The sequence below is a fragment of the Shewanella sp. SW1 genome, assembly GCF_025653545.1.
In the GTDB taxonomy this organism is placed as follows: domain Bacteria; phylum Pseudomonadota; class Gammaproteobacteria; order Enterobacterales; family Shewanellaceae; genus Shewanella; species Shewanella oncorhynchi.
In genome coordinates, this window is sequence record NZ_JAKKSG010000009.1 from 1 (window position 1) to 115,343 (window position 115,343).

Annotated in this window: 103 protein-coding genes, 5 tRNA genes and 1 pseudogene (1 of these 109 running past the window's edge); 36 read left to right on the plus strand and 73 right to left on the minus strand. The window is 44.1% G+C overall.

The genetic code is table 11. The annotated features are described in order from the left end of the window. Positions 1–5: 5 nt before the first annotated feature. The 14 genes from L5M71_RS09510 to motY form a co-directional block, all read right to left on the minus strand. Positions 6–81, minus strand: a tRNA-Lys gene (locus L5M71_RS09510). Between the two features lie 59 nt (positions 82–140). Next, positions 141–216 (minus strand) — tRNA-Lys (locus L5M71_RS09515). Between the two features lie 38 nt (positions 217–254). After that, a tRNA-Lys gene (locus L5M71_RS09520) sits at positions 255–330 on the minus strand. Between the two features lie 59 nt (positions 331–389). Further along, positions 390–465 (minus strand) — tRNA-Lys (locus tag L5M71_RS09525). A 185-nt stretch (positions 466–650) separates the two neighbouring features. Next, positions 651–726: transfer RNA gene (locus tag L5M71_RS09530), tRNA-Lys, on the minus strand. A 142-nt stretch (positions 727–868) separates the two neighbouring features. Continuing rightward, positions 869–1,615 (minus strand): tol-pal system protein YbgF, encoded by a 747-nt coding sequence (gene ybgF, locus L5M71_RS09535; RefSeq protein WP_028760345.1) that lies wholly within the window; start codon positions 1,613–1,615, stop codon positions 869–871. A 24-nt stretch (positions 1,616–1,639) separates the two neighbouring features. Then, positions 1,640–2,173: a peptidoglycan-associated lipoprotein Pal gene (pal, locus tag L5M71_RS09540; RefSeq protein WP_028760346.1), complete on the minus strand. Its 534-nt coding sequence runs from the start codon at positions 2,171–2,173 to the stop codon at positions 1,640–1,642. Between the two features lie 46 nt (positions 2,174–2,219). Beyond that, positions 2,220–3,548: a Tol-Pal system beta propeller repeat protein TolB gene (tolB, locus tag L5M71_RS09545; protein WP_263163141.1), complete on the minus strand. Its 1,329-nt coding sequence runs from the start codon at positions 3,546–3,548 to the stop codon at positions 2,220–2,222. An 11-nt stretch (positions 3,549–3,559) separates the two neighbouring features. After that, complete coding sequence (gene tolA / locus L5M71_RS09550) at positions 3,560–4,603, minus strand: cell envelope integrity protein TolA (RefSeq protein ID WP_263205534.1); 1,044 nt, start codon at positions 4,601–4,603, stop codon at positions 3,560–3,562. Continuing rightward, the gene (tolR, locus tag L5M71_RS09555) at positions 4,604–5,038 is read right to left on the minus strand and encodes a protein TolR (RefSeq protein WP_113938780.1); all 435 of its coding nucleotides are present in this window, start codon (positions 5,036–5,038) and stop codon (positions 4,604–4,606) included. Further along, positions 5,038–5,724: a protein TolQ gene (gene tolQ, locus L5M71_RS09560; RefSeq protein ID WP_028760350.1), complete on the minus strand. Its 687-nt coding sequence runs from the start codon at positions 5,722–5,724 to the stop codon at positions 5,038–5,040. The genes tolR and tolQ overlap by 1 nt, the downstream gene beginning before the upstream one ends. After that, entirely contained in the window at positions 5,714–6,115 is a 402-nt protein-coding gene (gene ybgC / locus L5M71_RS09565) for a tol-pal system-associated acyl-CoA thioesterase (RefSeq protein ID WP_006081251.1), read from the minus strand. Before ybgC ends, tolQ begins: the two co-directional genes overlap by 11 nt. Before the next feature lie 171 nt (positions 6,116–6,286). After that, positions 6,287–8,470 carry a prolyl oligopeptidase family serine peptidase gene (locus L5M71_RS09570; protein WP_113938781.1) on the minus strand — a complete coding sequence of 728 codons (2,184 nt, stop codon included), beginning with the start codon at positions 8,468–8,470 and terminating at the stop codon, positions 6,287–6,289. 760 nt (positions 8,471–9,230) lie between these two features. Next, the gene (gene motY, locus L5M71_RS09575; protein WP_113938782.1) at positions 9,231–10,100 is read right to left on the minus strand and encodes a flagellar protein MotY; all 870 of its coding nucleotides are present in this window, start codon (positions 10,098–10,100) and stop codon (positions 9,231–9,233) included. Positions 10,101–10,241: 141 nt separating this feature from the next. Here motY and rnt point away from each other — a divergent pair, with 141 nt between their 5' ends. Continuing rightward, the gene (rnt, locus tag L5M71_RS09580; RefSeq protein WP_105252848.1) at positions 10,242–10,913 is read left to right on the plus strand and encodes a ribonuclease T; all 672 of its coding nucleotides are present in this window, start codon (positions 10,242–10,244) and stop codon (positions 10,911–10,913) included. Between the two features lie 101 nt (positions 10,914–11,014). On the opposite strand, the gene L5M71_RS09585 is transcribed toward rnt, so the two are convergent. Next, the gene (locus L5M71_RS09585; RefSeq protein ID WP_006081247.1) at positions 11,015–11,620 is read right to left on the minus strand and encodes a peroxiredoxin C; all 606 of its coding nucleotides are present in this window, start codon (positions 11,618–11,620) and stop codon (positions 11,015–11,017) included. A 385-nt stretch (positions 11,621–12,005) separates the two neighbouring features. Between L5M71_RS09585 and L5M71_RS09590 the strand changes: the two genes are divergently transcribed. Beyond that, on the plus strand, positions 12,006–13,325 hold the full coding sequence (locus L5M71_RS09590) for a Na+/H+ antiporter family protein (RefSeq protein WP_263205536.1): 1,320 nt from the start codon (positions 12,006–12,008) through the stop codon (positions 13,323–13,325). Positions 13,326–13,490: 165 nt separating this feature from the next. Here the strand turns inward: L5M71_RS09590 and L5M71_RS09595 are convergent, their stop codons facing one another. Then, a complete protein-coding gene (locus tag L5M71_RS09595) occupies positions 13,491–14,897 on the minus strand; it encodes a GGDEF domain-containing protein (RefSeq protein ID WP_263205538.1) in 1,407 nt (468 codons plus the stop codon). Positions 14,898–15,150: 253 nt separating this feature from the next. Then, a complete protein-coding gene (upp, locus tag L5M71_RS09600) occupies positions 15,151–15,777 on the minus strand; it encodes a uracil phosphoribosyltransferase (RefSeq protein WP_011789711.1) in 627 nt (208 codons plus the stop codon). Between the two features lie 330 nt (positions 15,778–16,107). Between upp and purM the strand changes: the two genes are divergently transcribed. From purM to asnB, 5 genes are all read left to right on the plus strand, one after another. Continuing rightward, the gene (gene purM / locus L5M71_RS09605) at positions 16,108–17,145 is read left to right on the plus strand and encodes a phosphoribosylformylglycinamidine cyclo-ligase (RefSeq protein ID WP_263205540.1); all 1,038 of its coding nucleotides are present in this window, start codon (positions 16,108–16,110) and stop codon (positions 17,143–17,145) included. Then, entirely contained in the window at positions 17,145–17,789 is a 645-nt protein-coding gene (purN, locus tag L5M71_RS09610; protein WP_263205542.1) for a phosphoribosylglycinamide formyltransferase, read from the plus strand. Before purM ends, purN begins: the two co-directional genes overlap by 1 nt. 159 nt (positions 17,790–17,948) lie before the next feature. After that, positions 17,949–18,695, plus strand: a complete 747-nt coding sequence (locus tag L5M71_RS09615; RefSeq protein WP_263205545.1) for an HAD-IIA family hydrolase — start codon at positions 17,949–17,951, stop codon at positions 18,693–18,695. A 242-nt stretch (positions 18,696–18,937) separates the two neighbouring features. After that, complete coding sequence (locus tag L5M71_RS09620; protein WP_263205547.1) at positions 18,938–20,614, plus strand: M28 family metallopeptidase; 1,677 nt, start codon at positions 18,938–18,940, stop codon at positions 20,612–20,614. 596 nt (positions 20,615–21,210) lie between these two features. Then, entirely contained in the window at positions 21,211–22,875 is a 1,665-nt protein-coding gene (gene asnB, locus L5M71_RS09625) for an asparagine synthase B (protein WP_263205550.1), read from the plus strand. Between the two features lie 170 nt (positions 22,876–23,045). Here asnB and L5M71_RS09630 read toward each other — a convergent pair whose 3' ends face one another. The 3 genes from L5M71_RS09630 to L5M71_RS09640 form a co-directional block, all read right to left on the minus strand. Continuing rightward, complete coding sequence (locus L5M71_RS09630) at positions 23,046–24,149, minus strand: patatin family protein (RefSeq protein WP_263205553.1); 1,104 nt, start codon at positions 24,147–24,149, stop codon at positions 23,046–23,048. A 235-nt stretch (positions 24,150–24,384) separates the two neighbouring features. Further along, on the minus strand, positions 24,385–26,631 hold the full coding sequence (locus L5M71_RS09635) for a TonB-dependent siderophore receptor (RefSeq protein WP_263205704.1): 2,247 nt from the start codon (positions 26,629–26,631) through the stop codon (positions 24,385–24,387). Positions 26,632–27,020: 389 nt separating this feature from the next. After that, positions 27,021–28,811: an acyl-CoA dehydrogenase C-terminal domain-containing protein gene (locus L5M71_RS09640; protein ID WP_263205707.1), complete on the minus strand. Its 1,791-nt coding sequence runs from the start codon at positions 28,809–28,811 to the stop codon at positions 27,021–27,023. A gap of 246 nt (positions 28,812–29,057) precedes the next feature. Between L5M71_RS09640 and L5M71_RS09645 the strand changes: the two genes are divergently transcribed. Beyond that, positions 29,058–29,906 carry a D-hexose-6-phosphate mutarotase gene (locus L5M71_RS09645; protein ID WP_263205555.1) on the plus strand — a complete coding sequence of 283 codons (849 nt, stop codon included), beginning with the start codon at positions 29,058–29,060 and terminating at the stop codon, positions 29,904–29,906. A 126-nt stretch (positions 29,907–30,032) separates the two neighbouring features. Here the strand turns inward: L5M71_RS09645 and L5M71_RS09650 are convergent, their stop codons facing one another. The 11 genes from L5M71_RS09650 to yceD all read right to left on the minus strand — a co-directional run bounded on the left by L5M71_RS09650 (position 30,033) and on the right by yceD (position 38,616). Continuing rightward, a complete protein-coding gene (locus L5M71_RS09650; protein WP_263205559.1) occupies positions 30,033–30,908 on the minus strand; it encodes an NAD(P)-dependent oxidoreductase in 876 nt (291 codons plus the stop codon). A gap of 167 nt (positions 30,909–31,075) precedes the next feature. Further along, positions 31,076–31,555 carry an acyl-CoA thioesterase gene (locus L5M71_RS09655; protein ID WP_105252855.1) on the minus strand — a complete coding sequence of 160 codons (480 nt, stop codon included), beginning with the start codon at positions 31,553–31,555 and terminating at the stop codon, positions 31,076–31,078. Between the two features lie 117 nt (positions 31,556–31,672). Continuing rightward, positions 31,673–32,041, minus strand: a complete 369-nt coding sequence (locus L5M71_RS09660; RefSeq protein ID WP_168823881.1) for a hypothetical protein — start codon at positions 32,039–32,041, stop codon at positions 31,673–31,675. Positions 32,042–32,273: 232 nt separating this feature from the next. Beyond that, entirely contained in the window at positions 32,274–33,512 is a 1,239-nt protein-coding gene (fabF, locus tag L5M71_RS09665; protein WP_006087466.1) for a beta-ketoacyl-ACP synthase II, read from the minus strand. Between the two features lie 236 nt (positions 33,513–33,748). Beyond that, positions 33,749–33,982 (minus strand): acyl carrier protein, encoded by a 234-nt coding sequence (acpP, locus tag L5M71_RS09670; RefSeq protein ID WP_006081231.1) that lies wholly within the window; start codon positions 33,980–33,982, stop codon positions 33,749–33,751. Between the two features lie 164 nt (positions 33,983–34,146). Then, complete coding sequence (gene fabG / locus L5M71_RS09675) at positions 34,147–34,893, minus strand: 3-oxoacyl-ACP reductase FabG (protein WP_006081230.1); 747 nt, start codon at positions 34,891–34,893, stop codon at positions 34,147–34,149. Between the two features lie 9 nt (positions 34,894–34,902). Beyond that, positions 34,903–35,829, minus strand: a complete 927-nt coding sequence (gene fabD, locus L5M71_RS09680; protein WP_263205561.1) for an ACP S-malonyltransferase — start codon at positions 35,827–35,829, stop codon at positions 34,903–34,905. 62 nt (positions 35,830–35,891) lie between these two features. Beyond that, positions 35,892–36,851, minus strand: coding sequence for a beta-ketoacyl-ACP synthase III (locus L5M71_RS09685; protein ID WP_131523925.1), 960 nt, complete (start codon positions 36,849–36,851; stop codon positions 35,892–35,894). Positions 36,852–36,860: 9 nt separating this feature from the next. Continuing rightward, positions 36,861–37,889 (minus strand): phosphate acyltransferase PlsX, encoded by a 1,029-nt coding sequence (gene plsX / locus L5M71_RS09690; RefSeq protein WP_263205564.1) that lies wholly within the window; start codon positions 37,887–37,889, stop codon positions 36,861–36,863. 15 nt (positions 37,890–37,904) lie between these two features. Then, positions 37,905–38,075 (minus strand): 50S ribosomal protein L32, encoded by a 171-nt coding sequence (gene rpmF / locus L5M71_RS09695; protein ID WP_006081226.1) that lies wholly within the window; start codon positions 38,073–38,075, stop codon positions 37,905–37,907. Between the two features lie 16 nt (positions 38,076–38,091). Continuing rightward, positions 38,092–38,616 (minus strand): 23S rRNA accumulation protein YceD, encoded by a 525-nt coding sequence (yceD, locus tag L5M71_RS09700; RefSeq protein ID WP_028760371.1) that lies wholly within the window; start codon positions 38,614–38,616, stop codon positions 38,092–38,094. Between the two features lie 262 nt (positions 38,617–38,878). Here yceD and L5M71_RS09705 point away from each other — a divergent pair, with 262 nt between their 5' ends. After that, complete coding sequence (locus tag L5M71_RS09705) at positions 38,879–39,463, plus strand: Maf family protein (protein ID WP_263186158.1); 585 nt, start codon at positions 38,879–38,881, stop codon at positions 39,461–39,463. Between the two features lie 172 nt (positions 39,464–39,635). Here L5M71_RS09705 and L5M71_RS09710 read toward each other — a convergent pair whose 3' ends face one another. Both L5M71_RS09710 and rluC read right to left on the minus strand, forming a co-directional pair. Next, on the minus strand, positions 39,636–40,355 hold the full coding sequence (locus L5M71_RS09710) for an HAD family hydrolase (RefSeq protein ID WP_263186157.1): 720 nt from the start codon (positions 40,353–40,355) through the stop codon (positions 39,636–39,638). A 22-nt stretch (positions 40,356–40,377) separates the two neighbouring features. Next, on the minus strand, positions 40,378–41,337 hold the full coding sequence (gene rluC / locus L5M71_RS09715) for a 23S rRNA pseudouridine(955/2504/2580) synthase RluC (protein ID WP_105252860.1): 960 nt from the start codon (positions 41,335–41,337) through the stop codon (positions 40,378–40,380). A gap of 542 nt (positions 41,338–41,879) precedes the next feature. Here rluC and rne point away from each other — a divergent pair. Then, on the plus strand, positions 41,880–45,320 hold the full coding sequence (gene rne, locus L5M71_RS09720) for a ribonuclease E (protein WP_263205567.1): 3,441 nt from the start codon (positions 41,880–41,882) through the stop codon (positions 45,318–45,320). 1,019 nt (positions 45,321–46,339) lie between these two features. Here the strand turns inward: rne and L5M71_RS09725 are convergent. The 5 genes from L5M71_RS09725 to L5M71_RS09745 all read right to left on the minus strand — a co-directional run bounded on the left by L5M71_RS09725 (position 46,340) and on the right by L5M71_RS09745 (position 49,235). Continuing rightward, positions 46,340–46,549 carry a cold-shock protein gene (locus L5M71_RS09725; RefSeq protein ID WP_011789734.1) on the minus strand — a complete coding sequence of 70 codons (210 nt, stop codon included), beginning with the start codon at positions 46,547–46,549 and terminating at the stop codon, positions 46,340–46,342. A 307-nt stretch (positions 46,550–46,856) separates the two neighbouring features. Further along, the gene (rlmA, locus tag L5M71_RS09730) at positions 46,857–47,672 is read right to left on the minus strand and encodes a 23S rRNA (guanine(745)-N(1))-methyltransferase (protein ID WP_263205569.1); all 816 of its coding nucleotides are present in this window, start codon (positions 47,670–47,672) and stop codon (positions 46,857–46,859) included. 39 nt (positions 47,673–47,711) lie between these two features. Then, positions 47,712–48,539 (minus strand): hypothetical protein, encoded by an 828-nt coding sequence (locus L5M71_RS09735; RefSeq protein WP_028760377.1) that lies wholly within the window; start codon positions 48,537–48,539, stop codon positions 47,712–47,714. An 18-nt stretch (positions 48,540–48,557) separates the two neighbouring features. Continuing rightward, complete coding sequence (locus tag L5M71_RS09740; protein ID WP_263205574.1) at positions 48,558–48,689, minus strand: hypothetical protein; 132 nt, start codon at positions 48,687–48,689, stop codon at positions 48,558–48,560. Positions 48,690–48,827: 138 nt separating this feature from the next. Next, positions 48,828–49,235, minus strand: a complete 408-nt coding sequence (locus L5M71_RS09745; protein ID WP_263205576.1) for a DUF1398 domain-containing protein — start codon at positions 49,233–49,235, stop codon at positions 48,828–48,830. 451 nt (positions 49,236–49,686) lie between these two features. Between L5M71_RS09745 and L5M71_RS09750 the strand changes: the two genes are divergently transcribed. Next, positions 49,687–50,610: a hypothetical protein gene (locus L5M71_RS09750; protein ID WP_263171117.1), complete on the plus strand. Its 924-nt coding sequence runs from the start codon at positions 49,687–49,689 to the stop codon at positions 50,608–50,610. A 174-nt stretch (positions 50,611–50,784) separates the two neighbouring features. Here L5M71_RS09750 and L5M71_RS09755 read toward each other — a convergent pair whose 3' ends face one another. Continuing rightward, entirely contained in the window at positions 50,785–53,031 is a 2,247-nt protein-coding gene (locus L5M71_RS09755) for a TonB-dependent receptor (protein WP_263205583.1), read from the minus strand. Positions 53,032–53,263: 232 nt separating this feature from the next. Here L5M71_RS09755 and L5M71_RS09760 point away from each other — a divergent pair, with 232 nt between their 5' ends. From L5M71_RS09760 to cdd, 3 genes are all read left to right on the plus strand, one after another. Then, a complete protein-coding gene (locus L5M71_RS09760; protein WP_049821724.1) occupies positions 53,264–53,725 on the plus strand; it encodes a Fur family transcriptional regulator in 462 nt (153 codons plus the stop codon). 691 nt (positions 53,726–54,416) lie between these two features. Continuing rightward, complete coding sequence (gene sbcB / locus L5M71_RS09765; protein ID WP_263205585.1) at positions 54,417–55,835, plus strand: exodeoxyribonuclease I; 1,419 nt, start codon at positions 54,417–54,419, stop codon at positions 55,833–55,835. A 210-nt stretch (positions 55,836–56,045) separates the two neighbouring features. After that, entirely contained in the window at positions 56,046–56,936 is an 891-nt protein-coding gene (gene cdd / locus L5M71_RS09770; protein WP_006087443.1) for a cytidine deaminase, read from the plus strand. 128 nt (positions 56,937–57,064) lie between these two features. On the opposite strand, the gene L5M71_RS09775 is transcribed toward cdd, so the two are convergent. The 3 genes from L5M71_RS09775 to L5M71_RS09785 all read right to left on the minus strand — a co-directional run bounded on the left by L5M71_RS09775 (position 57,065) and on the right by L5M71_RS09785 (position 58,430). Further along, positions 57,065–57,298 carry a DUF1289 domain-containing protein gene (locus L5M71_RS09775; protein WP_113938807.1) on the minus strand — a complete coding sequence of 78 codons (234 nt, stop codon included), beginning with the start codon at positions 57,296–57,298 and terminating at the stop codon, positions 57,065–57,067. Further along, complete coding sequence (locus L5M71_RS09780; protein ID WP_113938808.1) at positions 57,273–57,623, minus strand: VOC family protein; 351 nt, start codon at positions 57,621–57,623, stop codon at positions 57,273–57,275. Before L5M71_RS09780 ends, L5M71_RS09775 begins: the two co-directional genes overlap by 26 nt. Positions 57,624–57,725: 102 nt before the next feature. Further along, a complete protein-coding gene (locus L5M71_RS09785) occupies positions 57,726–58,430 on the minus strand; it encodes a DUF445 domain-containing protein (protein ID WP_105253144.1) in 705 nt (234 codons plus the stop codon). 434 nt (positions 58,431–58,864) lie between these two features. On the opposite strand from L5M71_RS09785, the gene L5M71_RS09790 reads away from it, so the two are divergent. The 3 genes from L5M71_RS09790 (at position 58,865) to L5M71_RS09800 (ending at position 63,540) form a co-directional block, all read left to right on the plus strand. After that, a complete protein-coding gene (locus L5M71_RS09790) occupies positions 58,865–59,245 on the plus strand; it encodes a VOC family protein (protein ID WP_263203181.1) in 381 nt (126 codons plus the stop codon). Positions 59,246–59,500: 255 nt separating this feature from the next. Further along, positions 59,501–62,881: a DUF748 domain-containing protein gene (locus L5M71_RS09795; RefSeq protein ID WP_263205590.1), complete on the plus strand. Its 3,381-nt coding sequence runs from the start codon at positions 59,501–59,503 to the stop codon at positions 62,879–62,881. A 302-nt stretch (positions 62,882–63,183) separates the two neighbouring features. Next, positions 63,184–63,540 (plus strand): glutathione S-transferase N-terminal domain-containing protein, encoded by a 357-nt coding sequence (locus L5M71_RS09800; protein WP_028760396.1) that lies wholly within the window; start codon positions 63,184–63,186, stop codon positions 63,538–63,540. 147 nt (positions 63,541–63,687) lie between these two features. Here the strand turns inward: L5M71_RS09800 and L5M71_RS09805 are convergent, their stop codons facing one another. Beyond that, positions 63,688–64,377, minus strand: a complete 690-nt coding sequence (locus tag L5M71_RS09805) for an energy-coupling factor ABC transporter permease (protein WP_263205592.1) — start codon at positions 64,375–64,377, stop codon at positions 63,688–63,690. A 131-nt stretch (positions 64,378–64,508) separates the two neighbouring features. Here L5M71_RS09805 and L5M71_RS09810 point away from each other — a divergent pair, with 131 nt between their 5' ends. Beyond that, positions 64,509–64,970 (plus strand): hypothetical protein, encoded by a 462-nt coding sequence (locus L5M71_RS09810; protein ID WP_263186270.1) that lies wholly within the window; start codon positions 64,509–64,511, stop codon positions 64,968–64,970. Positions 64,971–65,107: 137 nt separating this feature from the next. On the opposite strand, the gene L5M71_RS09815 is transcribed toward L5M71_RS09810, so the two are convergent. The 4 genes from L5M71_RS09815 to L5M71_RS09830 are packed head-to-tail and all read right to left on the minus strand — an operon-like array spanning position 65,108 to position 70,453. Continuing rightward, complete coding sequence (locus L5M71_RS09815) at positions 65,108–65,287, minus strand: Trm112 family protein (RefSeq protein WP_006081200.1); 180 nt, start codon at positions 65,285–65,287, stop codon at positions 65,108–65,110. Between the two features lie 10 nt (positions 65,288–65,297). Then, the gene (gene lpxK, locus L5M71_RS09820; protein WP_263205595.1) at positions 65,298–66,293 is read right to left on the minus strand and encodes a tetraacyldisaccharide 4'-kinase; all 996 of its coding nucleotides are present in this window, start codon (positions 66,291–66,293) and stop codon (positions 65,298–65,300) included. After that, positions 66,294–68,102, minus strand: coding sequence for a lipid A export permease/ATP-binding protein MsbA (msbA, locus tag L5M71_RS09825; RefSeq protein ID WP_105252892.1), 1,809 nt, complete (start codon positions 68,100–68,102; stop codon positions 66,294–66,296). 32 nt (positions 68,103–68,134) lie between these two features. Next, positions 68,135–70,453, minus strand: coding sequence for a DNA internalization-related competence protein ComEC/Rec2 (locus L5M71_RS09830; RefSeq protein WP_263205598.1), 2,319 nt, complete (start codon positions 70,451–70,453; stop codon positions 68,135–68,137). Positions 70,454–70,485: 32 nt separating this feature from the next. On the opposite strand from L5M71_RS09830, the gene L5M71_RS09835 reads away from it, so the two are divergent. The 6 genes and pseudogenes from L5M71_RS09835 (at position 70,486) to L5M71_RS09860 (ending at position 73,623) form a co-directional block, all read left to right on the plus strand. Further along, positions 70,486–70,995, plus strand: coding sequence for a DUF2062 domain-containing protein (locus tag L5M71_RS09835; RefSeq protein ID WP_028760402.1), 510 nt, complete (start codon positions 70,486–70,488; stop codon positions 70,993–70,995). Positions 70,996–71,253: 258 nt separating this feature from the next. After that, positions 71,254–71,658 (plus strand): phosphate-starvation-inducible protein PsiE, encoded by a 405-nt coding sequence (locus L5M71_RS09840; RefSeq protein WP_028760403.1) that lies wholly within the window; start codon positions 71,254–71,256, stop codon positions 71,656–71,658. Positions 71,659–71,816: 158 nt separating this feature from the next. Next, the gene (locus tag L5M71_RS09845; protein WP_212599906.1) at positions 71,817–72,119 is read left to right on the plus strand and encodes a PilZ domain-containing protein; all 303 of its coding nucleotides are present in this window, start codon (positions 71,817–71,819) and stop codon (positions 72,117–72,119) included. Between the two features lie 76 nt (positions 72,120–72,195). Beyond that, the gene (locus L5M71_RS09850) at positions 72,196–72,864 is read left to right on the plus strand and encodes an AAA family ATPase (protein ID WP_263205600.1); all 669 of its coding nucleotides are present in this window, start codon (positions 72,196–72,198) and stop codon (positions 72,862–72,864) included. Continuing rightward, positions 72,851–73,195: a replication protein RepA gene (locus tag L5M71_RS09855; RefSeq protein WP_263171095.1), complete on the plus strand. Its 345-nt coding sequence runs from the start codon at positions 72,851–72,853 to the stop codon at positions 73,193–73,195. The genes L5M71_RS09850 and L5M71_RS09855 overlap by 14 nt, the downstream gene beginning before the upstream one ends. A gap of 228 nt (positions 73,196–73,423) precedes the next feature. Continuing rightward, positions 73,424–73,623: pseudogene (locus L5M71_RS09860) on the plus strand (hypothetical protein). On the opposite strand, the gene L5M71_RS09865 reads toward L5M71_RS09860, so the two are convergent. Then, complete coding sequence (locus L5M71_RS09865) at positions 73,550–73,792, minus strand: YecH family metal-binding protein (protein WP_028760407.1); 243 nt, start codon at positions 73,790–73,792, stop codon at positions 73,550–73,552. The pseudogene L5M71_RS09860 and the gene L5M71_RS09865 sit on opposite strands and share 74 nt — an antisense overlap. A 128-nt stretch (positions 73,793–73,920) precedes the next feature. Here L5M71_RS09865 and L5M71_RS09870 point away from each other — a divergent pair, with 128 nt between their 5' ends. From L5M71_RS09870 to L5M71_RS09890, 5 genes are all read left to right on the plus strand, one after another. Further along, positions 73,921–75,618, plus strand: coding sequence for a sensor histidine kinase (locus L5M71_RS09870; protein WP_028760408.1), 1,698 nt, complete (start codon positions 73,921–73,923; stop codon positions 75,616–75,618). Continuing rightward, positions 75,615–76,325 carry a two-component system response regulator BtsR gene (gene btsR / locus L5M71_RS09875; RefSeq protein WP_028760409.1) on the plus strand — a complete coding sequence of 237 codons (711 nt, stop codon included), beginning with the start codon at positions 75,615–75,617 and terminating at the stop codon, positions 76,323–76,325. Before L5M71_RS09870 ends, btsR begins: the two co-directional genes overlap by 4 nt. A gap of 199 nt (positions 76,326–76,524) precedes the next feature. Then, the gene (locus L5M71_RS09880; protein WP_219252149.1) at positions 76,525–77,985 is read left to right on the plus strand and encodes a carbon starvation protein A; all 1,461 of its coding nucleotides are present in this window, start codon (positions 76,525–76,527) and stop codon (positions 77,983–77,985) included. Positions 77,986–78,167: 182 nt separating this feature from the next. After that, complete coding sequence (locus tag L5M71_RS09885; protein WP_263205602.1) at positions 78,168–78,551, plus strand: VF530 family protein; 384 nt, start codon at positions 78,168–78,170, stop codon at positions 78,549–78,551. A 252-nt stretch (positions 78,552–78,803) separates the two neighbouring features. Further along, positions 78,804–79,262, plus strand: coding sequence for a FlxA-like family protein (locus tag L5M71_RS09890; protein WP_263205604.1), 459 nt, complete (start codon positions 78,804–78,806; stop codon positions 79,260–79,262). Positions 79,263–79,317: 55 nt separating this feature from the next. Here L5M71_RS09890 and L5M71_RS09895 read toward each other — a convergent pair whose 3' ends face one another. From L5M71_RS09895 to L5M71_RS09925, 7 genes are all read right to left on the minus strand, one after another. Then, positions 79,318–80,262 carry a hypothetical protein gene (locus L5M71_RS09895; RefSeq protein ID WP_263205606.1) on the minus strand — a complete coding sequence of 315 codons (945 nt, stop codon included), beginning with the start codon at positions 80,260–80,262 and terminating at the stop codon, positions 79,318–79,320. Positions 80,263–80,319: 57 nt separating this feature from the next. Continuing rightward, entirely contained in the window at positions 80,320–80,934 is a 615-nt protein-coding gene (ribA, locus tag L5M71_RS09900; RefSeq protein WP_006087423.1) for a GTP cyclohydrolase II, read from the minus strand. 272 nt (positions 80,935–81,206) lie between these two features. Beyond that, on the minus strand, positions 81,207–81,563 hold the full coding sequence (locus L5M71_RS09905; protein ID WP_028760414.1) for a YibL family ribosome-associated protein: 357 nt from the start codon (positions 81,561–81,563) through the stop codon (positions 81,207–81,209). 114 nt (positions 81,564–81,677) lie between these two features. Then, positions 81,678–82,139 carry an anaerobic ribonucleoside-triphosphate reductase-activating protein gene (gene nrdG / locus L5M71_RS09910; RefSeq protein WP_263205609.1) on the minus strand — a complete coding sequence of 154 codons (462 nt, stop codon included), beginning with the start codon at positions 82,137–82,139 and terminating at the stop codon, positions 81,678–81,680. Between the two features lie 114 nt (positions 82,140–82,253). After that, on the minus strand, positions 82,254–84,371 hold the full coding sequence (gene nrdD, locus L5M71_RS09915; protein ID WP_212599904.1) for an anaerobic ribonucleoside-triphosphate reductase: 2,118 nt from the start codon (positions 84,369–84,371) through the stop codon (positions 82,254–82,256). Between the two features lie 261 nt (positions 84,372–84,632). Then, a complete protein-coding gene (locus L5M71_RS09920; RefSeq protein ID WP_113938822.1) occupies positions 84,633–85,322 on the minus strand; it encodes a hypothetical protein in 690 nt (229 codons plus the stop codon). 119 nt (positions 85,323–85,441) lie between these two features. Next, on the minus strand, positions 85,442–85,930 hold the full coding sequence (locus L5M71_RS09925; protein ID WP_105252906.1) for a MarR family winged helix-turn-helix transcriptional regulator: 489 nt from the start codon (positions 85,928–85,930) through the stop codon (positions 85,442–85,444). Positions 85,931–86,076: 146 nt separating this feature from the next. Here L5M71_RS09925 and L5M71_RS09930 point away from each other — a divergent pair, with 146 nt between their 5' ends. Next, positions 86,077–87,087: an NADP-dependent oxidoreductase gene (locus L5M71_RS09930; RefSeq protein WP_113938823.1), complete on the plus strand. Its 1,011-nt coding sequence runs from the start codon at positions 86,077–86,079 to the stop codon at positions 87,085–87,087. A 134-nt stretch (positions 87,088–87,221) separates the two neighbouring features. On the opposite strand, the gene rssA is transcribed toward L5M71_RS09930, so the two are convergent. Next, the gene (rssA, locus tag L5M71_RS09935; protein ID WP_105252908.1) at positions 87,222–88,169 is read right to left on the minus strand and encodes a patatin-like phospholipase RssA; all 948 of its coding nucleotides are present in this window, start codon (positions 88,167–88,169) and stop codon (positions 87,222–87,224) included. Positions 88,170–88,419: 250 nt separating this feature from the next. On the opposite strand from rssA, the gene L5M71_RS09940 reads away from it, so the two are divergent. The 4 genes from L5M71_RS09940 (at position 88,420) to L5M71_RS09955 (ending at position 91,535) form a co-directional block, all read left to right on the plus strand. Then, complete coding sequence (locus L5M71_RS09940) at positions 88,420–89,775, plus strand: DEAD/DEAH box helicase (protein WP_263205612.1); 1,356 nt, start codon at positions 88,420–88,422, stop codon at positions 89,773–89,775. 203 nt (positions 89,776–89,978) lie between these two features. After that, complete coding sequence (locus L5M71_RS09945) at positions 89,979–90,416, plus strand: DUF3010 family protein (protein ID WP_028760422.1); 438 nt, start codon at positions 89,979–89,981, stop codon at positions 90,414–90,416. Between the two features lie 48 nt (positions 90,417–90,464). Continuing rightward, positions 90,465–90,989: a M48 family metallopeptidase gene (locus L5M71_RS09950; protein WP_028760423.1), complete on the plus strand. Its 525-nt coding sequence runs from the start codon at positions 90,465–90,467 to the stop codon at positions 90,987–90,989. A 90-nt stretch (positions 90,990–91,079) separates the two neighbouring features. After that, a complete protein-coding gene (locus L5M71_RS09955) occupies positions 91,080–91,535 on the plus strand; it encodes a hypothetical protein (RefSeq protein WP_317630042.1) in 456 nt (151 codons plus the stop codon). A gap of 372 nt (positions 91,536–91,907) precedes the next feature. On the opposite strand, the gene L5M71_RS09960 is transcribed toward L5M71_RS09955, so the two are convergent. The 4 genes from L5M71_RS09960 to L5M71_RS09975 form a co-directional block, all read right to left on the minus strand. Continuing rightward, positions 91,908–93,209 (minus strand): peptidoglycan DD-metalloendopeptidase family protein, encoded by a 1,302-nt coding sequence (locus L5M71_RS09960; protein ID WP_113938827.1) that lies wholly within the window; start codon positions 93,207–93,209, stop codon positions 91,908–91,910. Positions 93,210–93,473: 264 nt separating this feature from the next. Further along, positions 93,474–96,530, minus strand: a complete 3,057-nt coding sequence (locus L5M71_RS09965) for an AAA family ATPase (RefSeq protein ID WP_263205616.1) — start codon at positions 96,528–96,530, stop codon at positions 93,474–93,476. Continuing rightward, complete coding sequence (locus L5M71_RS09970) at positions 96,527–97,672, minus strand: exonuclease SbcCD subunit D (RefSeq protein ID WP_263205619.1); 1,146 nt, start codon at positions 97,670–97,672, stop codon at positions 96,527–96,529. Before L5M71_RS09970 ends, L5M71_RS09965 begins: the two co-directional genes overlap by 4 nt. Before the next feature lie 383 nt (positions 97,673–98,055). Beyond that, positions 98,056–98,829 (minus strand): TSUP family transporter, encoded by a 774-nt coding sequence (locus L5M71_RS09975; protein WP_028760428.1) that lies wholly within the window; start codon positions 98,827–98,829, stop codon positions 98,056–98,058. Positions 98,830–98,985: 156 nt separating this feature from the next. Between L5M71_RS09975 and L5M71_RS09980 the strand changes: the two genes are divergently transcribed. Beyond that, positions 98,986–99,873, plus strand: a complete 888-nt coding sequence (locus L5M71_RS09980) for a LysR family transcriptional regulator (RefSeq protein WP_263205621.1) — start codon at positions 98,986–98,988, stop codon at positions 99,871–99,873. A gap of 153 nt (positions 99,874–100,026) precedes the next feature. Here L5M71_RS09980 and L5M71_RS09985 read toward each other — a convergent pair whose 3' ends face one another. The 5 genes from L5M71_RS09985 to L5M71_RS10005 all read right to left on the minus strand — a co-directional run bounded on the left by L5M71_RS09985 (position 100,027) and on the right by L5M71_RS10005 (position 103,648). Further along, a complete protein-coding gene (locus L5M71_RS09985; protein ID WP_105252914.1) occupies positions 100,027–100,422 on the minus strand; it encodes a ribonuclease E inhibitor RraB in 396 nt (131 codons plus the stop codon). Positions 100,423–100,443: 21 nt separating this feature from the next. After that, complete coding sequence (locus L5M71_RS09990) at positions 100,444–100,674, minus strand: RNA-binding S4 domain-containing protein (RefSeq protein ID WP_006081165.1); 231 nt, start codon at positions 100,672–100,674, stop codon at positions 100,444–100,446. A gap of 74 nt (positions 100,675–100,748) precedes the next feature. Beyond that, positions 100,749–101,285 (minus strand): GNAT family N-acetyltransferase, encoded by a 537-nt coding sequence (locus tag L5M71_RS09995; RefSeq protein ID WP_263205625.1) that lies wholly within the window; start codon positions 101,283–101,285, stop codon positions 100,749–100,751. A gap of 83 nt (positions 101,286–101,368) precedes the next feature. Then, complete coding sequence (locus L5M71_RS10000) at positions 101,369–101,647, minus strand: peptidylprolyl isomerase (RefSeq protein ID WP_028760433.1); 279 nt, start codon at positions 101,645–101,647, stop codon at positions 101,369–101,371. A 171-nt stretch (positions 101,648–101,818) separates the two neighbouring features. Next, a complete protein-coding gene (locus tag L5M71_RS10005) occupies positions 101,819–103,648 on the minus strand; it encodes a DUF885 domain-containing protein (RefSeq protein WP_263205627.1) in 1,830 nt (609 codons plus the stop codon). A 79-nt stretch (positions 103,649–103,727) separates the two neighbouring features. Here L5M71_RS10005 and L5M71_RS10010 point away from each other — a divergent pair, with 79 nt between their 5' ends. Next, the gene (locus L5M71_RS10010; RefSeq protein ID WP_028760435.1) at positions 103,728–104,237 is read left to right on the plus strand and encodes a diguanylate cyclase domain-containing protein; all 510 of its coding nucleotides are present in this window, start codon (positions 103,728–103,730) and stop codon (positions 104,235–104,237) included. 71 nt (positions 104,238–104,308) lie between these two features. Here L5M71_RS10010 and L5M71_RS10015 read toward each other — a convergent pair whose 3' ends face one another. The 8 genes from L5M71_RS10015 to L5M71_RS10050 all read right to left on the minus strand — a co-directional run. After that, positions 104,309–105,556 carry a tetratricopeptide repeat protein gene (locus L5M71_RS10015; RefSeq protein ID WP_131524317.1) on the minus strand — a complete coding sequence of 416 codons (1,248 nt, stop codon included), beginning with the start codon at positions 105,554–105,556 and terminating at the stop codon, positions 104,309–104,311. Continuing rightward, positions 105,556–106,179, minus strand: coding sequence for an energy transducer TonB (locus tag L5M71_RS10020; RefSeq protein ID WP_131524316.1), 624 nt, complete (start codon positions 106,177–106,179; stop codon positions 105,556–105,558). The genes L5M71_RS10015 and L5M71_RS10020 overlap by 1 nt, the downstream gene beginning before the upstream one ends. 1 nt (position 106,180) lies before the next feature. Then, positions 106,181–106,585, minus strand: coding sequence for an ExbD/TolR family protein (locus L5M71_RS10025; protein WP_037428129.1), 405 nt, complete (start codon positions 106,583–106,585; stop codon positions 106,181–106,183). Positions 106,586–106,598: 13 nt separating this feature from the next. Next, a complete protein-coding gene (locus L5M71_RS10030; RefSeq protein WP_113938836.1) occupies positions 106,599–107,126 on the minus strand; it encodes a MotA/TolQ/ExbB proton channel family protein in 528 nt (175 codons plus the stop codon). Beyond that, positions 107,126–108,481: a MotA/TolQ/ExbB proton channel family protein gene (locus L5M71_RS10035; protein WP_263138191.1), complete on the minus strand. Its 1,356-nt coding sequence runs from the start codon at positions 108,479–108,481 to the stop codon at positions 107,126–107,128. Before L5M71_RS10035 ends, L5M71_RS10030 begins: the two co-directional genes overlap by 1 nt. After that, positions 108,481–109,263: a DUF3450 domain-containing protein gene (locus L5M71_RS10040; RefSeq protein ID WP_113938838.1), complete on the minus strand. Its 783-nt coding sequence runs from the start codon at positions 109,261–109,263 to the stop codon at positions 108,481–108,483. The genes L5M71_RS10035 and L5M71_RS10040 overlap by 1 nt, the downstream gene beginning before the upstream one ends. 1,136 nt (positions 109,264–110,399) lie before the next feature. Further along, complete coding sequence (locus L5M71_RS10045; protein WP_263163233.1) at positions 110,400–113,378, minus strand: TonB-dependent receptor domain-containing protein; 2,979 nt, start codon at positions 113,376–113,378, stop codon at positions 110,400–110,402. Between the two features lie 821 nt (positions 113,379–114,199). Continuing rightward, positions 114,200–115,343: the end of a TonB-dependent receptor gene (locus tag L5M71_RS10050; RefSeq protein ID WP_028760444.1), read on the minus strand. 1,493 nt of this gene lie beyond the right edge of the window; only the last 1,144 of its 2,637 coding nucleotides appear in the window; its start codon lies beyond the right edge, outside the window; its stop codon occupies positions 114,200–114,202.

Consider the following 115,343-nt stretch of genomic DNA (forward strand, 5'->3'; position numbering starts at 1 on the left):
AAAAGTGGTGGGTCGTGAAGGATTCGAACCTTCGACCAATTGGTTAAAAGCCAACTGCTCTACCGACTGAGCTAACGACCCATCTAGGTATTACGATAAAAATGTTCACTTATTTTGGCATCAACAATGCGAATAATAAGTGGTGGGTCGTGAAGGATTCGAACCTTCGACCAATTGGTTAAAAGCCAACTGCTCTACCGACTGAGCTAACGACCCATCGAGGTATAACGCTGATTTATGCACTTTCAGTAAAGTGGTGGGTCGTGAAGGATTCGAACCTTCGACCAATTGGTTAAAAGCCAACTGCTCTACCGACTGAGCTAACGACCCATCTAGGTATTACGATAAAAATGTTCACTTATTTTGGCATCAACAATGCGAATAATAAGTGGTGGGTCGTGAAGGATTCGAACCTTCGACCAATTGGTTAAAAGCCAACTGCTCTACCGACTGAGCTAACGACCCATCTGATGTTGCGCTGATTTATGCACTTTCAGTAAAGTGGTGTGTCATTAAGGATTAGAACCATTCGACTGATTGGTTAAAAGCCAACTGCCCTAGCTTTATAAAAAAGCGACTGAGCTAACGACAAATTGTACTACTGACTATCTCGTTAAATACCACTAACTTATTCTATTTATTAGATTAAGTGGTGGGTCGTGAAGGATTCGAACCTTCGACCAATTGGTTAAAAGCCAACTGCTCTACCGACTGAGCTAACGACCCATTTACTGGTATTTCACGCCCCGAACGACCTCGCCGCTCTGAGGGCGCCTATAATACCTTTTTCATCTTCTCATGCAAGCGCAAATTCCCAATTTTTTGTCGTTTGCATGAAAAACAGACTAAGAGTATGTTTTTTAGTTAATTACGCTTTAATTGCAGCCAGTTGCTGCTGTGCAATGCGTGCTGCGGCGCTATTTGCGTAATCTTTGACAACTTGTTGGTAGTATTGCATCGCACCAGCTTTATCACCGGTTTTCTCGGCGATCATGCCAAGCTTCACTAAACTATCGCCACGTTTATTAGAATCACTAAAACGATCAACCACAGTTTTGAAGGCTTGTTTGGCTTCTGCAAATTCGCTCTTATTAAATAATAGCTGTCCTAACCAATAGTTCGCATTCGCGGCATACACAGAGTCTGGGTATTGTTTGATAAAAGCACGGAAGGCAGGAATGGCATCGTCATACTTACGCTCTTTTAAGACTAAGTTAACGGCATTTTCATAACTTGCAGTTTCACTTAAACTACTTGCGGCAGCATTGGTCGATACCACAGAGGGGATAGATGTCGCTGCAGCTGCAGGTGCGGCAGATGCCTTTGAGGATAAATTAGCAAGCTCATCATATAACTGACGCTGACGCTCTTGCATCTGCTCAATCTGATAATTCTGTTGTTCGGTTAAACCGCGTAAATCGAGAACTTCCTGCTGCAGTGTATCAAGACGACGTTGCATCTCGAGCTCACTTTGTTGTCTCGATTTTACAATACGTTCGATACGAGCAAGTCTGTCATCACCCGAACCACCAGCAATATCTTCCACAGGAGCAGGCGCTGCAACTGCAGCGCCCGCACCAAGGAACATTGCCGTAATTAAGACGGCACGTTTCATTGTGTTACTCTCCGAGATTCAATCTTAGTAAACTAAAACTGCACGACGGTTTTTGCCAAAACCTTCATCAGTGCGAGAAAAATCAAGTGGTTTTTCTTCGCCATAGCTGACTACGCTCATTTGGCTTGGCTGTACGCCCATACCTTGTAGGTATTTAGCAACGGCTTTAGCACGACGTTCACCCAGAGCAATGTTGTACTCAGGAGTGCCACGCTCGTCCGCATGACCTTCAATCAGTACACGCACACTTGGGTGCTCAACTAAGTAAGTACCATGAGCTTCTAATACAGCGGCGAATTCAGTTTGAACTTCACTGCGGTCGAAATCGAAGTAAATGATGTGTTCTTTTCTCAACTCTTCTAACTGCTGACGTTGCTGCTCTTCAGATGACAACATAGCACCCACACCACCAGTTTGAATGCCACCATTCAGTTCGCTACCTGAACCGTTTGTTGAGCCCATTGCATCAGTTTCTGATTCTGAAGTTGAGCTACATGCACTAATAGCCATAATTGGAAGTGCTACCAACATAGCTTTTAACAACTTATTCAGATCCATTACGTGTTCCTTATAAAATTAAATGTGATTAAATCAAGGTATAACATTAGAGAAACGGAGACCAAGAAGGTGATTTCACCTCGCCTTGACCCACGGGTAATCTCGCTTTAAAGCGTCCATCCGTAGAAACAGCTGCTAATACTTGCTTACCTTGGTGTGTAGTGCCATATATGACCATAGTACCATTAGGCGCCACACTTGGGGATTCATCCAAGCGTGTAGAGGTTAGCACCTGCATAAAACGCGTATTTAAGTCCATACGCGCAATATTAAACTTACCGTTAGTACGGTTAACAAAAATCATACTACGTCCATCTGGCGTAATTGAACCGCCAAGGTTCCATTCACCTTCAAATGTTTCACGACTCACTTTACCTGAACTTAACTCTACGCGATAAATTTGCGGTCTACCACCACGTTCAGAGGTGAAAATCAACGACTTCCCATCAGGATACCATGATGGTTCAGTATCGATAGCATAGTGATTGGTAATACGCTTAATCGCTTTTGTCGCAATATCGATAACATAGATCTCAGGCTGACCATCCTTAGACAGCGTCACAGCCAAAGATTTGCCATCAGGAGAGAAAGCCGGCGCACCGTTAATACCAGGGAAAGAGCTCACTTTAGTGCGCACTTGGGTATAAAGGTCTTGTACGAAAATCTCTGCTTTTTTATTTTCAAAGCTAACATACGCCAAACGACGCCCATCGGGTGACCAAGTAGGTGACATTAATGGCTCAGGTGAGCGCAGTAACATTTGCTCGTTAAAACCATCATAGTCCGCAACCATCAACTGATAAGGTGCTTTTTGAGTATGATTGACCACGACGTAGGAGATCCGCGTTAAGAATGCACCGCGAATACCGGTTAACTTTTCATAGACGATATCGCTAATTCTATGACCATATTGACGAAATTGCGCTGCTGAAATCACAGTTTGGCGACTGTCCATCAAAAATTCTGTAGCACTGACTGAGCCTTTCAATGCTTGGTTTTGTGCTTTAACTAAATCGATTAAATCAAAGCTCACCAAATACTGATCGGTCCCGTAAGGTTTCACAGTACCTAACACCACAGCTTCTGCGCCAACGCTAGACCATGAACTAGGTTGAAACTGAGCCAAAGCACCAATATTGCGCTGAGGTAGTCCGAGCTCGTCTAAAGGTTTAAAGGTACCGCTACGAGCTAAGTCAGACATCACCACATCAGCAATCGCTTGTGGCGGTGCGCCAGGACCTTGCCATACAAAAGGCATCACAGCAATCGGACGCGCTGCATCAACACCTCCGGTAATTACAATATCCAGCGCCGCTTTTGCGGGGGTGGTGCACAGCAGAATCGCCACTGTTAACCATTTTGCCAAAATCTTCATGTGACTCCTTGTTAATTAAACGTTGGTTCAACGATTAAGTTAAGTTCTTTCATAAAATTATATACTTGTGGATCCGGTGACACTGGCAGTTTACCCGCCTTTAAAATCGCGCTCTTAGCAGCACGGCAAACCGATTCATCACCGCTTTTTGTTTGACTACTGATTACAAAACCATCGCTGGCTAAACGTACTGAAACAGTACAAGTCTTGCCCCGCATCGATTCATTCTTCACTAAATTACGTTGTATGACAGATTGAATCATCGAGGTGTACTTACCCACTTCGCTTTCTACTTGTTTACTCATGGTTTGCGACAATGCCGCCTGCTCCGCCGCTAATGCATCGGCCATTTCCTGCTCTTGATCGGCACGGGCTTTGGCATCCGCTTTAGCTTTAGCATCCGCTTTAGCTTTAGCATCTGCTTTAGCTTTAGCATCTGCTTTAGCTTTGGCATCTGCTTTAGCTTTGGCATCCGCTTTAGCTTTGGCATCAGCCTCCGCTTTAGCTTCCGCATCTGCTTTTTGCTTACGGTCAGTTTCAGCTTTCACTGCAGCAGCTTCTTCAACCTTGCGTTTTTCAGCGGCTTTTTGTGCAGCGTCTTCAGCAACCTTACGCTCCTGCTCTTTCAGCTTGCGGTCGGCTTCGGCTTTGACCGCTTTTTCCTTTTCCTGCTGCTGTTTCACCTGGGCTAATTTGGTCGCTTCATTGGCTTTTTGAATCTCAATTTCCTGCTGCTTACGTTCTTGCTCTAGCTGTTTAATCTGAGCTTGTTCGCGCTCGCGTGCCTGTTTCGCTTCTTGAACTTTGCGTTCAAGCTCGGCTTGACGTTCTTGCTCACGGCGTTCGGCATCACGCTTTTCTTGCTTAAGTTTCTCAACTTGATTAGCCACTTTTTGCTGATCAACCATAACCGCTTTGATTGCTGGTGCGCTAACTTGTTGCATAGGCTCAGGTTTGTGAGAAAAATCTATTCCTAATGCCAGAATAATTATCACGCCAATATGAATACCCGCTGAAATTGACAGAGGTAATGTTACATCTGACTTATCTGCCACCTATTTCTCCTTGGGTGAATCCGTCATCAAACCGACTGATGGCACGCCAGCTTGCTGCAGTGTCACCATCAACTGAATCACTTTATCGTAAGGAATATTTCTATCGGCTTTAACCACAACAGGACGCTCAGGTTCAGTCACGATAAGTGCAGCCACTTCCGTTGCCAATTCTTCCAAATCCATAGGCACATTCGTTGAACCGCCTTTATTGAGGAAGTAATCACCGTCACCATCGATTGAAGCAACAATGGGCGGCTTACTGTCATTGGGTAACACTTCTGCCGCCCCTTGAGGTAGCTCAACTTTGACCCCTTGGGTCACTATGGGTGCTGTTACCATAAAAATAATTAACAGCACGAGCATGACGTCGATATAAGGCACCACGTTGATTTCAGCAACGGGGCGACGACGTTTGCGCTGATAAGCTGGTTGCATTATGCCCCTTCCTTCTCACTGTATGCTTGGCGATGCAAAATGCTGGAGAACTCTTCCATAAAGTTTGCGTAAGCCATTTCTAATTTATCGACTTGGGTCGAGAAACGGTTGTACGCAATTACCGCTGGAATTGCAGCAAATAAACCCATAGCCGTTGCAATCAAAGCTTCAGCAATACCGGGTGCAACCATAGCTAAGGTGGCATTTTCCATCGAACCAATAGCGATAAAAGAATTCATGATCCCCCATACCGTACCAAATAAACCGATATAAGGGCTAGTCGAACCAATCGTTGCTAATAACGGTAAGTTAGCTTCTAACTTTTCCATTTCGCGAGACAAGGTCACACGCATAGCTCGCGATGTACCATCCATGACGGCATCGGGCACTTTGCTATTTAATTTATTCAGGCGTGAATATTCCTTAAAGCCAGTCACAAATAATGACTCTAAACCGCTATTATCTGGACGAGATGATAATTCTTTATACAAACGGTTTAAATCAACACCTGACCAAAATTTGTCTTCAAACTTCGCCGATTTACTTTTTGCGGATGTCAGTAAGCTACGGCGTTGTAAAATCACCGTCCAAGACATCACCGACAAGCAAAGTAAAGTGAACATAACAAATTTCACTAATAAACTGGCTTGTAAAAATAACCCAACAATCGACATATCAGCTTGCACTGTCAAACTCCTGCACAATATTTAAGGGAATAGCTCGGGGACGCATACGTGATAGCGCAACACAAACAACCAGCACTGTGCCTTCACAATAACAGTCTCCCTGTTTATCGACCAAGCGTTGATGAAAGATCAACGAGGCCTTTTTCAACTCTATGACCTTAGTTTCAACAATAAGGTTCTGTTCAAAACGTGCTGCTTTGCGAAAATCGAGTTCCGCACGCTTTACGACAAAAGCGGTGTCGTCGGCTAATAACGCAGTCTGACTCACGCCAAGGGCTTTTAGCCACTCGGTTCGCGCGCGCTCAAAAAAGTTGAGGTAGTTCGAATGATAGACAACGCCACCAGCGTCGGTGTCTTCGTAATAGACTGAAATTGGCCAATGAAACATAATTTGAAAATAAGCAAATTTTGGTTGAAAAATTGACGCTTACTATACCTAGGGAAACAAGACTTGTGAATGACCCGATGAAGATATAGATAGGAATAGCGCGGGTTTCAGATGAATAGGGGCAATTGTAAAAGAGAATGGGGTCAAACGACCCCATTTTATTAACATAGTTAGTTATTTTGCGATAGCTTGTGGCAAGGTTAAGCCAAAACTCTGCCACAAGAAACTGTAGATGTCGGCAAATTCGTCGATCTTCATCGCCGTGGGCTTACCCGCTCCATGACCAGCATTTGACTCAATACGCATAATGACTGGTTTATTGCCCTGCTGTTTCTCCTGCAGCATGGCCGCAAACTTGAAACTGTGTAATGGCACAACACGATCATCATGATCCGCAGTCATTACCATAGTCGCAGGATAAGCTTGCGCTTTTACATTGTGATAGGGCGAATAAGCCAATAGCGCAGGGAATTGCTCTGCTTTATCGGCACTGCCGTATTCACTCGTCCAAGCCCAACCAATAGTGAACTTGTGGAAACGCAGCATATCCAACACGCCCACCGCAGGTAATACGGCAGCAAAAAGTTCAGGACGTTGAGTCACAGCAGCGCCCATCAACAGACCACCATTACTGCGGCCATAGGCACCGAGTTTAGAGCTGTTGGTGTATTTTTCGCTGACCAGATATTCAGCAGCAGCAAAATAGTCATCAAACACATTTTGCTTTTTGTCGAACATCCCCGCTTGATGCCAGCTTTCGCCATACTCAGCACCGCCACGTAAACTCGGCACGGCATAAATGCCACCCATGTCTAACCAAGCGATATTGGCAGGGCTAAAACGTGGTGTCATCGAAATGGCAAAACCACCATAGGCATAAAGTAATGTCGGATTTTGACCGTTTTTCACTAAGCCCTTTTTATAGGAGAGCATCATAGGCACACGCGTACCGTCTTTGCTGCTATAGAAAACCTGCTCAGAAACATAGTCATCGGGATTAAACGAGACTTTGGGTTTAGCAATGACAGTTGAACCACCAGTTTTAAAATCAAACTTATAGGTGGTTTCAGGCTGAATATAACTATTAAACACATAATAGAAATAATCTTTGCTGGCTTTACCAAAAGGCCCTGCCACATTGCCAAGACCAGGCAATGCCACATCTTGACGCTTCTGACCACCCATACTGTAAATCGATAATTGACCTAACACATCATGTAAATAACTCACCACTAAATGGTCATTAATAATGGCGACATTATTAATCGGATCTTTAGACTCAGGAATAATCGTTTGCCATTGCGATTTATCACTATTGCGGGTGTCAATCGCAATCACTTTACCATTAGGCGCCTCTAAGTCGGTTTTGAAATAAAACACTGAACCATCATTACCGAGAAACTCATATTCAGCTTCTAATTTGAGGATCAATTCCACCACTTGGGATTTAGGCTCAAATAACGATTTATAGAAGAAACGATTACGCTTATCCGTACCTTGAGAAATCGACAGTAATAAGTATTCACCTTTCTCAGAGACATCAATGCCAAAGCCCCAATCTTTATTCTGTGGACGCTCATAAATCAATAGATCTTGATGTTGGTCTGTGCCTAATTTGTGGTAATACACTTTTTGGTTAAAATTAACGTCAGCTAAGACATCCCCCCCTGCAGGGGCATCATAACGGGCGTAGAACACACCTTGATTTTCTTTATCCCACACTGCGCTAGAAAATTTAATCCATTTCAGTTCATCGGCCAGTTTCTTACCAGTTGCGATATCAACGAACTGCCATTGCTGCCAATCTGAGCCAGAATTTGACACACCATAGGCTAAAACTTTACCGTCATTACTCACAGCAACGCCGGATAAGGCAACAGTGCCATCCGCAGACAGTTTATTTGGGTCAAGAACAGGCTTTTCAACACCATCTAAACCTTTAACATATAAAACCGATTGCGCCTGTAGGCCATCATTGCGGTAGTAAAATTGGTTGTCGCCGTTTTCAAACGGGGCAGAGACTTTTTCGTAATTCCAAAGTTCTGTAATACGTTCGACCACAGCTTGTTTATTGGGGATCTTAGCGAGGTAGGCTTGACCAAAGTCTTGTTGTTCTTTTACCCACTCTTCAGTTTCAGGTGTATTGGCCTCCAGATGACGATAAGGGTCGGCCACCGCAACACCATGAATGGTTTCGACGAGGTCATCTTTTTCAGTGACAGGGTAAACGAGTTTAGTTGCGCTTGCCTGCTCAGTCGAATTTTGCTCAGGTGAATTGCCACTTTGGCAGGCACCGAGTGCCATCCCCAATGTGGCCACTAACAAACCTTGCTTTGCAAGGCGAAATCTTAATGCCATCGTGTTGTCGTCCTTCTTATGGTTTCGGGCTTAAGGCCTTTTCAGCAAGTACTATACAAGCAAAAAAAATCATGGCAATGGCGTAACTTAATATGAAGTTTTTTAAGCTGTATCGTGAATTTAACAAAATAGCAGCAAGGATAAGCTTATTGAAGTGTATTATTATGCATTAATAGTGAGTTATAAGTTATTAATCAAGGTAAATAGTGACTTAAGTGATATAAATCACCTTTGCAGTCATTAGAATTACTAATGTTTATGGGCAATTTTTCTCGTTTGTTTTACAACAGGTTTCCCAATAGAATGTGCTTGTTTTCAGGAGATAACTGCTTGCAGATATCGAAAACAAAGAACTTTTAAACTGGTGTGTTCCCAACACTTCAGTTTCTTTTCTGGTTCTTATGCTTGACTTCCTTCCTTCAATTTGTTGATTGCAAATGCATTATTTTTGCGGCCCGCTTAGTTTAAGCGGGCTTTTTTTTAGCATTTCAAACACAATCCTGATTATTGCAACGGCCAAGTTTTATACTTCATCTATATTACTCGTACTTATCCCACTCTCGCTTTCTGCAGTACTTGTTGAGGTGGATATGTCATCACTACAAATTAAAAAATCTCATTATTTTTACCCATACTCGCAAATTGAGCGAATCATTCGATTAAAGTGGCATACTGCCTGAACTCTCCTTCTTTTAAAAACGACAATGCCAAGTCATAAACTTGGCATTGGAAAACACTTAAAACCTAGGTAAAACAAACACTACAAAGGTTTACTGATCCGTATAACAACACGACGGTTACGCGCCCTTTCATCCATATCATCATTGGAAGCCACGTGACGACGCTCACCATGCCCGAATGTGACAATACGATCTTGAGGAATACCACTGGCAACAAAGAACTCTTTTACCGACGCAGCTCGTGTATCCGACACTTTCTGGTTTACTGAACGGCCGCCATAGCTGTCGGTATACGCATCCACCAGCACTAACTCTACCAAGGGATCATAGGCTAAATATTCTTGCACCCGAGACAGTTGTTGCTGGGAGAAACGAGTTAAATCGGTTCCGCCTTCATCGTAATTTAATACAGTAAAAGCGATATCTTCAAAGCTATAGGGCAATAAATGCGCTAGACAAGCTTTAAACTCAGTATATTTACGGCCAAAATTAGCTGAAGACAAACCCACAGCTATCTTATTCGACTCGTTATACCAATCAGCATAGTAAAACGTTGGTTCCATACCACGACTCAACTCTGCCAACATAGACCAAGCTGCACGCTTAGGCACTTCACCGTTAAAGTACTTTTGATAATGTAATGAAGTGATCTCTTTCGATACCACACCAGGACGCCACTGCGGCGCGCGGCTAATTAATTTCGCCTGCGTCACTTGATCAGGTTTTACCCACATATCTAAGGTAAAAGTCATATTCTGCTGTTTACCCGCTTCACTGGTAAAAATCGCTTTACCGTAAGAAGGAATATCATGCTCAAGGCGACAGACGATGGGAGTATTTTCACTCACTCGCCACTGGGAATCACTTAAAGAGGCGACATAATGGCGCAACTCTGCCATTGCAGTTGCTGGAACGCATAAAATTGATACTAATATCAGTTTTCGCCACATAGCCTTTACTCATGTTTAATCGGTTACATGGCTTTATCGGCAAACTATTTAGTTCCTTTAGCTCATAAAACCACCAATCAAGCATGACACACCCCAACACATTTAGCATAATAGCGCCCTGTGAATTTTCTTGAGTACTTTATGAGTGACATTTGCGACGCGAACAAATTGAAATACCGATTTCGAGGCTACTTTCCCGTAGTCATTGATGTCGAAACTGCGGGCTTCAACTCTCAAACCGATGCGTTGCTAGAAATTGCCGTCACCCTACTAAAAATGGACAATGAAGGTGTGATAGGAATCGATAAAACCCTACACTTCCACATTGAGCCCTTTGAAGGTGCAAATTTAGAACCCGAAGCGTTAGCATTCAACGGTATTGATCCCACTAATCCGTTACGGGGAGCGGTGAGCGAGAAAGAAGCCTTTTTAGAAATCTTTAAAGCCGTGAAGAAAGCCCAAAAAGCCTCCGACTGCCATCGCAGTATCATAGTGGCGCACAATGCGGCATTCGATCATGGTTTTGTGAGTAAGGCGATAGAACGTTGCGACTTAAAACGCTCGCCGTTTCATCCTTTTGCCACCTTTGACACAGCTACGCTTGCCGGACTCGCCATTGGTCATACCGTACTTGCCAAGGCATGCATTATGGCGGGTATTCCCTTCGATAATAAAGAAGCCCATTCGGCGCTATATGATACCGAACGTACCGCGGAGCTTTTTTGTCACATAGTGAATCGTTGGAAATCATTAGGTGGCTGGCCGTTACTGGCCGTGGATGCGCAGGATGCAGAAAGCGGTACTGTGGAATAAATTGAACAGTTAACAATAGATCTTCAGCAATGAAAAAACAAAAAAGCTGCCATTGGCAGCTTTTTTCATTTAACAGGCGACTGTGATTAGAAAAGTACTAATTACAGTGAGCTTGCGTTTTCAGACAGGTAAGCAGCAACACCTTCAGTGCTTGCATTCATACCTTTATCGCCTTTTTCCCAGCCAGCAGGACAAACATCACCGTGCTCTTCATGGAATTGCAGTGCATCGATCATACGTAGCATTTCATCAACGTTACGGCCTAATGGCAGATCGTTAACGACTTGGTGACGAACCATGCCTTCTTTGTCGATCAGGAATGAACCACGGAAAGCCACACCCGCTTCTGGATGCTCAACATCGTATGCTTTGCAGATTTCATGTTTAACATCAGCCACTAGCGTGTATTTAACTTGGCCAATACCGCCTTTTTCAACTGGGGTGTTACGCCATGCATTGTGGGTAAACTGAGAATCGATAGACACACCAATCACTTCTACGCCACGCTTAGTGAACTCTTCCATACGGTGATCAAAAGCGATCAACTCTGATGGGCAAACGAAAGTGAAGTCAAGTGGATAGAAGAATACGACGGCTGGTTTGCCTTTGATGGCTGCAGTCAAGTTAAAGCTATCAACGATTTCGCCAGAACCTAATACAGCTGCAGCAGTAAAATCAGGAGCCTGACGGCCTACTAATACGCTCATTTTATATCTCCATCTATGAGTTGAACTAAGTGTAAGGCAAGATGCCTTCTAGCCAGTATGTTCTCAACCTAGGTCAAGTTAAATCCTTACTGATTAAAAGGTGTTCTTACCAATCAAATCCTTAGGCATTATAAGTCGTGTGCTGTGCCTTACAACCTATTTAAGACCAATATCACATTTTTCAAGGGTATTTCCGTTTTGCCTGACTAAGGATAGAGCAATCTGCGTATCCAGTGTGCGGAGCAATCCACATTCGGCTAACAGACAAAACCCAGCATGATCACATTTTCAGATATTTTTCAGATAAGCCCTCGGCAAACTGGACATCCACTGCCTTTGCAGTCGAAAATAGCTCCTTTGGCTTAAAGAATTAAGAAAATTGATAATGAATGCAGTCGTAATTGCAGTGTGCTTAATGTTAGCACTCAGTTTAGCTAGGGTGAATGTGGTTATTGCCCTGACCGTGAGCGCCCTCGTGGCGGGATTGGTAGGCGGAATGGATCTGCACCAAACTATAGATGCCTTTAATACAGGCTTAGGTGGCGGCGCACAAATTGCGCTCAGTTATGCATTATTAGGTGCTTTCGCTGTCGCACTATCGCATTCAGGTTTAACGACGCTGATTTCCAGAAGCATCATTAGTAGCCTTGGACAAGATCCTAATCCCACTAACACTAACTGGGTACGCTGGTTACTGCTGTTATCGCTACTCGTCATGTCGATGGCTTCACAGAATATTTTACCGATCCATATCGCCTTTATTCCGATTTTAGTGCCACCACTCTTACATGTGATGACCAAACTGAACATCGACCGCCGCCTTGTGGCTTGTGTTCTAACCTTCGGCCTAGTCACCACCTATATGATTTTACCGATTGGTTTTGGGGGCATTTTCTTAAATGATATTCTGCTTTCTAACTTAACCAGCAATGGCTTAGCCGCTGCTCGTGAGCAAATTCCGCCAGCCATGTTAATCCCTGCCGCGGGTATGGTCGTAGGGTTACTCACCGCAGTATTCATCAGTTACCGTAAACCTCGGACTTACGAAGAGGCAAAAGTGTTGGTCGCTGAACCTGAAGAAAATCTCAACAAACGCAATATCATCATTGCTGCACTGGCGATATTAGCCACTCTCGTCGTACAACTCGAAACTGACTCTATGATTTTTGGTGCCTTAGTCGGCTTCATGATTTTCAGTTTTTCGGGTGCCTTGAAGCATGTCGCCGACCAAGATATCTTCAACCAAGGTGTGCGAATGATGGCCAATATCGGCTTTATCATGATTTCAGCCGCAGGCTTTGCCGCTGTAGTGAAAGAAACCGGTGAAGTGGGTACGCTTGTGGCCTCGCTTAGTGAGATTATTGGGGATAATAAAGCCCTCGCAGCCTTTTTGATGCTACTGGTTGGGCTACTGATCACTATGGGAATTGGTTCGTCTTTCTCCACCATTCCAATTATCGCGACGATATATGTACCATTGGCATTAAGTTTTGGTTTTTCAGTAGCGGCCACAATCGCGTTAGTTGGCACTGCCGCCGCGCTGGGTGATGCGGGCTCGCCAGCATCAGATTCCACCTTAGGTCCCACTGCAGGTTTGAATGCCGATGGTCAACACGATCACATTCGTGACAGCGTGATACCAACATTTATCCACTACAATATTCCACTATTAGTGTTTGGTTGGATTGCAGCCATGGTGTTGTAAGTGTTATCGCAGATGTTTACATTACCGTATTAGAAAGTAACAACAGCGCGGCATTCTCCGCGCTGTTTTTTATCTCGGGTATTCACTTTTATTGCGGGCAGCTGGTTAACTCAGTGATTCACTCGATAACTCACGTAATAATGAACGTAATAATGAACGTAATAATTAAGATGTCGGGTCAAGTTTGCGACTTCCTTGCTTATTCTTTTTATCCTCATATAACGCTTTATCCGCCGCTTGTAGCACTGCCTCAAAGGAAGCATAATCTTGCGAATCAGCCACACCGCAGGAGACTGTCAGCACATTTAAAAACTGCCGCTCTGCGACCGCCTGACGTAAATGTTCAGCCAACAATAAGGCCCGTTCAAAAGTACAATTAGCCAAGATGACGACAAACTCATCACCGCCGGTTCTGATTAACAAATCATTTTCTCGAAATACACTGCGCATCGCATCAACAATTTGCATGATCGCCATATCCCCGAGTTTATGCCCATAGGTATCATTAATGGTTTTGATTTTGTCGCCGTCCACGCAGATCACCGCATAATGCCCCTTAGTCGCGACATCAAACAGTGTGGTCTCATAGACTTTCTTATTATAGGTTCGAGTAAAAGCATCCAATAACATCGCTTCACTAAACCGTTGGCGCTCAGTATGAAGTTTCCTAAAACGATTGATATTTATTTGAACAAAGAAGATCACGATAGATAACAAAAACCACAGGGGTAAATTCCACACAATGAAACGAAATATACTGATTTTATATGTCAGTGAAGTCATGTTATCTAAATGATTTGTCATCGAATAAAACAAGAACTCCGGCGTCAGTTCAGCCCAAAGGCTATCTGTCGTGATCACCAACTCAGTACCATAATCCGTTTTCTGCAATTCAACATGTTTATTACGCATAAAAACCGACGTCATTAGGGCCGTGTCGGCAATAACATCACCGATGAAATGATTAGGATCATTAGATGATGAAATCGGTGATGCCATCGATAAAATGACTTTCCCACTGACTTCATCTTGATAAGGAATGGATAATACGATTCCATCGGCTAAGGACTCTGGGGTCGCGTCTTTCGCGCAATAGTGCAGACTCTGACAAAACTCATTCGTTGAAGTACGGTCTTTAATCAGCCGCGCTTTTACGTCCTCAGGAATTGGGGTGGCAAAATACATGGCATCACTGCGATAAAGTCCCACATACAGGAATATATCTTCGGCATTGGTCTTTTTACTGGAATAGAGATAATCAAAGTAGCGTAAGACTTGTTCTTCTTCTGCGGAAAGCACTCCCCCTTGCGGCAGCATTAATCTGGAAGGGTCAAGTTGAAAAAGCGCTAAAGAGGATTTATTGAAATCAATAATATCGTGCAGAGATAAGCTTTTACCGAGCAGTTCAATATAACTCGGTGTAAGTTGCTCATTTTTTACAAAAGACACAAAGGATTTATGCTCTCTATCGATTTTAATCGGTAATAGAATAAGTAGGAGTACGACAAACAAGAGGGTCGCAAATTCAAATGATCGACGCAATAATAACCAGTTGAGAGCCGAATTTCCCATAATTCCTCTTAATCCCTGTTCTACCGACAATGTACCTTGCACAAAACGTAAACTGCGATCAATAACATTGCAAAATAAGCCAATAAAAACAACTTCAATAGATAATTATTATTTAGCTTATTCTAAACTTTAGCAGCTTAAGATAAAGTTGTTATTTCTGTATTGAACAAAAACAAAAAGGGAGCCTAGGCTCCCTTACTGACCACATCCGCTCAATTGAGCATCAGCAACTCAGATTATTTAGCAACTTTGGCTATTTAGTACCAAAGATTTTATCGCCCGCATCACCCAGACCTGGCAGGATATAACCTTTCTCGTTTAAGCATCTATCGATAGCGGCAGTATATAATTCAATATCCGGATGCGCCGCTTCTAAGGCTTTAATGCCTTCAGGCGCAGCCACTAGCACTAAGGCCTTAATTGAAGTACAACCGCGCTTTTTCAATAAATCAACGGTCGCAATCATAGAACCACCAGTCGCGAGCATTGGGTCGACAACTAAGGCGATACGCTCGTTCATGTCGCTGGCCAGCTTCTCAAAATAAGGCACTGGCTCAAGGGTCTCTTCATCACGGTAAATACCGACAACTGAGATACGCGCACTTGGAATGTGCTCGAGTACGCCGTCCATCATGCCCAAACCCGCACGTAAAATTGGCACAACAGTGACTTTCTTACCTTTGATTTGATCGACTTCAACCGGACCATTCCAGCCTTCAATCGTCACCGTTTCAGTTTCGAAATCTGCGGTAGCTTCATAGGTTAATAAACTACCCACTTCGGCGGCTAGTTCACGGAAACGTTTAGTGCTAATGTCACCTTCGCGCATTAAACCGATTTTGTGACGCACTAAAGGATGTTTAACCTCGACAACTTTCATTTTTCTCTCCTGCTTATTTTTCGGCGTATTATTTTAGGCAAATTTTTCAGATTCTAGTTGATTTGTTTACTAGGTAAAACAGAAAGTTTTGCCATTCGGTCTAATCGTGAGCTATCTCCCAAGAATAATCCCCAATCGTCTAAGATACCTACTGTGATTTACTATTTTGTGACCAAACTCAAGACCTCTAAAAATAGAATATCTCGCATTCAGACCAAAAAAACTCCGCCGAGGGGCATAAATCCAAATCATGACTTTCGACCCCTAGCACAAGCTGGTAGAATACCGCCGCATAAAATCCAATAACGATGTACCCGAGAGGATCCCTCCGTGAGCACACCTACCCCACTGAGCTATAAAGATGCCGGCGTTGATATTGATGCAGGTAATGCACTGGTAAGTAACATTAAAGCAGCCGTTAAACGTACCCGTCGTCCAGAAGTTATGGGCAACTTAGGTGGTTTTGGCGCCTTGTGTGAAATCCCCACTAAATACAAACAACCGGTTTTAGTGTCTGGCACCGATGGTGTTGGGACTAAATTACGTTTAGCTATCGACTATAAAAAACATGACACTGTCGGCATAGACTTAGTCGCCATGTGTGTGAACGATCTGATCGTTCAAGGCGCTGAGCCACTGTTTTTCCTCGATTACTACGCAACAGGCAAGCTCGATGTTGAAACGGCAACGTCCGTTGTCAACGGCATCGGCGAAGGTTGTTTCCAATCTGGTTGTGCGTTAATTGGCGGTGAAACCGCTGAAATGCCAGGCATGTATGAAGGTGAAGATTACGACCTAGCGGGTTTCTGCGTGGGTGTAGTTGAAAAAGCCGACATTATTGACGGTAGCAAAGTGGCAGCGGGTGATGCGCTTATTGCATTAGCCTCAAGCGGCCCTCATTCAAATGGTTACTCTTTAGTACGTAAAGTATTAGAAGTGAGCCAAGCAGACCCTCAACAAGATCTCAATGGCAAACCGCTAATTGAACATCTACTTGAGCCAACTAAAATTTACGTGAAATCATTGCTGAAACTGATCGCAGCATCAGACGTACATGCAATGGCACACATTACTGGCGGCGGCTTCTGGGAAAACATCCCACGCGTACTGCCAGATAATTTAAAATCGGTTATCCAAGGCGATTCATGGCAATGGCCTGCTGTTTTCAGTTGGTTAATGGAAAATGGCAACATTGCAGAATATGAAATGTATCGCACCTTCAACTGTGGCGTCGGCATGTTAGTCGCGCTGCCAGCCGAGAAAGTGGATGCAGCACTTGCATTACTGGCTGCAGAAGGCGAACAAGCATGGCTTATCGGTGCTATCGCACATCGTGAAGGCAATGAAGAGCAAGTGGAGATCCTGTAATGCCCCAGAGCTGTCGTGTAGTTGTATTAATTTCCGGAAATGGCAGTAACCTGCAAGCGATTATCGACGGTTGCGACGATAATCTGCAGGCCGAAGTTGTCGGAGTCATCAGTAATAAACCCGATGCCTATGGCCTAGTGCGCGCCCATCATGGCGAAATTGATACCAGCTGCGTGATAGCTCACCAAGGTGAATCTCGCTCTGAATACGATGCGCGTTTAATGACAGTGATTGAACAGTACCAACCCGATTTAATCGTGTTGGCAGGATTTATGCGGATCTTAACCGATGATTTCGTGAATCATTACCTAGGTCGCATGATCAATATCCATCCTTCACTGTTACCGAAATACACTGGCTTAAACACCCATCAACGTGCCATTGACGCTAACGACAGCGAACATGGTGCCAGCGTGCATTTTGTCACGCCAGAGCTGGATGCAGGCCCGGTGATTTTACAGGCCAAAGTGCCTGTTTATGAAGACGATACCGCTGATATGCTCGCCGCCCGCGTGCATGAGCAAGAACATGCCATTTATCCGCTCGTGGTGAAATGGTTTAGTCAGCAACGTCTTAACATGCAAAATGGCCAAGCCTATCTCGATGGCAACCTTATCGGCCCAAGCGGTTACGCGCCCGATTAGTTCCACTTGACCGTAAGTTGTACCAATCAAAAAAATAGAGACCTTCGGGTCTCTATTTTTTTAACTATTTTCAACAAAAGCATTGTTTTCTGAGGCAATGTGGCATTAGATAACTTAACGAAAAAGTGATTTTTGATCGGCATGACAAGAGACTATTAGATGAAAAATATTATCTGCGATATCGATGGTGTATTACTGCACGACAATAAACTGATCCCCGGCAGCGACAAATTTATCCAGCGCATTTTAGAGCAAGGCAATCCGTTAGTGATATTGACTAACTATCCCGTACAAACGGGTAAGGATCTGCAAAACCGTTTAAGTGCCGCCGGCATTGATATTCCTGAAGAATGCTTTTACACCTCCGCCATGGCCACCGCCGACTTTTTAAAACACCAAGAAGGCAGCAAGGCCTATGTCATTGGCGAAGGCGCCCTCACCCACGAACTCTACAAAGCAGGCTTTACCATTACCGATATTAACCCCGATTTTGTGATTATCGGTGAAACCCGCTCCTACAACTGGGAGATGATCCATAAAGCGGCAGGCTTCATCGCACGCGGCGCGCGCTTTATTGCCACTAACCCCGATACCCACGGTCCAGCCTACAGCCCTGCTTGTGGCGCACTCTGCTCACCCATCGAACGTATTACCGGTAAGAAACCTTTCTACGTGGGCAAACCGAGCGCTTGGATTATTCGCTCTGCACTTAATCATATCGATGGGCACTCGGAAGACACTGTCATCATAGGCGACAATATGCGTACCGATATTTTGGCGGGCTTCCAAGCAGGGCTTGAAACCATTCTGGTCACTAGCGGCGTGAGTAAACTTGAAGATATCGACAAAGAACCCTTCCGCCCGAACCATGTGTTTGCCTGCGCTGGCGATATAGACGTTGTTTAAACAATTATCTAAACCTTTGTCTAACCCTGCGTAGCCAGTCATCCTTGCCAGTCGCTTAAACATTACCTATGCAACACGCCTCGCCCAAAGGCGTATTGCATAGGGTAAAGCAACATTAAGTAACATATTCGCCTTCTTCTCAGCCTTGTGGCTCACAGCGGCTTGCTTCATGATAAGTCTCGCTTCTGATTGATTAACAGAAATCTAAAATACCTTAATTAAAACAACAGTAGGATTAACCTATGCGACGTCTGTATCCCCTCTGTGCGTTGGCCATGCTCAGTGCCTGTAGTCCGAATGCATCACAGCCTGATGGCAACAGCACTTTGGCTGAACTCAAACCAGTGCAGTTTAATGAAGCGCGCTTTAGAAATGATATTAAAGCCCTGTCATCCGATGAATTTGAAGGTCGTGCGCCCACCACTCACGGTGAAAAACTCACCTTGGATTATTTGACCAAAGCCTTTACAGAGATGGGACTCAAGGGCGCATACCAAGGCAGCTTTTTACAACCTGTGCCTATGGTCAGCTATACCGCAGATGAAGCGCAGCAAGTCACGCTGGCAGGATTACCCTTTAAATACCGAAAAGATCTGGTGCTCAGCAGTCGTCACGATAACGGTGGCATTAACATTGAGAACGCGCCATTAGTCTTTGTTGGCTATGGAGTGAACGCACCAGAATATGGTTGGAATGATTACCAAGATCTCGACATGAAAGGCAAAATTGCGGTGATCTTAGTCAACGACCCCGGCTTTGCCCGCCCTGACTCGGGTAAGTTCAATGGCAAAGCCATGACCTATTACGGCCGCTGGAGCTATAAGTTTGAAGAGGCCAGCCGTCAAGGCGCCCTTGGTGCACTGATCATCCATGATACTGAGCCCGCCTCTTATCCTTGGTCTGTGGTAGAAAATAGCTGGACTGGACCACAGCAAGATCTAGTGCTGAGTAAAGCCGAACAAGATAGCCGCATCCAAGTCGAAGGCTGGCTTACATTGGACGCAGCAACCCAGCTGTTTGATAAAGCGGGTTTATCACTGCCGAGCTTGATGGCGCGCGCCGCCGACAGCCCAATCAATGTCCCCCTTGAGCAAACGGCCAGTATCGCCTTTAAAAATAAAGCCGAATACGCGAATAGCTACAACGTAGTCGCCACGCTCCCCGGCAGCACACAAGCCGACGAGCAGATCCTCTACACCGCCCATTGGGATCACATAGGTAAAGACGAGACGAAAGCAGGCGATCAGATTTACAACGGCGCCATGGACAACGCCTCGGGCACTGCCGGCATTCTCGAGGTCGCCAGACAATTAACCGACAATGCGAATCAAGGCCACGGTTTAGCGCGCTCGGTCACCTTTATTGCCACCACAGGTGAAGAACAGGGCTTACTCGGTTCGCGCTATTACGCTGCCAATCCACTTTATCCTATCGACAAAACCGTGGCAGTGCTAAACCTCGACAGCACCAATATCTACGGCAAAACCAAGGATTTTACGATTGTCGGCAAAGGGAAATCTGAGTTAGAAACTTACCTTATTGATGCGGCGAAACAACAGAACCGCATCGCCATGGGTGAGAAAAATCCCGCTTCGGGCGGTTTCTTCCGTTCAGATCATTTCAGCTTTGCCAAACTGGGCGTCCCAGCGGTCTTTGCCGGCGGCGGTAGCGACCCCGTTGATGAGACCACGGCGGCTTATAAAACCCAGATGCAAGCCACAATGAAAGGCTGTTATCACAATGTCTGCGATGAATACCATGAAGACTGGGATTTGAGCGGCGCGCTGCAAGATTTGCAAATCTACTACCAAGTCACGCGCACATTGGGCAACAGCAAAGATTGGCCGGGATACTATCAAGGCACAGAGTTCAATAGCCTGCGCCCAGCTAAAACGACGCTTGTGACAGATGCAAAATAACAGCTTGTATCAGTGACAGCTTGTGAGAGACGGCTTAGTGAGTAGCCTCTTATTAACGCCCGCTAGACGCACCTGCGAAATAAAGCGGCTGAATAAAACGCCTCCTCCGCCAACCAAAGCACCAAACAAGATTGAAAAGCACGTGAACCATTCACGTGCTTTTTTGTTTTCAGCTCACAAACAATACCGTTATCGCGAAATATACATCCTGCGACACCATTCTGCATAGGCTTATGCCATTGGTTGATGTCAAACTCGACGCATTAATTGATTAAAAATAAAACACTTAAACGAGCCAACTCATTATTTATGGTATTTTTTAGCGGTTTTTCTGTCATCGACACTTTTTCAAAACACATTGTGAATTCCCCAAAACTCCTCACGCCAAATCAGACAATAAAAACAAATAATCAAAAATAACACCAATTTAATGAATTATTCTCAAATAAAAGCATTAAACACAAACATCTAAATCAACAAAAACATCGATAAACAGATAAAACATCAAAAATAGTGTTTGGCAAATACCTAAATTGCTGGCACATTAAACCTCAATTGAGACATCCTCAAATGACAGACAGTGTGGGAGTTGTACTATGTGTTCAATCTTTTCGATTTTAGATATCCAATCTGATGCCAAAGAACTGCGCCAAGTCGCGCTAGAAATGTCTAAGCTCATGCGCCACCGTGGCCCTGACTGGTCAGGTATTTATGCCAGTGATAAGGCGATTCTTGCCCATGAACGTTTAGCGATTGTTGACATTGAACACGGTGCTCAGCCACTGCTAACCGAAGATGGCAGTTTGATCCTTGCGGTCAACGGCGAAATCTATAACCACAAAGAACTGAAAGCCCAGTTAGGCGATAAGTACAGCTATCAAACCAACTCTGACTGCGAAGTGATCTTGGCGCTGTATCAAGAATATGGCACTGAATTTCTTGATAAATTAAACGGTATCTTCGCCTTTGTGTTATATGACAAAGCCCAAGACAGATATCTTATCGGCCGCGATCACATGGGTATCATCCCGCTATACACAGGCCGTGACGCTGCGGGTAACTTCTATGTTGCCTCCGAAATGAAAGCCTTGATGCCAGTGTGTAAAACGGTAGAGGAATTCTTACCGGGCCAATATTTGTACTCAAGCGATGCAGCCGCGGTTAAATACTACACCCGCGATTGGCAAAGCTATGAGGCGGTTAAAGATAACCCAGCCAGCCAAGAAGAATTGCGTGACGCATTAGAAGCGGCGGTCAAGCGCCAATTAATGTCAGACGTGCCCTATGGTGTGTTGCTGTCGGGCGGCTTAGATTCATCGATCATTTCCGCCGTGACGCAAACCTTTGCTAAACGCCGGATTGAAGACGATGGCGAAACCAACGCTTGGTGGCCACAGTTACATTCCTTTGCCGTCGGCCTTGAAGGTGCGCCGGATTTAATCGCCGCCAAAAAGGTAGCCGAAGCGATTGGTACGATTCACCATGAGATCCATTTCACCTTCCAAGAAGGCTTAGATGCGATTAAAGAAGTGATCTATCACTTAGAAACCTACGATGTCACCACCATACGTGCTGCCACGCCAATGTATTTAATGGCGCGTAAAATCAAAGCCATGGGCATTAAGATGGTGTTATCGGGTGAAGGTGCTGACGAGCTATTTGGCGGCTATTTATACTTCCATAAAGCGCCAAACGCACAGGCATTCCACGAGGAATTAGTCCGCAAACTCGATAAGCTGCATCTGTTCGATTGTCTGCGTGCCAACAAAGCCATGGCCGCTTGGGGATTAGAAGCCCGTGTGCCTTTCCTTGATAAAGAGTTTATGGATGTGGCGATGCGCATCAACCCTGAAGCGAAAATGTCTAAGGATGGCCGTATTGAGAAACACATTCTGCGTAAAGCCTTTGAGCACAAATTGCCAAAAGAAGTGGCGTGGCGTCAGAAGGAACAATTCAGTGACGGCGTGGGCTACTCATGGATTGACGGTTTGAAAGAACAAGCTGCGGCGCGGGTGGATGATTTACAATTGGCGAACGCGAAATTCCGTTTCCCATACAACACGCCAGAAACCAAAGAAGCCTATTTCTATCGCTGCTTCTTTGAGGAACATTATCCACTGAGCGGCGCTGCAGAAACGGTTCCAGGCGGTAAATCCGTTGCCTGTTCAACGCCAGAAGCACTGGCTTGGGACGAAAGCTTACGCGGTATTATCGACCCATCGGGCCGAGCAGTACGCTCTGTACACACCTCAAGTTATTAATAGCCTAACGTTGAAGGACTAAGTTCATAAATTAGGTTAATGAGCTAGATTGATGAACCGGTTAATACAGCCAACCACAAGCGCTACCCTAGGGTGGCGCTTGTATTTTGATGCTTTTTACTTTTATTGCTTTCTCGCGTACACAATGATGACTTAGCTAAAATACCAAACTAGGCCGACAGCGCACTGAATGGCTTGATTTGAGAGTGAGCTTGAATGTGAGTTTGAGTGTGAGCGTTGGTTTGCACTTGAGTTTGAAAATAAGCATTACTCTGCGTCAACGCCATCGGATCTAAGCTTAAAAACTGCTTTCCAGCACTCAGCCCCGCATGATAATCATGGCGTAAATCCGCATCGGTACTGCCCAGCAATTTACTTTGCAAATTTTCAGCAGCAAAAATCTGCACTATCTCCACATCCTCTGGTGGATTAGCGATAAAGTCCAATTCATCCTGATAGGCTTGTTCGTGCTGCACTAAGTAATCTATGGTTTTCGGACAAAAGCCAGAAACACAAATCCAAGATTTTAATTTGTGAACCCAAGCCGATTGCGCCTGAAAATCCTCGCTCACAGTACGGATCACCACAATTTTGCGGGCACCACGACGATAGGCCTCACGCACAGGTAAAGGCGCTGCTAAACCGCCGTCGAGATAAAAATCACTGTCAATACCTTCGCTTAATGCTGCGCTGTGATCAGAGGCGCCGTTATTACAGGCCTTGTCACTATTACAAGCCTTGTCATTTAGCCAAAGCGTGAGTTTCACTCCTTGTTTATACAAAAATGGTAATGCGCTAGAAGCTTTTAGCAATTCGCGCCACTGGCTTTTACTGCTTGGACTTAAAAAATAACCCTTGCGATCACTGGCATTCGTAGTTGTGATAAGTAACTGCCGATGACCGAGTGAGGCTGTCGCCGCATTAAGATCTAATTTGAACATCCCTTGTCGAGTCTGCTCAAAATACCAATCTAAATCGACCACATTGCCACCAACTAACCCGCGACCGAGTCGATAGAAGCGTTTATGGCGCGATAAACCGCGGATCAAACGTTTGGCATAACCTTTCTGACGGGCCAAAAAACTGCTGAGATTCTGTGAGCCAGCAGAAGTACCAATAAATAAATCAAAGGGATCGAAGCCGTCATCAAGCCAAGCATCGAGTACGCCAGCTGTGAAAATACCGCGCTGACCACCTCCTTCTGCAATCAAGGCCACCTGTGGGCTAGCATTAGATTGAGCGTCTTGGGAGGCTAAATGGCTGACGGCGTGCATAGGAAAACCTTATCGAATAATTCATATAAGGTGAGTCTAAACAAGCTGAATGAGAAAAGATAACGGATAGAAACCATCATCTTAATAGGAAAATACTATTAAGATAGTGTACAAGCATTAGCCGGTGATGATAACGACAGCAAATACTGGCAGAAATAACGGCAGTGATAAGCAAGGTTAGGCAGGTTAGCTTGTTCGTCATCCTTAACGAACAAGCTATTTTCACATCAAGGCATTAAAACTTATGACTCAGTTCAAGGGTGATATTGCGCGGCTCACCGGGGAAATGGCCATTACGTTCGCTAAACCCACTGACGGCATATTCTTTGTCGAAGATATTTTTAAGATTTAAACGAACTTGAGTTTGATCCCACTGAGTCGTCCAGCTCATGTCAAAAATCGTATGGGGCTTCACTATTTGACCATCGAGGCTGAACTGCTCGCCCACATAATCCATACCAAAGGCAATCGCCGAATCGAGTGCATTGATATCGTAACGGGTCCATATCCCCGCTTGATGACGGGGCGCATTGGCAAAGTGCTTACTGTCGAAGGTGTTGGTTAAACTGCCGTTCGTCACCCCTTTAACCACTTCAGTCTCGTTATAGGCATAGTTTGCTGTGACGGTCAGGTTATCGGTTAAATCCCCCACCAGCGTCCATTCAAGGCCTTGACTGTGTACTTCACCCAAATTAAGTAAAGCGGGAATGCCATCGTCATCGCCAGTATTTAAAGGGTTAGCTTGAGCGACATTTTGTTTTTCAATGCGATATACGGCGAGCGTGGTCATAAACTGGCCATCAAGCCACTCATTTTTCATCCCAAGTTCAATTTGATTACCCGTTTCTGGATCGAGGAAACCGTCAGCAATATCTTGTGCTTGATCGGTTAAAGATGCTGGATTGAAGCTCTCTGAGTAATTCAAATAAAAGGACATTGAATCGATTGGGCGATAATTAAGCCCTGCCCTTGGCGTTATCGCGTTATCGCTGAAGGAGAAACCGGTCTTTTTATCATAATCGTCAAACTGGCTGAAACGCAGACCGGCAATCAATGACCACTGTTCATTAAAGTGCAAGTGTTCCTGCACATAAAGGCCAAAACGGTTAGCACGGGTACCGTCGGTATCCATGTCTTTTAATTGATAGGTACTAGGATCCGTCTCACCATAGTTAAGGTCAAAAATATTTAGGTTACCCACGCCTTCCTTGCTGGTCGCGAGCTTGTAATGGTACTCGGTTTCCACATAGTGATAATCGCCACCGAACAGGAACTCATGTTCAAAACCTAAGGCATCGAATGCATAAACAAAATCATTGGTTAAACTGATTTCATCATTTGCCCGTGCTTGCACTCGGTATTCACGCTTAATGGTGCCATCTGCACTATTGGCTTTACCATCACCATTTACATCGACCCAACCTCTCGATTCATGATATTGCTGCGTGGAATCATTATTCAGATAGCGGATCTGCGTCTTGACCGAGAAATTATCGGTAAATTGATGATCGAGAATCGATTGCAGCACCAGCGCATCCATCTTCTGGAAGTCACTCTTCTCATTGGCATTATAGGATGGCGCAACGAGGAAGTTACCGTCATTATCGACAGGCACGCCGCGCAATCGATTGCCGCCTAAATCCTGCTTAATAATATCGAAAGTGGTGGTGAGCTTAGTATCATCACTGATTTCGTAGAGTAACCCACCCGCCACTTCGGCATTTTGGCTATCTGCATTATTGCGAAAGCTATCTTCCTGCTGATAATAGGCGCCAAAACGATAGGCAAGATTTTGGGTTAAGCCGCCAGTGAAATCCAGCGAGCCCCCCATCATGTCCTCGCTGCCCGTGCTTAAGGTCAGCTCTTTGCTCTCGACAAACGTCGGTTTTTTAGTGACATAGTTAATCATGCCGCCAGGTTCACCGCCGCCATAGAGTGCCGATGCAGGGCCTTTTAACACTTCAACCCGCTGCACATTAAAGAGTTGTGGCACAGAAAATCCCGAATAGGGATCGCCCCTTACCCCATCATAAAAAACGTTGGCATCGTCGCGGAAACCGCGAAAGGTCACGCCGGAATAACTAAACTCACTCATACCCGCGATTGAGCGGTATAAATCGGTAATATTGCGTGCCGCTTGGTCAACGATTAACTGCTCGGTCAGCACTTGCACCGACTGCGGCAATTCCATCACATTAATCGCCGTCTTAGTGCCAATCGTGGTTTCTTTATCGACGTACATTTGCATCGCGCGGCCATGGACGGCAATACGCTCAGGTGCTGCGAGTTTTATCTCCTCATCGGTCGTGGCTTGAGTCGGTGCAGGACTTGCAACAGATGAACTCGTAGACAAGGTCTGCTGTGGAGCCTCTTTATCGAGTACAGTTTCAGCGGCGAATGTCGACTGATGTTGAGCGAGTGCAAGTGCAATTAATGAGTAGGCGAAACGAGTCTTCACAGAATGTCCCCAGCGCGAGCGCATAAAAATGGCATAAACCAAAGGGTTTACAAATGTATTCAAACGAATTGGCCGTCATTATAAAGAATGATTTACGAATGACAATAATTATCATTTGAATTTACACAATTGTGAAACGCGTTTAATAAATCATCGACATCAACCCACATAATCCTTGTTATGTTTGGTTATGACTCAAACAAAGGAACGTCAATAACACAGACCTTCGATGAAAGTTTTAATGTGGAATAAGAAAGAGACGCACAGCATCAAGCTGAGCATTTGTGTGTAACCTAATAAAAACAAAAAGTTAAATATTTAAACGATATAAAAACCAGCGACAGTGCGCTGGTTTTTGGCTATTGTTGAGCTGTGCTTAAGCAAGGGCTTCACTCAGCCTATAAGGTGAATGCTTAAAAGATTGCTTCATCCAATTGTGTGAGCATTTCACTCGCCTGCTCGATTTGCTTACGCAGACTGCGACCTTGTACCGCCCAGTAAGCCATGTAGAAATCGGCCGTTTTCAATTTAGCTTGGTAAAATGCGGTTTCTTCAGTGCCCTGCTCCAGCGCCGCTAATGCCACCGCGGCACTTCTGGCCCACATCCACGCCAGTGCAGTCACGCCGAACAACTCCAGATAAGCCATAGACGCTGCGCCGATAATGTCTGGATTGGTCGCCGCATGGGTCGCTAAATAACCACTGGCCTTTTGCAAATCACCCGCACAATCCATTAAACCACTCACGTAAGGTTGAATCGCCGCATTCGTGCTATGTGACTTAATAAACTCTGTCACTAACGCCGACCATTGCTGCATCGCCGCGCCGCGGTCGCTAAGCAGCTTACGTCCCACTAAATCCAATGCCTGAATACCGTTAGTGCCTTCATAAATCAGTGCAATACGGCTATCACGCACAAATTGCTCCATACCCCACTCATGAATATAACCATGCCCGCCAAACACTTGCTGTGCATCGACACAGGCATTAAAACCACGGTTAGTAATAAAACCTTTCACCACTGGCGTGAACAGTGCCGCTAATTGGGAGGCAACTTTGGCTTTGACGGGATCGGTATGACGCTCAGCTTCATCTAGCCACAAAGCTTGTTGTCCAACTAAGGCTCTTGCGCCTTCATTAAAGGCTTTTTGCGACAGCAACATGCGGCGCACATCGCCGTGAACCAAAATCGGATCGGCGGCTTTTTCTGGGGCTTTGGCGCCACTTAAGGCGCGGCTCTGTAATCTGTCTTTGGCATAGGCTAGCGCATTTTGATAGGCAATCTCAGAGACACCCAGCCCTTGCACGCCCACGCCTAAACGCGCTTGGTTCATCATAGTAAACATAGCTCGCAGTCCTTGGTGCGGCTCGCCGACAAGCTCACCCAGCGCAGCTTCAAATACCATCACACAAGTTGAGTTACCGTGAATGCCCATCTTATGTTCAAGGCCACTGGCATATAAAGTGTTCGGCGCGCCTAAACTACCATCGTTATTCACTAATACTTTAGGCACGGCGAACAAAGATATGCCCTTCACGCCTTCAGGTGCATCGGGCAAACGGGCTAATACGAGGTGCACTATGTTGTCGGTGAGTTGGTGATCGCCTGAGGAGATAAAAATTTTCTCGCCGGTAATAGCAAAAACACCTTCGGATACTGGCACGGCTTTGGTGCGTAATAAGGCTAAGTCAGTACCGGCGTGGGACTCGGTCAAATTCATGGTCCCAGTCCATTCACCGCTAACCAGTTTACTCAAATATTTTTGCTTGAGCGCATCACTGCCGTGGGCATGGATGGCGGCATAGGCGCCATGGGTCAAACCAGGATACATGGCAAAAGCCATGTTAGTTGCCGTTTGTATCTCAGTGGCAAAAATCCCCACCACTTCGGGTAAACCTTGGCCGCCATATTCAGGATCGCAGGTCAGCGTCGGCCAGCCATTATCAACAAACTGCCGATAGGCGTTATCAAATCCTTCCGGTGTAATCACCTTACCATCGACCAACTTACAGCCTTGCAGATCGCCGACACTATTGAGCGGTAACATAACTTCAGTACTAAAGTCGGCCATACCTTGCAGGATCGCATCGACAAGATCTGGATCGATTTCATCGAACCCCTTAAGTGCATCTTGCTGATAAATATGTAACATTTCATCGAGGATAAATTGATAGTCGCGCAGCGGCGCTTGATAAACTGGCATAATCGCTTCCCTTTTCTTGTTAGACTGCAACTCAACTAAGTGATCTGACCACTTTGGTGCTCTGACCACTTTAGCTAAATCTGCCGAAAAAGAAAGCACCTCAGTATCCGCCACAGACTTTTGTTTACACAAACGAACAGCGAAACCGTAAATTGATCGCAACAAAGCCTTATGTTATCGCGGAAAACTTTGTAAGCTAACTGCCTGTTTTTCTGATATGTCAGCAGAGTTAAGGATATTGTTACTATGGGTTCTGTCACTACTAAAAAGCACGCCAATGGGCTCGATTATGTCGAAGTGAATACGGCGTTATGTCAGGCAAGAATTTTTTTGCAGGGCGCGCAAATAGACTATTTTCAACCCGTAGGCAAACCACCTTTGCTGTGGGTTTCATCGGCTGACGATTATCAACCCGGTAATGGGATCCGTGGCGGAGTACCCGTATGCTGGCCTTGGTTTGGCATGAGCAGTGAAGCGAACTTTCCCCAACACGGTTTCGCCCGTACCCGCATTTGGGCGCTGGAATCGGTAGAAATGCGTAATCAGTTAGTGGATTTACGTTTTAGCTTAAAGATCAGTGAGCAAGATAAAATTTATTGGCCGCATAACACTGAGGTCAGCGTGTTATTCACCCTAGGCGACACCCTAAGCATTAGTCTTGTGAATACCAACTTAGACGATGAAACCGTGACGCTTACCCAAGCGCTGCACAGCTATTTCCCGATTGAGGATATCCACCAACTCAAAGCCAGCGGTTTTAGTGGCTCAAAATACATCGAATTTGCCGAGGGGCCTTATCCACAAACCACTGATGAAGTGCGCTTTGATCGCGAGACAGATCGTGTCTATACCGAACTCGGCCCAGTGCAATTATTGCATACGCCGCAGGGGATAATTGAAGTCAGCCGCGATAACAGTCAATCAGCGGTATTATGGAATCCATGGATTGAAAAGTCACAACGCCTTGGCCGGTATAATCCAGAGGATTATCTGACCATGGTCTGCCTAGAAGCGGCCAATGTGTTAGAAGATAAAGTCGTGCTTGCCCCAGGTGAAACTCACAGTTTAGTGACCCATATTCGCTGGAAAGACTAACGATTAAATATCCTAGCTCTTAATGTCCTAGTCAAAAAACGATACACACAAAAATGCCCAGTCCTATTTGCCAACGCAATCGGGACTGGGCATTTTTATCACTGCAAAACCAGAGTTTTTATAAGCCTATTTAGCTGATTTCTCTAAGCGCGACAGTAAGCTAGACGTATCCCAACGGTTACCGCCCATGCCCTGAACTTCTGAATAGAATTGATCCACCAAAGCGGTCAATGGCAAGTGTGAACCATTGCGGCGGGCTTCTTCTAAGGCGATGCCTAAGTCTTTACGCATCCAATCGACGGCAAAACCAAAATCATAGCTTTGGCCCCACATCGTCTTGTAGCGATTTTCCATCTGCCAGCTTTGCGCCGCGCCTTTGCTGATCACTTCAATGACTTTCTCGCCATCGAGTCCCGCTTTACGGGCAAATTGCAGCGCTTCCGCCAAACCTTGCACCACACCCGCGATACAAATTTGGTTCACCATCTTAGTTAACTGACCTGCACCAACCTCACCTAAACGCTCGGCGCAGCGGGCAAAGGCTTCAATCACAGGTTTAACACGGGCAAACACAGCTTCATCGCCGCCGACCATCACAGTCAAGGCGCCATTTTCAGCGCCCGCTTGACCGCCAGACACGGGCGCATCGAGGAAATCAATGCCCTTTTCGGCTAAGACTTTGGCAAGCTCACGAGCGACATCGGCCGAAGCCGTAGTATGGTCAACCAGCACAGTGCCCTTTTCCATCCCATGAATAACGCCATCACAGCCTAATACCACTTCACGCAGGTCGTTGTCATTGCCCACGCAAGTAAACACAATATCTTGCCCCTCTGCCGCTTCCTTTGGTGTTGGACAGCAGCGACCACCATAGGTGTCGACCCAAGTTTGTGCCTTGGCAAAAGTGCGATTATAAACAGTGACCTCATGGCCTTTGTTCAGTAAATGCCTCGCCATGGGATATCCCATTACGCCTAAACCAATAAATGCGACTTTTGCCATGAGCTGATCCTTAAATAGATAAACAAGTGAATCGATTCAAAATAGTGGCCGCAGTTTAACATTCATCAACGGTAACGTCAGAGTGAAATCGGAGCGAGTGATAAACGCACTTTTCGCTAGAAACAACAAAGGCGCCTTAAGCGCCTTTGCTGATTTAATTTATGGGGCTATTTCACCACATGGGCTTCCATTTCGGCGCCAATCTTTTTACGCATTTCCATCAAGCGCAGTGCAGAATCCCGCAAATGAATATCATGTTCCGTCTGTGGTATCCACTCAGGCACAGGCGTAGGTAGGCCATCTTCATCAACTGCTACCATGATCACAATACAATGGGTAGTGAGATGACGCTCAGAAACTTTAGGATCGCCCGCTCGCACATCGATACCGATATGCATAGAAGTTTTACCCGTATAAATCACTTTTGCGCTGACTTCAACGATATTGCCCACCAAAATGGGTTGCACAAAACGAATACCGCCCGCATAAGCAGTAATACAATATTTACCGCTCCAGCCCGCTGCACAGGCATAGGCCGCGAGATCGATCCACTTCATCACAGCACCGCCGTGAACTTTACCACCAAAATTCACATCCGCAGGCTCTGACAAAAATCTCAGGGTACTTTGTCTATCTATACCAGCCATATAACCTCAACTTATTCAGCCACTGTGGCTCAATGTTTCGTGCAATAGGCTGAGTTTACGATAGAAAGCCCCATTAGCGTAAAAATAATTACGATTGACCTCGTCAAAAAATTCGATTTAACCAAAGTGGCTAATAAGCACGCAGCAAAGCAATAAACTCGGCAACGCTAAACGATAAATCCATAGTTGAAGTTCACTACTGACGAAACGCGTACCCTTAGCAAAAGTGTAAACGCCTAAGCCAAACATAAAGAAACCAAGCACTTCGAGGCCCGAAGACATATTGCTATCGCCACCGACGTTAATCGCCGTCACCAATAAGGCAAACCAAACCACCACGTAAGCAGCGATTGCTAAGGTAAAAGTCTTGATCCCAATGTCCATGTTTGGATGCCACACTTTAAACTCACCGCGGATCAATTCGGTCAGATTGGCAGTTAATGCGCCAATGAGGGGAACAAGCGGGATCACCGCGGGATTTAACATGACACACTCCATTAAGATTGAATATGTCTGTCATTATCTGTGGTCACTAGAATTAAACAAGCTTGATGAACAAATGTTAACACTATGGATATCATACAGTTAGAAAGTGACATCTATCACAATAAAGCCATAAGATAACGGAGTTCAACTCACATGAGCAATGAATTTGACCCATAAAAAATGCGCCCTCAGGCGCATTTTTTCACTGTGTTTTACACCATAAATGCGTGTTTTACACTTTCTTGAACAGTAATGAACCGTTAGTCCCACCAAAACCGAAGGAGTTACACAGAGCGTAATCCATCTTCACGTCACGGGCTGTATGGGCAACAAAATCTAAGTCACAACCTTCGTCTGGATTATCCAAGTTGATGGTTGGCGGTACGGCTTGGTCACGCAGTGCTAGCAAAGTGAAAATCGCTTCAACTGCACCTGCAGCACCTAAGAGGTGACCCGTCATCGATTTAGTCGAGCTAACCAGTACTTTATAGGCGTGATCGCCAAATACAGACTTAACCGCTGCCGCTTCTGCTTTATCACCCGCAGGCGTCGACGTACCGTGGGCGTTGATATAGCCAATTTGCTCCAGTGATAACTTAGCGTCATTAATGGCATTGACCATAGCCGCAGCAGCGCCAGCACCGTCGCTTGGAGGCGATGTCATGTGGAAAGCATCACCGCTCATACCAAAACCGACTAACTCGCCGTAAATGGTCGCACCGCGCGCTTTAGCGTGTTCGTACTCTTCCATCACCATCACACCAGCGCCATCACCGATCACAAAACCATCACGGTCTTTATCCCATGGACGGCTCGCCGCAGTCGGATCGTCATTGCGTGTCGATAATGCTTTCGCTGCACCAAAACCTGCCACGCCTAAAGGAGAAGTGACATCCTCAGCACCGCCGGCAACCATCACGTCTGCATCACCATAGGCAATAGTACGCGCCGCGAAACCGATATTATGCACGCCCGTAGTACAAGCGGTCGTCACGGCGAAATTTGGCCCTTTCATGCCAAACATGATCGACAAGTGGCCCGAAATCATATTGATAATGGTACTAGGTACGAAAAAAGGAGAAACCTTACGCGGGCCACCATTCATCAATGCGCTGTGACCTTGTTCAATCAACCACATACCGCCCATACCCGCACCAATAGCAGTACCGACACGACCAGGGTTTTCTTTACTCATGTCCAGACCTGAGTCTTGGATAGCTTGGATGCCAGCCGCCATACCGTATTGAATAAAGAGGTCCATCTTACGGGCGTCTTTTTTCGTTACGTATTGCTCAACATCGAAATCTTTTACTGAACCACTGAAACGAGTGGTAAATTCACTGGCATCAAATTTGGTTATCGGTGCAATACCACTCTTACCCGAAAGCAAAGCCTTCCAAGTAGTATCGACAGTATTGCCCACTGGAGTTACTAACCCCAAACCGGTTACCACTACACGACGTTTAGACACGGCAGTCACCTTTAAATGCTAATTTGTTAATTCAGATAGAGGACACAGGGTTTTCTATCATTAGACAATTTCTTAAATAACGTTTATTTAGAAAAATTCGCCAATCTGCGGCGAGCATCTCGTGGATAACAATTAAAACACGATCCAGAGACGATTGAATGGCACGGAGGCAGAATTTGACGGGGGTAAAACAAAAACAGGCGGCAAAAATGCCGCCTGTCTTCAAGAATTCAGAATTACTGATTCTTAGAAACGTAGTCGATCGCTGCTTGAACAGTAGTGATCTTTTCAGCTTCTTCATCAGGGATCTCGGTATCAAACTCTTCTTCCAGAGCCATAACCAACTCAACAGTGTCCAGAGAATCTGCACCCAGATCGTCAACGAAAGATGCCGCTGGCTTAACGTCTTCTTCTTTAACGCCCAGTTGCTCTACAATGATTTTCTTTACACGTTCTTCGATGTTGCTCATTAGTTTTCTTTCCTATTCAAATTACGCACTTGCGTAAGATTGCGAGTAGTTTATTAGATTTGGCTGACAATGCAAGCTTAGTTTTCGTGGTCTAACCACGAAATTTCACTATCAATTGATACAGATCACTACTCAGTTGCGACAGAAATCCCTGCCATTCGCCCTTAAACCATGTACATGCCGCCATTCACATGCAAAGTTTCGCCTGTGATGTAAGCGGCTGAGTCCGAGGCCAAAAAGAGCACTGCATTGGCAATTTCTTGCGCTTGCCCTAATCGTTCCATCGGAACCTGTGACATGATAGCTTTTTGCTGCTCTTCGGTCAGCTCATCTGTCATATCGGTCTGGATAAATCCAGGAGCGATAGCATTAACTGTAATTTGACGAGATGCAACCTCTCTTGCAAGAGATTTTGTAAATCCAATCAAACCCGCCTTTGCTGCCGAGTAGTTAACTTGACCTGCATTGCCCATGGTGCCTACCACTGAACCGATATTGATGATTCGGCCAAAGCGCTTTTTCATCATGGTACGCATCACAGGTTTTGACAGTCTAAATAACGATGTCAGGTTGGTGTCGATAATATCCTGCCATTCATCATCTTTCATCCGCATCAGCAGATTATCACGGGTTATACCCGCGTTGTTGACTAGAATATCAACATCACCCGCTTTTTCTTTGATCGAGGCGAATAAATGTGTAACAGATTCACTATCTGTGACATTAAGCACTAAACCAAAACCTTTGTCACCCAGATATTCTTGGATCGCCGCAGCGCCCTTCTCACTGGTTGCGGTTCCAATAACCACTGCACCCGCTTCGACCAGTGTCTCAGCGATCGCACGGCCAATACCGCGGCTCGCACCGGTCACCAAAGCCACTTTGCCTGTTAAATTCAGGTTGAAACTCATATAAACTCCTTACTCAGTTAATGCTGCTAATGAAGCAACATCATTAACCGCTTGGGCTGATAGTGATTTATTAATTCGTTTTGCTAATCCTGTCAATACTTTACCAGGACCACATTCCACCAGTTGGGTAATGCCTTTTTGGGCCATTAGCTCAACCGTTTCGCTCCAGCGGACAGGACAATATAACTGACGCACTAACGCATCTTTAATGTCATCAGCAGAGGTGGGTGATGCCACATCAACGTTATTAATCACTGTAATTGTTGGGGTATTAAACTGTACATCGTTTAATGCCACGGCCAGTTTATCCGCCGCAGGTTTCATTAATGCGCAGTGTGATGGCACGCTGACAGGTAGAGCCACCGCCATTTTAGCGCCCGCTGCTTTACAAGCTGCTGCAGCGCGCTCAACTGCGTCTTTTTGACCTGCAATGACCACTTGACCAGGACTGTTAAAGTTAACTGGACTCACCACGTCACCTTGAGCCGCTTCGGCGCAGGCATTAGCGATACTCTCGTTGTCCAAACCGATAATCGCATACATAGCACCCGTGCCAGCTGGTACCGCTTGCTGCATCAGTTGACCACGTAATTCCACCAACTTAATCGCGTCTTTAAAATCCATCACACCCGCGCAAACTAAAGCAGAATACTCGCCTAAACTGTGACCCGCGAGTATAGCTGGCATAGGTTTGCCTGAAGCCACGTAGGTACGCCAAATCGCCACGCTCGCCGCTAATAGGGCTGGTTGAGTTTTATCGGTTTCATTTAAGCTTTCAACAGGACCTTGCTGAACCAATGCCCACAGATCATAACCTAAGACGTCACTCGCCTCAGCAAAGGTCTGTCCAACAACAGCATAAGATTCGGCAAGCTCGGCTAACATGCCTAGGGCTTGTGAACCTTGGCCCGGAAATACAAAAGCAACATTTTCCATATTCAAATTACCTATGGCTAACTTAATTTATTGAAAAATCATGTGGAACACACATGTAGAACTTAGAAACGAATGAGCGCACTGCCCCACGCAAATCCAGCACCAAAGGCCTCAAGCAGCAGTAGTTGTCCGCGCTGAATACGGCCATCACGTACGGCTTCATCCAATGCAATGGGCACTGACGCAGCAGAAGTATTACCGTGTTTAGCTAAAGTCAATACGACTTTCTCAAGACTCATATCGAGCTTTTTAGCGGTAGCATTGATAATTCGGAAGTTGGCTTGATGTGGCACTAACCAGTCAATTTCTGACTTATCGATATTGTTAATGCGCAGCGTCTCAGTCACCACATGGGACAATTGAGTCACAGCCACTTTAAAGACATCGTTGCCTTTCATGGTCATAAAACCGACCGCTTCAGAAGTTTCGCCTTTACGTGGTGGGAAAGCGCATTTCAATAAGTCACCTTGGCGACCGTCGGCATAAATGTGGGTCGAAATGATCCCTGGTGTTTCGGATGCGCCTATCACAACCGCGCCCGCACCATCACCAAATAAAATAATCGTTGAACGATCTTCTGGCTCACATAAGCGAGACAGTACATCGGCACCAATCACTAATACTTTTTTAGCCGCGCCCGTTTTTACAAATTGATCGGCAACAGATAAAGCATAAACAAAGCCTGAACACGCCGCGGCGATATCAAAAGCTGGAATGGTATGCACGCCAAGCATGGCTTGAATTTCACAGGCCGCAGCCGGAAAAGCATTGGGAGCACTGGTGGTGCCGCAAACGATCATGTCTAAATCTGATGCTTCTATGCCAGCCATCTCTAGCGCTTTTAATGCCGCTTGGTAGCCCATAGTTGAAACGGTTTCATCGAAAGCCGCAATGCGACGTTCTGATATACCTGTACGTTCAACAATCCATTGGTCAGTGGTTTCCACCATTTTTTCCAAATCTTGATTGCTACGCACCTGCACCGGTAGATAACTACCAGTTCCGAGAATTTTTGTATGCATAAGGAGGGATCAGTTATTTATATCTAAAAGAATCGACTCCAAACGATCTTTTATCATTTCAGGGAGTCGACGTTGAGCTTCCGTTACTGCCAAACTAATTGCTTGTAAATAGGCAGTTTCATCCGCGTTTCCATGGCTTTTTACAACTATTCCGCGCAATCCTATCAGACTTGCACCGTTATAGTGGTCGGGGTTCATCTGACTAAGGACCGCCTGGATACGAGGGGCGATAAGTTTAGCCAGAAAACGAACGAATAAACCTTGGGTTAGTCCCCGTTTTAACTGATGTACTAATAACTTGGCAATACCTTCTGAGGTCTTGAGCGTGATGTTACCCACAAACCCATCACAAACAATCACATCCACATTACCGGAATAGATTTCATCCCCTTCGATAAAACCAGTGTAATTGATTTGTTCTGTGTGTTGCAGCAACTGCGCGGCTTGCTGAACTTGGTCATTACCTTTAATTTCTTCAACGCCCACATTGAGCAAGGCGACTTTTGGCCGAGATTTCTTATCTACCGCTTCGCACAGGACTGAGCCCATCACGGCAAATTGAAATAAGGTTTCCGAGTCACAGGAAATATTCGCGCCCAAATCCAACAAATAAACCGGTTTTTGAGTCACCGCAGGTAAACAACTGACTAATGCTGGTCGATCAACACCAGGCAAGGTCTTCAGCAATACTTTCGCCATTGCCATCAGCGCCCCTGTGTTACCGGCACTCACACACGCTTGTGCGCGGTCGTCACGCACTAACTCAATAGCCAATCGCATGGAACTGTTTTTACGTGTACGCAAGGCATGCACAGGCCTATCGGACATACTAACGACTTCATCGGTATGAATGATTTCTGTGCGCGAAAGTAAACTCGCTTCGGCTTGACGTAGATAGACATCAATTTCAGTCTTGTCACCGACTAAAATGATTTTAAGAAAAGAATGTAATTGTAGTGCCCGCAAGGCTGCAGGCACCGTGACGTGGGGGCCATGATCACCACCCATTGCATCTAACGCAAGCGTCAGATTCGTCATTAGGAAACCAACAAATTACTTGTTGATTACCTTTTTACCGCGATAGAAGCCATCTGCAGTCACATTGTGACGCATATGGATTTCACCGCTGGTAGCGTCTACAGACAGCTGAGCAGTGCTCAGTGCGTCATGTGAACGGCGCATTCCGCGCTTTGAACGTGATTTTTTGTTCTGTTGTACAGCCATTGGCCTGTCTCCTCGATTACTTGCTCTTCAGTTTTTCTAACACTGCAAACGGATTTGGACGCTCCTCTTGAGCGGGTTCTATCTCGCCTACAACCATGTCTTTAGATCCTGCACTGCAATCAATTTCTTGATGCATTGGGATTATCGGCATAGCGACTATCAATTCATCTTCGATCAATTGATGTAGACGCACTTCGCCAATTTCATTGCACTCAATTGGGTCATACGCATCCGGGAGCTCATCGATTTCTGCTTTAGTCCGACATGGACCAAAACAAAACTCGACCGTAACCTCAGTGGTAAATAGTGTCATGCAACGTTGACATATCAGAGTGAGCTCCGTCACAGCCTTCCCTTTCAGGTAGACTATCCCCTGTAAATCTACGCCACATTCAAGCGACACTGCCACATCGGAACAGTCGCCGGCACATAACTCAGTTAATCTTTTCAGTTGCACACCAGGAACAACGCCCTGATAAACTAGGCGACTCGAGGCGGCGCGAAATGGATCAATTGAAACCGGTATCTTTACTGTTTGCATAAGGCGCGCATATTATAGTTTGAAAACGCTAGAGTCAAAGAAAAAATACTAACTTAAGTCCCAGTTTGCGACTTAAGCCTTTCCCTTGCCCCAACATTGAAATTGACGGAAGCGAAATAGTACCCAAGCATGAAGCCGCATACAAGCGCAAGCCGACTAAAATAGTCGCATTCATTGAAAAGAAACCGTAAAAGACGAAACTCTTGCACTCTCCCGCATTGATTGGTCACAATATGAGTCACTCTTTTGCGGATATCTCATTATGCCAACCCCATTAATCTTAGCTTCGACGTCTATATATCGACAATCTTTACTGCAAAAACTCGGGTTACCCTTCGAATGCTGCAATCCTAATATTGACGAAACGGCGTATCTCGAAGAATCGGCCCATGCTTTAGTGCTGCGATTAGCCAAAGCAAAAGCCGTCGCGGGGGCAGAACAATTCCCCGATGGTCTGATTATTGGTTCCGATCAAGTTGCCGTCATTAATGGCAAGATTATCGGTAAACCCCATCATTTTAATAATGCCGTCGCGCAGCTCACTCAAGCCTCAGGCAAGGCCATCACCTTTTATACTGGTCTTGCACTCTATAATGCCAAAACTGGCGCTATGGCCGCTGAGGTTGAACCCTTTACGGTTCATTTTAGGCACCTTAGCCATTCGCAGATTGTGGCCTACATAGAAAAGGAAGAGCCTTATTATTGCGCAGGGAGTTTTAAGAGCGAAGGTTTAGGTATCGCGTTATTTACAGCGCTCGAAGGTCGCGATCCCAATACCTTAGTTGGCTTACCACTGATATTACTGACGGAAATGCTGTTAGCCCAAGGTGTAGACGTTCTCGCTTAAACGTTTACCAAGGCTTTGCTCTATTTGCTCAGTTTATTGAATCAATGACGCGCATCAAAAATACCGAGCTACTGAGTCGTTTCATCGACGAGAAGATGAGACGTAAATAAAAGTGATAAGGAAGTCTCATGCGCAGCGGCATGTATTGCCGCTCCAGCATTAAATAGCAGTGTTAGAGGTATTGCAGTAATTGCTTTGGTGAATCTATCAAGGCGATAGGTTTTGCCCGCAGCAACTTTTCGGCACTGTGAGCGCCATAGGTCACGCCAACGCTATCAATCCCAGCATTGGCCGCCATGGTTAAATCCAGCAGAGAATCACCCACCATTAAGGCTCTGTTCGGTGCTATATTCAATTCTTTCAGCAAGCTTGAGATCATTTCAGGGTGGGGTTTGCTGTGCACTTCATCGGCGCAGCGTGACGCAACAAAGTATCGACCTAAGCCTGTTTGCTCAAAGACGCGATCAAGTCCCGCACGGGCTTTACCAGTTGCGACGGCTAACTTATAGCCTTGGCTATACAAGTCATCGATTAATGCAGGAGTTTGTACAAACAAGGGCGTTGGCGTGGTGTCTAAATGCAAATATTGTACTTTAAACTCAGCGCGCATCTGCTGATATTGATCATCTTCGCCTTGGCTAAATGCATTTTTAGGATGCTGCTGATGCTGAGAATTGGCAGAAGAAGCGCTGAGATTGAGCCCGTGTGGAAATAGGACTCGCAGCGCTTCTGTCATAGAAAGACCAATAATATCGCGAATGTCACTTTCAGTTGGGATAGGTAACTGCAATGCCTTAGCCATATTTTCAATACAAGTGATAATTTTACCGATGGAATCCATCAGAGTGCCATCCCAATCGAAAATCACTAAATCGTATTGCTTTATCTTCATCCTTGAAACCTATCCCCGTCGATTACGCACGCTTTAACTTATCGAGTAATTGCGACAAATTTTCATCTAAAGGCGCTGAAACCCGCATCACTTCATCATTTTCTGGATGAATGAACATCAATTCAGCAGCATGTAAAAAGAGTCGAGTTAAACCTAATGCACGCATGCTATCGTCAAACCCTTGCTCGCTGTACTTATCATCACAGGCGATAGGATGGCCAGCAAATTGGCAATGCACCCGAATTTGATGAGTACGTCCAGTGACAGGGCTTGCCTTCACTAAAGTACAACCTTGGTAACGCTGCATAATTTTAAAGCGCGTTTCTGAAGGTTTACCCTCCGCATTAACACGCACAATGCGCTCACCGGATTTAAGAGTGATTTTCAATAAAGGCTGTTTAACGGCTTTATCTTGAGCAGACCATTCCCCTTTAACTAAGGCCAAATAGTCTTTCTGCATCTTTTTATATCGAAGCTGATCATGCAGATGTTTAAGCGCGCTACGTTTTTTCGCCACCAACAACACGCCCGAAGTATCTTTATCGAGACGATGTACTAGCTCTAAAAACTTTTGTTGAGGACGCAGTGAACGCAATGCTTCAATCACACCGTAATCGACTCCACTACCACCATGCACGGCAATGCCAGCAGGTTTATTCAGCACGATCAAATGATTGTCTTCATGCAAAATACGATCTTCGAGTTGCGAGACTTTACTTAAGTTCGCCGATGGTGCGGTACGGTTATCCGGCTCTGCCACGCGGACTGGCGGAATACGTACTATGTCGCCAATCTGCAACTTGTACTCGGGTTTGATGCGTTTCTTATTCACTCGAACCTCGCCCTTGCGGACAATGCGATAGATCATGCTTTTCGGCACGCCCTTCAGCTTGGTCATTAAGTAGTTATCGATACGCTGTTCGAAGTGATCTTCATCAATCGTGATCAACTGAACCTGTTGTGGGGTGGATTCTATATTCATGATGCGCCATCTAATTATAACGGTCGCCATTGTACAACAACTGAGAAGAATTGTGCCTTTCCATTGCTGAATTTTTTGATTATTGCTATATTTCACCAGCGATTAGGGATAAGCCGTGAATAAAGTGTTCACAACGCCCTGATCCCAAGCGGAAAATTTAACGGATAAAAAAAGATTTTCTTGATAGCAAATCATTGATTTGCAAATCGTATACAGAGTAAAAATACCACAAATGCGTTTTTTACGATTAAATCGAGAAAGTCACCTTACTTTAATAAGGTTTACCCTAGGTTTTCCTCCCCGATTTCGAAGGATATTTTAACTTGTCGTCAGACAAACCGATTCGACTTGGGCATTACCGGAACGAAACTAAAGAATTTATGGGGTTGGTTGATGTTTTACAACGAATTCCTTGTTTTTGTAATCATTAAAAAATAAGCCATAAATAGGATGCGACACGCAGCGACTGCGTCTAACAGTAATGCGCACCTCTTGCCTAGCCACCAGCCGTGAGGCTCAGTTGACCTACTGCTAGGCCCGTAATGCAGCGAAGCGCGATGTTTGATGACCTCTATTTAAAGAAGAATGACGTCATCATGAAACGTATGTTAATCAATGCAACTCAATCAGAAGAGTTGCGTGTTGCCCTTGTTGATGGGCAACAACTGTATGACCTAGACATTGAAAGCCCAGGTCATGAGCAAAAAAAATCAAACATTTACAAAGGTAAAATTACCCGAGTAGAACCGTCTTTAGAAGCCGCTTTCGTCGACTACGGTGCCGATCGTCACGGCTTTTTGCCACTGAAAGAAATCGCTAGAGAATATTTCCCGAAGGGATATTCGTTCCAAGGTCGCCCAAACATCAAAGAAGTGGTCAGTGAAGGACAGGAAGTTATTGTCCAAATTGACAAAGAAGAACGCGGCAATAAAGGTGCAGCCTTAACGACCTTCATCAGCCTTGCAGGCTCTTACTTAGTATTAATGCCAAACAACCCACGTGCTGGCGGGATTTCTCGTCGTATCGAAGGTGATGAGCGCACTGAGCTAAAAGAAGCGATGGCTGACTTAGAAGTGCCTGCTGGCATGGGTCTTATCGTGCGTACTGCGGGTGTAGGCAAAGAATCTGCCGAGTTAAAGTGGGACTTAAAAGTTCTACAACACCACTGGGCGGCGATCACCGAAGCTTCACAAGTTAAAGGCGCACCTTTCTTAATTCACCAAGAAAGCAATGTGATAGTTCGCGCTATTCGTGACTATTTACGCCGTGACGTGGGCGAAATCCTCATCGATCATCCACGTATTTTTGAAGAAGCGAAGCAACATATCGCCTTAGTTCGCCCTGATTTCGTTGAGCGCGTAAAACTGTACGAAGCTGAAGTGCCATTATTCACTCACTTCCAAATCGAATCACAAATTGAATCCGCCTTCCAACGCGAAGTGCGTCTGCCATCTGGCGGTTCAATTGTTATCGACCCAACTGAAGCATTAACCTCAATCGATATCAACTCTGCCCGTGCCACTAAAGGCGGCGATATTGAAGAAACAGCACTGAACACTAACCTCGAAGCCGCCGATGAAATTGCCCGCCAATTGCGCCTCCGCGACTTAGGTGGCTTAGTGGTTATCGACTTTATTGATATGACGCCTGTGCGCCATCAGCGTGAAGTTGAAAACCGCTTACGTGATGCTGTTCACCACGACCGCGCCCGTGTGCAATTAGGTCGCATTTCTCGTTTCGGTTTGATGGAAATGTCGCGTCAACGTCTGCGCCCCTCTTTAGAAGAATCTGCAGCGCATATATGCCCTCGCTGTCATGGCCAAGGCACGATTCGCAGTACCGAGTCTTTAGCACTGTCAATTTTACGTTTGATGGAAGAAGAAGCCATCAAAGAAAACACCTCACAAATCGAAGCGATTGTGCCTGTGGATGTTGCAGCTTTCTTGTTAAACGAGAAACGCAAAGCCATTCGCATCACAGAACAGCGTCACGATGTCGAAGTGTATGTGATACCTGACGCACACATGATGACGCCTGATTACCGCGTGATCCGTCACCGTAGTGATGATGAAATCAGTGAATCAAGCTATAAGCGTATAGAGCATCCTGAAGCCAAATTGTATGAGCCACGCAAACTGGAACGTACTGCGGCGCCTATTCCGGCATTAAAAGGTTTTGCAGCGCCACAGAAAGTAGAACAAGCCCCATCACCAACGGTGAAAGTTGAAGCGCCACAACCAGGCTTCTTCAGCAAGCTTGTGAGTGCAATCAGTGCCATGTTTGCACCAAGTGAAAAAGCTGAACCCGTAAAAGTTGTTGAAACTAAAGCAACTGATACCAGTGCGGCTAACGCAAATCGCCGTAACCGTCGTAATGACACTCGCCGCCCACGCAATGCCCAAGATGCCGACAAAGCAAAAGAAGGCACTCGTGAGCCGCGTAGCCGCAATCCAAAAAAGCCGACTGATGCAGTAGTCAGCACACAAGAACGTCCAGTACGCGAAAAAGAAGAAACGGCTAAACGTCCAGCTAAAGCTGAACCAAAGCCACGCGTACAAGCGCCAAAAGATGTTGTTGCCGACATTGAAGCAGATGATGCCCCTAAGCAAGAAGTCGCCCGTGAGCGTCGTCAGCGCCGTAACATGCGTCGTAAGGTGCGTATCGATAATGGCCATAATACGCCAGATAATGCGATCCCAATTGCACCTGAAGATGCCGCAGAAGTGTTAGCGGAAATTGCAGCCCTTAACGCCGCAGCGGCAAGTACTATCAGTGTTAATACCAAAGCTGAAGTCATTGCACAAACGCCAGTAGAAACTAAAGCGCCAAGAACACGTCGCCAGCCTCGTAAAGAAGCCGCACCCGCTCAAGAAGCGCAAGAAAATATTGTGCTAGAAGAGACAACTGTAATTTCTACTGTAGTAGAAACACCTGCGGTTGATGCTGTTAACACAGCTGAAAACACCTTAGTTGACACAGCAGCTCATACTGTAGCAGCGGATGCAGTATCGCAAGATAGCGAAGTTGATTCAGACAACGAAAATGCTAATGCTGATGATCAATCAAAACGCGAGCAAAGAGATGGTCAACGTCGTAGCCGTCGTAGCCCTCGTCACCTTCGTGCAGCGGGTCAACGTCGTCGTCGCGACGAAGATGACCAAGGGACATCAACCCCAGCGCAATTCGTTCCTAATGACGAATTAGGTGCTGACCAAGAGTACCCAAGCGAAATCGTCAGTGTTCGAGTGGAAACTCCTGTTGTTGCAACTCAAACAACAGCGGTAACTGAACCGGCCGTTAAAACTGCTGACGTCGAAATAGCTGAAACAAGTTCAACTCCAACTGTTAAAGCTCCTGCTGTTGTTAAAGTAGAAGCAAAAGTTGAGCCTCAGCCTCAAGCAAATGACGTTGCAGCAGTTGAAACTCAGCAAGTTGAAACTAAACCTGTTGTGACTAAAACCACTGAAACGAAAGTGGAAGAGCCAAAGACTGCTGACGCAAAAGTTGACCTTGCGTCAATCGTTGAAACTCAGGTGACCAGCGTTACTGCTGAAGCCGTAGTCGTTGCAGTCCCATCAGTTGAAAGCTCAGTGACTAAATCAGTAGCAGTACCCAAAGCTGAAGCAGCTAAAACCGAAACACTTGTCGAGCCAAGTGTTGCACCGAGCGCTGAAGTAAAAGAAGCCGTGAAAGCAACAGCCTCTGCGCCAATGGCCAGACCGGCTGCTATCGCTAAGCCTCAAGCCACAGTAAAAACAGCTCCAACAACACCGCAAATCACGGATGCAGTTGTTGTCAGCAAGCCGAAAGCCGCCAGCCGCTTTGGCTCTATGGTGTCTTCGGATATGACCAAGCCTGTCGTTGAAGTGAGAGAACAAGTGGCAGTCCCTAAAGGACGAGAGTATGAGAATACTGCGAACGAAGAGTCTACAGCCAAAATCAAACTCGCTAATGGTGCAGAGTCGGATATGGCGCGTCCATAATCACTTAAGCTAAACCAGAAAAGCCATGCAATTGCATGGCTTTTTTATTTATACTGTAATACTCCACAATATTTAAATTTAGCTCTATCCATTTTTCGGCTTAATCGTAGTCCCTTGAATAACATAACCCATCAAAAGATCCTCGGTATATAGTTCTCAACTTTAAGTATTCTTGCGTTGTCACTAACGTCACATTAGAAGCAATAAACATGCTAACAAAATATCAGGCCAATACCCGCCAGTAGAAAGGGCTCTTAATCCATTTAGTGCTAACTGTAGACCCCTCCTTTATAAGTTAGGAAAACTAGTCGAGGGAAAGCATTATTCCGCTATAAAGTAGCCGATAATTAAGTTGGATTAGCAGCCTAAAGCTTCTGTCGGAAATACTTAAATGTACGAAATGCAAGGCATCTCAATAGCCATATTCGTTTTTTGGTCGGCTCCAAACTACATCATAAATAAGCTAGTGTTCTTTAATATCAAGCACTAAATGCTTTGCCAGCCTCAACTCTTTACTACAAGGCTTTCAGCCTTAGGTGCAGCTTAGTATATGTAGGATAACTAAGTGCAAGAAATGCAAGTGCACCAATCATATTCGGCAATATCTGAAGTCACTGATTTACAACAAATGAATGATTAGACACATTCGCGTTCGATATTGAATATAAGATTACGCAAAAAATAAACTCGATAAGAGTAAGCGTTAAGCGTTAAGCGTTAAGAGTTAACATATAATGGAATTGAATGTTACAGGGGTAAAAATAAGGAGAGTGTATCAAATGGTTTTATTGAAAATCTTGGAGATATCAGAATTGGATTCTAACAGAGAAATATTAGAGGATTAACTTCAGATTTAAGCATTAAATTAATGCGACATGTTAAGTGGATCTCGTCGCTTATACTGGATTCAACAATCTAAACTAAATGAAATTTTATTTTCGCACAAATAAAAAGAGCCACGGAATTAACCATAGCCCTTTAATCCATTGCTATCAGCTCTAGGCTAACAGCACTGAAAATTAACCAATGATAGTTACGTTTTCAGCTTGTGGACCTTTTTGACCTTGAGTCACAGTGAAAGACACTTTTTGGCCTTCATCAAGAGTTTTGAAACCGTCAGAGTTGATCGCACGGAAGTGTACGAATACATCTGGACCAGATTCTTGCTCAATGAATCCGAAACCTTTGTCAGAGTTGAACCACTTAACAACACCAGTAACTTGAGACATAATATAAATCCTGTAAATAAAAAATTAAAGCCTTAACGGCGGGTGGAGCTGGAAAATGCCGGTATTACTTATGTTTACAGGACGAACTGGTCGTATTGAACACATAAATATAAGCCCAACCTTCAAGCTGATAAGACTATAAACCATTCTAAAGATAAGTCAACACACTGCGACACTTTGGATTATTTATTTTGCCTAAATCTACTTTACGGTTTTGCAACCGGCTAGCAGAACACTAGGTTCATGCTGTTTAGCCGGTACAGTTAAGCATTTTAAATAACTTATTTCAATAGCTTAATCTTATCGCTTACTTTGAAATCCGATGCACTTCAATTTGGAAATCCAATTCACAGTTCAGTCCTTGCAACGCAAATGCTTGCTTTTGGGCATGAGTAAACTTCCAGGCATAGGGCGTCATTTCTAAAAAATGAGCGATATGTTCACTATTTGCCAGCTCTAACTGGGAGATTAAGCGTTCCTGATGCAGACACTCAAATCCAGCAATATGCGCTGTGGAAACGGGATGTAATCTTGGCTCAGCATAAATTTGTTGTTTCAACGCAAAATGGTGTAAAGGTCCCGGAGAAGCCGTTATCAGTAAGCCTCCATCAGCCATAATTCGTTGTAACTCTTCTACTTTTGAAGGGGCATAAATACGAATGGCAAGATCGACACTTTGGGATGCGATTGGCATTTCATAGGCACTTGCGACACAAAATTGCAAATTAGGGTAACGTTTAGCTGCATATTTAATTGCAGACTTAGAAATATCTATACCTTGTAAATTGCAATCATGGTGCTGGCTCAACACATGGAATAAACGTTGACTGTAGTACCCTTCCCCACAGCCTATATCGAGGATTTGTTTTGCTTCGGCACTAAACTCAAGCGCGAGCTCATTCACTCTATCACTCAAACCTTGATAGTAACCCGCGTTTAAAAATTCACGCCGAGCAAACATCATCTGTTTATTATCACCAGGATCTTTTGAGTTTTTCTTCTGTACAGGCAATAAGTTGACATAGCCTTCTTTGGCCATATCAAACTTATGTTGCTGTGAACAACCCCAAGTTCGCTCCGTTAACGTCAGTGGGGCGCCACACAGGGGACATAAATAATACATAATGGACTCTTATCATTTAGCTAAATTTGGGTAAAAAGTTTATGTTTCGTCTTCCATCAATCGATCTACCATCAGGGTCAATTCCGGTGAAGCGAGTAATTCATAACACTCTAATTTTCTTAATAGCTTATCAGTGTTATCAACATCATTAGCAGCGCGGCTGTAGTTTGGTCGCTCAAACATATGGGTATAGGTTCTAAATAACCATTGTTGTTTCTGCAGTAGCAAGGGATCGATCCTTAATACTTCATCAGCAAGGCTGGCGTGACATTGACCAAGCTCCCCGCGCATAAACGACTGCAATTCTAATCTAACCTGCTCGATTTCAGTCATGTAAATTGCAAGAGATTCAGATGATGCGGCATAGTCGTAGTGCCTTGCTAATAGTGCTTTAGCAACCATTAACGCTTTGGGCTCATGCAAAACCCGTAAATCCGCTTCTAAGGGAACTAACTCAAACTTTGAATTGGCTTGTAAGGCAAAAGTTAAGTCATTATCTGCACCTAAATGACGAGTCGTATCTAAGGTAAAAGATACACCTCGCCTCAATTCTGCCGCACAAAATTTCGCAGCTGTTCCCATCCGTGTATAAAGCCTAAAACCTTGCCCAAGGCTGCGGGTTATTGGTGTATTGAAAGCCTGAGGGCTTTGCGGTAACGATTCGACCTTAAGACCCATAAACGGCTGGAAGCGAATGACTATATTTTGCTGAATTCCGGCTTCAGCTATGACGATAATCTCTAGTAAAGGGGCATTGATCGCCTGTGACACAATAAAATCACTCACATCGTCGGGTAGCCGTAATGTGAGTATTGATGCCTTTTCAATATCAAGCACCATAGGTTCATTTAGAAATTGATGGTACATAAGACATTATTCTCCTATTTAACCGCAATTGTACCGTCCAATACCAATTAAAATCACCCCGTAAACCATTACCATCGCAAGATATGACTTAATTTTCATGATGCCGTAAATCGGCATTCGAGAAATAGTCGTGACATTACGTGGTTGCATATTTATGCCTCCAGTGTTCTATAACGTTAAGCACAGGAAGATGTAAGTGACGTATACAATGAACTTCACATAACCATTCACCCAATGTAAAACTCACGATGTACCCAGCCCAGAAAGTGGAGAGCCTAGTCAGCGTTGTTAGACATCGATCGGCTTAGCGCCAGAAAACCATTCGGTATGCTGGTCACCTTGACGGCCAAAATAGGTTACACGTTTACCTCGCAAAAACACGAAATAACCTTGAACTCCTGCATTCATAGCGCGCTGGCAGAAAAGCCGAAATTTTTGCCCATGCTGCTGACTATCCAAGATGGCAGCTCTGAGTTCAATCACATTAAAATTTTCAGCAATTAATGGAAGTCCCTCAAATGATAAAGGTGATTGCACTGTAGTACCTGCTGCGCTATAGAAAGTAAATGACTTCGAGGCATAGTCTACATAGTAATACTCGACACCTTCAGCAATAAGATTGCCGACAATTTGAGGAAATGGTATTAATCCAGACAAGGTTGCTTGTGCAGATTCTAAAATTTTATCCGAGTTCATTGATGTCCTCTCTGGGTCTTGAGTGGTCAATTTATATGTTTAACATCAGCAGTAGAGTCAAAGTGATAGCACTGTAAAAACGTGGAGCATGCGCCAGCGCTGGTTAAACGCTCAAAACACGTACTCATAAATGATTAACGCAATAAACACGACCTTCAAACTTCCCCAAAATCGTTGCCAGACTACAAACACGTTTATGCATATATAACGTAAAGCCATATTAAAAACACTATGGCCAAACAACATAAGGACTTTAAAATATTCTGCGAGCCACTCGCACCCAGTGCCAGTACCGTTGGGCTGTCTAAATTGATTTACAACTCACATAAACCCAAACTAAAAAAATGTATCATTTACGCTTATCATCTGTTTCTTTATCCCGCAAGCCATCTAGGCTACTGCTAAAATAAGCACACCGAATCAATTTCAACCTCTAGCAATGAGTTTATTGATGGATAATTTACAGCGACTGGGCATTATTTTTTGTATTCTTTCCCTGTGGGTCTTGGCAAACATACCCGTCACTTATGCTAATGATCAATTCATTATCAATCAGTCAGAATCCAAGCTTGATCACAGATATCAGTATACTTATGACCTTTTACAATTAGTTATTGATGCAACCAAAGCCGATTTTGGTGAAGCATCACTGCAAGTCTCAGATCTAATAATGAGTCGAAATCGTATCTTCAGAGCATTACAAGAGGGTGAAACCATCAATGTTATTGCAGAAGCCTCTAACCTACAGTGGAATAAACAGCTTATTCCAATAAAAATTCCCATTAGAAAAGGCATTCAGGGATTTAGAATTTTTATTATTAAAAAGGAAAATGTATCTAGGTTAGCCCAAATCACCTCGCTAGCGCAGTTAACTGCTCTTGATACTGGTTCAGGTAGCCAATGGTCGACTAAAGTTGCCATGCAACAAGCAGGATTTAAAATTATAGAAAGCAATCAATATGACAGTTTATTTAATATGCTATCAAAAGGACGGTTTATAACATTTGGCCGCGGAGTGAATGAAGTCTTTCAAGAGGTTGAGCAGTTTAATCAACAATATCCAGATCTCGTTGTTGATGAAAGCATCATGCTACATATTCCACTAGCGACATATTATTATGTTTCGCTTAACAAACCTCGCTTAGCTCAGCGAATACAAATTGGCCTCCAGAGAATTATCGATAATGGTCAATTTGACCAGTTATTTTATCAACGCCATTGCGATTTTTTGATAAAAAGTAAATTGAATCAACGATTAGTTTTTAAAATTGACAATCCTTTTATATCTGAATCAGAAATGACTTCCATTGTCGGTAAAGATTTCTTACTCAATCCAATGGATGACTTTTCCATATTATGTAAGAAATATCATTGAATAGGCTTCATCAGATAAACGCTTAGGGTCCGTCATGACTTAAAAATATCTCTCGGAAAATGGGATAAAAAACAGCAAATCGCGGCTTGAATTGAAGGAGGTTAGATTTTTGGCCTTGGGTATCTAGAAATCAAACGAAAACCTTCAAGGCCATTAGCCTTGAAGGAAACTTTTTTAGAATTGCACTCTGACACCAATAGCCGCTGTGCGACCTGGCATAGGGGATAAATGCCTTAGGAAACTGTTATGTGGGCGCGCATCTACATCGGTAAGATTATCTAAGCTTAGGTAGAATTGAGTCGGCACTTTCGAAATGACTTGATCTAAAGTGATATTTGCTCCGAGCAAAGCATAAGATTCAGAGGGCCTCTCAAATTTGTTAACGTCACCTTGTGAATGATAGCGAACATAATCGATGGACACAGTAAGCGCATCATACTGCCAATTTAGTGCAGTGCCTGTTTTGGATTGTGGTGTTCGAGGCATTGAAGTGCCTTCTAACCTGCGGCGAAAGTATTCGTCCCGCTCACCAGCGAGAGGTGGACGAGTACTAAAGATATCGTAACTACCATCGTATTGATATCGAGGAGTATTTCTCACTCTGTCAGTAAATGCGCTGAGCTCAAAAACTCCCCACCTTTGCCACGGGAAGGTATAGATAGCTTGTACCTCTAACCCTTGATTGTTTGTATCTGCTTGGCGCCATTCACGAACATAAGTACCATTACGCTCAAGGCCTGTACTACCAAGATAAATAAAATCATTGAATTGATTTTGATACCAACTTGCCATTAGCTGTAAATCGGCGATTTTAGCGATGGTATTTATTTCAAAGGAGTGATTAATTTCCTTTTTAAGATTTGAGCTGCCCTGTTCTTCAATTAACAGAGCATAGTGTGGGTTACTGGCGTAAAGCTCATTCATTTCAGGAGCACGCTCGGCATGAACGTAATTGACTCGTGTTGACCAATTTTGCAATATGTCCCATCGCAGTGATCCTGAGTAGCTTTGGAGATAAAAATTTCTATCTTTAACATTCGCTCCTGAGCCTCGACCTACCTTGTAACCCTCTGCGTTTACTTGGTGCTTAATCGCATCATAACGACCTCCAAACTCAAAAGTAACCGGACCAAAGTGCAGGGTTTGTAACGTATAGGCTGCATAGTTTTGACTATCGACATCAGGCATGTAATTGTCATAGCCCTCCCCTTTATAGGCTTTAGTGTCGTACTGTAATCCTAAGACACCATCGAAGTTTGATGTCCAACTATGATAGAGCTTAGGGCTAATGACCCAAGAGGTAAGTTCGAATTGGTTGACGGATACCTCTGCCATATGCTCATCATCGACTTGATTCGAATAGGCGCCATCGAGGCTAAATGAGTTTATCCAATTGTCATCCCAGTTTTCGACATACTTCATATCTACGCGATCACCACGGGAAAAAATTCGAATATTACCCCGTTGATCAAAATCCACTGGTGCGCTGCTGCCACGACGCATAAATCCCGGAATACCACGATGAGTGTCCGTATAACCATAAGCCAAACCCAAAAGACGTTGTTGGCCAGTGTAGCTTCCGCCTGCCGAGAATGATGATGTGTGGTGGCTGCTGTTAAGCACAGTGCCATTACTGTCTATTGAGTAGTCGGTGATAATTTGTTGTTCTAAAGGTGTAGCATCTTCATAGCGTTTTAATTGATTGTTCATCTGCCACACAGGTTGCGCATATTTGATTTGGCATAAATCGGCAAACTGTGCGGCACCTACGACTTTTGACCACGTTTTACAATCGCTGTCTTTAGAATATCCAGGGATATCGTAGTCACCACGGTCTTTGTTGATCATATTCAGCGCAAAGTTAAAAGATTCATTCCCTGCGGTAAGTTTTGCCAGTGCGGTACTTGTACTATTGAAGCCAGCTTTCACTTCAGCACGACTGTTAAACCCATTGATTGGGCTCAATGGAATACGACCATCTTGGAGATCAACAATGCCTGCCATCGCTTGCCCACCATAGGCAATCACAGCTGTAGGACCTTTAATGACCAAGATACTATCAGCAAGAAAGGGCTCGATGGGGATGTATTGATCCTCACTCACCGACGACATATCCTCAACTTGAGTTCCATTGAGCAACATTTTAACCCTGTTTCCACCAAATCCACGGATTTGTGGCCTACCCGATGAGCTACCAAAAAAACCACTGTCTACTCCCGGTAATTGGCTTAAAGTTTCTCCTAAGGTATCGGCTTTACGATTATTTAGTTCATCGCCGCTGAGTTCGATTTTACTGGCTTGTATTCTTTGGCTTAGTGGTTTTTCTAAAGCATGCCCAGTGACATTGATACGTTCAATAGGTTCTGCTGAAACAGCTAAAGTGCCAACACCTAATAACAGAAGGTATTTGTGGGAATTCATTTTGTGGGTCGTCTCCATATGATTACTGCTGAAACAAATGATATGTTATAACGTATCATTATGTATCAGTCGAGTTCAATATGAATGAAAGCAAATTAAGTTACTGATTGTAAATAACAATCAGTACGGCACTCGGTATGGTGACTGATGATTGCTAACAAAGATTGTCATTAGAAGGGGTGGATCAGGTAAACTGTGCAAGTATGATCATTTCAAAAAAATTGGCAGTTCTATGACGGGAAAAAATCTTGATTTACTGCGTGAAGTAGTGAAAAAGTGTGAAGAAAAAGGCATCAATCTTACCAGTAAGCGCAAAAAAGTACTTATCGTATTACAGGAGCATGATGTTCCTTTGTCTGCCTATGAAATTGCCGATGTGTTAAAACAAAGTTTGGGCGAGAGTTTACCCATAATGTCTATCTATCGCATGTTGGATTTCTTAGTACAGGAACAATTAGTGCATAAGTTATTAACGGTGAATAAGTATATTGCCTGCCATCATGTATGCGATCATCACATTCACAATCAATTTTTAATTTGTAATACTTGTCAAAAAGTCACGGAGATAGCATTGCCCACTGCTCTTGTTGAACAGTTACAGTTGAATGTTAGCCAAGCGGAATTTACCTTATCGAGCCCACAGCTTGAATTAGCGGGTTGGTGTCATGAATGTCAGCAACAACATAATAGTTAAGTTAAGTTAAGTTAAGTTAAGTTAAGTTAAGTTATGTACATTAACTAATTTGTAACGCTATAAATCCCTCAGCCTCCGACATTCTGGTCGATAATGTCCGTCTAAAATAGTGGATATGCCAGTCTTGGTTTCATATCGCGGACCTGCTCATTAATGGAAGCAACATTACCCGGTCGCTTGCCGTGTGAAAGCGCCATGGCGAGTGATATAAGTTCCACTGTTCTTATAATATCTCGAGTAAAGCGGAACTGATCGGCCTTCGAATGTGTTAAGCGGTTTCCAAAACGCATGGGGATCTATAATATTTACCCATGAATTTAGTCACGCAGGGACCAGCTTACGTGCGTCAGCAAGTTCTTAATCCGGGTAGGATTATCAATCCTAAATCGATACTGCCATGTTATAGTCCCTACAGGGGGTAATACGAACGCTTAAGCCGTTGCAGTCTGCACGCTCTGGTTTCCCTAAATATGGCTTACCGTTTATCGAACTTAACTAATTGTAAGATAAAGACATTTTTATTACTCTGTGTACATGTGATTTAGCTAATCTGACGCAGAACCCAATATATACAGATTATGTACTCACATCGAAGAGCTGCATACAAAATTGATGTGAATGACAACGAATCCAATTAAAGCAATTTAACTACTGATAACATGAAGTTACATGCTTTAGAGAACGAAAATAAATGAAGATGAAAGACGATAAAGCAGGGTCGATTTTTTGGCACGACTATGAAACATTTGGAGCGAACCCAGCGAAAGACAGACCCTCGCAATTTGCTGGTATTCGCACGGATTTAGATCTCAATATCATCGGCGAGCCTGAGACATTCTATTGTAAGCAAGCCACTGATTATTTGCCGTCTCCGGAAGCAATATTAATCACAGGGATCACTCCACAGTTAGCTAATTTAAAAGGCATCCCTGAAACTGAGTTTATGGGACGAATTCAAGCGCTATTTAGCCAACCAAACACTTGTGTTGCAGGTTATAACTCACTGCGTTTTGACGATGAAGTGACCCGTTATGGCTTTTATCGGAACTTTATCGATCCCTATGCCCGTGAATGGCAAAATGGCAACTCTCGTTGGGATATCATTGATTTAGTGCGCGCTTGTTATGCATTTAGGCCCGAAGGTATTAACTGGCCGACAAAGGAAGATGGCTCTCCGAGTTTTAAGCTAGAACATCTGACCCAAGCGAATGGTTTAAGCCATGAGAAAGCCCATGATGCTATGTCTGATGTGTATGCGACCATCGCTATGGCAAAACTCATTCGCGAGAAACAGCCTAAGTTATATCAGTACTATTTTGACCTGCGCCGTAAGCAAGCGGTTAGCGATCAAATCGATGTGCTCAATATGCAGCCTTTGGTCCATGTGAGCTCTAAAATTAGTGCGCGCAATGGTTGTGCAACGTTGATCTCACCCGTAGCGCACCATCCTACTAACAAAAATGCCGTTATTTGCGTTAACTTAGCCATGGATTTAACGCCGCTATTCGAGCTAGATGTCGAGCAAATTAAAACGCGCATGTATACGTCAAGGGCTGATCTTGCCGAAGACGAATTACCGATCGCGGTAAAACAAATTCATTTAAATAAGTGCCCTTTTATCACTTCGGCTAAAATCCTCAGCGATGAACATGCCGCTCGTTTAGGCATAGATAAAGAATTTGCCAGAGAGCAATATAAACGCCTTAAACTTCACCCAGAACTACGTGAAAAACTGGCGCTATTATTTGAGCACGATGACAGCAGAGCGACCACAGATCCCGATTTGATGCTGTATTCTGGTGGGTTCTTTAGCCAAGCTGATAAAGCAAAAATGGAAATCATCCGTCATACCCTACCGCAAAATTTAGCGGCGCTAGACTTGCAGTTTGATGATCCACGTATCCCTGAAATGCTGTTTCGTTACCGCGCCCGTAATTATCCTGAACTACTCGATTACGAAGAGTCACAGCGCTGGCGTGAATTCTGTCAAAGTCGCTTAGCCGATCAAGACTACGTACTTAAATTAGAAAATCTGCTGCAAGATACGCAAGCGGATGAGACTAAGCAGAAGTTACTGGCTGCCCTTTGCCATTATTTGCGTGAACTTTAAGTTTGAACAATTCAAGCTTAAGTCTTTTATTTAATAGTCTTAAGCTTGTTTATATTCATGAATAGACTCACTCTATTAGGCGCATAACTTAAATTGTTTACTATCGAACACACACATTTGCAGCGTATAAACGCGAGCTAACTCGCATTTATGCTGTAACAAAATTACTAGAATGTTCTTCCATGAACTTAACAAATAAGGAATCGGGAAATGCAAGATAGATTCATTCGTAGCATAACCCAACTGCCAACGCCGTTAGCCGATGCTCTCATTCCGATGTTGCACCAGAATTTTGCTGGACACTTAGATGCGCAGCAACTTGCCACACTCACAAGTGCAAGCAAGATGACCGAAGCAGAAGTGTTACTGGCACTGCTGCCGATAGCTGCTGCACTGGCGAAACCGCCTATCAGTGAGTTTTATGTCGGTGCGATTGCCAAAGGCAAAAGTGGCGATATCTACATGGGTGCCAACTTAGAATTACCCGGTGAAGCGCTGTTTCATTCTGTCCATGCAGAACAAAGTGCGATCAGCCATGCATGGCTCAGCGGTGAAAGCCAAATTGTTGATATTATAGTTAATGCCAGCCCTTGCGGCCATTGCCGTCAATTTATGAATGAGCTGGTTGAAGGCAGCAAGATCAGCATTCATCTACCCGCACAGGAAAGCCATCCACTGGCTTATTATTTACCCTATGCCTTTGGCCCAAAAGACTTAAATGTCACTTCGCCTTTAATGGCGAAGCAACAAACTGAATTTGCTTTAGATAGTGCCGATCCTATGATCATCGAAGGTTTAGATCATGCCGGTTTAAGCTACGCGCCTTACACTCAGAGTTTTGCTGCCGTGGTTTTAGAAACACGCGATGGCGCAACCTATTGTGGTCGCTATGCAGAGAACGCGGCATTCAATCCTTCTATGCTGCCGATGCAGATGGCTTTGTCGAATCTCGTTCGCCATAATCGCGAGTTTAGCGATATCAGCCGTGCGGTGTTGATTGAATCATCTCAAGGAAAAATCAGTTTAGTCGGCGCGACTATGGATGCACTCCATACCGTTGCCGCCATCGAACTTGAGCACATAGTCATAGATCCGGTGTAACGCCTGCTTCAAGATGCCAAGGGTGCTTCAAAATGCCAACGGCGAAATACGTTAATGCGTATTTCGCCGTTGGATTATTCAATTAACATTTCAAAATCAATCTATAACGCGCTAATGCTGACGACTAATCATGCTCCATTCTGTCTTCTACTAACCGCGTCATTGAACTTAGCCAGATACTCCCCCTTACGCTCCTCCATCCTGATAAAACAAGCTTGCCGCTCCACTTCCGACATAACGCGCCATGCTAAAATTTCATCAAGATGCCTGAAACAACCTAAACAAATATCTTGCTGATCTAAACAACAATTTCGAATACAAGGAGTGACATTAGGATCATTCTGACCAGACGGCATATTCATTGCCACAAGGTTCAACAAAATGGAATCGACGGCCTCCCGGAAAACTAAAGATGTCAGCTGTGATAATGCCACCAGCAGTTACGACAGCCGTCAGAGTCAATTCTAAGTTCTGGCTGTAGATCACAATCAGCGGGCAACCTTTTGCGAGTGTGAAATTCACGTCGGCTTGATAGAATCCCCCAGTAATGCCGACATCCATAAAGCAACTGTATTCAGGGCCATAATCGACATAGGACCATCCAAAAACTTGGCTAAAAAAGGCCTTAGAGCTCGTAATGTCGCGACTTGGGATTTCCAAATAATTGATACTGTGGTGACGGTTCATAGACTTCCTTGCTATTTAATCAGGACACAAAATGATGAACATAAAATGCGTAAGTAAAAATGGGAGCCAAAGCTCCCATTCTATTCGCGGCTTTTACTCAGGTTAACCTTGGATTAAGGCTGCGGCAAGTCCAATCAGACCGCCAAACACGCCGCCCCAAATCACTAACCAACCTAAGTGCGTTTGGATCATGTCCTGAACGATTTGTTTCACCATTTGTGGTGTTAACTCGTTTAATCTTTGTTCCACTATGTTAGCAATTTTAGTTTGCAGATCGGCCATCACATTTGGCTGTTCAATTTCTTGTTTCAGCAACTCGTGAAATGCATCGCTTTGTGCCATTTCAACTAAAGAAGCTTTCATCTTTACAATAAACGGCTCTTTTAACGGCAATAAGGCATCTGTGCCACCAAACATAGACAACATGCCGCCAAAGGAAGATTGGGCGACAGTGCTAATTAACGCATCAAAAGAAGGCGCTAAATCAACCTTTTCAATCACTGGCGCCAAGTCTATTTTACTCAGCCCTTCTTTTTCAGATAGGAATCGGTCGATATTTTCAGTGGTAAAAAACTGTTTCATCATCAAATGAGCAATACCCGCCTTAAACTCTTCAAAACGAGAAGGCACGACTCCCGAACCGTAGAGTCCGGGGACTTTCTCAAACAACATATAAACTGCAACCCAGTTGGTAATTGCACCCGATAAAGCAAACAATCCGACATTCAGGACAATTGCCGAATTCATCAGGTAACCCACAACGACCAAAGCAGCCGCCAATAAATTCGTCACTAAACTCTTATTCAATCTCATATCCCCTAAGGTGGCATCGATAAGATGCAAAACTCGCCTATATTAACAAGTTAACGGGAGTCAGGTCTAACACTCAAACCACAGTAAACAAACCCGTTTTAAAATCTGTTTTCAGTGCTAAGTCTTGGCGCGAGGGGCAAGATGAAGCCCATCAACTAAGCCGCAGCGCCACTGAGCCACAAGAAGCTGATTAGCCAGCACCAAATAAAGTGAATCTCCTTGTAGAACATTAAGTTAATTTAATGTTTGCCGACCTAAAAAAGCAAAAATTTTAATTTACCGTCTGTGAATTATCAACTTGCCTCAACTACACTCAATCAAGATAACGCACAAAAAATATGGCTCAGAATACAGCTGGCACTGAACACTGACAGTTAACCTCGGCTCAATACACAAAATTTACCCCAAATAGAATAAAGGATGCGCTTATGGAATCGGCTTTTAACACTGCAGGGGCGTTAAGTTGGCATGAATTGACAACCAATAATACCGAAGAAGCTATGCACTTCTATGCTGAGATTTTTGGTTGGCACTTTAAAACCGTCAAAATGCCCCACGGTAATTATCATATTATTGAAAATCAGGGCGTCAGCATTGGGGGGATCACCGATAGTTTGCTCCCAATGCTTCCCTCACATTGGACTGGCTACATTACCGTTAAGGATGTCGATCAAGTCGCTATCAGCGCAAAAAAACTTGGCGGGGATATTCTGTTTGGTCCTGAAGATATACCCGAAGTAGGCCGTTTTTGTTGGATAAAAGATCCACAAGGCGCCATTATTGCAGCGATTAGTTATTTAAATCGCTGAGCAAAAATAGCGTCCTACATGGTGAGTATTGACGACTCAAATCATTAGCCATAGGCTGAAACACATGTAGTTATCAATGTAGATGATAGGTTACCACTCAGGAACGTCTTAGATCAGAAGACGTTATTGTCTGTGTAATACCAAGATTTCATTGGTAAAAATATAAATAATTTCTGGAAACATTAGCATTATTCGCTAGAATGTCCGTACTTATGGAAGTTTTTCCCTGTCTTATGCATTGGAGCCTTGATATTAATGCTGACCCAGTTATCGCAATTCAGACACTCTTTTTTTGCCCTCCCAAGATACCTGCGAGTGATTATTTACCTCACAGCAGTCTACCTTAGCTATGTCTGCACATTAGGTTTAATCCTCCCCTATGCGATAACCACGCTGGCACCAGAAAAACTCTCAACTCTGCTCGGTCGTCCCGTCACCCTCGGTGATATACGCATTAACCCTTTTAATTTCAAAGTCGAAATCGACCAACTGACCATTAAAGAAAAAGACGACAAACCTTTTGCTGGCATTGCACAAGTCCAATTCGAAATACACTTTTGGCGATCTGTTTTTAATCGCGCCGCCGTTATCGAAAACATACACATACAAGCGCCCTACGCACATATCATTCGCGTGGAGAAAAAAGGGAAAGCTGGATTCAACTTCGACGATATTCTGCAGACCCTGAACGAGCATTCATCCACGAGCACAGAAACAGCCCCCACAGAAGCCAGCTCACCCGTTCGTGTCCTGCTCAGCCAATTTGTGTTGGATGCGGGACAATTTAACTTCGATGACAAAATTACCCATGCTCAAGTGAACTACCCCAATATCAATCTAAAACTCAGTTCCCTTGATACTGAATATTTGATGGCGGCATCATCGGCATCGATAACACCAGCCATAAAAGTAAACAAAGTTGATAATACGACACCAAACGCCCAATCAACGTCTGACTCACCCATTGCGCCTATCAAGCACAATCACTATGCAATACAACTCAGTGATGATCATGCTGGTGAAATCAGTTTGCAGGGGCAATTCCAATTGTACCCGCTAAAAGTTGCGGGTGACATCCAAGTCGCCAAACTCAAACTGACACCACTATGGCGATTTATCGACGATCAATTTAATCCCGTCCTCACGGATGGCGAGCTCAGTATTAAAACTCAGTATCAAGTGGATCTTGCCGAGAATGGCGAGTTACAAGTCATCAGCAACAATGGCCAGTTTATTGTTGAAAAACTTAACATTAACGACAAAGATCGCTCAGTGGTAAAGCTCCCCATGTTTGCCCTCGACGGCATTTCAGCCAACTTGAAGCAGCAGAAAGTGCATATCAACAAACTCCACAGCGATGGCCTAACAATGAGTGCCATTTTGAACCAAGACGGGCTCGATCTTGTTGGCTTATTCATGCCTAAATCGTTAAGCGCCTCCACAACGACTACGCAGCCGGTTGCTAAACCAACCGATGCTAAATCGCTAGAACGCGTACAAGTTGCGCAAGTCGAAGAAAAACGTCAAATAGCAGAGACTGCCACTGGTGCAAGCGATAGCGCAAACAAAGCAACAGAAAGCGAATTAACCGCAACTAACGAGAGTGATAAAACAGAACAAAAGACAGAAGCGACCGCAAATGTCACCACTGATGCCACTAATGAAGCCACTGTAGAAGTCGCTTCTGAGGCAGATCCTCTACAGCCAATCAAGCAAACACCAGTAACGACGTCAACTGACACTTGGTTCGTGCAACTTGATGCGCTCAATATTGAAAACTATGACCTTAATCTATCGGAACAAAAGCTAACGGCAACGCCGCAGCAATGGCGAGTGTATCCGCTTAATTTTTCAACTAAGGTCATAACGAGTACCTTAACCGCTCCGATTGAATATGAGCTACAACTCAGCCTCAATGGTCAAGGTACTTTGAGCTCTCAAGGCCAAGTCGATGTGACGGGCGAAACCATAGATGCCAATATCCAACTCGATAAGCTGGCGTTAACCCAATTTCAGCCCTATTTAGCGCCCTACGTGAATATCCAGCTCAAGAGCGGTCTATTAAGCTCAGCAGGCAAACTGACCGCCGATGCTAAAGGCAAAGCCATTTACGGTGGCAGTGTTGAGCTCGATGATTTAGCTATTCATGACAAATTGCGTAATGCTCCGCTGGTCAAATGGCAAAAGATGAATATCAATCAACTGGATTTTGACCAACAGAAAAATCAAATCAAAATTGATCACTTAGCCTTTAATCAACCCTACGCCAAAGTGGTGATAGCCAAAGATAGAACCACTAATATCAGCGATCTTATCGTTGAGGCTCCGGCTGCAAATAGCAAGACAACTAAAAACACAACCACAGCCAGTGCTAAGCAAACCGAGCTGCAAACGGCAAGCAAGACAACGCCTGAGTTAAGCCTCGATATTCAAAAAATTAGCTTTAGCCAAGGCTCAGCTTACTTTGCCGATAACTCACTGACACCAAACTTTGCCTCAGGGATTGAGTTACTTGAAGGCAATATCACTCACCTGTCATCCACGCCAGGGACTAAGGCCTCGGTTGATATCAAAGGTAAGATAGACAAGTATGCGCCTGTAACTCTAAAAGGCGATATTAACCCTTTGCTAGATATGCCATATTTAGATCTCGACTTAGTCTTTAAGAGCGTTGAGTTAACCTCAGTCAATCCTTACTCTGGCACCTATGCGGGTTACTACATAGATAAAGGACAGCTATCGTTATCGTTGAACTATCAACTCGATAAGAACAAGCTCAAGGGCAGTAACCATCTGATCATAGACCAACTGAAACTTGGTAAACCCAGTGACAGTGACCTTGCCACTAGCTTACCCATCACGCTCGCGATTGCCCTGCTGCAGGACCGTAACGGTGTGATTGATTTAGGCATGGAAGTCTCTGGCGATTTAGACTCACCTAGCTTTAGTGTCGGCAGCATCATAATGACGGCGATTACCAATGTGATCACTAAAGCCGTCACAGCGCCCTTCACTTTCTTAGCTGGACTCATAGGTTCTGACGAAACCTTAGATAAGATCAGCTTTACCGCAGGCAAATTCAGCCTAAGTGAAGATGAGCAAAAAAGTTTAGACAAACTCGCTAGCGCCTTACTCGACAGACCTATGCTCAAGCTTAGCGTTGAAGGGGAAGTCGATGCCATCAATGACAGCCAAGCCATTGCTGAGCGCATCATGAAGCGTAAATTGGCTAAATTAGCCAATATCGAATTCAGTGCGTTACCTGATGATTTAAGTCCGAGCCAATTCCCGACCCACGGACCGCTTGCTGATGCGCTAGTAAAGCTTTATGAACAAGAAGTTAAAGCCGATCCTGCCCAAATCAAAGACACTGTTATCGCAGAGGCCAAAGACGCGCAGCTTTCCGATGACGAAATCACCACCCGCTGGCATATCGCTTTATATAATCTGTCGGTAAAAGCACAGAATGTTAACGATGGCATGTTGGGTCATTTGGCCCAAGAAAGAGCCAAAGCCGTTAAAGCTTACCTTGTGGACGTGAAAGAAATTGCTCCAGAGCGGATCTTCTTGCTCGAAAGCCGAGTGAGTTTAACCCAGAATGCAGCCCAAGTGAGTCTCACCATTGATGCTCAATAACTCAGCCAATTAACTGCTTTTTATATAAAACTAAGCCCGCTAAAGTTCGACTTTAGCGGGCTTTTACCTTATGGCTAAGCGTCATAACCAATCAAAAAACCATTCTTCTACAATCAAATCATCTATCTGTTAATTCACTCTAAAATGTTGGCCGTGCTTGGTGCCATAGGTTACACTCTGCGGCCTTTATACAACTGAGATCACAGTTTTTAAACGACTGGGTCTCAGACTCGCCGCACGCTTTCTGTGGCGCCATGACGCACAAATGTTCTTCCACAAAAATTATCATTAAGGTCAATAACATGTTTATCATTCGCTGGATTTTAGGCAGGATTATTCTGTTTTTAAACTTCGTATTTAGCCCTAAGAAGCGCCAACGTCCACTGGCTGAGCAACAAAAAATTGATGCTCAAACTCAAGCATTAGCCCTGTATCAATATCCTGCATGCCCATTTTGTGTAAAAGTCCGCCGTGCAATGCGTCGCCAAGGACTCAACATAGTGACCCACGACGCTAAAAAAGCGCCGCATAAAGATGAACTCATCGCTCAAGGCGGCAAACAGCAAGTGCCTTGTCTGCGGATTGAAGAAAACGGTCAAGTACAGTGGTTATATGAATCAAAAGAAATCATTAACTACTTAGACCAACGCTTCGCCTAAATCACGGCGCAACGGTCAGCGCAAATATACAAGTAAGTGCGTCCAGTAACCTTTTCAATCGTCTGTTCTATGGGCCCTTACAAAGGGCTTTACGTTGGAATGACGAGGTTTCGGGCGCAGTTCTTTTATTGCGTTGTTTTATCGCATTTACTTACGCCACAAATATTCACGGTCAGAATAATCAAATAACCACTGGGGCTGATACACCACCAATAGCGTCACCGCCATACCATTAAGCAATGCCTCTGGGAATGCCAGCAAAGGGATGAGTATCAGGTAGTCGTCCACTAACACATTCCAATCGTAATCCGCTGCAGACCACAACCACATAGCCCAACTCAATTGATGAAACACAGTTGAGAGGCCCGCATTGATAAAACCACCGACGAAGATGAATACAAAAATATGCTTAGGAAATAAATGGTAACTGCGACTGTATAGGATAAAACACAGGAACAGCGGCACAGCCATAGCGAACAAACTAAAAGCACCAAAATCAGCGGGCTGCTTTAATACAAAAAGACTAAAAAAAGCGCTAGGCAACAGCAACACTAGGGTCGCAAGACGCCAGCCGAACATCAGCATACAAGTGACAATTCCCAGAAAATGCAGATGCAACCCAGTTTGAATACTGGCATTTAACGACCACAGTGCATTGATCCCCACCAACGTCAGCAACAAACGTAATTGGAGATGTTTATCCCGCCGGAGCTGCACTAACTCTTCTTTTGGCCATATGGCGTAGATCCATAACGCCAAGAACATAAGGCATATACCTTGAGTCAGGCTCATATCCCATTCGATTTGCGCCCATTTATTCGACCAAAACGCCCACATTACTCGCCCATCCTTAATCCATTACACCTATCGGCGCGTACTCGACCTATGAGAATGCCATAAATCCATGAACTTTAGGGCCATATTAAGGTATTCTTCTGTCAGTTAATAACTAAGAGTTAAATTTGATTATGCCGTTTCGATATCTCAGCCTTGCCATCTTAAGTTGTTTCTCGCTCATCGCCTGCAGCAGTGCGCCAATTGACCCGAGTGAACTCGCCGGAAAATTACGGGATAAGTTGACGACAGATATTAAAAGCGATGGCCTTAAACTCTTCAGCTACAAAGCTCGTCTGGTCGATGAAAAGTCGACAATGAATGATACAGACCGCCCTTTTCCACACGAGGCACGCATACGTAATATGCAAGATCCCCGTGAGCAACGCCGCGCGATGCAAGATCTACAGGACTCATTAGAAATTTGGGGGAGACAGGTTGATTTGGGTTTAATCAAAACCCTTGAAATGACGGGTTATTGCCGCGAAGGTTATATTGAATTAAGCCGAATTATCGAGCCTGGTCGAGGAGAAATCCGCGGTGAGTGCCAAGAGGGGGCAACCAATGCTGATAAACAAAAATTTATGAGCTATTAACTAAACTCAGAGTAATGAAGAAACGTGCACAGTTACCAATACAAAAAACTGAAATCGGCTAAAAATAGCGAAAACGGTAATAAGCAGAATAAAAAGCAAGCATGCGCGTATGAGACAATACGCGCATTCACATCACACTAGACTGATTCGGTCAGTGGCACAGCACGATTTTCCAATAACACAGGGATACCTTCAGTGATCGGATAAGCAAGTTTATCTGCCTTACAAATCAACTGCTGCGTCGTTTTATCGTACTCAAGTTTTCCCTTACACACAGGGCAAGCCACTATATCTAACAATTTTTTATCGAATGCCATGGAAGTTTCCTTATTTAGCTGCAGCCACTTCACGAAGACGTGCGAGCAGCTGTTCATCAAATTGTGGGGATAGCTTGGCATCGACCGCCAAATACCACCAGTTTTCTTGTGCAAAATCGCGACATTTAACCGCATCTTTTTCTGTCATCAACAGTGGCAAGCCTTGGGCTAAATCACCTAACTGGGTTTTATCGTAGGCCTGATGGTCATCAAAACCATGGCAGAAGGCCAGTTGATAGCCTTGTGCGCGCAACGATTCAAAGAAACGCGCTGGATTACCTATGCCCGCCATCGCAACGAGCGGCTGAGACTTATCGAAAGTATATTCACCAGACGTCGCATCACATTTTACAGGCTTCACTGCCGTAGGTGTCAGTTGCATTTCGAACTGCCCTTTTGCCGCTGGGCCGCCATTACTGACGATAAAATCCACGGTATCGAGACGCCACGCGCCTTCACGCAATGGACCTGCTGGCAATAGCAAGCCATTGCCTAAACCGCGCTGACCATCAATCACCACCAGCTCAATATCGCGTGCCAGAGCATAATGCTGTAGGCCATCGTCACAGATGATGACATCAACACCAAACTCAGCAATAAGCGCATTAGCCGCATCGACCCGTTTAGCGCCAACCACCATGGGCACTTGAGTACGCGCCACTATCATGGCAGGTTCATCACCCACCTCTGCCGCACTTGCACCTAAGCAAACCGATTTAACGCCTTGAATATCAACACCGTAACCACGACTGATCACACCGGGGTGAAATCCATGTTGGCGCAGTAATTCAATCAGATAAATCACAGTTGGCGTCTTACCACTGCCACCGACGGTAATATTACCGACGACGATGACAGGTACAGGCATTGCAGTTTGTGATTTCATCCCGAGGTGAAACAAAGCGCGGCGCACATAAGTGATAACCGCGAATAAGCCAGATAACGGTAACAAGAGCCATCGCAGTGGATGGCCCTGATACCAAATTTTATTTACTAAGGCCTGCATCTAACTACCAAATTGCATTTGGTATAATTTGGCGTACATGCCATCTAATTCCAATAGTGATTGGTGCGTCCCGCGCTCGACGATACGCCCCTGATCGACTACTAAAATCTGATCCGCACTCTCGATGGTCGACAACCTGTGGGCGATCACTACAGATGTGCGGTTTTGTCTGAGGTTATCTAACCCTTTTTGAATGGCTTTTTCTGACTCAGTATCCAGTGCAGAAGTCGCTTCATCGAGGATCAACACAGGCGCATCACGCAACATAGCGCGTGCAATCGCAATCCGCTGTCTTTGACCACCGGACAATAACACGCCATTCTCACCCACTTGGGTATCAAGGCCTTGGGGCAGCTGATCAATAAACTCCATCGCATAGGCCAAGGTCGCAGCTTCAATGATCTGCTCACGAGTGGCTTCACCTGGGTAGGCGTAAGCGATGTTATTGGCTATCGTGTCATTGAACAAGGTCACCTGTTGCGATACCAGTGCCACTTGATTGCGCAGCGATTTTAGCGAGTAATCGTAGATGCTGACGTCATCAAGCAGAATATCGCCGGATTCAAGGCCCGTATAAAAACGGGTCACTAAACTCGCAATAGTCGACTTACCTGAGCCAGAACGTCCAACTAAGGCTAAGGTTTGCCCAGGTTTGACTTCAAAATCGACATTCTCAAGTGCACGACGATCTTGGCTGTCATAGGTAAAACACACATTATCAAAACGTAAATGCCCCTTAGCACGCTCGACAGTATAAGTTCCCGTATCGGACTCTGGCAACGTATCCAGTAATTCAAACACTGTGGTACAAGCCGCAATACCCCGTTGAAATTCGGCATTCACTCGGGTTAAGTTTTTGATTGGCTGTAACATGGCCATCATGGCACCAAGAATCGTCGCGAAGGTACCCGCGGTAAGATCGGCTTTCATGCTGTCTAAGCTTGCCGCATAAAGTACAAAGGCTAAGGCGAATGAACCAATAATCATGATCAGAGGCTGACTAATGGCTTGTGCCACAGCTAACTTCATATTTTGATGGCGGTTTTGATCGTTTACTTTAGCAAAACGGGTTGCTTCTGTTTCCTGTCCACCAAAGGCCAGTACGTTTTTATGGCCTTTAATCATTTGCTCCGTAGTCGCACTCACTCCGCCCATGGCTGTTTGAATTTGCTTAGAGACCTTGCGGAAACGACGGCTGACTACCGCAATGACCATGCCCATGATAGGACCAATCACAAGAATACAGAGGGATAGCTTCCAAGAGTTATAGAACATCAGCACCAGCATACCAAACACAGTCACACTATCGCGGACGATGGAAATCAAAGCACTTCCCGATGCTCGAGCGATTTGCTCAGTATCAAAAGTCACTTTTGAGATCAAGTTACCGGTATTTTCCTTATCCATATAACTGACAGGCAGGCTCAGATAATGCTCAAACACTTGCTGACGCATGTCCATGATCAAACGTGCACTCATATATGAAATGCCGTAAGTCGAAACAAAGTTAGCAAAGCCACGTAGGGAAAACATAACGATAACCACAAGCGGCGCCATCATAAGCACGTCGTTGTTTGCGTGGAAACCTTCACTGGTTGGCAATGCTATGCCGTTGGTCACCGCAGCAGGTGCGCCGCCGGAGAAACCCTTATCAATAAAGGGGCCGATAAAAGCGATAAAGGCGGCATCGACGAGACCATAAATAATTAATCCCGCAACTGAAAGCATAAACATGCCTTTCATCTGTTTTATATAGCCCAGTAATCGTTTGAAAACTGTCCACATTTCGTCTTTAGGAGATGTTGTCATTGATAACACTAAATTATGGCAAAGTAGGCATTCTACTCTGGATTAATCAAGTCACCAAATCTAAACAGAGAGTTGTACCAAAATGGCGCTAAATCACCACGATAGGTCTTAACCTCTCGCTCAGACTGCTGAAAAATCACACTAATCTGCCCTTCTATACCTGTAGTTAGGCCCATAATCTCCCGTTGCTGATAACGTTCAACCACTGTGGATTTTGGAAACCCCCAGCGATTAGCAAAACCAGCAGGAAACAAGACTAACTTGGGGGCAACAGCATCAATAAAGGCTTCAGTTGACGAGGTTTTACTGCCGTGGTGGGGCGCAACGAGCACTTCACTTTGTAACTCATGCTCACCACTTAGGGCACGACTTAATAGCGAAGTTTCGATTTGCTTTTCGATATCCCCCGTAAGCAGTAGACTCTGCCTGTCATCATCAATGCGTATAACACAGGAACCATTATTACCCACTAACGCTTGAGGCGGAGAAAGCAAATTCAAGCTCAGCCCTTGCCATTGAATTAGCCTTGGGCGGCAATCTTGGCCGCTAAAGCCAGCCACGTCTGTGATCACTAAAGCCTTAGGGTAAGCCTCAATCAAAACAGGGGCACCACCTGCATGATCGTTATCGCTATGGCTGATAACAATATAATCAATCTCTTGAATGCCTTTGGCTTTTAGGAAAGGTAATATCACCCGCTCCGCATAACTGAAGTCATCACCAAAGGCGGCACCAGTGTCGTAGACCAGCCCTCTACCATTCTTTTCAATAACCACAGCTAAACCTTGGCCCACATCCAGTAAATGCATAGCCCATCGATTATTTTGAAAGGGTGACCACAGCGTAATACAGAAAAGCAAAGCGGGAATAAACAGTAAACTCAGCAGGCTTAACCAAGAAGTATAATTTTTATTTTTAGGCACATAGCGCCATAACACACCACCGATGAGCGCGGATAACCCCAAGGCTAATATCGTATCTGAAAGCGCTAACCAATGGGCTGGCAATTGCTGGCTTATGTCTAGCAACTGCGCATAGGGTGATAAACTCCAATCACTTAGGCGAAGCAGTCCCAACCAAGAGAACCCAAACGCAGTACTAACCCACCAGCATATAAATCCCGCCATCGCTAATGGGATAACAACAAAACTAAACCATGGCACAGCTAGGATATTCATCCACAAGCTGTGTAAACTCACACCACCAAAGAGTGCTCCTTGCAGTAATCCAAGCCCAAGGCTCAGGCGCCACTGGATGGCCCAAAATTGTAAAAGCCCCGCGCCTACACGCGTCCTTCGAGTCGACACAGCCGTAAACTCTTTGGGCTGGATGACTAAGGTATATAAAATCACCCCTAAAGCACAAAACGACAGCCAAAATCCCGCACTTAAACAAGCAAGCGGGTCGAGTAACAATACGACAAACAATGCAAACAGCAAGCGCTCCCACGCAGTAGAAAATCGCTTTAATAAACTCAGTAGCATTAAAAGTAAAATCATCACGAGTGCACGCTGAGTCGACACTCCAAAGCCTGCAAGATAAGCATAAAATGCGGCGCCTATACCTGCCACGACTAACGCAAAAGTCATATTACGTCGACTCTGATGTGACACAAAACGACTCAATCCAAACAAAATGCAAGCGTATACCCATGCCGCGACAACGGAGAGGTGCAAACCGGAAATCGCCACTAAATGGCCAGTGCCAGTCTGCCTTAGTGCTTGCCAACGAGCTTTTGAGATCAAATGCTTATCCCCCAAAAGCAAGGCGAGTAAAATGTCACCTTGAGGTAAAGAGGCTAATTCAGGTGTCAATGCGCTTATGAGGTCGTTACGCAATGAAGGCGAAACCGCAAGTAACTGCGCCTCAATCACTCGTCCTTTACCGACAACATGTTGACTGATTAATTGTTTTTGTTCGTTGTAGCCGCCTTGATTTAGCACGCTAGCAATGCTCTTAGGCATCAAGGTAAACAGCCAAACCTGACCCACATCGACTTCTGGCGGATCTTTCCACGTGAGTCGCAATTTTGCGTTTGGCCCTAAGATTAAATTTGGTTTAATGAGCGATATATCCAAACTTAGCCAGTCGCTGTTTCGACTAACTAGTGATATGATTTCGCCCCTTACCTGTATAGGTTGTTGTAACACTGGCAAATCCTGCCTAGATAATCCTAAGCAAAAACCAGTTAGCCATGCTACCGCAAAGAGCCCACCTGCACAGACAGGGATTTTTCGGTGTAAGATTAACGCCCCAACAACAAGGTAGGGTATGTAACTGACTGGCGGCAGCGAAGGCCATAACATCGCTGATAATAAGATGGCACTAAAGCCAAACATGAATCGATTCATAGTGAATTAAGTTAAGACAGCAATTTCAGCATATGCCAAAAAAATTAATTAAAAGATTTATGCCTAAGCCTGAAACCTTGCGTGAGCATAAACACTTACGCATGTTCGGACGCTTGTTACATAATCCCAATCTATGGGCACTTAATCGAAAATCCGCCCCAGGCGCATTTGCCGTAGGGTTATTTGTCGCTTGGATCCCAATGCCATTTCAGATGGTTGTTGCAGCGGCTTTTGCCATTCTATTTAACGTTAATATTCCTGTTTCAGTTGCATTAGTATGGATAACCAATCCCTTAACTATGCCAGTGATGTTTTATGGGGCGTATTTGCTCGGAGCTAAAATACTAGGCCATGCTCCGCAAGATTTTGCCTTCGAAGCAAGTTGGCAATGGATTGAAGCATCGCTTGCGACTATAGGTCCGGCATTCTTACTCGGGTGTCTCGTGCTAGGAGTGGTTTTTTCCGCTGTCGGTTATTTGCTGATTAATAATCTGTGGAAATATTCAATTATGTTTAAGTGGCAGAAACGCAAGAATAAATAATCTTTTATATTCAAACCGCTTATGTTGGTACAACGATTGAGTCAAGGTAACAGCATAAGCGGATTAACACATTCGCTCTCGCTTCCCTTTTGTTCATCATGTGAATCACCTTCTACAATACAACCACGTTAACTCCACTTTGCGCCGAATTTAAGATCGTACATATCTGTGAATTAAATCACACAGCGGCGCCTAGCTTTTCCCTAAAAACAGATTTTTGCTGTTACTATTTATAAAAACATCAAGTAGGGAATATCCATGCCTTTTTATCATCAATATGGTTCTAAAAGCCTTAAAGCCGTTGAACACTTAGTCCTATTTATTATTGCCATTGCCACCGTTGTCGCAATAGGCCAAGAAATTGTGCATATCATCTCTGTACGTATGGTCGCACTGGCCGATTTACTCTTGTTATTTATTTTCTTAGAAGTGTTAGCCATGGTGGCTAACTACTATGAATCCGGTAAGTTACCAGTACGTATGCCGCTTTATATTGCGATTGTCGCCTTGGCCCGTTACCTAATCTTAGATATGAAGAGCATGGAAGACTGGCGTATCGCAGCAATATCATTATCGACGCTAATTTTAGCGGCAACCGTGATTGTGATTCGTTGGGGCCAATTAAAAATGCCTTATCCAAAAAATCAAGAATACGACAATTAATCAAATACCTGAGTTGGTGCTATTGAAACCTAAATCAATGGCACCTGCTGTTCTCGTTTTAAAACTATTATCAAAGACCTAGCTTTCACATTGGTATTCTGCCAAAAAGCAATTATGCTAGTTTTACTGAGATCAATAATTTACGGGGCAATTGAGTTATGGGTGACCATACTACTGGTTTTGAAGAAAAACGCACATCGCTGCGAGTCGACATGGAAGCAGAGCGCGTGGTCTTGAATTGGATCGACACTCAAGGCATGAAGCAAACAGATGAAGGTGTGTGTATCGACTTAGCAAGACGCGGCATTTTATTCGATTATAAAAATCCGTTTGCACTGGGCGAACTCATCGAAGTGACCTTTAATCCCAATTCAACCCAACAAAATACCGTTAAAGGACAAGTCTGCCGCTGCGCAAAATGCCACGACCAAAGCTACCACATTGCCATGCAACTGCTTTAATTTAACTTAAATTTCGCAGCTTTAATGGCTCTGTTCTACACTCAATGAATTGAACAATTCATTAAGGGGCGTCAGTATGATCTTGCTGGTAGGTGGTGAAAAAGGTGGTAGCGGAAAAAGTTGTCTCGCTCAAAATCTTGCCGTTTATATTAAGCAAAAATGTCAGGCAAACGTCCTCATGGTCGATTGTGATCCCCAACGCACGACTTCAGATTGGATCCAAGCAAGAAATAATGATCCAAGCCTCCCAAGTATTAATTGCATCCAACTTTACGGCAAGATTCGTAATGATTTACTCAGCCTCAATGAGCGTTTTGACTACGTAATTGTAGATTGTGGTGGCCAAGATAACTTAGCCATGCGCGCAGCTATGTCGGTAGCGACTTATGTTGTGATCCCCCTCAGACCCAAAAGACGCGATCTCAAAACATTACCCCACATGGAAGACATGCTAAGTACTTGTAAGATGGTGAATCCTAAAATGATCGCGACTATAGTGCTAACCCAATGCCCAGCGCTTCCCACACAATTTAAACGCATTTTAGAAGCCAAAGATGTGGTGCAATCCTTTGGACTAAGAGTGCTAAATTCAGTTACATTTTGCCGAAATATTTATGATGACAGTGAAGAAAGAGGCTCTTCAGTCGTCGAAATAGAACCCGATGGAAAAGCAGCCGATGAGATCCGCGCCATCGCGGATGAGTTATTCGCAATGCCACCAGAAAATAGCTATGAGCTTAACTGATCTTAAACGTAAGAAACCTAAGCAAATCATCAAGCCGGTTTCTGTCGATGATTTCATTGAAGATGCCAATAACTACGCTTTAGGTAAGGCGAGTTTATTAGCTGCGCCCACCACACAAACCATAGTTAAGGGCTTAGATAAAAAATCGACTAAGATTTATCGCCACGCGACCTTTACCCTCACTGAAAACAGTATTTCTCAGCTTGACGCCCTATCGAAATCCACCAATATTGCAAAATCTCGATTACTGCGTATTTTGATCAATGAATTTACCCAACTCACCCCCGCACAGCAGGAGCAAATTGCAAATAAGCGCCATGATGAAGCCTAAGCTTCAACAAAATAATTACACATCTAAGTGACTAAAAACTAACCAGCCAAATAAAATGAGTACGCTATGGTCACTGTGTATTATACCAATCACATTAAATAGTTAGTCAGTTCAGAGCCCCACTGGCATCTCAATCCAAGGCGCATTGACGCAGAAATGGTCATTTCCTTTTAAGTAATGCAACACCGGAGTGGAATGCCTGTGGCTCCCGAAGGGCGGCTGATGTTAATGGCATCGCGCTTTATACTGCGTTTAAGGCTTTCAACAGAGAGCACCACTATGCCTTCAAGCCTTCGCCTTGTCTAAAGCGCTTTGAGCTCCCGCTGAATGAACAGATATTTAATACGATGGGTATTAATGCTCACACTTTCGCCCAGCTACAAGTTGAATACCTTGGGACGTTTCGTAAAACTTACCTTTACCTATGAGTAACTCAATTAATGCTTCGGCACTCAAATCAGTTGCACTACAAGTATGGTATCGAGCCGCCGAGCCAAACTTTTGCTCCATCATGGAAATTAATTCAGGCTTTATAATAGCGGCCCCTTGAGCTACCATCAGCGCCATAACATCATGACCGTGAACAGAATTGGACATATGTCCTCCTAAAGATGCAATATTATTGTTCTTTATATCCTAACGGTTAAATTCGAACCCTGATCTCGCGCACAAACTTTCAAATGGGGACGACTGCGCCGACATCTGTGACGATAATGTGAGCCATTATGTCTTTGATCCTATTACTGACCCAACAGATGTCGCTGTACTTAGTAATCGTTTACTTAGTCAGTAAAACGCCACTGTTTAAACTGTTTGCCGAAACGTCTCCTCGTCTGCCACATAAGATTTTTATGTATCTGATTTTTTCGAGTTTCTGCATCATGGCCACTTATTTTGGTGAGCAAACCTCGGGAGCGATTGCCAACACTCGTGCTATGGGCGCCGTTTTAGGCGGATTATTAGGAGGACCGGTTACTGGTTTTCTGGTGGGGCTGACTGGTGGGCTACACCGCTACAGTATGGGCGGCTTTACTGATATAGCCTGCGCCATCTCCACCACCTTAGAAGGCTTATCCGCAGGGATGATAAGCTTCTACTTAAGACGCGCAGATAAAAGTGAGCTCATCTACAATCCATTACTCGTTTGCCTAGTGACTTTTTATGCTGAAATGATGCAAATGAGCATCATACTTTTGGTCGCACGCCCCTTCGATGATGCATGGGAATTGGTACGTCAAATCGCGCCGCCCATGTTATTAGTCAATTCCGTGGGAGCGGCACTCTTTATGAGCATGATCCGTGACCAAAAAACCATGTTTGATAAACTCTCATCGAGCTTTTCGACTAAGGCATTAAAAATTGCCGAACGCAGTGTCGGATTACTATCCAAAGGATTTAACGAAGAAAGTAGTAGTCACGTCGCCCAAATCGTCATCGAAGAAACCAATGTGGGTGCAGTGGCCATCACGGACAGAGAAAAACTGTTAGCCTTTATTGGCATAGGCGCCGATCACCATCTCCCTGGTACACCGATTTCATCCAAAATCACCTTAGAAGCCATCAATCAAAATAAGGTCATGTTCGCCGATGGCGTTGAAACGCCCTATGCATGCTCTATTTCTTCTCATTGCCGTCTAGGGTCGAGTCTAGTGATCCCGCTGCGCAGTGATACCGAGGTCATTGGCACGATTAAACTCTATGAGCCTAAGAATAAACTTTTTTTGAATATCAACCGTACTTTAGGTGAAGGTATTGCCCGCCTATTATCAAACCAAATTCTTTATGGCCGGTTTGAGCAACAGCAAAATCTACTGACTCAAGCCGAACTTAAATTACTACAGGCTCAGGTCAATCCGCACTTTTTATTTAATGCACTGAATACCATTAGCGCGATTATCAAACGTGATCCTGATATGTCTAAGCAGCTACTGCAGCAGTTATCGCAATTTTTACGGATCAATTTAAAGCGAACGACAGGCTTAGTGACGCTTGGGGATGAGCTAGATCACATAGCGTCCTATCTCACCATTGAAAAAGCGCGTTTTATTGATAAATTGCAAGTCAGTATCGCGATACCTGAATCACTCTACCACTGTAAAGTCCCCGCCTTTACCCTACAGCCAATTATTGAGAATGCCGTAAAGCACGGCACTTCGCACATGATTGAGCAAGGGCAGATTAAAGTGACAGGCAAGCTCGAAAATGATGTGCTGGAGCTAGAAGTCACAGACAATGCCGGGTTGTATCAGCCCATTGAGGGCTCAGAAGGTCTAGGGATGAACTTAGTGCATAAGCGAATTCAAAATATTTTTGGCGAACAATACGGCGTGACAGTGGAGTGCGAGCCCGATCAATTGACTCGTGTCACCATAAGATTGCCCATAGAAAGCCCTGAAACATCAAATATGGATAACCGCACGTGATCACTTGTTTAATTGTCGATGATGAGCTGTTTGCTCGTGAAGAATTAGCTGACCTTTTGGGGCAAGAACACGACATCCAAATCGTCGGTCAATGCGCCAATGCTATTGAGGCATTACAGAGCATAACCAAAGAAAAACCTCAGTTAATCTTTCTTGATATCCAAATGCCACGCATTTCGGGCATGGAACTTATTGCAATGCTCGACCCCGATGACATGCCGAAAATCGTGTTTGTCACCGCCTACGACGAGTTTGCCGTCAAAGCCTTCGACAATCATGCTTTCGATTATTTACTCAAACCCATAGATGCCGACAGACTCAGTAAAACCCTCACTCGTGTGCGTAAAAATCTAACGCCTCAGGCTATGGACTCCATTACCCCAAAGAGTCTTGAACATATTCCCTGCTACAGCGGCAATAAACTCAAAGTCATTGCAATCCAAGATGTGGAATATGTGTTCAGTGACTTAAGCGGCATCCATGTGGCCAGCACGAAAGGCAAAGTCCATACCCAGTTGACCTTAAAAGTGTTCGAAGAAAAAACCCCACTGGTGCGCTGCCATCGGCAGTATTTGATTTCACCTAAGGCGATTGCTGAAATTGAGCTGTTAGATACGGGGGCTGAAGTCACCACTCATTTAGGCGATAAAGTCCCCGTATCACGCCGCTATCTTAAAAGCCTTAAACAGCTATTTGGCTTTCAATAAACACAATACCAAAGTTATCTTAGCGACGTATTTTTAGCCATAAGATGGCCAACAACACTCACCGTTAACATACAATGGTAACCACTTAAGCTCACCAATTGCCGCTCACACTGCATTTTCGACCACTCATTGAAATTACAAAGTTTTATATCAACAACTTGTTTACACTCGCCAGAACTCAAATGGGGAGATAACAAAAATGATGTGGTTCCTACTCTGTGTCGGTCTACTGATCGGCGGCTACTTTATCTACGGCGCCTTTGTCGAGAAAGTCTTCGGCATTAACGCTAATCGTCAAACACCCGCTTTCAGTCAAACTGATGGCGTCGACTTTGTGCCTATGTCTAAAGGCAAAGTCTATCTAATTCAATTATTAAACATTGCAGGCGTAGGCCCAATTTTTGGTCCTATCTTAGGTGCACTCTATGGTCCTGCAGCCATGTTGTGGATTGTGGTTGGCTGTATCTTTGCAGGTGCAGTACATGACTACTTCTCCGGTATGTTGTCAGTGCGCAATGGCGGTCAATCCGTGCCAAACCTTGCGGGTAAGTATTTAGGTAAGAGCGCCAAACACTTCATGAACGTGTTTGCTATTGTGCTGTTACTGCTCGTCGGTGTGGTCTTTATCTCTGCGCCTGCAGGCTTACTTGGCAAGCTTACTGGTTGGGATGTCAGTATCTTCGTTGGTATAATCTTCGTCTATTACCTGATTGCAACTGTGGTACCTGTCGATAAAATTATCGGTCGTCTGTACCCCTTCTTTGGCGCTTTATTGTTCTTCATGTCGTTTGGTTTAGCTTTCGCAATTATGCTATCAAGCGAGCATACCTTACTGCCTAACGTACAAGCGGGCGATTTCTTCCAAAACTTAAATCCGAACGACATGCCACTTTGGCCTGCCCTATTCATCACTATTGCCTGTGGCGCGGTATCGGGTTTCCATGCTACTCAATCACCGTTAATGGCCCGTTGCGTTGAAAACGAGACTAATGGTCGCTTCGTCTTCTTTGGCGCCATGATTGGCGAAGGCATTATCGCATTGCTTTGGTGTGCCATCGCGTTGTCTTACTTTGGCGGAGTAGAAGGGTTAAGTGCGGGTATGTCAGGTAACCCTGCCAACGTCGTCTATGAGGCATCTACCGGTCTGTTAGGCGCTATCGGTGGCTTTATGGCTATCCTAGGGGTGATTATTCTGCCGATTACCTCAGGCGATACGGCTTTCCGCTCTGCGCGTTTGATTCTGGCTGAATTTTTCAATATGCCACAAATCTCACTACCAAAGCGCTTAGTGTTAGCTCTCCCACTATTTGTTATCGGCGGCATATTGACCCAAGTAGACTTTGGTGTGATTTGGCGCTACTTCGGTGTAGCAAACCAAGCCACTGCAGTATTAATGCTGTGGACGGCTTCGGCTTACCTGCTACGACATAACAAACTACATTGGATTGCGACAATTCCAGCGATGTTTATGACCACTGTGGTTATCACCTTCCTACTGAACTCGTCAACCTTAGGTGCCGGTTTACCTATGACGGTATCAACCATAGCGGGCATAGTCACAACCTTAGTGATTACAGCACTCTTGATTGTGAAAACCAAAGGTAAAGGCGAAATTGATTTACCGGTTGAAACTGAGCTTAAAGAGACAGTCAAAGACTAGTCAAACAATTCAAATGACCAAACTAAAACAGGCGCTTTATTGCGCCTGTTTTGATCATACTGCTCCACCAATAGCAGCTATCACAGGTTTAAGCTAGCAAGGTATTCAAGCTTGACTCGATACCATTCCACACTGTATCAGGCATACAAAACTGCTATACTCCCGCCATAGCACATTGCAACATGCATAATATGAATCAATCGAATAACCCGCTCCACGGCATTAAACTGGAAACGATCATCACTTATTTAGTCGAGAAATACGGCTGGGAAGAATTAGGGGAAAGAATTAATATCCGCTGTTTTACCCACGATCCCAGCATCAAATCCAGTTTACGTTTTTTGAGAAAAACAGAGTGGGCGCGGGATAAAGTCGAATATCTTTATTTAAGAGCCAATAAATTACCCTTGCCGCCCCCCAAAGCAGACTCTAGCCAAGCGGCTAAGAAGCCTGCGGCAAAAATTGCGACGAAGAAAACCAATCAAACTCCCCCTGACAAGTCAGCTAAAAGCGATAAACCTAACACAGATGACAAAGTAAATAGCCATATTTGGGGTAACAGTTAATCTTCGCCCTCTGCAGCCATAAAACGTGAACAGCCCTCACTTAAGGGCTGTATTGTTAGAATGAATCAATAACTCATCGATTTTTCACTAATCCACACCTTTAATTTAATTGTGACTAATAGCGTTTACTAAGAGGCTGTGAGCCATGAAGAAACACTCTTTTTGGCCGAGCGACAAAAAGTGACTTCAGTTTTCAAATTGATGGCCGATAAAAGTGTAACGTCATCCAAATTTGCATGAATGGAGTGTTAAATGAACATTAATGGAATAAACAATAACGCAACTGGCTCAGGTTTCACCACCGTATCGGGCGCATATATCGCAGCGACACCAGTTGCAACAAAAACACCAACAGCGAATAGTGAGTCCGCTGGCTCACAAGATACCCAAGACACAGTCTCCATTTCTAATGCAGGCCGCGAGGCTTTATCCAACGACTTTGGGGCCCCTTTGAGAGAAAAAGCATTAGCTAAAAAAAATGAAGCTGAAGTAACTCCAAAAGAAGAACCTAAGACATTAATTGATGAACAAATAGACAAAATAAAAGAAAAAATAAAAGAATTACAAGAAATATTATCCAAGCTCAAGGGAGATGACTCAGAAGCTGCAGATCAGCAACGTAAAATGCTGCAAGAACAAATAATGTTACTTAGTGGCCAAATCGCCACCTTGTTGGATAAAAAGATGCAAGATAGTAAAAAGTCAGATTAACTGAAACAGTATTCTACTAAACTAATACAAGACCAACCGACTAACGTTAACCCACTTAGATGGGAAAGCTGAACATCAAACGCCAAATGTTCAATCCATCACCACGGCGATAGCTGAATCCAATACGATCAACACCCAACAGTTCGCCCCCAAGGGGCTTAGAAAACGCGAGGGAAAAACCGGCCTCATAACTACCAGAAACAATAGTATCTTGCTCTATCTCGCTAATAAATCTAAGTTCATTGAAATACCAATAGCCTACGGCAAAGATCCTTGGTTGCACCTGCAGATCCCACCATTGCCAGCGTGGTGCTAACCCTAAATCAACACCTGTTTGTAGTACTGCAAATTGATCCGAAAACTTACCATAGTGCTCACTGTACCCAGCAAAGCGTAATCTCGATACCCACACAGCATCCTGCCCTGCTAAGGTAAAGTCATACAAGCTACTGATCCCTGAGGCGATAATAGCAACGTTATCGTTTTTATCGAAATTAGTGCCAAAACCGATATCTAAATACCCTTCCATTCGAGTATTTTCGCTCGCCTGCCAATGATGCTCAAAACCTGGGGTAACTGTCATAGTACCTATCGACGACGGCAACTCACCTTCAGTGATATCTTTGGCTAAATAATCAAAAAAGCCAAAGGAGATAGGTAACCGTAACCAAGTTTGGCTACCGCTATCTTTCTTCAAATCAAAGCTTAACGGAATGCTAACGACGGTGGCATTTTGGTTTGCAGCGCGGTAAACGCCAGTGCCAAGATAACTACCAAAGGCGTAAACAGAATTTGGATTAGTGCTAGTTTCTATTGGATTACTACCATTAGCATTATTAGGTGCATGATTGATAGAAAAGCTGGGATCATCCGCTTGAGATGCAGATATGAATGTATTTGTAGCGGAGACACTATCGGCAAAGGTGGTAGGAATAACGCTCAGTAATACCAAGCACATTAGCGACAAGCTTAATAGCAACCGACTGAAACAATGGCTCAATTGACTTAAACCTTCCTCATTTTTAACTCAATCGGTCGACTCATCATGATGACAAAACTACTTATTTTCATCCATAAAATGATATTCAGACATCATGTGTCCAAGCTCAGTGGATTTAGTTTTTAAGTACGCTTCGTTATAACGATTTTTACCAACTTGCAGCGGTACGCGCTCAACCACTTCGATGCCAAACTCCTTCATCGCTTTCACTTTACGCGGATTATTGGTCATCAAACGCACATGCTTCACCCCTATCTGTTCCAGCATAGGCTTGATCATGTCGTATTTACGCATATCCGCTTCGAAACCGAGTTGCTCGTTGGCTTCAACCGTGTTGGCGCCTTTATCTTGCAGCTCATAGGCGCGAATTTTATTCAGCAAACCAATGCCACGGCCTTCTTGGCGTAAATAGAGGATAAAGCCACTGCCCGTTTCCGCAATATTTTGCATGGCAGCTTGTAACTGAAAACCACAGTCACAACGCAAGCTAAATAAAGCATCGCCGGTTAAACACTCGGAATGAATACGGCCCAACACAGGTTCATCCGCACTGAGAGTACCGAATGTGAGCGCAACATGCTCTTTACCTGATTCGGTATCTTCAAAACCATGCATGGCAAACACGCCCCAAGGAGTGGGTAACTTTGACGTCGCGACATATTTTATCGACATACTTAACCTTAACGACAACTCTCATTCCATGAGACGAATAAGATCCCTAGAAACAAAACGAGGATTAGGCACTTAGCCAACTAAGCGCACTATTCTAAAGTGTTTTCGAACAATCCAGAAATACTTTAGTGTTTTAATCAACTAAACCAAACATGAATGTCTTTTCGATGGGCAGCACGAAGGAATGGATTAAAACGAAGCAGTGCATTAAATACAGGAGCACAAACACGTGATCGACACTCGATCCCGTGCCAGTGACATCCAATCCCACATTAAAATTTTGCGGGAGCGTATCCAGTAACTTCCGTTAGCCCCATTTCACGGCCGATAGCCGTCATAGGGTGGATTACCACAAGCCCTTTGACAGACTTTTTCAGTTTGCCCATGTCTGCTTGTTCCGCTTTTGTCAAAGCACGATGGAAAGGCAAACCTTTAATATCTGACCCTTGCTTATTCAATAAGCGGGTTTGTTGCCCTTTCACACTGCCGATTTGCTTAGTGACCGCAGCGATTTCGCGTTTGAACTGGGCAATAATGACGTCATCGCCTCTTTGTTCAGCCGCAGCAAGTTTACGACGAAATTTATCTAATTTATCGTTAAGCTGCTGCAGTTCTTGCTTTAAATTCATTCTGTTACCTTAAATTACCTAAGTTAGCCACAGTAAAATCTTAGCCTGATTATGCTAGCGTCTGTGTCAAGGCCTGAGATTATAGCAGCAAGTTACAGATCCTCGTTACCGCTTTTATAACAAACGAATGATCTGATTGCTGCTACCGCGAAAGACAAGACTCGGATCGGCAAGACTTTGTTCAAATTTTCCGTCCACCAGCACATCAATATAAGCCAACACGGCGCGCTGTTCATCACTCAACTCATCGAGCACATAACCTGTCCACAGCCAAATATCCTTCCCCTTACACTCAGCCTTGACTCGTTTGACGAGCGTCAAAATGGCACTGAGATTGACAGGCAATAAAGGATCGCCGCCCGAAAGCGATAAACCACGGCGCACAATCCGCTGATCATTGAGATCGGCAATAATCCTATCTTCCATCGTCCAATCAAACACATGCCCAGAACGGGGATCCCACGTGCTTTGGTTGTAACAACCGCGGCACTGGTGCTCACAGCCAGAGACAAACAAGGTCGCACGGGTACCTGGGCCATTGACCACATCGATAGGGAAATATTGATGGTAATTCATTGATGGTCACTCATAGTGCATTTCATCTTTTAACACTGACACTCATCCCGTGGCACTATTTGATGCCACGTGATGCCACGGAATAAGTCTAACAGGCAGAATAAGGTAATAGTGTTACAAGTGTTTGATCCTGCGTTTTACTTCTTCTTGCTTGCCATAATTAAAGGGCCGCGCATCAGGACTGCCTAAGTAACCGCACACACGGCGCGTCACAGAAACCCGACTAGGCTCATGATTGCCACACTTAGGGCAAGTGAACCCTTTACTGGTACAACTAAATTCGCCGGTAAAGCCACAGTCATAGCATTCATCAATTGGTGTGTTCGTGCCATAGTAAGGCACGCGGCTGTAGCTATAATCCCAGACGTTTTCCAGCGCTTCGAGGTTATGCTGCATATTGGGATATTCGCCATAACAAATAAAGCCACCGTTCGCGATAGCGGGATATGGCTGTTCAAAATCAATTTTATCGTAAGGGTTAACACTTTTTTCCACATCGAGGTGGAAACTATTCGTGTAATAGCCCTTGTCCGTCACCCCTGTGACTAGGCCAAATTGCTTCGCATCCAGTTTACAAAAACGGCTGCAAAGACTCTCACTTGGCGTGCTATACAGACTAAAGCCATAACCTGTTTCGGCCTTCCACGCATCGGTAGCCGCTTTAAGATAAGCTACAATAGCAACGGCTTTTTCCCTTAATTGTGCATCATCAAATACATGGGTTTGGGTGCCATAGAGTGCATTCATGGTTTCATGCAGTCCAATGTAACCGAGTGAAATCGACGCACGGCCATTTTTAAAGATTTGCGCCACATCATCATCAGCCCGTAAACGTACACCACAGGCGCCTTCCATATAGAGGATAGGTGCAACGCGGGCTTTAACACCGTTCAGTCGCTCAATACGGGTATCCAGTGCTTTACGGGCTAATACTAGTCTGTCATCTAAAATGCGATAAAATTCAGCTTCATCGCCATTGGCTTCTAAGGCAATCCGCGGCAGGTTTAAACTGACAACTCCCAAATTATTGCGCCCTTCATGCACAAGCTCGCCATTTTCTTCATAGGTGCCTAAAAAGCTACGGCAACCCATTGGGGTTTTAAATGAACCGGTGACTTTCTCGACTTGCTCGTAGTTGAGAATGTCGGGATACATGCGCATTGTCGCGCATTTGAGCGCCATCTGTTTTACATCGTAATTGCAATCGCCCGCTTTATGATTAATACCATCACGAATCGCAAACACTAGCTTAGGGAATACTGCCGTCTTGCGATTTTTACCCAATCCCGCCATCCGCACTTTGAGCATAGATTGCTGAATTAAGCGCGATTCCCACGAAGTACCCAACCCAAACCCGAAGGTCACGAACGGTGTTTGGCCATTGGCAGTGTGTAAGGTATTGACCTCATATTCCAAAGACTGGAATGCATCGTGACATTCTTTTTCAGTTTGCGCCGTGGCGAAGGCTTTAGCGTCGGTAATCTTCCAATTCAGGGCGATTTGGTAATGCTTGTCGTAGCTCTTAGCGACAAATGGCGCTAACACTTCATCGATACGATTAATAGTTGTGCCGCCATAGATATGGCTCGCCACTTGGGCAATGATCTGTGCGGTCACTGCTGTCGCCGTTGAAATTGATTTAGGGGTTTCAATTTCGGCATTGCCCATTTTAAAGCCGTGGGTCAACATGCCAGCTAAATCAATCAGCATACAGTTAAACATCGGGAAAAATGGCGAGTAATCTAAGTCGTGGTAGTGGATCTCCCCCGCTTCATGGGCGGCGACCACATCCTTTGGCAAGATATGACTCTTGGCATAATGTTTAGCAACTATGCCCGCAAGCAAATCCCGCTGAGTAGGAATGACTTTTGAATCTTTATTAGCATTTTCATTGAGTAAAGCCGCATTGCTTTGCTCGACTAAACCACGGATTTCGAGGTTGAGTTTACTGGTCGCTTCACGGCACACATCTCTGTCGTGACGGTATTCGATATACACCCGCGCCAGGGACTTGTACGGCCCTTCCATCAGTAAATTCTCAACCGCATCCTGCAGATGGTGGATATCGACTTCAGCTAATGGCGCGACGCTCTGACTGATACACGCTGCCACTGTCGCTGCATAGTCGCCATCCTCTATTCCAACTGAGTTTGCAGCGGCATTCACTGCATCCCTTATCCTTGTTTCATCAAAAGGTGTGCGGCAACCATCACGCTTAATTACGACTGGCATTGTTCAGTTCCTCTCCATCTCGCCTAAAAATTAACACTACATCTAGTGATTTTAAAAGCACAAAACACAATATGTAGAGTATTAGGCTACAGCGACGATGAAGCGTCCATGATCCAGATCATAGTTTTTAGGAAGAAATAAAAGAACAAACCAGAACTGCAGCTAGGTCCAATTATCTGAAAATTGCGCCTTGACCTGCTGATTAAACCCAGCTAGTTGAATGCGTGACAATTTGTGTTTATCACGCACTATGGATGTGAATTAACGTTTAGCAAGCGCAAGATAACTACTGAGTTGGCCCGATGCAGATTGATGTGCCCCCATAGATGAAGCAAGTTGCATCATAGATTTTAGCCCCTGCCACTGCTGCTTTTGAGCATCCGTAAGCGGAGGTTCAGAATTCAAATAATCCGTCAATTGGCTAAGGACTTTCGTGGCCTTCTGGGCTAGCACCGGCGACTGAGCATCATCCATATTGGTTAAGACGTTCTTAGCATCAACTAAGGTATTGATAAGAGGATTATTAGGTGATTTTTTAGCTAATGACTTGATTTCATCATCTAAAAAATCTTGCAACGATTGTTTAGTCGGCGTTGTTGTGCTCGGCACTGTAATACCGTTTTTCGATAAACGCTCGAGTTGCACATCCGATAAAATGCCATCTTTTTGTAAGCGCGACACCAATGCGGGAATATCGGCGACACCAAATTGACCATCGGCAAAAAAATCCTTCGCCATCGATTGAATTTTCTGTGCGCGTTGCGCCCTTGGCGACAGCGCTATCTCATCGGTTTTACCGTTATCGGGTTTGGTAGCATCCGTCTGCGTTTTATTTGTTTCTATCGTAGTATCGGTTTTAGCCGTGCTCGTCTTTTGGCTATTGGCACCATAGGCATCGGCGATACTGGCACTGCTGCGATTAAGATTAAAGGCATTTAAAATAGAATTCATCGTCAAAAATTCGGCGTCTAAGACTCAATGACGGTTTTAAAGCAAAAACTAAGCCAATCAAGTATTAATCAGTGCAACCGCTGAGTTAATAGCATCACTATGCATAAACCAACTTATATCTAGGACTGTATATCTTCGATCAAGGCAAGACATTGCCGCCTTAGTAAATCGAGTGCCTCAGCGTCCATCTGCACTTTATCAAGCAAGGTTTGCTTCAAGGCAAGAGCTTCGTGCCTGATACCCTCTCCTTGACTTGTCAGAGTGATCAGCTTTTTCCGCTCATCTTCAACGCAGGCTAATCGCGTAATCAACCCCTTCAACTCTAACCGCTTGACGATTGGCGTTAGGGTTCCCATATCGAGTTTAGTCGCCATTGATAGCTGGGTTTGGCTGCAGCCGTTTTGACGCCACAGGGTTTGCATCACTAAATATTGAGGGAAAGTTAACTCGTATGCCTCGAGTAGAGGCCGATAAGCACGCACTAATGCATTGCTCGCAGAATATAACGCGAAACAAACATTATCGGATAAACAGAGTGGATCGCTAGAAGCTTGGCTATGAGTCTGTTTTGTAGCGTCTAGCTCAGGTTGAGGTAAGCAATTCTGCACGTTTAAGCGCCTGTCATTTAAACATAACGCTATCTTATCCGATCTGTCCCACCTCATCTAGTTTGCGCGCAAACTATTTGCATTCGATCTTAAAGCCACGTAGAGTTAACATCATTAGTTTGCGCACAAACAAAAGGTGAGTTTTTATGAAGAGTATGACTGAAACCCGTGAAATCCATCTAGCTAATCGCCCAGAAGGCATGCCTACAGCACAGAACTTTACTTTAGTAAATAAAGCGTTAGCACCGCTCGCTGATGGACAAGTGCTGATTAAAAATCTATGGATGTCGGTTGACCCTTACATGCGCGGGCGCATGGTTGATCGCAAGAGTTATGTTCCGCCCTTCGCCTTAAATCAAGTCTTAGAAGGCGGTGCGATTGGTGAAGTTATCGCGTCAAAAAACACCGAGTTCCCGGTTGGTACTAAAGTCAGCAGCATGCTAGGTTGGCGTGAACACGCAGTCACAGATACCGCAGGACTGACAGCTTTACCACTAACTACGCTTGATAATTCACATTTCCTCGGCGTACTCGGAATGCCAGGCATGACAGCTTGGACAGGACTGACTCGCATTACAGATTTAAAAGCGGGTGAGACACTGTTCGTTTCCGCAGCCTCTGGCGCAGTAGGTAGCGTAGCCTGCCAAATTGGTAAACTAATTGGTGCTCGTGTAATAGCCTCTGTCGGTTCAGATGAAAAAGCTGAATTATTAAAAAGTTATGGTGTTGATGCGGTCATCAATTACAAAACTTGTGGCAATCTCACCCAAGCGTTGACAAAAGCCGCCCCAGAAGGAATTGACGTGTATTTTGAGAACGTCGGTGGTGAGCATTTAGCCGCAGCGCTGAGCAATATGAAAGATCATGGACGTATCGCTGTTTGCGGTATGATTTCGCAATATAACAACACAACTCCAACACCTGGCCCAGACAACTTAGCCCTAATTGTAATGCGAAAACTCAAGTTAGAAGGTTTTATCGTATCCGAACATTGGGCGCATTATCCTGAGTTCACCGCAAAAATGGCTCAATGGTTAGCGGAAGGCAAAGTCAAAGCAGAACAAACAATTTATCAAGGGCTTGAACAAGCACCTGATGCTTTTATCGGTCTATTTGAAGGTAAGAATCGCGGTAAAATGTTGGTAAAACTAGCCTAAGTCACCAACAAAGCGGTATAAACATCTCAATATGAGATAGCAAATAGTCGGTATCGCGAAAGTGATACCGACTTTTGTTTATCTGGCAATCAAACGCTATCTATATAAAACTTTTGACTCTACATTTTGCCTCATCAGCCCTTCCAGAGCGCTGCTTCAATCAAGTGGGCGACTTTCTCCACCGCCGCTTCGCCGGCGGCAATCGCCTCATCAGCACGATGAAACTCCATAGTGCCGATATTTCCCACCTCTGGCACAATACAAATATCTGGTGGATCGCCCATCAACCGCGCCCGCTTATGTCTTTGCTCTAAAATACCCATAGATTGCGACATCACAGCAATCATCCCCGGATTCGATTTAGTGCCGAGTGAAAACTTATCGGTTAGGTTGCTGACATAATCTCGGCCACGGGCGAATAAATCCATAAAGCCCGTTTCTTGTCGCGCTGGCATATCCATTTCAGCTTGGACAGTCCTTTGGCTGGTCATATTCACGGGTAACACTTGGATACGCCCAGAATGATAGCCATATAAATCCACTGCAATCACCACATCAACGCCCATGGCGCGGCTGACCGAAACAGGAACAGGATTCACTACAGCACCATCGACTAACCAGCGTTCTCCTTGTCTGACCGGGGCTAAAATCCCCGGCATGGAGCAAGAGGCCCGTACCGCTTGCCGTAAATCCCCTTCAGTAAACCAAATTTCCTGACCAGAGTATAAGTCAGTCGCGACGGCTGCAAAGGGACGATTGAGATTCTCAATATTCACATCTCCTATACGTGCATGCAGCACATCGAACACCTTGTCTCCGCCGATAAGCCCGCCCTTACGCCATCGAATATCCATCAAGCCAAGCACGTCCCAACTAGAAAAACCGCGCACCCATTTTTCTAACTCGGGTAAATGATCATGGGCGTAAGCGGCCCCCACTAAAGCCCCTACCGAACATCCAGCCACTTTATCGGGCTTAATACCCATGGCAGCTAAACCATTCAATACACCTATATGTGCCCAACCTTTCGCCGCCCCACTACCCAAGGCAATACCTACCGAAGGGGTTGTTCCGTTAGCCATAAATCATTTCTCCTGTAACTCAATGCAGTACACGATAACGTAAAATCCTGCCATATCCACTGTCAATCGGTAAAAACGACACAATTAAGAGGTTGTAATACCAATGTAAATAAATACAATCAACAGAGCATAAATGGCACACTTTCTACATCAATCCGTGCATGAAGCAGAGATAATCACCGATGTGGATAGCTGAGCAAGGGCGATTAAGGCTATAATCTGCCCTTACTAAGATTTAGGGGATATACCTTTGCAATTTACCGATTTTTCTCTGGACCAGCGTCTGCTTCAAAGCATAAAACATATGGGGATCACAGAACCCACCGCCATCCAGGAACAAGCACTGCCTATCGCATTGGCAGGTAAAGATTTAATGGCGTCATCAAAAACGGGCTCAGGTAAAACCTTAGCGTTTTTGTTACCCGCATTGCAAAGAGTCATTTCTACCCGCTCACTGTCGAAACGTGATCCTAGAGTCTTGATTTTATTACCGACTCGCGAACTAGCACATCAGGTTTATAGTCAGCTTCGCCTACTTGTCGCCAACACCCAATACAAGGCCATCAGCGTACTGGGCGGTGAAAACTTTAATGACCAAGCCAAAGCCTTAGCGAAAGAACCGCATTTTATTGTCGCGACTCCAGGCCGTATCGCCGATCATTTAGAACAGAAGCACCTTTTTCTCAATGGCTTAGAGTTATTAGTCCTCGATGAAGCCGACCGCATGTTGGATTTAGGCTTTGCCCCGCAGTTAAAAGCCATCAACGATGCAGCCGATCATAAACGTCGTCAAACGCTGATGTTTTCGGCCACGTTAGATCACGATGAAATCAATGATATCGCAGCAACATTACTAAAAAATCCAGCGCATGTGGCGATTGGCGCAGCTCACTCTGAGCATAACGATATTCATCAACGTATCTTTTTATGTGACCACTTAGACCATAAAGAAGCGTTATTAGCCCGTTTGCTCAAAGATGAAACCCATAAACAAGTGATCATCTTTACTGCGACGCGCCCAGATACAGAGCGCTTAGCTGCTAAATTAACCGCGCAAGGTTTTGCAACCGCAGCACTCAGCGGTGATTTAAAGCAAGCCGCACGCAACCAAATCATGGACCAATTTTCCCGTGGCCAACAACAAGTCCTAGTGACGACCGATGTCGCCTCTCGTGGTCTGGATTTGCTCAATGTGTCCTTGGTCGTTAACTTCGACATGCCTAAATTTGCCGAAGAATACGTGCATCGTATCGGCCGTACTGGTCGTGCAGGCGCAAAAGGTGATGCGATATCGCTCGTCGGGCCAAAAGATTGGGACAACTTTAAGAAAGTCCAAGTCTTCCTCAGAAAAACCTTTGAGATCAGCACAATTCCAGGCCTCGAAGCTAAATTTAGTGGTCTAAAAAGCAAAGCTAAACAGACGCCAGTAAAACGTGTTGCTAAAGCGGAGCTTGCTAAAGGTAAGAGCAAAAGAACCAAAGCAATCACACCAGCACCGTCGCGGGATAAGCGTTTCATCACGGGCGTGGATGTCGGCGATGCTCCTATGCGTAGAAAACCTGCTGCGGCGCAATTACTGCAAGACATTGATACTGAAGAAGTTTAAAACTAATTTATGCATAAATGCCGATGGATTTAACATCAGATATTATCTCTGATACAAATCACATAGGCATGATCTAATACTGGAAATTGACATACTAAAATTATCAGTCTGTCGCCAAGCGAATCAAAAGCGCATGGTAAACGCTGATCCTCAGGTCATTTCCAGCTACAATAGCGCTATTATCGATATTTTGAAGGTGTAACATGAGAGTTTGTGGTGTTGAATTAAAAGGTGGCGAAGCCATTATCAGTTTATTGAGCTATGAAGGTGAAACCTTCAATGTGCCAGAATGCCGCAAGGTGTCTTTCACCGTTTCCCAATCTGCTACCACAGAAGCTATTCGTGAGTTTCACTTCGCTTTTCATAAGCTTATGCAAGATTATCGCGTTGATGAAGTTGTCATCATAGAACGTGAGCAAAAAGGTAAACTCGCGGGTTCAGCGACAAGCTTTAAACTTGAAGCAGCCATTCAATTAGGGGAATTACCCGTCAGTCTATTGTCTCCTGTCACTATCAAAGAGCAAAACAAGCGCAATCCACCCCAAGTTGATTTCGATAGTTTAGATCTTAAAAAAGTACAGCAGTTAGCTTTCGAAGCCGCTTATGCCCATCAAAATCGCCGAATTTTTGGCAAAGTATAAGTAATGTGATGAACTCAGGCTCCGAAGTCATTCGGAGCTAAATCCTCTATGAATCCATTAAAGTACTTAAACGGTTACAGCCTTGATATTCAGCAGCAGGTACAGCAACATCTCGATGCTGGCACATTACCCAAACTATTGCTGAAACGTCATCCTGTGATACATAGCGTTCGTAGCGATAAAGCGCTGTACGACTATACTCAGACGATTAAAAATCAATTTTTACGCCAGTCCTCACCGCTCTCAAAAGTGATATTTGATGACAAAATTAATATTAGCCATCATGCACTTGGCTTGCATTCCTACGTAGCACGAGTTCAAGGCAATAAAATCAAAGCGAAGAACGAAATTCGCATTTCTTCGCGTTTAAAGCGTGTGCCAGAACCTTTGTTGCGTATGGTCGTCGTACATGAATTAGCCCATTTAAAAGAAAAAGATCACAACAAAGCTTTCTATAATTTGTGTACCCACATGGAGCCGGATTATCACCAGTTTGAATTTGATTTGCGCTTATTATTGACTTGCATCGACGCTAACATATCCCCTTATTCTGCAGATAAAGTCGACACCTGACCTTCGTATATTTTTCGCCCAAAACTTGACTGATAATAGTTTTCATTTAGAATGTTATAGTATCTAGCGCAGCAAAATACTGTAATGACAATGACGAAACAGAATATCGACAAACTCTTAAGCAAGTGGTGTAAAAAGCAAGCTAAAAAGCTACTCAAAACACAGGTTAAATCTGTTTCAAACACAGGGAACGCTATTACATCCTCATCACATCTACGCGCGCAGACTGATAAATCTTTGACGAATAAAAAGGCTCAACGAAAGCACCTCACCCAATTACTCTCTAAGCATATTGCTCAGCAAGAATTTGCCCATAGCAATAAGTCAACACTCAAAAAACAATTAAAACTCGCAAAAGCTAAGTTTATTGCCGCAAATGATGCGACATTTCCATCGACTATTATTACTCGACTTTCTCCTTTACCCACAGAACACAGCTTTGCATTACGCCCCTTTAAAAAATCCCCCTGCGGTGGCTGTCCAGCATTAAAAGGTAAATTGTGCAAGTGCGCATTAAAAGTGATGCAAAGGCGCCACGCAAGCTGATAGGCACTATTTAGCACTGCATATTTGGTTCTCTGTTCAGTCCTTAATAAAAAACGTTATAAGCTCTTCAGCCGCACAATTTTCCTCTTCACAACCTTTTGAATGACTCGCTATAACACTTCTAACTGAAGATCCAACCTATTTTATCCCCTTATGTTTTATCGCCACGACTTCGAATCGAACAAATTTTAAGCTTTTATACTACTCGAACAGTACTCGTGATAGCAGGAAAATATCCACCATAATAAGTATTGTGGAAACAAAAATGCCGATGAAATTTTCATTTCATCGGCATTGATAAACTCTTCTAGAAAGTCAGTGCTATTGTTTATTCAAACTTTGATACTATAAATTCTATTAGCTTAGGTTTGGCTAACCTAAGTTCATTATAGCTTCACGACTCTTCACCATATTAGTGAATGTGCGTAAATCTTGATTCGCTAACTTGCTCGACATAGGAATATCGGCTTTCAACGGATCAACAGGTTTACCATTGATATGGAATTCATAATGCAAATGTGGACCAGTCGAACGACCTGTATTACCAGATAAAGCAATCACTTGACCGCGAGTTACACGTTGACCTTTACGCACTAACGCCTTAGACAAATGTAGGTAACGGGTACGGTACTTACCACCATGTTCAATCACAATATACTTACCAGCAAACTGATGGTCCGTCACTAAACTGACAATTCCATCACCAGGTGCAATAACTTTAGTCCCGATTGGCACGGAAAAATCTGTTCCATTATGGGGAGAAATACGCCCTGTGATTGGGTGTTTGCGATGGCTGTTAAAACGTGAACTCATACGCGGTTGTTTAGCTAACGGATAACGTTGGAATGCCCGAACTAAACTCTGACCTTTAGCATCATAATAACTACCATCAGAATATTGATATGCACTAATTTCAGAACGGCCACTTTTAATACTGACGCCTAAAATTTGGCTACTTCCCGTCGGTTCACCTTCAACATATTGATCATTTACCAAAACTGAGAATTTGTCGCCAGCTCGTAAATCACGGGCAAAATTCAATTTTTCTTTGAGTAAATCTTCAATTCGCTGAATATCTGCAGCGGCTAAGCCCATTTTTTGGGCTGAAACGTAGAAAGAACCTTTAATATCGCCAGTCAAAATTCGATTTTGCCAAACACCTTCAACGTTCACTTCTTCAACATTAAAACTACCGTCTTCATAACGCGTAAAAACCACTTGGCGGGCAGCGTTAAAATAAAGTTCTAATTTTTGTAACTGGCCTTCACTATCAAGCCAAAATTGCATTCTGTTACCAGGTAACAAGGTATCAAGTGCCAAAATGTTTAAATCAGCTTCTAAAACCTTATACATAGTCTGCTGATCAACACCTGCCTTGGAAAATAACCCACTTAAGGTATCACCGGAAACGATAATTCGCTCAAACTGGGGAGCATTATTAATGAGTGCAGCTTGATCTAGGACTTCAGGTTCAGAAACTTGAGGGAGAATATTTTCAATATCGAGAACAACAGGGATACGCTGAGCAGTTGGCGTAACATGGTTATTATTCGGCATCAACATCGCAGCACCCATCAACAAACTACCCATTAATAGAATGTTCTTTTGGGTCGATGATAAGTTCTGCAAACGGGTTTGCGATAAGTTGATAAAGTTGGGTTTGCCTGTTTGCAACGCTTTTCACCTTTCGTTAACTTTGCGTTCTATTTTTGACCAGTCCCTTTGAGGGAAGCCCGAATTTTTTCCAACTTATATCAAAAAAACGATTATGACAAACGCTATTTCACTCTTTTGTTGCACCATTAATGAAAAACATGCGCTAGTTGGCATTTCCAACTCACTTTGTGTGTATTATCCGAATGTTAAACACACAGGAGATACAATAAATAACACTTATAAAACAATTTGTTATTTATCGCACTCTGTGAGAATGAGCAACTAAGGCAAAACTATCGTCATTTCGCTCCCATGTGAGGTTTTATTGATGTCGATGCGGGTATTTATCTGCTCTTTCATTTCCGACACGTGCGAGATCACCCCTATCATGCGGCCAGAGGATTGCAAATCCATCAGGGTCCGAATGGCCAGTTCTAAAGAATCTTGATCTAAACTGCCAAAGCCTTCATCGATAAATAAAGTATCGAGTTTAATACCACCTGCATAGGCTTGCACTACATCAGATAGGCCTAACGCCATAGATAATGCTGCCATAAAACTTTCACCACCGCTTAAGGTGGCCACAGGACGCACTTTGGAGGTATAAGCATCTTCTACTTCTAGTTCGAGCCCAGAAGCTTTGTTGCCCTTGGCCCTATCTTCCTTACGTAGTAAACGATAACGCCCTTTGCTCACTAGGTGTAGCCTGTGGCTTGCCTCTAACAACACATCGTCAAGCAGTACGCTTAACACAAAACGTTGCAGACTGATCTTATTACCTGTATTTCCATTAGCGACATCTGCAAGGGTGCCGATAACCGCATATTCATCTTCCAAAACCTTAGCTTTTGCATCGGCAATACTCAGCTGGGTTTGGGTTTGCATCAGTAATACTGTGCGAGTGTGAAGCAACTGCCATGCCTGCTCGGCAGCGTGTAATGCTTGCTGCGCGAACTCAAACTCAGCAGCCAGCTTAATGCTATCGGGTAGTACTTTATCCTTAAGCTTAAGCGCTAACTGCTCGCACTGTGCCTTGGTCAAAGCACTGCGCTGCTGGTAAGCCTCAATTTCGCTGGCTAATGCACGCTGTTGTTCTTCATCCAGCATGGCCTCAAATAAGGCCTGTTGATCGGCAAAACCTGCTGCGACTAATTGCTGATTGAGTTGCTGCTGTGCACGCGTTTGCTGGGCTAATGCCGCCTCAGCAGCATTTTCAGCACCATTAAGTGCCGCTTTAGCCGCAACAAAAGATTGGCCAGTCTGTTGTTGGAGATCCCTAACACTAGCAATCTGTTGCTTAATTTGGCTAATACTTTGCTGATTTTGCGCGATTGCTGCAGTTAAGGCCTCAAGCGTTGCAAGCGCAGATGGAACACTTTGCTGCATGTGCGCTAACTGCCCCTGCAATATATCCACTTTAGATTGCAGTGCACTGTCGTGTGTTTGTCCTTGCTCTAGTTTTTGTTGTAGATGCGTTTCCTGTGCGTGCAACAATGCAATCTCTTGCTGTAACAGCTGTAACTGCTGATGGGCTTGCTCCGCTTGAGTGAGTGAGAAAGCGTATTGCGACAAGGTATGTGTATGTTCGCCTAAAGGAATATCAACCGCAGTGCCCAATTGGACCGCGAGATCTTGTGCTTGCTGTTGCAAGGTTTCTAACTGCGTTTGTAGCCCACGATATTCCGCTCTGGCTTTGCTCAGGATTTCTTGAGCATTCGTTTCAGCCTCTAGTGCTAATTGCAGCGCTTCATCACTTGGGAGCGGCTCTTGGCTTTGTGCTGGCTGTGGATGTGTTTGGCTACCACAAACAGGGCAAGGTTCATCTTGCTGTAATTGCCGCGCTAAAATAGCTGCCTGCCCTTGATGCCAAGTCAACAATAAGGCTTTATATGCAACCTGTGCTTGCTGATGCTGAGCACTGAGTTGTTGCCCTTTGACTTTAGCCTCAACAAGTTTTGCCTGTGTCGACGATACCCTTGCCGCCACTTGTTGCCATTGCTGATAGGTAGACAATAACTGCTGTTGCTGCTGATGCGCTTGTTGCAATGAGAGGCGAGTTTCGCTGTTGGCCTGTAGTTGCGGCAGAGCGGATTCTAATTCACGGCGTTTTTGGACTAAGGTGGTTAACTCATGTTTGCTGTTCTGAAGTTGTGTTTTCGCGCTAATGAGCTGCGTTTGCTCTTGTTCAAGGGTTTTATTAAGCCTATCCAATTCCCTGAGCTGCGGCCCTAAGGCATTCAGTTGCTGTTTAACCTGTTCCTGTTCAAGTAACGACGCTTCCAACACGGGCAAATCAGCAGCCTTAAGCTCTGCGTTATCGAAGGCTTTTTTAGCATTGATTAATGCTGTTTTCGCATATTCAAGGGCAAGACTTGCCGCCTTGGCTTCCTGCTCACGGGCCACAAACACCTCAAGCATGGGTGCCAAGTGCTGCGCCTGTTTAGCCAAATTCAGTTTATAGGTTTGCGCAGCCATGTTTTCTTGCTGTGCATCAAGCGCAGCAACCGTTTGAGTTAAGGCATCAAACTGCGCAAATTCGGCCAATAAATGCTGGGCGGCATCGCTGGTTTTTATCACCCATTGTTGCTGCTGTAATGCCTGTTCTTTCGCACTTTGGGCTGTTTCAAGTTCTGGCGTAAGCTTGGCTAATTCACAGCGAAGCTCGTCATCGGATGCTAAACCCGCACTTTGTAAGATGCCATCACGGCGGCTGCGTTGATCTTTCACTAAGGCGCGGATATCTGCAGCCTTACTTTTTAAGGAATCTTCAATACGTCGGTATATATGCGTTTGAAATAGCTGACTAAATATCAGTTCTCTGGCTTTAGAGTCTGCCATTAACAATTCGCGAAACTTTCCCTGTGGCAACACCATCACTTGGCGAAACTGCTCCACATCGAGGCCAGTTAAAGCTTCAATCTCAGCAGTTGCCTCAGAAACTTTGCTCGCAACAAGCAAACTTTCATTACCCTCGGCGTCTATCTTGTATAACTGTGCTTCGGGCTTCTGCACCGTTGAGCCGTCACCGCTTTTTTTAACCCTGTCTTGTTCTGGCACACGGCGAATACGATAACTGCTATTACCCAACTGAAAACTAAAAGTGACTTCTGTTAGCAGACTATCATCGGCCATATCGCAGCGCATCTGGCTGCCTTCACGCTCATTACCTGTGGTTTTGCCATAGAGAGCAAAGCAAATACCATCCAGCAAGGTCGTCTTACCCGCACCAGTGGGTCCATTAATCAAAAATAACGGATTAGTCCCTAAGGCCGTAAAATCAAGTTCTTGAGTCGATGCAAAGGGGCCAAAGGCTGACATGGAAAGGCTAAGTGGTCTCATGCTTGGCGCTCCTCATTGTGTAGCTTAGTTAGGAGTTCATCCATCACGGCTTGCTGTGCTTGTGTTAATGACTCGCCGGACACTTGAGAGAAAAAGTCACGGAACATGTCCATCTCGCCTTTTTTGATATGATCTCGGCTCAAGGTGACTTGTTGCTGCCCCGCCATCAGACCAGTCCGCTCTAAATGCAGCACATTAGGGTAAACAGCTCTCAATTTTCCCATAGCATCTAAAATGGCATGTTTATCAAGGAGTCTGACCATAAGGTAGTCCTCACGCTTGATATCCGTTTTACCTTGGGCGAGTAATGTGGCTAACTCCCCTTCTAAGATACGGACATCGCGTATCGACGTTAATGGCAATAAACTAATTTTAATCGGCGTTTGCGCACTAAGTTCGACTAAGGTCACCGACTTATGTTGATGTTGTTCGCTAAAGGAATACTTCAAAATCGATCCTGAGTAGCGCACATGCTCTGCACCTTTGTATTGCGGTCCGTGCAAATGCCCAAGGGCGACATAATCAAACTCAGTAAATAGCGTTGGCGATATTTTATCGGCGCCACCAATGCTCAGTGGTCGCTCAGATTCTGACTCACTGCCACCATCCAAAAAACAATGGCTTATCACCACTTTCGGCAAACCTTGGCTATCGTGCTGGCGTACTTGTTCAAGCAATAGCGTCATTGCGGCCTCATGGCTTGCCGCCTCACACTCAAAAACTTGGCGCACTGTGGCAGGTTCGGCATAGGGCAAGGGATAAAACACCACATCACCGCTTGAACTCGACAAAGTAATGGGATGAATGTCAGCACTCAAAGGGCCAATAATATGTAACCCACTTGCCGCCATTTGTTTTGCTGCAAAACCTAAGCGCTCGTGACCATCGTGGTTACCTGCAATTATAATGACTTGCAGGCCTAAATCATGCACTAAGCGGTTAAGCACATCATCTAACAGCGCAACCGCATTCGCAGGCGGAATCGATCTGTCATAAATATCCCCCGCCACAATCACGGCATCCACCTTGTGTTCATCCGCTAGAGCAATAATTTGCTCGAGCACAAAGGCTTGATCATCCAGTAGTGATTGATTGTGTAATTGACGACCTATGTGCCAGTCCGAGGTGTGGATAAATTTCATAATCGCTCTTTTAAAGAAGTGGTGGCGCTAAACCCGAGCGCACATGCCGCCCGTCGATGCAAAATAAGACTGGCAAGATAGACACTGCACTTAAATCAATCGGATTAAATATGTACACAATATTTAAAATACACACCAAAACAATAAGAAGCCTAAAAAGTGTATTAAAAATGACAGGTAATACTATTCAAAAAACTTGAAAGAGTACACCTAACTCAAAGTAGGATGAGACGTTTTAAGTCGTCATTTGGCGGATCTTTTGGGTGATATCCACCTCAGCTTAACTTTTGAGCCAAGATGGACGCCACTAAGATACACTCATGCGCAGCTTAAAGAGCTTCTATTGATGAGTGAGTTTTATAAAATGCTTAATATCAAAGAGTTTACGAAAATAAATTATATTGGCTCGCCAAAAGTTTAAAACTCATAGCAAGGGACATAGTCACCACCAATGGCTTGATAATCTTTGTACCTTTAGTGACCACGAGACGAGAACCCAAGGTTGCGCCAATCGCTTGCCCTGCCAGCATGACTAATCCTAATAACCAAATCACTTTTCCGCCCAAGGCAAAGAAGATCAGCGAAGCAATGTTAGTGGAGAAATTAAGGAGTTTTGCGTGTGCAGTTGCCTTCGCCAAACCAAACCCCGCTAGCGATACAAAGGCCAGCGCAAAAAAGCTCCCAGTACCAGGGCCAAAAAAGCCATCGTATAATCCCACGCCCAATGCTGCAGTAAAGGCAAATGCGGTAGGAGTCAGCACTTGATGTTTATCATCTTCAGAAATCTTTTTCGAAAATAAAAAGTAACAACCAATAGCCAAAATCAAAAAAGGTAACATCAACTCCAGCACTTCAGTATCGACGAGTTGAACTAGAATCGTACCCAATGCCGCACCGATAAATGCACAAATCAAGGCTAACTTAACGGATTTAAGATCAACCAGCCCTTTACGGACAAAGTACAAACTCGCAAAAAAACTGCCGCCACAGGCCTGCAGCTTATTTGTCCCTAAGGCAACCGCAGGCGGCAAGCCTGCCCACATAAGTGCAGGAATGGTCAGCAAGCCTCCGCCACCGGCGATTGAGTCAATAAAACCAGCCACCATAGCGACGGCAAAAAGTATCGCTGCGATTTGTAGAGTCAGTTCAAATTCCATGATGATTTATTATTCTTCTGATAAAAAAGAGAGTGATTGCCGAACATTAGACTGCGTTTGCCAAATAAACGCAAAGGAGTTATTGTCGGCACAGCGTGAGATAAACTCACACAAAATCCCGAGTCCTGTTCTGATTTTCCAGCAGTAGGAAATAAAATGTTTGCCGAACTACCACCCCTCAATTCTCTCCGTGCCTTCGAAGCCGCAGCACGTTTACAGAGCATGACATTAGCCAGCAAGGAGTTGCATGTCACCCATGGCGCAGTCAGCAAACAAATCAGAGTATTGGAGGATTATTTAGGTTTTGCGCTCTTTGTACGCTTACACAAAAAAGTTGGTTTAACCGATGAAGCCAAACGCTATTTACCCCATGTTCAAGCCGCTCTGCAAACATTATCTAGTGCTACAAGTGACTTGCGCCGTCAGCCCACTAAGCCGCAAACCTTAGCCATCAATGTGCTTCCAAGCTTAACCATCAATTGGCTCATTCCAAGAATGGAGCAGTTTAAATCCCGCCATCCACACTTGTATGTCGACTTATCCATTGGCGACTTTGCCGTGGATTTTAGCCAAGGTCGTTATGATATTGCGATCCGTAGTAGCACAGTTATCCCTAAGGGCGCGAATTATATCAAGCTGATGGATGAGGATTTATGCTTAGTTTGCGCGCCTTCGCTAGCGCCTAAGCTGCAAAATATCGAGGACATTAATCACGTCACGTTACTGAAACACACCACAAGACCAGAACTTTGGGAGTATTGGGCGGAAAAGGTGGGATTAACACTCACCCAAGCACAAACCTTTGGTGTCGAGCATTTTTATATGTTGAGTCAAGCGGCAGCGAGTGGCATGGGCGCAGCACTTATTCCGCGATTCTTCATCGAAGAACAACTGGCAAATGGCAGCTTAGTCATCCCCTTCAACGCCCCCTTTACCAGTCCCTATCGATATTATTTACTCACCCCAAAATCCCCAAGCCTGCCGTTAAAAGCTCAAGCTTTTATCGACTGGTTATTAGAGATTTTTGCACCCTATCGTCATTAATCTGCATTAAGCGTATCTCAGTTCAAGCGAGGCACAATAACGCTATAAGTGCCAAACGAGGCTATTGAGATCACTAACGGAGCGCAGAAAAACATCAATAAAAAACCACCCAAAAGGTGGTTTATTAGATTCAAGACTTAAAGCGTATCAGAATTAGTGATTGCAATGTTCACCGTGAACATGGTCATGGTCATCATCGTCCATAAACTCATCGTCACCGTCTTGATGTTGCATTACGCCCCAACCGTCGGTCATGCCGCCGAATTCGGCAGCAAAATCATTTAGCATGACTTCTTGTTCAACCAATGTATCGTACTCAGGCACCATATTGAGACAAACAATGATTTCCCACTTACCAAGCTCATCATTCAGATTCAGCTCAAGCTCGCCTTCCAAGTCAGAATTTGTTAATTCTTCTAACGCAGTTTCAGCATCGCGTTGGTCGTCAAAAACCAAAAAGAAATCAACATCTAACTCTTTAGTTAAATCGATTCCCGCTTCAGCCATTGCGGCCAGCATTTTACCATTGTCATCATCTGGAAATTGCATTTCTTGCTCCACTGTTTCAGGCTATTCTGCCGCAATGATTTGAACTGATTCACCATTAAAGCTGACGATGTCGCCCGCGATAATTTTTTTACGTTTACGAGTTTCAACTTCACCGTTCACAGTGACTTGACCTTCCTCGATAAAATGTTTGGCTTCACCACCTGCATTGCTCATGCCTTGCACTTTTAATACTTTGTACAATTCAATGAAATCTTCGCCAGAATGCAAAGCCAATTGATTAATTTGCGCCACTTAATACACGCCTTCTAAAAATAAACCTGCGACATTATACCAGCACAGTACAAAATTCGCTGAAGATAATTTGGCTAGAGACGTCTTTCATCGGCGAGTAGGCCAAAGGCTGATTCATCGAGCCAGTTTTCACCTATTTTGAATTGCTGCCTGAGCAAACCTTCAAGCCGAAAACCACACTTTTCTAGTACTCGTGCCGATGCGTGATTATCTTTAGCACAATGGCCAACAAATTTATGTACATTAAAACTTAAACAAGCCCAATCAATGACCGCCATTAAACTCTCAGTCGCATAACCTTTACCGTGGCCCTCGGCCGCCAGTAAATAACCCACTTCGGCACGCTGTTCCTCGAAACTTTGACAATAAAGGCCCGTTAAACCAATAAACTGCCCAGTATCAACTGTCTCAATCACTAAGGTCAGCCAATCACCAGAACCGTAGAACCAAGTATCGGAACGCTGCTGAAACTTACAGCGGATCACCTCTTGCGACTCTGGAACGCGTACAAAACGATTAATCTCAGGATCGTTATGCAGTGCATAAAAATGTTCCCAATCACTATCTTGTAAGCTCCTGAGTTTCAATCTATCAGTGTAGAGTTCCAGCATAGTGACTCCGTGATGAGCATATAAAACAAAACGGCAGCAAACGCTGCCGTATCAAACAAGCTGTATTAGATAAGCGGTAAAACTTACGCGCGGCTGGTCACTTCAAGTAAATGAAAGCCAAATTGCGTTTTCACGGGGCCTTGTACTTCGTTTAATGGTGCACTAAAAACCACTTCATCAAACTCTCTGACCATCATGCCAGGACCAAATGACCCCAATTCGCCGCCTTGGGCACCTGATGGGCAAGAAGAGTGCGCGCGAGCAATTTGAGCAAAATCTGCGCCTTCCATTATTTGCTGTTTCAGCGCTTGACACTGCTCTTCACTGCTAACTAACAAATGTCTTGCTGTTGCCTGGACCATAGTAAAACTCCTGTAAGGATCATGAGACATTTGCCCCAAATATCATTGAGTTCCCACTAAAACATTCGTTTTAACAGGTTTTGAATCAACAGTATAAAAACTTTCTGTTGAATAAAAAAGTCTTAAAATGCCGTCACTGACAACAAAGTCAAGTAACGGCACCTTACACGGCTAAGCTTGTTTCGACGCAATCCAACGATCGATCTTGTTTTCCATGACCGCCATGGGTAATGAACCTGAGGTGAGGATTTGATCGTGGAATGCTTTTAAATCAAATTTATCACCCAAGGCTTTTTCTGCGCGGGCACGCAGTGCCAAAATCTTCAACTGACCGACCTTGTAAGACAAAGCTTGACCAGGGATCGCCATATAGCGCTCCGCTTCAGCGACTATGTCACTCTCAGCCATAGGCGAGTTGTCTTTCATGTACTGAATCGCCTGTTCACGACTCCAACCTTTAGAATGAAGGCCTGTATCAACCACTAAGCGCATTGCACGCAGCATTTCATCGGAAAGCTTACCAAAATACTGGTAAGGATCGGTAAATAGCCCCATCTCAATACCTAAGTATTCAGCATAAAGTGCCCAACCTTCCTCGAAAGCGGTATAACCGCTAAAACGCTGGAACTCAGGCACACCAGTCAGCTCTTGTTTGATCGCGATTTGGAAGTGATGCCCAGGAGCGGCTTCGTGCAAAGATAAAGTCGTCATCCCCCACTTAGGCTGTGCTTTGAGGTTATAAGTGTTGATATAAAACACCCCTGGACGGCTGCCATCCACCGCTGGCGCTTCATAAGAGGCTCCCGCTGCTGATTGTTCTCTAAAACTTTCAACCGGCTTAACCACGTAATCAGCCTTTGGCATCACATTAAAGTAGTTAGGTAAGACATGATTGATTTTATCTTTCAACACCATATAACCATCAATCAAACCTTGGCGATCGCTATAGAAATACTGCGGCTCTGAAGATAAAGACGCAAAAAACGCCTTCAAATCACCCTTAAAACCAACCTGCTCACGCACCTTATCCATCTCAGATAAAATTCGCGCCACTTCACCTAAACCAATTTGATGAATTTCATCTACAGACATAGTGGTGGTCGTATGTGAGTTCGCCAGATGCTGATACCAAGCTTTACCGTTAGGCAAACCTGACCAACCATCAGTCGCCCGCGATTTAGGTAAATAGGTTTGCTTAAAGTAATCGCGTAAGTTCGTTAACGCTGGCACGATACGTTCGGCTATCATGGCTTGATAACGGGTGGTCAATTCCGCTTTATCTTGCTCTGAAAAACTTTCGGGAAAATGCTGGATTGGCGAGTAAAAAATGCTCTGAGTCGCATCCGTCGTTAACATAGCATCTAACTGAGGAATAATGCGCTCTACCAACACTCGAGGTAGTACCACTTTACTTTCAATACCTTGATTCATACGATTTTCAGCAAGTGCGACCCACTTGATGAAACCATCGACTCTCTGTTCCCAATTACGATAATCTTGGACAGTCTTAAAAGGTTGTGCACTTTCGCCACTTCCCAGCTGCACCATAGTAATGACAGTGCTATAGAACTGGCTTATCGGCATAAAGCGTGAAGGGAAAGTTTCGTCCACTAACGCCATATCACGGTCATAGACGAACAGGTCATAACTCAACTGTAGATCCGCAGGCAGTTGCTTTGGATCTATCGCACGCACCTGAGCTAAATAGTGAGTGTTAAGATCATGACGAGCCTTAAGGTAATCCTCAGTTAAATCTCCGCCGAAATCGGCGTTATAGTCATTAACGCCGACAAAAGTGGCGTAGATGGGCTCAAGCTTTAGGTAATCGTTAAAATAAGCATCCACAAGCGCTAAGTAACGCTGCTCTGCCGTTTGAGTTTCGCCCTGCACAGCTGTCGTATTAGCCGAGCTATTTTCTTGAACTGCAGTGGCTTCAGGCTTAGAACAACCTTGAAGGGTGAAGATTAACGCTATCGAACCTGCCAATAAACCCAATTTCATTTTAATATTTCTCCTTTTTGGCCCGCTATTGCAGAACTGTTTCTATACTTAGTTCAAGGTCTGCTATCGGAGTTAATCTATGATCTACTCGTTCCGCAACTCAGGTTTCAGGGATCCTGAAACTGGAGTCTATAACCAAACCTATTTCATGGAAGTATTCAACCGAGAATGGCATCGTCACATGAGAGACCACCAAAGCTTGGCACTATTGTATCTGTGCCCTCACATACATGAAACCGTCAAACAACCCCATTTACTCGAATTCTTTACTAAACAAGTGCAAGAAGCGCTATTAAGAGCAACAGATATGATTGCTAGGCTAGATCACAATCACTTTGCGTTGGGTTTGTTCAATATAGATGAGGTGGGAACGGAAGTAGTGTTAAAGCGAATAGAACAACAAATATCTGACTTTAATCAAGATTTTGGTAAACATCATAAACTGACAATCGACTATAAACTGGCTGCCTGTATTTGCCTACCTACACAGGAAAGTAAAATAGAGTCACTCTTCAGTAATGTCAGCCAACTTTCACAACAGCTTGAAAAAAATCATGATCAATCCCAAGCTTTAATCCGCTTACAGTAAATAGGTTTATTGATACCAAAGAAAAAGCCCCTTACGGGGCTTTTCAATTCAAACACTAAACTGCGAAGTAATTACAGCGTGACATTATGCATACGTGCTTTCTCTTTAATATAAGAGATATAGCTATTTGCACTCTTCTGTGTCTTCTTATCATTAGCAGCTAACACTGCACGGTTATAAGCCGACTTATACTGTTTCAAACTTAAATGAGCCAAAGCTAATTCGAAGTTTGCTTCACCAGGATGATCAATACCCATTGATATGGCTTTTTCAAGCACAGGGATCGCTGCTGTATATTGTTCATTCAAGTTTAATAAGCGACCTTGTTTCAAGTAAGTTTTGCCATCATTGGTGATGGCTGCAGCTTTACCGTAATACTCAGCAGCTTGCTTAAACTCTTTCGCATTTTGATAGAAACCCGCCAAAATCTCTAAAGACTTGGCGTCCTCAGCGATCATGCCTGATTTCATATGTTTCTGATAAATTTTAGCAGCTTGATAAGGAGCACCTTTTTGTGCCATTAACTGCGCTAAACGCGTAATGTTGCCCGCGCTATCTAAGAAACCATTTCTATAAGCCAAATCGTAAGTTGCAAGAGACTTGTCATAGTCTTCAACCATCAAATAAAACTGTGCTAATTGAACCCACAATCTGCCATCATCCGGGAATAAAGGCACCATGACTTCTAACACGCCAACAGCTTTCTTGTACTTCTTCTGATTGAAGTAAGCTGTCAGTTTCATTTGATACAGACCTTTGTCAGGAGCTTCAGCTAATGAAAGACCTTTGTCGGCCACTTCAATCACTTTATCCCACTGTTTAAGTTCTGAATGCGCAATACCAATACGGCGATACATTTGAGAATCGGATTTACAAGTAAATTCCATCCACTTGTAATAATAAGGAATCGCTTCCTTAAACTTTTTCTCTTGTAATAGCAAATCAGCATAAAGACGCATAGTTGCAGCATGATCTGTACCACCTAAAATATCAGCTTCAACAGCTTGTTTTAGGTACTTGATCGCGGTATCCATTTTGCCTTTCTCGGCATAAAAGTTACCCAACATACGTGCAACATAGGCTTTATCGAAGTCGTTCTTGGCATTTGCCTCTAGCAAAATAGCAATAGCTTCATCGACCTGACCATTGGTATAAGCTTCAAATGACTTCTGAACTTTCTTCGCCGCACCTTCGCCCACGGCTTTAGATTGACGTTTGTCGATAGCACACTTTTCTTCTGCGACTGCAGATGAAAGAGTTAATGAACCTCCACAAACAGAAAGCAATAATAGAACTGCGATTTTATTAACATTACGCATTATTGGTTGCCTCCTTTATCTAAGGTGAAGTCTAGTTGTACTGTCATACCAGGTTGTTTCAATGGCTTGCCATCAACAATCTTAGGCTTGTACTTCCACTTCTTCAGTGCACGAATAGCTTCTTTATCAAATAAGCGTTTTGGTTCTGCTTGAATAACTTCAACGTCGTCGATACCACCGAGTTCGTTAATGGTAAAACGAAGTTGTACCCAACCTTCTTTACCATCACGCGCCGCAGCAATTGGATACTGAGGTTCGATACGAACGATAGGTGTAGCATCACCATCGCGAGTCATCATATTGCCTAATTTAAAACCGGTACTTGGACCACCTGCTTCTACACCACCCATATTGAACGACATTGCTGTGTCAATATTGCTCGAAGATTCTGGCGGCGTTGCCTCAGGCTTCTGTGGCTGTTCTGGCGGTGGCGGCGGCTTAGGCACTACCCTTGGCTTATTCTGTGCTTTTGAATCCTGTCTATCCATAGTGATTTCAATTACAGGGGTCTCGGCCGATGTTTCGCCGCGCTGTGCGCCGCCACCGACCAAGAACGCCATAAAAGCGAACAGACCAAAAGTCACAGCAGCACCAATAATGATCGATACTAGTGCTCTTAGCATATTAATCGTTCCCCGCAGATACCGAAATTTTATCTATACCAGCCGCTTTGACTTGGTCTAGAACTTTAACAACTAAGCCGTGCATTGCGTCTTTATCAGCCTGAATCAATACAGCAGCTTCAGGAGCTTCAGCCAGCATGCGCTCAACGTTTGCCGTTACACGTTCGATATCAACCTGACGGTTCTCCATCATGATCACGCCTGTTTTACTGACGCCGATAAAGATGTTAGCCGAAGGCTTTGAAGTCGCTTGCGAAGCTTTTGGTTTGTTATAATCCAAACCAGAAGGTTTCACAAATGACGTTGTTACAATGAAGAAGATCAACATGATAAACACGATGTCGAGCATCGGTGTCATATCAATTTGCGCTTCCTCGTCTACACTGGAATGCTTTTTACGTGCCATGTTCAATCTCTCTCTAGTGGTGCGGCATGCTGTCTTTTAGCTTTTCTAAACTGATTTTCATTTTTACATCCAGACGAGTACTAAAGAATACTCCCGATAATGCTGCAACCATCCCCGCCATCGTGGGCATAGTCGCCATTGAAATACCAGCCGCCATTAAACGAGCATTACTCGTCCCCTGAACTGCCATCACATCAAACACTGAAATCATACCGGTTACGGTACCTAACAAACCTATCATAGGACAAATAGCTACTAAGGTTTTAATCATCAGCATACGTGCATTCAAATCTTGCTTCGCTTGGGACAGCCAAGCTTCACGGATACGGTGTGCGTACCAAGAGGTTGTTTCCTCTCTAGCATCCCACGCAGATATGATAGCTTTATGTTGCTTTGGTGATATCCAATTAAGATACCAATAACGCTCAAGCATCAATACCCACATGAAGAACAATACAAACGCAACCAACCAAAGGACGTTTCCTCCAGCGGCCATGAAGCCCCTGACGGAATCCCATATGTCCATCAGGTATAGCATCATTAGTTAGCCCTCTTCTCAGCATGTGCTGCGATAATGCCCGCACTTTGCTCTTCCAAAATTTGGGTGATTGATTTGCTACGCGCAACGAGTATTGCATGTAGTAACATCAGTGGCAGAGCCGCAACTAAACCTTGTACTGTAGTAACCAGAGCCATAGAGATACCACCCGCCATCAGTTTAGGATCGCCAGTACCGAACAGTTGGATACTTTGGAAGGTCGCAATCATACCAGTTACTGTACCTAGTAGACCTAACATTGGGCCGATAGCTGCAATGACTTTCAAAATTGAAATTCGAGCTTCTAATGCAGGCGTTTCTTTCAGAATAGCTTCATCCAGTTTCAACTCTAATGTTTCAACATCAACATCTTTGTTTTCATGGTAAACCTTCAAGATACGACCAAGGGCATTGTTACCTGGGTTATCAACATTCTTAGCTTGGCGTTTAACTTTTGCACCGATAGCTGCCAGCACAACGAAACGCTCAACCGCAATTAATAAACCAATAGCAAGTAATATCAGAATAATATAACCAATGGTACCGCCTGACTCGATACGATCTTCCATGCTAGCTTTGTTCGTAAAGATGTTTAACAGTACGCCACGTGCAGGGTCAATATAGAAAGGTGCTGTACCAGAGGCCGTTTCTTCCCATTTAGCAACAGCGCTAACTTGATAGCCTTCAGGTTGTTGAGATAACTGCTGAATTAAACCTAATTCAGGGTTATATACAACGTATTTACCGTCAGCCGTTAAGTTATAAGCACCAATACGATGAATAGTCGTCGTTTTCACGTTACCATCAATTTCGGTAACAGAACCTTCAAATTTAACCACTTTGCCAGATTGCGCCATTTCAAATAGCTGCTCTTGCCAAAATTGTTCTAACTCTTCAATTTTTGGCAATTGCTTACGGGCACCTAAATCAGCGATAAACTTATCGCGATTTGGGAATTGAGCACTGATGTTTGAGCTTGCCAGTTTACCAGCGAAATCACCGGCTTCACCTTTAACTACACCAAACATTTCACCCAAGTCACCTTGAGCCGTTTTTAGATCTTCTTCTAACTGAGCAATTTTACGCTCGTTATCTAAGAACGCTTGGTTTAAATCTTTACCACGTTGCTTTTCAGCAGCTAACGCATTTTTTTCTTTTTGCAGTAAAGCGGCCTTATCGCCACGCTCTGCTTGGAACTCTTGCTCACGCTTGCTGTTGACTTTACCTTCTGCAGCGCGTTCAACTTTAACTTGTTGCAATAATTGGTCAATTGACTTAGGCGCATCAGCAGCGCTCGCCATACCAGCAGTTAAAGAGAAACTTGCAGCCAACACAGCTGTAGTAATTAACTTCTTCATTATTGTGCAGTCTCCGCAGCAGGAATTGGTAACGCGAATAGATCTAGAGCGCCTTGTTTACGGGCAATGCGGATACCTTTGGTCAGTTCACGCAAATAGCTGTCATCTAACTTATCCCAACCCTTAGATTCTGGGTTGTACATCCAGCCAGTCTTTTGATCTAAACTCTGTGCATAAAGAGCAACACGACCTAAGTTAAAGAAGTCAACCAACACTTCTTTGCCATCTAGGTTTAACTTACCTTGGTTAACGGCAACAGCACTACCGTATTCACGCTCAATACTATAAGCATCAAGAATTAGACGGTATTTTTCTGCTAGTGTTACTTCGGCAGTATTAAGAAGTTTTTTCAGTTCATTAACACGATTAGTACGTATTTCAGAATTGAAAGGTAAATCTAATTGAACAAACTGTTCTAATGACTCAACCATTTTAAACATTAATGGCACAACACCTTGGCGAAGTTTATCTACACCATTGATGTCACCCTGCACTGAATCCATTGTCTTTTGTTGATCAGCGACTAAGCTTGCAACGTAATCGTTATATGATTTCAGTGATTCGCGCTCATCTGCGACAGAACCATACTCAAAAAGCATGTCTTGTGCTTGATCGAAATACTTATCAACGTTCTTTTGCGACGCAGCAGCATCAGCATGGATCATACTATCCGCTTTCTGCACGTCGGTAAGAGGATCTGCAACTACTAAGTTGCTGCTCGCTAATGCCAGCACGCCAACAAGTGCAGTAGCGATTTTTGTTCTATTGCTTACCTTGGACATAGTTCCCAACCAATTTGAAGTGAATAAAAAGGTTTAACTTACCAGCAACATAACGACAAGGAATAAATACTTGCCGAAAAAATTTCTGTAAGTTCGTCTTTCTCTTGTGATTCTTAGTTTTTTCTTCCCTTTCCTACGCCCTTACAGGCATAGACCCGCTGGCATCATTTCACAAAATGTTGACCTGTGTCAACATTTCAGACGACTAAAAACTAGTGTAAAGAAGCGCTAATAATGAAATTTTTTACGAAAGGTGTTTTTTTAGGCGGAAATGAATCTTTAGGGTTATTACTTTTTGTTCCAAAAAATAAAAAATTAATTAAAAACATATAAAATCATAACGATAGCTAACGGCCAACTTTGTGTATCCTGTTTATTAAAATTAACATTTTTTAACATAAAGACGACTCAAGTAGATGCTCTTTACTCATATCCTACTCCTCTCAATCAAAATTTACTTAAGGATTAGGAGTGAAACAGTATTAAAGAAATCGAAGACCCAGTTTTTTCGAGAAATGTTAATAGTAGAAGAATTTAGAATGGATAATTTAAAGGAAGCTTTCATTAATTTGACTCATCCGAACTGCGGATAAAAGCGAACAAAACCCAATTGCAATAAAGTCATCACTCCCTAGCTGTGGCCTTACATCAGTCTGAATATAGCAATTTCAAAACCTATTTAACTGAATTTATCTGCCCGAAGCACTTCCTTAATTCACCAGCGATACCGGCATTCTTAAACTGTTCTGAACAACCTTAGCGCCATGAGTCTCTGTTTAACCGCTAATTCAAACCAACTGGCATCGTTTTTAATAACTTAACTAACTTAAACTCAGAATGCTTGGACTTGATGCTGCGTAACCGATTTATGATCAATAAAGTTTTTGATTAACTGAAAAATATTTCTCAGATAGTACATCTAAGGCGACGTAGTTGCCTGAGTTTTAGTGAATTTCATCAAAGGTCCAGTTGCTTATGCCTTCCAGGCTAAAAAGATGAGCATAAAAATCAACTAGAAAAGAAAATACCCATTTATAACCGATGTTAACTAACCCGCTAGCAGACAAAACCAAATTAAATACCGTAAATATAAAAAAGCCCTCTAGACATCCAGAGGGCTTTATACCAACTAAATCTTAAAACTTAAATCTTACACCCGCATAGTAACGACGACCAATTGGATCATAAGTACTCGCAGCAGTTTCTACACCAGTGCTACTATCTGGCAATCCACTGATAATTGGTGGAGGATCTTGGTCGAATAAGTTATTAATACCAACATAAAACTCAGCCATATCAAATGGACGATATGCTACATTTAAGTCATGGTAAGTAACAGAACCAACACCAACAGACTCGGGAGCTAAGTCGTAGCCTGACAGGAATGAATCATCTAGGAATGACTCACCAATATAGGTCGTATTCCAAACAATATTGAAATCACCAATTTCATAGCCTAGTGATAAGTAAAACTTATCTTGTGGAGCATTAATTTCCCCATTAAAATTATCTGGCTCAGCACCTGGCAACGGTATTTCATAACCTGTAATCACATGGGTATATGCTAGACGTGCATTGGTTTGACCGACTAAACCATAATCTTCTAAATCTTTAGCGTAAGTTATGACATAGTCAACACCCGATGTAGCATAACCACCGCTGTTGGTTACAGCAGAGTCAATATACTCTAAAGAACCAGCACTGTTCGGGCCTTCAGGTGCTTGTCGACGGGTAACAAAACTACATAATGCAGCATTACCTCCGTAACATTGATCCAAAATGTACTGACGGTCAGTACTAACTATAGCGTCTTCAATTTCAATGTCGAAATAATCAATATTAAAATCAAAGTCCTCTAATACCGCAATACCATCTGGTGAGTAGGTTACACCATAAGTCCATGACTTACCTTTTTCAGCGTCTAAATCTGGGTTACCACGGTTAAAACCACTAATACCTTGAATATCTGATTGATTTAAAGTGAATGCCCCATTTTGAGCAATGTTTGCCATCACACCAGCATCTGTTCGGCATGCCTCAGCTTGCGCGCCTGTTGTTGTTGCTGTCACCCCCTGACAAGGATCAGTTAAACCAGGTGGGAAAGTTTGGCTTGGTGGTGAATACAGCTCATTTATGTTTGGTGCTCTAGTTGATATCGCACGAATTGCCCTAAAACGAAGCTCATCAATTGGTGCCCAATCAAGAGCAACGTTCCAGCTTTCAGTATTGCCTACGGTAGAATAATCAGAGAAACGTACTGCACCACGTAAATTTAACTGCTTAGCCATAAATGCATCAGCAATCAATGGCACATTCACCTCAGTGAAATATTCCATCACATCAAACTCGCCCTCAGTGCTTGGTATAGCATTACCCGCATTTAAGCCAGCTTGTTGTAACGCATCAAATTCACTACGAGCATATTCCTCACGGTACTCGGCCCCCACTGCAACACCGACGAAACCAGCAGGTAATTCAAAGACATCACCAGAGATATTCATACCTGCAACTGTTTGTGTTGCAAGTGTGTTTAACGAGCTAGGTGCATTCACATAATTAGCGGCTTCAGGTGACACAGTGCCTGCGCCAAATATATTGATCGGCACACAACCTTGAGCGCGAGCAGTAGCATCACGACATACTTTGTTACCATATTCATCAGTAACAGCTTCTAACGCAGATTTAAAATTCAGAACGTTAACTTGCCCAGTGCCAGTTTGTCCTTCTTTACTTTGACCGTATGAGAAATAAGTATCTAAAAACCAGCCGTCAGCTAATTCGCCATCAATACTAGTCATAATACGGAATGTATCACGGTCAGCTCTGCTACCACGGTTAGCTATATCAGACATACGGCGAGTGAAAGAGATATCTCTTAAACCATCACCATTTGTATCTGTAGCTAAGTTATAAAGCTCATCAGGTATCACAGAGTTGCGAACTAAAGTACGCTCATATTCACCGGGATTAGTCGCACTTTCAATAAATTGTTCAAACTCTACAGGAAGCTGTCCACCAGAGCCTTTAAAAATATCTACAGAAGACAGTGCAAAGGGTTCTAACTGGCTCTGTGTTTGAGTTGACGCATAGGTTCCTTCAAGTGTAGCGTTCCATCCATCCGCAAACTCATACTTACCTGTCGCTGCAAAAAGGTAGCGCTCTGTAGGTACCGCAATTGTACGAATAGCGTTGCGGTTGTAGCCGTCAGCTTCACGGGTATCTGTTCCATTGGTTGAGAAACCAGAGATAAAGTTACCGTTCTTATCATAAGTATATGGCTTACCACCTGCAACAAAACGGCCTTGTGGTGCAAAACTTGAATAAAATGGTTGCATCGGCGTAAACATATCTTCAGGCAGACCCGTTACTGCAGCACCTAAAGATATTTGATCTATTGCTGAACGATCACGATCGCGTGAATAAACTGCACCTTGGTTAGTGTAAGCACCATGCACCATGATGTTACCTTTGCCGTTAGCAGATGATGTACCCATAGTAAATTGAATTTGATCATCTTCGCTATCACCTTCGGCGCTTTGACCTTTTTGAACATCAAATTCAATACCTTCAAATTCTTTTTTATAGATGATGTTAACTACGCCAGCCACAGCGTCTGAACCATAAACGGCTGAAGCGCCGCCCGTCATAATCTCAACACGCTCAATGAATTGTGTTGGAATTGTATTTAAGTCAACAGCAGTATCACCTGGTACGCCAGACACAAAGCGACGTCCATTAACCAAGACCAAGGTACGAGCTGTTCCTAGATTACGTAAGTCAACAGTAGCAACTCCAGAACCTGATGTTAAAAAGTTAGAGTTAGTACGGCTGAGTGCTGGGGCACCAAATGCTGGGTTTTTAAGCAGCAATTCTTGAACGTTAGCAACACTCGAAGTGTCAATCTCATCTGCGCCAATAACCTGCACAGGTGAGAAACCTTGCAAGTCTGTTGAACGAATGCGAGATCCTGTTACTTCAATTTTCTCAATTGTTTTTTCCGCAACAACTGCCTCACCTTCTGCTGCAGCAACAGAAAATGTGCTTAGAGCAGCAACAGCTGCACTACCAACTAATGCGTACTTTATTGAATGGCTTAAAAAGCTGTTCTTATACATTGTCAATCTCCCTATATAAGTATGTCTTTATTATAATATTCCCATCGTCATCACACGACAGGTCACACCTAAACGCAACACAACAATCTAAATCAGCCCAATAAAATCACATTTAAAACACTTAATCAACAATTGAAACTGAAATAACACAACGATCGCTGTTTGTGAATAGTTTAAAGCTGATGATTAGCCATAAGCTTTGTCTAGTGTCGAATTGAATAAAAATCATAAATCAATGAAATTTAAGCACTTATTTCATAGTGATGGAGAGTTCCCCATTATCAAATTGAAAAACAACTCAAACATAAATACTTGCAAAAAATTAACACTTAAAATCACTTTTAAGTATAAGTGCTCAAAAAACCTGACATTTTATGGCTAAATTTTGTTCAACAAAATGGGGGGGATCATTACAACATGGGAATAATTTTCAACAAACAACCTCAGTTCTGCTTAAACATGCACTTTTAACCAAAGTGATTTTAATACCGACATTTGACTGGATTTGACTTGTCCTTGATTGCCAATAAGAACAATGACCAAAGATGTCTATGATAGTTTACGTGTGCGGGCAGAACTGACGAGTTCTGAAAATTTGTCGAACAAATACAATAACAAAATTTGAATTACCTTCCATTTGAGAAGCGCTCGTTATTTAAGGTGACCAACTTATTGAAATAAATGACTTAATCTAAATGACCATTACGCTATATACCAGTTAGTTTTCCATTTTCTTCATTCTGATGATAAAAAACCCCAAGTTGCCTCAGGGTTTTTATAATTAAAGCTGGAACAAAATAATGACTCCCGCTAACGAGGATTTAGAACTTCATACTCGCACGAACGAAGAAATAACGACCTAACATTTCATAAGTATATGGATCTGTGTTTGAGTCATTATTACCTGTGTAATAGGGAGGCTCTTTATCAAACAGGTTATTGATACCACCTGATAGACGAATGTTTTGAGTTAAATCATAAGATCCTGATAGATCATGGTATATAACACTCCCAACTGTTGGTGCATAACAACTAGATTCTTTGCCTTTACAAGCAAATGAGTCCATCCCATCAATATAACGAGCTTCGTAAGTAAAGCTCCAGTCATCTGCACTAGCAGTGATGTTCATATTACTCTTGAATTTTGCATAGGCTCCCGTACCGCCGGTAATGTAACCACGATAATCCACAGCAACACCATCAGGATCGAATTCTTCATATTCGGTCAGAATTGATGTATCCCAACCTGCTTTCCAATCCAATCCTAGAGCTGAAAATGCATAAGCAACATTAATGTCATAACCCGCAGTGTTCGTCGCACCGATATTTTGTAGGCCATTGTCAAACTTAATACGACCACTGTTATCAATCTGAATATTAGAAGATTGACACAATACAGTATCAGTATTGATCTTATTACCTGCAGCATCTAAACATTGGTTAGCAATATAATTGTTGTCAACAGAAGTTATAGTGTTTGTTAATTCAATATCGTAGTAATCAACAGTCATAGACAGACCATCTACGAAGCTTGGTGAATAAACTAAACCTATCGTTGTAATGTCGGCTTCTTCTGGAGTTAATAACCCATTACCGCCAACAGTGACTTCTGCTTGGTCTTGTTCTGTTGCAGGATGAACAATTTGTTCGAAGGATGGTGACTTACCACCATATAACTCATCAACAGTTGGAGCACGGAATGCAGTAGACAACCCCCCACGGAACATAAGGTCATCATATACTCGCCAAGTTAAGCCTAGTTTCCATGTAGTGTCATCACCAAACGTGCTGTAATCAAAATAACGCATTGCAGCACTCAGATCGAGTTGTTCCACTAGTGGTAACCCACTTAACAATGGGATAGCCAATTCAGCATAAATTTCATTAACGCTAAAATCACCACCGGTAGGTTCTACCCGAGGATCATTAGCTAACCCCTGTGCTGTTAATGAATCTGGTGTAAAC

Excerpts from the sequence above, each read along its gene's own strand:
- yceD (WP_028760371.1), bottom strand. The coding sequence starts at position 38,616 with ATGCAAACAGTAAAGATACCGGTTTCAATTGATCCATTTCGCGCCGCC.
- L5M71_RS09980 (WP_263205621.1), top strand. The coding sequence starts at position 98,986 with ATGTTTGCCGAACTACCACCCCTCAATTCTCTCCGTGCCTTCGAAGCC.
- purN (WP_263205542.1), top strand. The coding sequence starts at position 17,145 with ATGCCCCAGAGCTGTCGTGTAGTTGTATTAATTTCCGGAAATGGCAGT.
- lpxK (WP_263205595.1), bottom strand. The coding sequence starts at position 66,293 with ATGCAGGCCTTAGTAAATAAAATTTGGTATCAGGGCCATCCACTGCGA.
- L5M71_RS10045 (WP_263163233.1), bottom strand. The coding sequence starts at position 113,378 with ATGTATAAGAACAGCTTTTTAAGCCATTCAATAAAGTACGCATTAGTT.
- L5M71_RS09920 (WP_113938822.1), bottom strand. The coding sequence starts at position 85,322 with ATGAATTCTATTTTAAATGCCTTTAATCTTAATCGCAGCAGTGCCAGT.
- L5M71_RS09905 (WP_028760414.1), bottom strand. The coding sequence starts at position 81,563 with ATGAATTTAAAGCAAGAACTGCAGCAGCTTAACGATAAATTAGATAAA.
- L5M71_RS09760 (WP_049821724.1), top strand. The coding sequence starts at position 53,264 with ATGACGGGAAAAAATCTTGATTTACTGCGTGAAGTAGTGAAAAAGTGT.
- L5M71_RS09755 (WP_263205583.1), bottom strand. The coding sequence starts at position 53,031 with ATGAATTCCCACAAATACCTTCTGTTATTAGGTGTTGGCACTTTAGCT.
- L5M71_RS09640 (WP_263205707.1), bottom strand. The coding sequence starts at position 28,811 with ATGCCAGTTTATCAAGCGCCGCTGCGCGACTATCAATTTATCCTCGAT.
- L5M71_RS10010 (WP_028760435.1), top strand. The coding sequence starts at position 103,728 with ATGATCTACTCGTTCCGCAACTCAGGTTTCAGGGATCCTGAAACTGGA.
- L5M71_RS09865 (WP_028760407.1), bottom strand. The coding sequence starts at position 73,792 with ATGTCCAATTCTGTTCACGGTCATGATGTTATGGCGCTGATGGTAGCT.
- L5M71_RS10030 (WP_113938836.1), bottom strand. The coding sequence starts at position 107,126 with ATGATGCTATACCTGATGGACATATGGGATTCCGTCAGGGGCTTCATG.
- L5M71_RS09835 (WP_028760402.1), top strand. The coding sequence starts at position 70,486 with ATGCCAAAAAAATTAATTAAAAGATTTATGCCTAAGCCTGAAACCTTG.
- pal (WP_028760346.1), bottom strand. The coding sequence starts at position 2,173 with ATGGATCTGAATAAGTTGTTAAAAGCTATGTTGGTAGCACTTCCAATT.
- L5M71_RS09725 (WP_011789734.1), bottom strand. The coding sequence starts at position 46,549 with ATGTCTCAAGTTACTGGTGTTGTTAAGTGGTTCAACTCTGACAAAGGT.
- L5M71_RS09585 (WP_006081247.1), bottom strand. The coding sequence starts at position 11,620 with ATGAGCGTATTAGTAGGCCGTCAGGCTCCTGATTTTACTGCTGCAGCT.
- fabD (WP_263205561.1), bottom strand. The coding sequence starts at position 35,829 with ATGGAAAATGTTGCTTTTGTATTTCCGGGCCAAGGTTCACAAGCCCTA.
- L5M71_RS09735 (WP_028760377.1), bottom strand. The coding sequence starts at position 48,539 with ATGTACCATCAATTTCTAAATGAACCTATGGTGCTTGATATTGAAAAG.
- asnB (WP_263205550.1), top strand. The coding sequence starts at position 21,211 with ATGTGTTCAATCTTTTCGATTTTAGATATCCAATCTGATGCCAAAGAA.
- L5M71_RS09830 (WP_263205598.1), bottom strand. The coding sequence starts at position 70,453 with ATGAATCGATTCATGTTTGGCTTTAGTGCCATCTTATTATCAGCGATG.
- L5M71_RS09595 (WP_263205538.1), bottom strand. The coding sequence starts at position 14,897 with ATGGGAAATTCGGCTCTCAACTGGTTATTATTGCGTCGATCATTTGAA.
- ybgF (WP_028760345.1), bottom strand. The coding sequence starts at position 1,615 with ATGAAACGTGCCGTCTTAATTACGGCAATGTTCCTTGGTGCGGGCGCT.
- msbA (WP_105252892.1), bottom strand. The coding sequence starts at position 68,102 with ATGACAACATCTCCTAAAGACGAAATGTGGACAGTTTTCAAACGATTA.
- L5M71_RS10005 (WP_263205627.1), bottom strand. The coding sequence starts at position 103,648 with ATGAAATTGGGTTTATTGGCAGGTTCGATAGCGTTAATCTTCACCCTT.
- L5M71_RS09985 (WP_105252914.1), bottom strand. The coding sequence starts at position 100,422 with ATGCAATTTCCAGATGATGACAATGGTAAAATGCTGGCCGCAATGGCT.
- L5M71_RS09845 (WP_212599906.1), top strand. The coding sequence starts at position 71,817 with ATGGGTGACCATACTACTGGTTTTGAAGAAAAACGCACATCGCTGCGA.
- rpmF (WP_006081226.1), bottom strand. The coding sequence starts at position 38,075 with ATGGCTGTACAACAGAACAAAAAATCACGTTCAAAGCGCGGAATGCGC.
- rnt (WP_105252848.1), top strand. The coding sequence starts at position 10,242 with ATGAGTGACATTTGCGACGCGAACAAATTGAAATACCGATTTCGAGGC.
- L5M71_RS09840 (WP_028760403.1), top strand. The coding sequence starts at position 71,254 with ATGCCTTTTTATCATCAATATGGTTCTAAAAGCCTTAAAGCCGTTGAA.
- L5M71_RS09965 (WP_263205616.1), bottom strand. The coding sequence starts at position 96,530 with ATGAGACCACTTAGCCTTTCCATGTCAGCCTTTGGCCCCTTTGCATCG.
- L5M71_RS09800 (WP_028760396.1), top strand. The coding sequence starts at position 63,184 with ATGTTTATCATTCGCTGGATTTTAGGCAGGATTATTCTGTTTTTAAAC.
- L5M71_RS09805 (WP_263205592.1), bottom strand. The coding sequence starts at position 64,377 with ATGTGGGCGTTTTGGTCGAATAAATGGGCGCAAATCGAATGGGATATG.
- L5M71_RS10020 (WP_131524316.1), bottom strand. The coding sequence starts at position 106,179 with ATGCTAAGAGCACTAGTATCGATCATTATTGGTGCTGCTGTGACTTTT.
- L5M71_RS09950 (WP_028760423.1), top strand. The coding sequence starts at position 90,465 with ATGAATCCATTAAAGTACTTAAACGGTTACAGCCTTGATATTCAGCAG.
- tolB (WP_263163141.1), bottom strand. The coding sequence starts at position 3,548 with ATGAAGATTTTGGCAAAATGGTTAACAGTGGCGATTCTGCTGTGCACC.
- L5M71_RS09745 (WP_263205576.1), bottom strand. The coding sequence starts at position 49,235 with ATGAACTCGGATAAAATTTTAGAATCTGCACAAGCAACCTTGTCTGGA.
- L5M71_RS09620 (WP_263205547.1), top strand. The coding sequence starts at position 18,938 with ATGCGACGTCTGTATCCCCTCTGTGCGTTGGCCATGCTCAGTGCCTGT.
- rlmA (WP_263205569.1), bottom strand. The coding sequence starts at position 47,672 with ATGTATTATTTATGTCCCCTGTGTGGCGCCCCACTGACGTTAACGGAG.
- L5M71_RS09890 (WP_263205604.1), top strand. The coding sequence starts at position 78,804 with ATGAACATTAATGGAATAAACAATAACGCAACTGGCTCAGGTTTCACC.
- L5M71_RS09615 (WP_263205545.1), top strand. The coding sequence starts at position 17,949 with ATGAAAAATATTATCTGCGATATCGATGGTGTATTACTGCACGACAAT.
- sbcB (WP_263205585.1), top strand. The coding sequence starts at position 54,417 with ATGAAGATGAAAGACGATAAAGCAGGGTCGATTTTTTGGCACGACTAT.
- rluC (WP_105252860.1), bottom strand. The coding sequence starts at position 41,337 with ATGAATATAGAATCCACCCCACAACAGGTTCAGTTGATCACGATTGAT.
- L5M71_RS09885 (WP_263205602.1), top strand. The coding sequence starts at position 78,168 with ATGCATAATATGAATCAATCGAATAACCCGCTCCACGGCATTAAACTG.
- L5M71_RS09655 (WP_105252855.1), bottom strand. The coding sequence starts at position 31,555 with ATGGCTGGTATAGATAGACAAAGTACCCTGAGATTTTTGTCAGAGCCT.
- L5M71_RS09570 (WP_113938781.1), bottom strand. The coding sequence starts at position 8,470 with ATGGCATTAAGATTTCGCCTTGCAAAGCAAGGTTTGTTAGTGGCCACA.
- L5M71_RS09930 (WP_113938823.1), top strand. The coding sequence starts at position 86,077 with ATGAAGAGTATGACTGAAACCCGTGAAATCCATCTAGCTAATCGCCCA.
- acpP (WP_006081231.1), bottom strand. The coding sequence starts at position 33,982 with ATGAGCAACATCGAAGAACGTGTAAAGAAAATCATTGTAGAGCAACTG.
- plsX (WP_263205564.1), bottom strand. The coding sequence starts at position 37,889 with ATGACGAATCTGACGCTTGCGTTAGATGCAATGGGTGGTGATCATGGC.
- L5M71_RS09970 (WP_263205619.1), bottom strand. The coding sequence starts at position 97,672 with ATGAAATTTATCCACACCTCGGACTGGCACATAGGTCGTCAATTACAC.
- L5M71_RS09740 (WP_263205574.1), bottom strand. The coding sequence starts at position 48,689 with ATGCAACCACGTAATGTCACGACTATTTCTCGAATGCCGATTTACGGC.
- nrdG (WP_263205609.1), bottom strand. The coding sequence starts at position 82,139 with ATGAATTACCATCAATATTTCCCTATCGATGTGGTCAATGGCCCAGGT.
- L5M71_RS09590 (WP_263205536.1), top strand. The coding sequence starts at position 12,006 with ATGAATGCAGTCGTAATTGCAGTGTGCTTAATGTTAGCACTCAGTTTA.
- rssA (WP_105252908.1), bottom strand. The coding sequence starts at position 88,169 with ATGGCTAACGGAACAACCCCTTCGGTAGGTATTGCCTTGGGTAGTGGG.
- L5M71_RS09880 (WP_219252149.1), top strand. The coding sequence starts at position 76,525 with ATGATGTGGTTCCTACTCTGTGTCGGTCTACTGATCGGCGGCTACTTT.
- L5M71_RS10035 (WP_263138191.1), bottom strand. The coding sequence starts at position 108,481 with ATGAAGAAGTTAATTACTACAGCTGTGTTGGCTGCAAGTTTCTCTTTA.
- cdd (WP_006087443.1), top strand. The coding sequence starts at position 56,046 with ATGCAAGATAGATTCATTCGTAGCATAACCCAACTGCCAACGCCGTTA.
- L5M71_RS10000 (WP_028760433.1), bottom strand. The coding sequence starts at position 101,647 with ATGGTCCAGGCAACAGCAAGACATTTGTTAGTTAGCAGTGAAGAGCAG.
- L5M71_RS09790 (WP_263203181.1), top strand. The coding sequence starts at position 58,865 with ATGGAATCGGCTTTTAACACTGCAGGGGCGTTAAGTTGGCATGAATTG.
- ribA (WP_006087423.1), bottom strand. The coding sequence starts at position 80,934 with ATGTCGATAAAATATGTCGCGACGTCAAAGTTACCCACTCCTTGGGGC.
- L5M71_RS09995 (WP_263205625.1), bottom strand. The coding sequence starts at position 101,285 with ATGCTGGAACTCTACACTGATAGATTGAAACTCAGGAGCTTACAAGAT.
- L5M71_RS09710 (WP_263186157.1), bottom strand. The coding sequence starts at position 40,355 with ATGAAGATAAAGCAATACGATTTAGTGATTTTCGATTGGGATGGCACT.
- fabG (WP_006081230.1), bottom strand. The coding sequence starts at position 34,893 with ATGAGTTTCAACCTGAATTTAACAGGCAAAGTGGCTTTGGTGACCGGT.
- L5M71_RS09780 (WP_113938808.1), bottom strand. The coding sequence starts at position 57,623 with ATGAACCGTCACCACAGTATCAATTATTTGGAAATCCCAAGTCGCGAC.
- nrdD (WP_212599904.1), bottom strand. The coding sequence starts at position 84,371 with ATGCCAGTCGTAATTAAGCGTGATGGTTGCCGCACACCTTTTGATGAA.
- upp (WP_011789711.1), bottom strand. The coding sequence starts at position 15,777 with ATGAAAGTTGTCGAGGTTAAACATCCTTTAGTGCGTCACAAAATCGGT.
- L5M71_RS09795 (WP_263205590.1), top strand. The coding sequence starts at position 59,501 with ATGCTGACCCAGTTATCGCAATTCAGACACTCTTTTTTTGCCCTCCCA.
- L5M71_RS10025 (WP_037428129.1), bottom strand. The coding sequence starts at position 106,585 with ATGGCACGTAAAAAGCATTCCAGTGTAGACGAGGAAGCGCAAATTGAT.
- L5M71_RS09660 (WP_168823881.1), bottom strand. The coding sequence starts at position 32,041 with ATGTTAAATCCCGCGGTGATCCCGCTTGTTCCCCTCATTGGCGCATTA.
- L5M71_RS10040 (WP_113938838.1), bottom strand. The coding sequence starts at position 109,263 with ATGTCCAAGGTAAGCAATAGAACAAAAATCGCTACTGCACTTGTTGGC.
- L5M71_RS09645 (WP_263205555.1), top strand. The coding sequence starts at position 29,058 with ATGGGTTCTGTCACTACTAAAAAGCACGCCAATGGGCTCGATTATGTC.
- rne (WP_263205567.1), top strand. The coding sequence starts at position 41,880 with ATGCAGCGAAGCGCGATGTTTGATGACCTCTATTTAAAGAAGAATGAC.
- L5M71_RS09705 (WP_263186158.1), top strand. The coding sequence starts at position 38,879 with ATGCCAACCCCATTAATCTTAGCTTCGACGTCTATATATCGACAATCT.
- L5M71_RS10015 (WP_131524317.1), bottom strand. The coding sequence starts at position 105,556 with ATGCGTAATGTTAATAAAATCGCAGTTCTATTATTGCTTTCTGTTTGT.
- L5M71_RS09775 (WP_113938807.1), bottom strand. The coding sequence starts at position 57,298 with ATGAATATGCCGTCTGGTCAGAATGATCCTAATGTCACTCCTTGTATT.
- L5M71_RS09630 (WP_263205553.1), bottom strand. The coding sequence starts at position 24,149 with ATGCACGCCGTCAGCCATTTAGCCTCCCAAGACGCTCAATCTAATGCT.
- L5M71_RS09685 (WP_131523925.1), bottom strand. The coding sequence starts at position 36,851 with ATGCATACAAAAATTCTCGGAACTGGTAGTTATCTACCGGTGCAGGTG.
- L5M71_RS09810 (WP_263186270.1), top strand. The coding sequence starts at position 64,509 with ATGCCGTTTCGATATCTCAGCCTTGCCATCTTAAGTTGTTTCTCGCTC.
- L5M71_RS09815 (WP_006081200.1), bottom strand. The coding sequence starts at position 65,287 with ATGGCATTCGATAAAAAATTGTTAGATATAGTGGCTTGCCCTGTGTGT.
- L5M71_RS09850 (WP_263205600.1), top strand. The coding sequence starts at position 72,196 with ATGATCTTGCTGGTAGGTGGTGAAAAAGGTGGTAGCGGAAAAAGTTGT.
- L5M71_RS09870 (WP_028760408.1), top strand. The coding sequence starts at position 73,921 with ATGTCTTTGATCCTATTACTGACCCAACAGATGTCGCTGTACTTAGTA.
- tolR (WP_113938780.1), bottom strand. The coding sequence starts at position 5,038 with ATGCAACCAGCTTATCAGCGCAAACGTCGTCGCCCCGTTGCTGAAATC.
- L5M71_RS09750 (WP_263171117.1), top strand. The coding sequence starts at position 49,687 with ATGGATAATTTACAGCGACTGGGCATTATTTTTTGTATTCTTTCCCTG.
- L5M71_RS09855 (WP_263171095.1), top strand. The coding sequence starts at position 72,851 with ATGAGCTTAACTGATCTTAAACGTAAGAAACCTAAGCAAATCATCAAG.
- L5M71_RS09635 (WP_263205704.1), bottom strand. The coding sequence starts at position 26,631 with ATGCGCTCGCGCTGGGGACATTCTGTGAAGACTCGTTTCGCCTACTCA.
- L5M71_RS09945 (WP_028760422.1), top strand. The coding sequence starts at position 89,979 with ATGAGAGTTTGTGGTGTTGAATTAAAAGGTGGCGAAGCCATTATCAGT.
- L5M71_RS09955 (WP_317630042.1), top strand. The coding sequence starts at position 91,080 with ATGACGAAACAGAATATCGACAAACTCTTAAGCAAGTGGTGTAAAAAG.
- L5M71_RS09975 (WP_028760428.1), bottom strand. The coding sequence starts at position 98,829 with ATGGAATTTGAACTGACTCTACAAATCGCAGCGATACTTTTTGCCGTC.
- L5M71_RS09650 (WP_263205559.1), bottom strand. The coding sequence starts at position 30,908 with ATGGCAAAAGTCGCATTTATTGGTTTAGGCGTAATGGGATATCCCATG.
- motY (WP_113938782.1), bottom strand. The coding sequence starts at position 10,100 with ATGTGGCGAAAACTGATATTAGTATCAATTTTATGCGTTCCAGCAACT.